This window comes from Geobacillus sp. C56-T2, assembly GCF_007829715.1.
GTDB classification, from domain to species: Bacteria; Bacillota; Bacilli; order Bacillales; family Anoxybacillaceae; genus Geobacillus; species Geobacillus icigianus.
Genome location: NZ_VJWB01000001.1, coordinates 2766336 through 2875000, shown reverse-complemented (window position 1 = coordinate 2875000; position 108665 = coordinate 2766336). Strand labels below are relative to the sequence as shown.

Sequence of the window (108665 nt, the reverse complement as noted above, 5' to 3'; positions counted from 1 at the left end):
CCGCTCAGGGTTAGTCGGGACCTAAGCCGAGGCCGAAAGGCGTAGGTGATGGGCAACAGGTCGAGATTCCTGTACCACCTCCTTCCCGTTTGAGCGATGGGGGGACGCAGGAGGATAGGGCGAGCAGGCGGCTGGAAGAGCCTGTCCAAGCAGTGAGGCTGGCCAGTAGGCAAATCCGCTGGCCGGAAGGCCAAGCTGTGATGGCGACGGATTGATCCGGAAGTCCCCGATTTCACACTGCCAAGAAAAGCCTCTAGCGAGGGAAGAGGTGCCCGTACCGCAAACCGACACAGGTAGGCGAGGAGAGAATCCTAAGGCGCGCGGGAGAACTCTCGTTAAGGAACTCGGCAAAATGACCCCGTAACTTCGGGAGAAGGGGTGCTCTTTCGGGTGAAGAGCCTGGAAGAGCCGCAGTGAAAAGGCCCAAGCGACTGTTTATCAAAAACACAGGTCTCTGCGAAGCCGAAAGGCGACGTATAGGGGCTGACACCTGCCCGGTGCTGGAAGGTTAAGGGGAGCGCTTAGCGGAAGCGAAGGTGCGAACCGAAGCCCCAGTAAACGGCGGCCGTAACTATAACGGTCCTAAGGTAGCGAAATTCCTTGTCGGGTAAGTTCCGACCCGCACGAAAGGTGTAACGACTTGGGCGCTGTCTCAACGAGAGACCCGGTGAAATTATACTACCTGTGAAGATGCAGGTTCCCCGCGACAGGACGGAAAGACCCCGTGGAGCTTTACTGCAGCCTGATATGGAATTTTGGTATCGCTTGTACAGGATAGGTGGGAGCCTAAGAAGCCGGAGCGCCAGCTTCGGTGGAGGCGACGGTGGGATACCACCCTGGCGGTATTGAAATTCTAACCCGCACCCCTTAGCGGGGTGGGAGACAGTGTCAGGTGGGCAGTTTGACTGGGGCGGTCGCCTCCCAAAAGGTAACGGAGGCGCCCAAAGGTTCCCTCAGAATGGTTGGAAATCATTCGGAGAGTGCAAAGGCACAAGGGAGCTTGACTGCGAGACGGACAGGTCGAGCAGGGACGAAAGTCGGGCTTAGTGATCCGGTGGTTCCGCATGGAAGGGCCATCGCTCAACGGATAAAAGCTACCCCGGGGATAACAGGCTGATCTCCCCCAAGAGTCCACATCGACGGGGAGGTTTGGCACCTCGATGTCGGCTCATCGCATCCTGGGGCTGTAGTCGGTCCCAAGGGTTGGGCTGTTCGCCCATTAAAGCGGTACGCGAGCTGGGTTCAGAACGTCGTGAGACAGTTCGGTCCCTATCCGTCGCGGGCGTAGGAAATTTGCGAGGAGCTGTCCTTAGTACGAGAGGACCGGGATGGACGCACCGCTGGTGTACCAGTTGTCCCGCCAGGGGCACCGCTGGGTAGCTATGTGCGGACGGGATAAGCGCTGAAAGCATCTAAGCGTGAAGCCCCCCCTCAAGATGAGATTTCCCATCGCGTTAGGCGAGTAAGATCCCTCGAAGATGACGAGGTCGATAGGTCCGAGGTGGAAGCGTGGCGACACGTGGAGCTGACGGATACTAATCGATCGAGGGCTTAACCTAGAAAAGCGCAGGCGAGCCGGAGCTAGACAGTACGAAGCGCGGCTTCTTCCGACGGTTATCTAGTTTTGAAGGAATGAAAAAGGCCTTGACAGCTCATCACGAATCATTATAATAATAAATGTCTAAAGCGATATCTCTCAGTAATGGCTCAGCGATGGGCAGTTACGTGATCAAATCACACTTTGATAAGGATATTATTATGATTCCGCAGTAGCTCAGTGGTAGAGCAATCGGCTGTTAACCGATTGGTCGCAGGTTCGAATCCTGCCTGCGGAGCCATCGTGGAGAGCTGTCCGAGTGGTCGAAGGAGCACGATTGGAAATCGTGTAGGCGTGAATAGCGCCTCAAGGGTTCGAATCCCTTGCTCTCCGCCATTATCCATCAGCATGGCCCGTTGGTCAAGTGGTTAAGACACCGCCCTTTCACGGCGGTAACACGGGTTCGAATCCCGTACGGGTCACTTTTCGTGGAGGATTAGCTCAGCTGGGAGAGCACTTGCCTTACAAGCAAGGGGTCGGCGGTTCGATCCCGTCATCCTCCACCACTTTCAAACATACAAAACAAAGTTCATCGCCTTATTGAAATTCTATCGTCGCGGGGTGGAGCAACGAGCATTTGCTTCATCGAATACGCTGCGAGTTGCCTCGACGCATCGAACATCTTTGAATCAGCTGGTAGAGGAAGAGGCAACAGACATTTAAACGAAGCTCAGTGCATGGTCGGAACAAATTTATCTTTTATCATCGCGGGGTGGAGCAGTCCGGTAGCTCGTCGGGCTCATAACCCGAAGGTCGCAGGTTCAAATCCTGCCCCCGCAACCAATAAGGTCCCGTAGTGTAGTGGTTAACATGCCTGCCTGTCACGCAGGAGATCGCGGGTTCGAGTCCCGTCGGGACCGCCATCTTTAATTAGGTAAAGTAAGGATAAGGCAGCTCAGTCGGTAGAGACGAGCATCAGCATCATCGAGTTGGCTGCGAGTTGCCTCGACGCATCGATCATCTTTGAATCAGCTGGTAGAGGAAGAGGCACAGAGCAATCAATGAGCGAGTTAAAAAATAACATACGGCTCGGTAGCTCAGTCGGTAGAGCAAAGGACTGAAAATCCTTGTGTCGGCGGTTCGATTCCGTCCCGAGCCACCATGAAATATTAAGAATGAGCCTGTTCATTTTTTGATCCGTATTATGCCGACTTAGCTCAATTGGTAGAGCAACTGAATCGTAATCAGTAGGTTGCGGGTTCAAGTCCTGCAGTCGGCACCATTCTTGGAGGGGTAGCGAAGTGGCTAAACGCGGCGGACTGTAAATCCGCTCCCTTTGGGTTCGGCGGTTCGAATCCGTCCCCCTCCACCATTTAAATAAAGGGGCATAGTTTAATGGTAGAACAGAGGTCTCCAAAACCTCCGGTGTGGGTTCGATTCCTACTGCCCCTGCCACTCTTATCATGGCGACTATGGCGAAGTGGTTAACGCACCAGATTGTGGCTCTGGCATGCGTGGGTTCGATTCCCACTAGTCGCCCTTGAAAAATGGCATTGGGGTATAGCCAAGCGGTAAGGCAACGGACTTTGACTCCGTGATGCGTTGGTTCGAATCCAGCTACCCCAGCCAATGTTGCGGAAGTAGTTCAGCGGTAGAACACCACCTTGCCAAGGTGGGGGTCGCGGGTTCGAGTCCCGTCTTCCGCTTTTGACTAGGGCGGCATAGCCAAGTGGTAAGGCAGAGGTCTGCAAAACCTTTACCCCCGGTTCGAATCCGGGTGCCGCCTCCATCTAATGAATAAAATTTTATTGACAAACAAAAGTTAAGAAGATATAATGGTAGATGTCGCGCCGATGTGGCGGAACTGGCAGACGCGCACGACTCAAAATCGTGTGGGGTAGCCCCCCGTGTGGGTTCGACTCCCACCATCGGCATCGAAAATAGGAGAAAGGCTTTAGGCACAAGGGGTTCACGTAAGTGGAATCCCTTGTTTTTTATTTACCGAATACGATTCGAGAGAAGAAAATCGTGTTCGGATATTGATTTTAAATGAACAAATGTAATTATGAAGAAACTGAAACCCCTTAAACTGAAACCCTTTAATGGGTTAACCGTATATAAAATTTGAAATGTTTGTTATAATATACAAATGGGGGGTGTTGAAATTGAAGAATAAAAATATAGGTTTTGTTTTTGTGTCACTCGGTTTCGTTTTCTTGATGTTGTCATTAACTCTTACCTTGCCTACCCCTATATGGAGTGTATTGCTTGGTATAAGTATAATTTCAAACATTACAGGAACTGCAATTTTAATGCGTTTTATAAAAAATTCTCAAAAAAGTATAAGAAATTTTTAAAGTGACTTTCTTTGTATGGTCGCTTTTATTTACTATAGATGAGCAAATTTTCTAACTCACACTTCGCACCCTCTCGACAAAAATCGAGAGGATTTTTTATCTTCCTGTCGAATAAAACCTTGAAACACAAGGAAAGCAAAGGAGTTTGCCCATCATGGACGTTCGAATTCGGGCCATTTATGGTGGTTGTTGGTTGAAACGTTTATTTCAATAGTCAATATTTAAAGATAGTCAAGGCTAACCGGTTTCGTCCTAGCGACTATCGCCTTCCTAGAAAGCCGGTGAGAAACCGCTGTCACACCCCGATCGGCGGCATTTTCATTCAGAAGAGAAAGCGGATTCTGCAAGGTTTTTCTAATTGAGAAATGAGCGGAATCAGTCGTTTTTGCACTAAATCACCAGTCTCCTAGAAGGACGAAACCAAAAGAAAAAGCGACGCTCCAAAGAGAAGCGCCACACGCAAGTAATCCCAAACGGAAACCCGACCTTTGGGAAGGGCTTCTGTATAAAACATATTATCATCTCCCGACATGTATCTGTAGATGACACGAGTGTTGATTATCCAAAATTATACATACGCCTTCCATAAATTTGGGCATACTCAAACAAAGCAGCGGCCATCCCGGATTTCCAATCGAGAGGAAGCTGCCCAGAGAAAAAACGGCGAACGAACGAAATGAAGGAAAGAGAGACGTTCGTCTGTTTTTTGGTTTGATCATACAGCCATCGCAGCAACACATACGCGATGAACGCCGCAAACAGTTGGTTGTATACCGCATTTTCCGTCGTGCCAAACAAGGTCGGGACATTCAGATATTGCTTCACCCAACGGAAAAAGACCTCAACAGTCCAACGTTGTTGGTACATGTCGGCAATGGTTTCCGCAGACGCATGGAAGAGGTTCGTCACGACCCGAATGTCGCGGCCATTCGCATCTCGAAAGATCACCACCCGGTGACGCTTGGTGGAGCGGCATTGTTTCGTCCCCAACTGGCACGTGAAGTCGGCTTGAACCGATGAGGATGTGCTGGAAAGGCGTTTCAAGCTTTTTTTCTGATGAAGTTCGATGTTGTCCTTCATCCGAATGACAAAGAGCTGATGCTGCTCCACAAATCGATCGAGGCGTTCGATTTTGAAATACGCCCGGTCTTCCACCAGCACTTGTTGAGCGTTCGTCAACTGTTCTCCCACCGGGCCATCATGACGCAGTCCGATGGTTTCCACCACGTCTGCCGGCAACGAGGATTCCGGCGAATACGCGACGTGCAGCTTCACTCCGGCGCGTTCGCCGTGATACGGCGCCCATGGCAGGCGGTTTTTCCCGACCGTGACGGTCGTCGAATCCACCACCCGAAGCGGTTTGGGAAACCGAAGCGAACGGCGGGTTTGGCGGTTGCACTTGGAAATGATCAACGCCAACAAGCGTTTCATGATGTCATAGGGAACTTCTTTCGCTTTCTTGGATACAGTCGAATAATGGAATCGCGGCAATCCATACAGAGGCCCCACATCGGCTCCGTGGCGAAAGCTTTTCCATTGATGCATGGCGGCCAGCAGGAAGAAGTGAATCAACTCGCGCAACGTAAAGGTTCGAGACGAATCACGATACCCAACCGCTTCGGCAATCAGTTGAATCTCTTCATCCGAAACAAGTTTTTGCATCAAATTCGGGAGTGTGGTATGCTTGTTCATAGAGAGCACCTCCTGGGTTTGTTTGTGTCGCTACTCACATTCTACAGGAAAGGTGCTCTTTTTTCTATACCCTTTGGATTTTATTGGATAATCAACACGCCTGATCTCGTTCATCTTGTCGACGCCTTGACGACCAAGGGATTTTCGGGGACATTGACGGATGTCCGGTACTGGAGTTTTCACCCGAATCATCGAACAACACTGAGCCACTTTTTCACGAAAAGCCCTTGGAACGAGGAAAAACTGCTTGAGAAGCTGCAAGAATGGATCCTTCGCCAGATCGAACGTCTAGCCAAACGGGAGAATCAACCCCTTTTTGTTTCGATTGATGATACCATTTGCCAAAAAACAAAGCCTTCGTCACGGGCCGCCCACGCCATTCAAGGGTGTGATTGGCACTACTCGCACAAAGATCATCAATCCGTCTGGGGGCATTCGCTTGTTTGGCTGATGGTGCATACCTTCACACAAGCGTTTCCGTTCGCGTTTCGTCTCTATGATAAGGCGGCGGGAAGAAGCAAAATCGACCTAGCGATCGAGATGCTTTCCTCGCTCAAGGGGAAACGGGCTCAGCCGGTGTATGTGCTCATGGATTCGTGGTATCCGTCCCAAGCGCTCATCGAAGCCTGCCTGAAACAAGGATTCCATGTCATCGCCATGCTCAAGACGAACCGGATTCTCTATCCGAAAGGCATCGCCATCCAAGCGAAGAAGTTCGCCCATTATATCGAGCCCAACGACACCCGCCTCGTCACGGTGGGGAAGGAGCGTTACCGCGTGTATCGCTACGAGGGAGCGATCCATGGTCTCGATGACGCGGTGGTGCTGCTGGCTTGGAAGGCGGATGAACCGATGACGCCAGATCATCTCCATGTCGTCTTGAGCACCGACCGGGAGCTAGGCGATGAAGAGATCTTGCGTTACTATGCCCAGCGCTGGACGATCGAATGCTTTTTCCGGCAGGCCAAAGACCAGCTGAAGCTCGATGGATACCGTGTTCGTCACATTCGGGCGGTGAAACGGTATTGGGCCGTGGTGCTGTTCGCCTGCGTATACAGCATCGCGGAATCTCAACAAGACCTCTCTTCCGGCCTGGAGCTTCTTCGGTCTCGGAAAGGGCACAGCGTCGTCGAGTTCATCTATGACGCCGCAAAACAAGATATTCCCATTGATGTGATTAAAAAACAGCTCCATGTCGCCTAAGGGGGACCCTGTTTGTCTCTTAGGGAATGGAAATTACTGTAATGAAAAATGCTCATCTACACAGGCGTGTTGATTATCCAATAAAATCCAAAGGGTATAGAAAAAAGAGCACCTTTCCTGTAGAATGTGAGTAGCGACACAAACAAACCCAGGAGGTGCTCTCTATGAACAAGCATACCACACTCCCGAATTTGATGCAAAAACTTGTTTCGGATGAAGAGATTCAACTGATTGCCGAAGCGGTTGGGTATCGTGATTCGTCTCGAACCTTTACGTTGCGCGAGTTGATTCACTTCTTCCTGCTGGCCGCCATGCATCAATGGAAAAGCTTTCGCCACGGAGCCGATGTGGGGCCTCTGTATGGATTGCCGCGATTCCATTATTCGACTGTATCCAAGAAAGCGAAAGAAGTTCCCTATGACATCATGAAACGCTTGTTGGCGTTGATCATTTCCAAGTGCAACCGCCAAACCCGCCGTTCGCTTCGGTTTCCCAAACCGCTTCGGGTGGTGGATTCGACGACCGTCACGGTCGGGAAAAACCGCCTGCCATGGGCGCCGTATCACGGCGAACGCGCCGGAGTGAAGCTGCACGTCGCGTATTCGCCGGAATCCTCGTTGCCGGCAGACGTGGTGGAAACCATCGGACTGCGTCATGATGGCCCGGTGGGAGAACAGTTGACGAACGCTCAACAAGTGCTGGTGGAAGACCGGGCGTATTTCAAAATCGAACGCCTCGATCGATTTGTGGAGCAGCATCAGCTCTTTGTCATTCGGATGAAGGACAACATCGAACTTCATCAGAAAAAAGCTTGAAACGCCTTTCCAGCACATCCTCATCGGTTCAAGCCGACTTCACGTGCCAGTTGGGGACGAAACAATGCCGCTCCACCAAGCGTCACCGGGTGGTGATCTTTCGAGATGCGAATGGCCGCGACATTCGGGTCGTGACGAACCTCTTCCATGCGTCTGCGGAAACCATTGCCGACATGTACCAACAACGTTGGACTGTTGAGGTCTTTTTCCGTTGGGTGAAGCAATATCTGAATGTCCCGACCTTGGTTGGCACGACGGAAAATGCGGTATACAATCAGCTGTTTGCGGCGTTCATCGCGTATGTGTTGCTGCGATGGCTGTATGATCAAACCAAAAAACAGACGAACGTCTCTCTTTCCTTCATTTCGTTCGTTCGCCGTTTTTTCTCTGGGCAGCTTCCTCTCGATTGGAAATCCGGGATGGCCGCTGCTTTGTTTGAGTATGCCCAAATTTATGGAAGGCGTATGTATAATTTTGGATAATCAACACTCGTGGAACGAGATGCTTGATGACCGGCTTCGAGAAATAAAGCGCCAATCCCAGCGTCATGAAAAACTTGTGGATTCCTTGATGATGTGCTAATCTATTCATGAGACATGAACCTCCTTGTGGGTAGTTGGTAGCACATCTATTCTAACCAAGGAATCGGGTTCATGTCTCCTTTTTTGTTTAGTTGTCAATTTATGTTAGTAAATTTGCTCATCTACAGTAAATATTTAAACTTTCGACAATATGTTTAAGGAAAGGGGCTGACCCCATAGCCATCAAGTGAAGCCTTGGAGCGAGTAGCTCCAAGGCTTCACTCTTCATCTTTGGAGGCTGTGACCGTGAGAATATGAAAAGATAGGCATGCCAAATACACCTTCCCTATAGAAGGTTTTTTTATGGTATGAGACGGGAATTCCTTACGACAACGGCATGATGACCAAACTCTCGATCATGTCTAAAGCGCTCTTTTTTGTATAACGCCTTGATTTTTTTCCGTGTTGAGCGATCATGTCACACAGTTTGAAAAGGAGTTGGGCAGCTAGCACCTCGGAACACCATAAGGCTTGAAATCAATCCATCCCCCACTCCTTGATCATACTCATCGCCTTCTATTCGCTCAATTCCTTTTTCTGTTTTCGATAGAGCCATTCTCGCATGGCAAACATGACCGTAGAGCTGATCAATAAGGCAATCAACGTTCCATACAAGTGGCACTGAAAGCGAGCCCCTTTCATCGGTTTGAATCGATGAATGTGAAACAGGGATTTCCATGTTTTAAATATCACCTCAATTTGCCAGCGAAGAGAATACAGCGTATGAATGTCATGCAAGGAGGTATAAATCGCTGGAATATTGGTGATATATACATATATTGGGTGGGGACGTCGCGTCACGTACGCGGCCCCTTTTTGTTTGGCCTTCTGTTTCCATTGTTCTTCCTTCTGTTGTTCCTGTTTTTCGGTCAGCCGATACACAATGAGTCGCGGTTGATGAACTTTCTTTCCACTGACATACACATCTTCCAGTTCTATGGTTTCTCCGGGTTGCAGCATCGCAAGGAAATCCTCTGGTTCCCATTTTCGAAATTGATCCCCTTCTTTTTGGTAAATCCCTACATTGTGTTTGAGCCGCGAAATGTAAAAGGCTCCGGCATCATGAATCGCTTGCAATCCCTCAAGAGAAAAATAGCCCAAGTCTTTCAAACAAAGGTCTCCTTCTTGAATGGTCGATCGAAGGGACGCTCCGTAGGCGGCGTCATGATGACGAGCATCCCCAACGTCCACATGGAGAAACTTCCCTTCTAGAGGGCTGGTGATTTAGTGCAAAATGCTGCTGAGTTCCACCTATTTCTCAATTAGAGAAACTGCAAAGAATCAGTTTTCTTTTCTGAATGAAAATGCCTCCAATTGGTGTGTGACAGCGGTTTTTCACCGGCCTTCTAGACATTCATATTCTAACTGAATTTTCACCCCAGGCCCCGCACATCCCTTGTAAATCCCTTGGATCTCAGGAGGCAGTTGAAACGACGTGGAATCGAGAATGCGAATCCGGCGAAACAGCGAATGTCTTTGACACACGTGACGGGCCTCCTGCGTCTGATGAATCAGCAGTTTTTCGAACACCGCTTTGAGGAAACTCACTGCTTTTTCGTTAAACCGTTGATTGAGCCCTTCCGCACTCAGAGAGGTGTTTTGCTTGAGAGCTAGAGCACTGCAGAGCTGCACCAATGATTTTTGACCGCCTTCTTCCTGGAGAAATGTGCAAAGTGCCACGAAATCATGGGCGCGCAACTTCCCCTTTCGTTGAATAAATCGATGATCTCGGGCCATCTGTTCCAGCTCATCACACGATAACACGCTTCGTAATCCCTCTAAAAAACAATGCCATTCCTCTTGGAGAGATAAGGACGTCTTCAAAAAAACCCCCTTTCTAAGACATGATGAAGTCCTCAAAAGGATGGTCAAATGAGGCATAGATTTATTCTTGTTTTCTTAACTTGATGGCTATGGAGGGATCCCCTGTTTGTCTCTTAAGGTGTGGAAATTACTGTAATGAAAAATGTTCATCTACAGTAATGTTGTTGATTTTCTTGTTTGACTAACAGACAGTAATGTTCAAAAAAGGATTTTTTCAACCACTTGCATAATATATAAAAGTAGTTTGCTAATCTAACGACTCGGTAGGGGGAGTATTATGGACATAAAAATACATAGTGATTTTTCTAATGCAAATCTTGATGAAATGAGAGAAGTTTATTGTTCTGTCGGTTGGACAAAGCATACAAACGAGATTATTAAGCAGGTTTTTGAAGCAAGTAATGTTATAGCATTGGCTACTGTAAATGGTCGAATTATTGGATTTGGAAGAGGGATTTCAGATGGTGTTTTTAATGCTGCAATCTATGATGTTGTGGTCCATCGAGATTTTCAAAAGCAAGGGATAGCTAAAAAAATTATGGAGTTTTTATTGGATAAACTAAGTAATGTTTCTTGTGTGCATTTAATCTCAACAACTGGAAATGAAGAATTTTATCGGAAACTAGGATTAAAAAGGGTTAAAACAGGAATGGCAAGGTATTTAAATCATGAGCTAAGTGACGAGTATTTAGAGTAAGAAATAAATTCTCTTGTTGAGATTACGTTTAATTCTTGTAGAACATTAAATATTATTGTCTATTTTTGGAGGTACGTATGGGAAGAGTCAAAACATTACTTGATAAAAATTATCGAACTGGCTGGAAGAAGCCATCATCAAGATGTATCAAAGCGGCATGAGTACACGGGAAATTGGCAAGTTTATTGAACGAATTTTAGGAAATGCGTATTCTCCCACGACGATCAGTCATATCACGGATGTCGTAAAGGAAGACATTGAGAAATGGCACACTCGTCCTCTACAAAAGGGTTATTCGGTCTTATATTTGGATGGTTTATACGTAAAACTTCGCCGCGATACGGTAGAGAAAGAAGTCATTTATGTGGTGTTAGGAGTCAATGAAGAAGGATATCGCGAAATTCTTGATTTCTTTGTGGGAGGACAAGAAAGTACCTATGGATGGCAGGAAATTCTCCAAAACCTTTACAAAAGAGGCGTCAAGGAAGTGCTTTTAGGGGTATTCGATGGACTACCGGGTCTAGAAGAAGCCTGTCAGGCGGTGTATCCGAAAGCCGATGTACAGCGTTGTGTCGTTCACAAAGTCCGTAACACCCTCAGCCGTGTTCGGAAAAAAGACCAATTCGAAATGGCAGAGAACCTCAAGCTGATTTATCGCGCGCCGAATAAGGAGATGGCATTACAGATGTTTCGACAGTTTGAATCGAAATGGTCGAGCAAGTATCCGAGAGAAGTTCAATCTTGGGCCAATGAGTTGGATGTCCTCCTAACATTTATGGATGCAGTATTCGAAGTGTGATTTACACGACGAATGCCATCGAACGAACGATCAAGGAAATTCGGAAACGTCTCAAGCCGATGAACCGTTTGAGCAGTGTAGAAGCCGCGGAAAAAGTCGTGTATTTAACCATTCAAGATTTTAATGAGAAGTGGGCAGGGAGAAAGTTACGAGGATTTGCCGAAGCGCATGAAGCTCTTCAACGAATGTTTGAAGAACGTTAAATTTAACCAAATAATGTAAATATAAAACCAATAAGATCAGGGGATTCTCCCTTTTCACACAATAAGCTGAATATTCAGTCTATTGTGCAAGGGAAACTAATCCCATATCCATTCCAAATCTATTTCAGAGATACCCTATCTTGCATTACACAAAATTCTTGACATTACCAATTGGAGGAAATTAACTGATGATTATCAAAAATGATAAAGATATCATTCAACTGATTAAAGAAGACGAGTGGATGATGGATATATTAAGAGCAGTAAAATCATTAAATTTACCTGATTGGTGGGTCTGTGCTGGATTTGTTCGTTCGAAAATATGGGATATGTTACATGGCTTTAAAGAAAGAACACCTATTCCAGATATTGACGTTATTTATTTTGATGATACCAATATGGACGAATTAGAAGAAAAGAAGTTCGAAATTAGGTTGAGAAATATCCTTCCTAACTCACATTTCGCACCCTAACAAGGTCAAAACAAAGGATTTTTTATTTAGTTTTTCAGAATAACTTTTTGACCAACACAACGAGCGATGGCTATCCTTTTTTTACCATCGCTGGTCGTTCCGTATGACGTTACACGTAAATGCTCTCATCCAGCCCCAACCCCTGCAGAATCCTTCGTTGTTCAGGGGTGAGGGAGCGATCCAGTGAGCGTTGGATGCGCCCATCCGGCAGCTCCAGGAGGACGACGTTCACATATTGAAACAGCTGAAAAATCGCCTGTCCCGTCGGCCGGGTCAGCTTGCGGCCTCCAGGACCCTTCAACGGGTGTTCTGGAGTAATAAACTGACGCACTCGGCGCTGAAAAACGCGGTAAATCGCCAAGGCCAACAGAAACAAATAGCCTAATACTGCGACCCGTTCTGGTTTTTTGACGTAAATCTCATCCGTGAAAAACGGATCTTTCAAAAAAGCGAAGTTCATTTCCACCGAGATCTGCCCTTTATATAGCTTCAAGATCTCTTGGGCATCCATTTGTTGGCCCTTCCATTCCTCCGGAACGGTCGTGACGAGGACAAACCGGGACGCTTTCCGTCTTGCCTGTTCCCACGCGTTTTGGTCGAATTCGACGTCAAGGCGCAAGAGATACCGCGTCTCCATCTCGGGTTCCACCCCTTTTTTCGGCCGTCCGCGCCGTTTTTTCGGGCGTACGATCTCTTCGACCGCGGCCTTGACCTGATGAAACCGTGGGCGAAGGGACATCTTGAGGGACGCCAAGGCTTGTTCAGCGTCTTCCCGGCACGAGAAAGGGTGGCGCTCCCAATGGGCTTGTTCCTCGCGAAGAAGCTCCGCTTCTTTGGTTCGTTCTTTTTCGAGCGTCTTTCCTTTTCGCTGGTCGAGCGCACTCGATTCGACGACGATCAGCCGAACGGGGTGGCCTTCATAGGTGGAGGATGTTTCCCATACCCGGTACGTGGCGCCGTTTCTCTCCGCCAGCGTAAAGGGTTCGCTCCACGGGATGTGAGGCGAATCGGCCTCCGCTAATGCCCGTTTCACGATCCGAAGCGACGAAGGGCCTCGGGTGATCAAAAAGGCGTTGGCCGCTTTGGTTTGCGCCAGAGTGTCTTTTGTCATCGCGGCGGAATCGGCCACGTAAATCCATTCGTCTTCCATCTTGGCTTGTTTGAGCTGTTCGTGGACACGGGACAGCACCTCCGGATTCCACGTTTTGTCAGGCAGGTTGCCGTCGTGCACATCGCCGTAAAACGGGATGCCGTCCTCGTTGCCGACCAGTCCGAAACCGATCTGTTTTTGCCAACGATGATGGCGGTTATAGCCATGTGTGATTTGTAAGGCCTCTAACGAGGCCGATTCATACGCGCCGTAAACGGTCTTGTCCGTCGTATCGGCGTGAAAGGCTCGGAGGGAAAGGCCTTCTTTGCGATAAATGTGAATCAAGCAAGTGCTGATCACCTTGTGAATATCGGCCTCATACAAGCGGTCGAGATGACGAGCCAAGGCATCGTCGTTCAACCAGGAAGGATGGAGACCGGGACGGATGAGTTTCTCTAGATCGATCTCCTGAGCCCATCGTTCCACGTGAACGAGGGCTTGCCGGCCGTCAAACATATTGTAGATGATGGCCTGAACGGCATCGCTGACTCGAGTCTGGCACTGTGGATCAACGGGAACGAGATGGTCAATCAATTGGGGCAGGCCCAGTTTCTTGAATAGGGCACTTATTATATTCAAATAATCATTACGATAGACCTTTTTGACTTGAACGTTCATGAGAGAAAAACTCCTTCACTTTCCTTGTGTGTCAAGGATTCATTCGACATCGGAACGAAAAAATCCTCCCGATTTTCGTCGAGAGGGTGCGAAATGTGAGTTCCTAACATTCCTTGGTCAGTGAAAAATGAGGCAAGAATGCATATTGTTAATAATATTTCTCCTTATTCATCTTCCGTAGATGCTATATCAAAGTTTCCAGAAACAGCAACATCTTTAGGTGTAAAATTAGATGAAAAGAATGACATCATCTTGGTTTCTCCTTGGGGAGTAGATGATGTGATTAACTTGGAAGTAAAACCGACACCCTATTTTAAAGAATCAAAAGAGTTATCAAAGATTTACGAAGAACGGATAACGAAAAAGAACTGGAAAAATATTTGGTATAAGGTTAAAGTTTTTCATATTGAAAATTCTTATTAAACTCCCATAGCAGAACAGAATTTTTCCTTAATCTGTGGTGCCGCGAAGCGATGCATGGTTGGCGAACGGGGCAGTTTAGTTTAAAAGAATGTAAAATTTTCCTTTTTAAGGTATAAAATGGTTCATCACCGAAAGATGTACTTGACTTTTAGGAACAAACATGATATTATCCCTCCCGGTTGAACAAAAATAACAAAAAATGGCAATAAATCTTTTTGACGTTTTTATCATGAAAAACGTTTTTTGTCAAGTACATTTTGTGGTGAAGAGCCTATAAAATGAAAAATGACATGTAAAATGACGTGCGAATGGATATTCATTTTGGCCCTTCATTTTTTACTTTTATAACTGTAGATGAGCAAATTCGCTAACATAAATTAACAACTAAACAAAAAAAGGAGACATGACAAAAAACAGCTCCATGTCGCCTAAGGGGTCCCCTGTTTGTCTCTTAGGGAATGGAAATTACTGTAATGAAAAATGCTCATCTACAGTAAATATGAAGAAGAACTACGTATTAATGGGAATAAAATAAAAGTTCCGAATGAAGGGTATTTTGGAAATTTAGCCTTTATCCTGTATAAGTATTCTAAAGATAGGGAGGTGTCTACACATGATTCGAGTTCAAGTATCTTGCATAGCTCTTTTAAATGATAAGATTGTCATGATAAAAAAAAAGGATAAAACTTCGGCAGTACATGGCTATTTTATTCCTCCGGGTGGTCATGTAGAATTACATGAGACTCTAGAACAAGCTTGTAAGAGAGAAATGTTTGAGGAAACTGGTTTAATAGTCGATGATTTAGAATTACGTGGTGTGGTTTCGTTTATAGCACATACAAGTGACTACCACTCTGTTTGCTTTTGGTATATGACAAGAAATGTAAAGGGGAAATTAGAACTAAAGGAGCCAGAGAAATTGACCCCACATCTAGTTGAAATAGAAACATTATATTATAACAAGGAAGTGACAGATTACCACAGAGCTTTTATAAAAGAAATTGTTGAAAAAGGAAATTTTCTAAATGGGATAGTTGAATGGTGTAAACCAGATAACTCTATAAAATGGAGTATATTGGAAAACACACCTAAAAACCCTGAGTATCCCAGATACAATAAGGAGGATAACCATGGGGAACATTCAACCAAGGCAGTTGATGACGGCAAGCGGCCGGCCGATTGTCGTACGGACGGCATCACCTGAGGATGCCGAGCGTGTCGTTGCGTTTGTGAAGGCGGTGACGGCGGAAGCGCCGTATTTGCTGACGACGGAAGCGGAAGTGGTGATGACAAGCGAGCGGCAAAAACAATGGCTGCAACAAATCATTGATGATCCGGGAAAGTTGGCGATTGTCGCCGAGCATGACGGGGAAATGATCGGATTGTTAGATTTTCATAATGGCCATAAGCAGCGAACTAGACACCAAGGATCCTTCGGCATGAGCGTGAAAAGCGATTTTCGGGGCCAAGGGGTCGACAAGGCGCTGCTTGCGGCGCTTCTTGATTGGGCAACGGAACATCCGTTCATTGAAAAAGTGTGCCTTGAAGTTGTCGCGGATAATACGAGTGCGCTTCGATTGTATCAAACGTTTGGGTTTGTCGAAGAGGGGGTGAAGAAAAACGCCGTCAAAATCGATGACAAGACGTATTGGGATTTGATCTTGATGGCCCGCTTTGTCAAATAGGGGGACGGGTGGCATCAAAAGTTTTATGAAAATTCCACCCAGACCATCCGATTGAGCATCGGAGGGATGCTCAAGGCCGGATTCGCCCTTGACCAACATCCGCTAAAGGTGGGAAAGAGTCATCAAGGGCGACGGGGACAAAAAGAAGGCAATTGAAAAGCTGCCCTTGCCTTTACCGAATGTTACCTTTGGCGGTGTTCGGTTGGTCAAGGGTTCGCTTCGCCGAATCCGGCAGGTTTTCTCTTTAATCTGTTCACTCTTTTCGATAGTGTCTGGATCTGCTCGATGAAATGATCCATTTTGCTCCACCCCTCTGCACAACATTTATATGTCCTTGACGGACCATTTATATCCCCCTTTGCTAAATTTTTAGCGAAACATTTACCGAAAGTTTTGTATCTTTTATAGTATAATACAGATGACAATGATTTGATGAGTGGGGGAATGGACCTTGAAAAAACGGAAGAAATACGCGGCGGCGAGCGTGGCGTTGGCGTTGGGGCTGCTGGCTCCTTCGTTTGGGCCGACGGCGGTGGGCGCGGAGGATCGGGATGTCGTCAAGCTGCGCATTTTGGAGACTACCGATGTACATATGAATCTCGTTAACTATGATTATTTCAAAGACAGCCCGACGAATGAGTTCGGGCTGTCGAAGACGGCGCGATTGATCGAGCAGGCGCGCGCTGAGCAGCCGAATACGCTTCTGTTTGACAACGGGGATTTGATTCAAGGAACGCCGCTTGGCGACTATGTGGCGAAAGTGAAGCCGCTGCAAGATGGCGAAGTGCATCCAGCGGTGAAACTGCTGCATTTGTTGAAGTATGATGCAGCGACGGTGGGAAACCATGAGTTCAACTATGGCTTGGATTTCCTCCATGAGGTGTATGACGATGCCAAGCTGCCAATCGTCAATGCGAACGTGTACCGCGATGACCATGATCAAAATCCAGATAACGATGTCAACTATTTCACACCGTATCACATTTTCGCGAAAGACGTCGTTGATGAGGACGGAGAGACACATACGCTGAAGATCGGCGTCATCGGCTTTGTGCCGCCGCAAATCATGGATTGGGACAAAGCGAATTTGCAAGGGAAAGTGATAGCGAAAGACATTGTGCAGTCGGCACAAAAGTATATTCCAAAAATGAAAGCGGAAGGGGCCGATTTGATCGTCGTGCTGTCGCACTCGGGCATTGAAACCGGCGGAAACAGCCCGAATATGGAAAACGCCTCCTATTATTTGACGCAAATTCCGGGGGTCGACGCCGTGTTGACCGGCCACCAGCATAAAAAATTTCCGGCGCTTCCGGGAACGACGCCCGATTTTCCGGATGGGAACGGTATCAACAATGAAACAGGCACGATCAACGGCGTTCCGGTGACGATGCCGGGGGCGTGGGGCGATACGCTTGGGGTTATTGATTTGACGGTTGAGCAAGTCGATGGAAAATGGAACGTGACGCAAGCGAAAGCCCAGCTTCGCCCGGTGTACGACAAGGCGACGAAAACGCCGTTGGTTGACAGCGACCCGGCCGTGGAGCAGGCGATCCAAACGGAACATGAAGCGACGATTCAGTACGTCCGCAGCCCGGTTGGAAAAACCACGAGCCCGATCAATAGCTATTTTGCGCTGATCAAAGACGATCCGTCCGTGCAAATGGTCACGAATGCGCAAAAATGGTATGTCGAAAAGATGTTGAAAGGGACGAAATATGAAGGCCTTCCGGTGCTGTCGGCCGGCGCTCCGTTCAAAGCCGGCGGGCGCGGTGGACCGAGCTATTACACGGATATTCCGGCGGGGGAAATTGCCATTAAAAACGTCGCCGATTTGTACTTGTATCCGAATACCGTGTATGCGCTCAAAATTACGGGAGCCGAGTTGAAAGAATGGCTTGAGTGGTCGGCAGGGCAATTCAACCAAATCGACCCGAACAAGACAGACGTTCAGCTGCTTGTGAACAACGACTTTCCGACGTACAACTTCGACATTATTGATGGTGTAACGTACGAGATCGATGTCACCGAGCCGGCGAAATACGACAAAAACCAAAATGTGATCAACCCGAAGGCGAATCGCATTAAAAATTTGCGATTCCAAGGCAAGCCGGTGACGCCGAACATGGAATTTATCGTTGCGACGAACAACTACCGGGCGACGACGAACCGGATCATCAATCCGGGCGGGAAAAACACGATTTTGGCCGCACCGGATGAAAACCGGCAAGTCATCATCGATTACATTCGGGAAAACGGAACGATCAACCCGTCGGCGGATGGCAACTGGACCTTTGCGCCAGTGAAAGGGAAACAACCGGTGACCGTTTCTTTTGAATCGTCGCCGGAAGCGCAAAAATACTTGCCGCCAGACGGCAGCATCCGCTATGTCGCTAACTTGCCAAGCGGATTTGCCCAATATGAGTTTGCCTTGCCGCTTTGGAAGAAAGAAAAGCCTAATCCGCCAAAGCAGCCGGAAAAGTCAACCCCTCCTCGGGGGCACGGGAAAAAAGTCTACTGGGACGGCGTGGAGCTGAAAAAAGGGCAAATCGGCCGCCTGACGGTGCAAAAGCCGATCAATCTATGGAAACGGACGAAGGATGGGCGCCTTGTGTTCGTCCGCATCTTACAGCCTGGGGAAGTGTACCGCGTCTACGGGTATGACGCGCGCTTCGGCGGACAGTATGCGGTCGGTGGCGGGTATTACGTGACCGACATCGATACGCACATCCGCTACGAAACGCCGTCAAAGGAGAAGTTGAAGTTGGTGAATGGGGAGTAAGCAAGAAAGTGGGGCTGTCCGAATGAATGGGGCAGCCTCGCAAATAACGGTAGGAATTTTACTTACTGTCGGCATATAATAATTATGGAATTGAAGAAGTGGAAATAGGCGGCCATAAAATAAGCATTTATCATCGCGAAAAAACGATTTGCGACATTATTCGATACAGAGAAAAAAATGGATACAAAAAATCCTCCCGATGTTCGTCGGAAGGGTCGAAAGATGAGATCAAGCACACTGCCTTGCGCTTCCTCAGCAGCGGACAAGGCAGTGTGTTTTGTCTCCATGACAGAGGGATGATCATGCCATGGCTGCGATGAGTCGCTTATTCAGTCATTGCCCTTCGCTCGAGCGGATCGCTTCTCCTAGTTATGGCTGGAGGGCAAGCGGGCGAACGGCTGCGGAAACAGTTGTTTTTCTCGGAACCCAAACGGAAACCGAACCGCCATTGACTTTGAATTCTCCCCATCCATCACTGTTGATGGTGACGGTGTCACTCCGATTGCCGGTAAGGTCATAGAACACTTTTCCGGCATGCTGTTTGCCCACGTACATCCACTTGCTTCCTCCAGGTCCGTCGGTAATCAGCGCGGCGAGTCCGGAGCCGGGTTTGTCGGCGATGCCTTCCCTTGTCCAGCCGATGATATCCGCATGATCCAGATAATCATGCTGCGTTCCGTAAGCGTAATCACGACGCGCGAGAAGGAGCGGGTCTAGTTTGCTTTTCAACGAAGGAATGTTATATTGCGGAATGCCATAATAGTCGCCATAAAACACGCATGGATACCCTTCTTGGCGCGTTAAAATAAAGGCGTAAGCTAACGGTTTGAACCAAGGATCCACCCACGATTGCAACGCTTGGCCGGGTTCCGTGTCATGGTTGTCGACGAAGGTGACGGCCAAGGTCGGCTGGTCTTTCATGAGAGTATTGGTCAGTAATGTGCGCATGTCAAATGCGCCCCCTGATTTGGAAGCCGTATAAAATTTGTTGTGCAATGGGGCATCGAACAAAGACATGGTTCCGTTTGTTTTTGTAATGTAATTGTGCAATTTGTTAATGTCATACATCATCCGGCAAGTACCATTCAAAATACTGCATCATCGTGCCGTTCAAAGGAGCGGCATCAGCCGATGACGTTGGGCCGCCGAAGAACGAAAGGACGAGCCAGCAGGTGATGAGCCATACCATCGCTTTTCGGCCTAATTTTTGAAGCGTTTTCATGACATATTCTCCTCCCTTTCTTTATTACGCTGGCTTGGAGCATCCGTGGCATAATCATTGAGGAAACGATTGCACAGAAAAGACAAGGAAGGTGGCGATGCATCCAAGTATGTCTACATTATAGTGGATGTTGATAGCGGTTTCAACGGCGAATTTTCAACAAATAGATCGGTATTTTTCTTTTTCAAAAAACGTGTTGAAATATTTAGTCGATTCTTATAATATGAGGTTGAGGAAAACGTTTTCCTTAATCTATTTGTGCAAACGTTAGCATAAAAACAGAAAGGGGAGAAGAGAATTGGGAAGAGAATGGGGGAAAAGCGAGGTGTCCCGGTTTTGAAAGCGCGGAGGCGAAGGAGGATAGGATGGATTTTGGCAGGTGTGTGGCTGGTTCTTTCCCCGTTCTGCTCGGCGGTTGCTTACGGGAATGGAGAGGGGCAGCCAGTTGTCAGCGCGGGTTCTCCTGAGCGAACAGTCACGCTTGTCGGGACGCTGCAGGATGAATTGGGGCATACAAAAGAATGGGATCCGTCGGCTGCAGCGACCGTGATGCATGATGAAGGCGACGGGCTTTATACATTAACGGGAACGTTGCCGGCGGGGACGTATGAGTACAAAATCGCCATCAACGGCAGCTGGGATGAAAACTACGGTGCTGGTGGGCGCAACGGCGGAAATCTTACATTGACATTGAACGAGCCGACAAAGGTAACGTTTTACTACCATGATCGCACTCATGCCATCGCTGACTCGACTTGGTATGCGCCGATTCCAAAGGAAAAACAGCCGCGTTTGGTCGGAACCGTGTTGCCGGCCATCGGTTATGAGACAGACAATAATGGTTGGACTCCAGCCACATCGACGGCCTTCCTCAAGGATGACGATTTTGACTCCGTTTATGCGTTGACGGCGCAGGTGCCGAAAGGATCTTATGAATACAAAATCGTGCTTGGAACCAATTGGGATGAAAACTATCCGCAAGACAATGCACGGTTAAACGTGTTGGAGCCTTCCACTATCACGTTCTTTTTCAATGCGAAGACGAAAGAGGTCTATACCGATTATCGCCCGCAAGGTTCTGATGGAATCGTTCAAAAAGAGCGGCTCAAGCATAACACATGGGATGCGCTGTACCGCCAGCCGTTTGGGGCGGTGAAAGCGGGAACGAAGGTGACGCTTCGTTTAGCGGCGAAAAAAGGCGATTTGACGAAAGCAGATGTATATGTGAAAAATGCGACGACCGGCACGGCCAACGTCTACACGATGGAAAAAGTCGGCGTGCTCGGGGACGATGAATATTGGGAGGTGGCGTTCACCCCTTCTGCGTCAGGGGTGTACGGGTATAAATTTATAGCGCAAGATGCCGGAACGAAAGTGGAATACGGTGAAGATACGCAAGAAGGGCAATGGGGGAAAGCAGTGGACAGCCGCGCGGAACTGTTCCAACTGACGGTGTATGATCCGGATTACAGGACGCCCGACTGGATGAAAGAAGCGGTGGTGTATCAAATTTTCCCGGATCGGTTCTTCAACGGCAATCCTTCCAATGACAACAGCAAGCAGCAGGCGCGCGGGACACAGCCGATTGAACATCGCGCTTGGTCGGAGTTGCCCGATAATCCGCGCTTGAAAGGAACGAGCGGCTACGATGGCGACGGCGAATGGTCGAACGACTTTTTCGGCGGCGACATCGCCGGAATTAGACAGAAGTTGGACTATTTGCAGTCGCTTGGGGTGAACACGATTTACTTAAACCCAATCGCCACGGCGCCCTCGAACCATAAATACGACGCAAGCAATTACAAAGAACTCGATCCGATGTTCGGGTCGCCGGAAGAGTTTCAGGCATTTGTTCAGGAACTGGCGCAACGAGGAATGCATCTCATCTTAGACGGGGTGTTTAACCACGTCTCTGATGATTCGATTTACTTCGACCGTTACCACCGCTATCCGACCGTTGGCGCCTATGAATATTGGGAAGCGGTGTACGATTTGATGAATGAGAAAGGATTGAGCGAGGAGGAAGCGCGGAAACAGGCAGAGGAGACGTTCAAACAACAAGGACAAACGTTCAGCCCGTATGGGTTTCACCTTTGGTTCCATATTGAAAACAAAAAAGTCGATGGGCGTTATCAGTATCAGTCGTGGTGGGGGTATGACAGCCTGCCGGAGTTTAAGTCGGTGACGGGGGAAAAGGTACCGTATCCGAGTGAATTAAACAACGATGCGCTCGCGAACTACATTTTCCGCGAACCGGATTCGGTAGCGAAAAGCTGGGTGACCCGCGGCGCCTCCGGCTGGCGGCTCGATGTGGCCAACGAGGTGGATGCGGCGTTTTGGCGCGAGTTTCGTCAAGAGTTGCTTCACGGATCGTACGACCGCGGCCCGACGTTAAAAGAAGGGGAGCAGCCGCTCATTTTAGGGGAAATTTGGGATGACGCATCGAAATATTTTCTAGGCGACCAGTACGATTCCGTGATGAACTACCGGTTCCGCGGGGCGGTGCTTGACTTTTTGCGAAATGGGAATGCAGAAGAGGCCGATCGGCGACTGACGGCCATAAGGGAAGACTACCCGAGCGAAGCGTTTTATGCGCTCATGAATTTGATCGGTTCGCATGACACGGCGCGGGCGGTCTTTCTGCTTGGGAACGGAACGGATTCATTCGAGCGGGCGGAGTTTGATCCGAATTATAATGAAGAACTTGGGAAAAAGCGGCTCAAGCTAGCGGCGATTTTGCAGATGGGATATCCGGGGGCGCCGACGATTTATTACGGCGATGAAGCGGGGGTAACAGGCTCAAAAGATCCGGACAACCGCCGCACCTATCCGTGGGGCAGCGAAGACCAAAACTTGTTGGCGCACTATCGAAAAGTCGGCCAAATTCGTCAACATCATTCGTCATTGCTGGCCCATGGCGACATCAAGACCGTGTATGCGCAAGGGGATGTATACGTCTTTGCCCGCCAATACGGGCGTGACGTGGCGCTCATTGCCGTCAACCGTGGCAATGAGGACAAAACGGTGGCGCTTGACGTCGCTTCGTGGCTGCCCAACGGCACCGTGCTGACGGATGAGTTGCATGATGGCGGGAAAGCTACGGTCGCCAGCGGAACGTTGACGGTCACAATTCCGGCCTTGGACGGACGGATGATATTTGGGACGGTGACGGCAGAAATGCCTGCCGCGGTCAGAAATTTGCAGGCAAGCGCCGCGGTTGGCCGCGTGACGCTTACTTGGGAAGGGCAAGCGTCGAAGTATCGGGTGTACCAATCAACCATTCAAGGGGCTGGTTATACGTTAGCGGCGGAAACGAACGAGACTTCCGTGACGATCGATTCGTTGGCGAACGGGACTGCGTATTACTTTGCCGTTACCGCCGTCGATGAGAACGGGAATGAGTCGCCAAAGGTGGAAACGAATCGCGTCGTTCCTCATTATCCGCTGACGAGCGACAATGTCCAGTTCGTGACCACGTTAAGCGATGCCACACTCGACTTGTCCCAGCCGCAACCAATCGATGTCAAAGTGAACATCGACGGTGTGACAAGCAAAGGAGCAGCCGATGGGTTGCAAGCGGTGTTGCAAGTGAAAGGGTCGCATGACGAAGCATGGAAAGAATATAGAGCGGTTTACCAAGGGCAAGATGGCGACGCTAATGTGTTCCGTGCCGCCTTCACCCCGCTTGTGGCAGGGACGTATACGTATCGCTACGCGCTGACGACCAACCTTGGCGAGGATTGGGTGTATACGGAAGCCAAACAAGTGACGTTTGCGGCCGACTCCAGCGACCAAAAAGCGCCGGCCGAGGCGATTGCGCTGACGCCGCCGCCTGTTGAGTCAGGGCAAGTTCATTTGTCATGGCAGTTTGTCGGAAAAGATGATGCGGATGCATACTTGCTAGTCATTGAACGCAATGGAACAGTCATTCATATGACGACATCCATCAGCACATCGTTCGTTGATTACGGGGTCGAAAACGGCACCGAGTATGCGTACGTTGTCAAGCTGTATGACCGCGCTGGAAATGTCACCGCGTCCAACACGGTCAAAGTGAAGCCGGACATTGTGATGGTGAAAGTCATTTTTAAAGTCAAAGCCCCAGACTATACGCCGTTAGATGCCCGAATTACGATTCCAAACAGTTTGAATGGCTGGAACACAGGGGCGTGGGAAATGTCACGCAATGGAGCGGTGACGCCTGATTGGCAATTTACAACTGAAGTGCAAGAAGGGGAAACGATCACGTATAAGTATGTGAAAGGCGGGTCGTGGGATCAGGAAGGGCTGGCTGATCATACGCCTGCAGACGTTGGGGATGATGATGTCAGCTATTATGGATACGGTTCGATCGGCACGGATTTGAAAGTGACCGTTCACAATGAAGGAAACAATACGATGGTTGTGGAAGACCGCATTTTGCGCTGGATCGATATGCCGGTGGTCATCGAAGAGGTACAAAAACAAGGGAGTCAAGTGACGATCAAGGGCAATGCCATTAAAAACGGTGTTTTGACGATCAATGGCGAGCGGGTGCCGATCAATGATCAGATGGCATTTGTCTACACCTTTACGCCGGCTCCGCAGCAAAAAGAAGTGGCGATCCATATCGAACCGTCAGCGGAAAGCAAAGCAGCCGTGTTCAAAAACGACGGTGGAGCCATTGCGAAAAATACGAAAGATTACGTGCTAAATTTGGAGACGAAGCAGTTGCGTGAAGGCCAGTTGACGACGTCCCCACCTTCAGACGGTGGAGGGCCTTCTCAAGGAGGAGGATCGTCAGGCAACGACACTTCTCCGGGCAGCGGCGGCCCACCGGATGGCACATCCCCTGGAGGAGGGGTTCCGCCGAAGGGGAACATTCCTCCTAAACATGGAACACCTCCATCGGTGCCGCCGCACAAACCGTCTCCACCGAAGTCAAAAGAGAAACCAAAAAAACCAGTTCCTCCTCCGGGGCGAGGAAAAAAAGTCTGTTGGGACGGCGTGGCGTTGAAGAGAGGGCATGGCTGGCTGACGGTGAAAATACCAATCAACTTATGGAAGCAGGAGGTCGATAGCGAGCTGAAACGCATTTTGTGTCCGGGTGAAGCGTATCGGTTTTATCGGTATGACCATTATTTCGGTGGACAATACAGGATTGGTGATGGGATTTACTTGACGAATATACCTAGCTTCATCCGCGATCACCCTCCATCGAAGGAAAAAGTAAAGCAAGCGAACGGTTGGTGATGTACGATGCCATGCTGCCTTGCACCGTGACATTTGGCGGAGCGAGGCAGTTTTTTTAAGTATCCTCTACCTGTGACACTTTGAGCTGAGCGGTGTTTTTCACCAACGTACTAGGCTATTCTTCTTTTCCGGAACAGTGTAATGCTTTTTGCGTGCGGCTTGTAGCATTATGCGCACGAATTGGCGTCAAAGGACAAGTGGAGGAGTGAAGTCGGCGAATTTGGCTGGGGAGAGGGAGGGGGCTCCGTGTGTGTTGCCCCCTTTTCCTCCTGCCGATGCGCTGAAACATTGGTTGGACATCTTGTGCTCGCCTTGGAGCCAAGGGCCTTTTTCGATCCACATTCCTTTTGCCCCAGCTCATGAGGAACGATCGTTTTGTGACCGTCCGTGTGCGCGAAAAGGTATGATCACGTCCGCAGCGTGGAGGCCAAGGGGCGCTCGGGCAGATAGAGTTGGGCGTTATCGCTTTGGCCGGCTGCGATCCAATCGCGCAGGCATTTGGCAAGCACCATGCTGTAGACCGCCCCGTTGTCCCCGTAAGCATAGACGAAATAGCAGTTCGGATATTCGTCATACACCCCGATGATCGGCAAGCCGTCATGCGTGCCGGCGTAGTAGGCGCCGAGGTAAAATTCCGGCTGCACGTTGATGGTGGGGAAGCGCTGATTGAATTCAGCGATCAACTGGTCGCGCTTATGGATGAGTTTCGCGTCGCGTTCATCGGCGTAAGTCGTATCTTCATCCAACCCGCCAATGATCACGCGGTTGTCAGCGGTCGTCCGCATGTAAATGTAGGGACGGGCGGTTTCCCAGATGAGCGTCCGGTTGTACCAGCTCGAGAAATCATCGACCGGATTGGTGACTACCGCGTACGTGCTTGTCAACACAGCGTTCCGGTCCTTTTTGAAATCCAACGTTTCATATCCCGCGGCGATGATGACGGATTTTGCTTGGATGACCGCTCCTGTTTTCGTATAAAATATCGCTTTGTCTTTTTCTAGTTTTTTTCCGTTGATTTCGGTTTGTTCGAACAGGCGGACACCGCGGTTTTTGGCGTATTCAAGCAAGCCGATCGTCAGTTTGTATGGATTGACTTCGCCATCGTTTTTCGTCAGCATCGCCGCGGGCCTGCGGAACGGGTAGTGGCGGGCGATTTGCTCTTCCGTCCACCATTCGACGGCAAAGCCGTGTTTCTGGAGAGCGGCGTATTCGTTTTCCAACTTGCTTACATCTTCAGAAGAGCTGGCGTAATACAAACTGTCGCGGGTGACATATTCGCAATCGAGCGGCAGCTTTCCGGCAGCCTGAGCGAGATCGCGGATGGCCTGTTCGCAAAGCTTGAGATGCCGGGCTGCGTATGCTTCGCCAAAACTGTTGATCAGCTCGAAAAACATTTTTTCCCCCAAGTATTGAATGAGGGCGGTGTTGACGGCCGTGCTCCCATGTCCCGCTTTTCGCTTGTCGACGACGACGATGTCAAGGTCGGTGTCGCTCAGGAAGTAGGCGCATTGGGCGCCCGAGGTGCCTGCGCCAATAATGAGTACATCGCAGTCAATATCTTCCTCCAAGACCGGGTAGCTCGGCGGGGCTGGCAAGGTGGTAGGCCAGTACAATTTGCCGGATTGTAAGTTCATGTTTGTTCGACTCCTTCCAGACCATGGTTTGCTTTTAGCATGACCGGAATCATTTGGTTTATTCGTTGCGATCAGACCAACGTCGACTAGCCCATTGATAAAGAAACGCGGTGTCATAGAGGCGTGGTTGATGGGGTGGAAACGGAAAGACAAAGGATTTTTTGTCATTGTATTGACAAAGATAGTCAATATCAATTACGACCTCAATTGATAAGGATTATCATTATTAAATAGAGGTTGAAGGGGGAATATGTAACGTGGTGCAGAAAAAAATGGACTTCTCTTCTTGCCGTGCTGATGGCGCTGCTCGTGCTGCTTGTGCCATTGGCTCAACCGGCCGCATCGGTGGAGGCTGCAGCCAAGACAAGGGTGTTTAAAGCAGAGCTTGGCAAGCTGGTGATCAAGGGAACCCCGAAGCGGATTGTCACGTTAAGCATGGCGGGGACCGATGCCATGGTTACGTTAGGATTAAAGCAGGATTAAAGCCGGTGGGCTATACGATTTCGAATTCGGGAACGGTGCCTACATACAGGCGCCGGTTAACGTATCGACGTTACGGGACGGAACGCTAACCCTATCTGTCATCCAAATCGTCAAGGGTCAGAAGTACAGCAGTGTAAAGAAAAAGATGATCAAGGATACGAAGGCCCCTTCCGTTCCGGTGATCACGAACAAAGGATGGATCAATGCCAAGCAGCAGAACCCCATAGCGTTGTAAAGGTTTCGTTGAGCGATGGGAAGCAGCGCATAACCAAAACGGTGCGTGCAGATGGCAAAGGGAGATTCCGGGCGGTGATCGATGCAAGAAAACTGGCGGAAGGAGAGATTACGGTCTCCGCGGTTAGCGTGGATTCGGCAGGAAACCAAAGCGGTCAATCGAAGAACGTGCTTCGGAAAGATGTGAGCATAGAGCCCCCTGAACTGTTGAATGAAGGATATATTAACGCTTTCAACTATGAAGCGTATCCAGTCACAGGGACAGGCACGCCTGGAGAGAAAGTGGTGGTGGAGGCTGCCGATGGAAAAAAATCCGTCTTGGCAAGCGGGTTGGTAGATGAAGATGGAAACTATGGAGTAGAGATCAATCCGTCTTCGCTGAAAGACGGGAAGGTCATCATCCGTGTGAAAACGATCGATCAAGCGGGCAATGAAAGCCGGATGGTAAGCGTCGTCCTCATCAAATCGTTGGCTTCTCCGGCCAAGCCGTCTATTGACAATAAAGGATATGTGAATGCCAGCACAGATGCCACCGCTTATGAAGTCACGGGCAAGGGGGAACCAGGAGCGGAAGTGGAGGTCACGTTGTCCGATGGCACGAATGAAATCAGCACAGTCGGTACGGTGGACGAAAACGGGAGATACCGCGTAGAAGCGGATATTTCGCCGTTAAGCGATGGACTGATTACCATTACAGCCGTTCAAACGAGCGTTACAGGCAATGTAAGCCCGGAGGCAACCGCAACGGTTTGGAAGGATACCGCTGTTATCGCTCCATCGTTGAACGCCCTGCCAGTCGTTACGAGCCAAAATCAAGCGGCCTATACGATCGCAGGAACGGCAGAAAGCAACGCATTGGTGCAAATCATCATTACGGATGGGCAAAAATCGCTTGTTGCATGGACATCGGCGGACTCGAATGGGAGTTTTTCCAAGACGCTCGATCTGTCCGCATTGAACCATGGTCAGCTGATGATCATTGTGATGCAGAAAGACGCCGCACAAAACCATAGTGAGGCGACCACAGCGACGGTGACGAAAGGGCAATAAGAAGGAACCTGTTGTCGGCCGAGTCTTTCTTTGAAGCGGGATGCTTAAAAGAGGACTCGGTCGATTTTTTTATGATCTTGCTGAGCGCCAGCAGCAAAAACAATGGTTGCAACAAAGAAGCAAGACGGCACTTCAATGGATAATGAAATAAATAGTTATAGATTAATAGATTGTTCAGTTGTATAATATGGATATAGTTTCCTTTCCCGTACAAAGTGAGAGAGGAGAGAAAAAGTTCAAGGAGAAATATGGATAGATGCAGTTTCCATACAGTGATGAGAATGTAGCTCATAGGGGGATCGAAGATGAAACGATGGAGAGCAATAGGGTTGGCATTGCTGCTGTTTGGGGCATGTGGCTCCGCCGCCTCCGCAGAAACAGCCGGGAAAACAACGCCGCCCTCCCCGGCGGCAGAAGTTGCTGCCAAGTTTTCCGAACAAAAAGAAATGGTGGCCAATGAGTTGGTCGTTCAATTTAAAGAGGGGGTGACGAAAAGGAAACGTGAGGAGCTCCTTCGTCCGTTCCGAGCCGCCGAGCTCTCATTTCTGGATGTAGGAAACTTTTCCCTTGTGAAAGCGTCACGGGGCAGCGATCTGAGCGAATTGGCGGCGAAGCTCGTCAAACTCCCTGAAATCGAGTCAGTGGAGCCGAACTATGTCATCGAACGAAACTATACGCCGGGCGATCCGGGGTATCGCCATCAATGGCATTTAAAGAAGATCAATGCTCCGAAGGCATGGAGTGTGACAAAAGGGTCGGGGCAGATTACGGTGGCAGTGGTCGATGATGGAGTACAAATCAGTCACCCAGACTTAGCGGGGAAGATTGTCTCTCCTTATAATGTGGTCACCGGGACAAGATCGGTGCCGCCTGGGAAGCATGGGACGCATGTGGCAGGCATTATCGCAGCCGCGATCAACAAAAAAGGGGTCGTTGGCGTGGCGCCAAATGTAAAAATTATGCCGGTCAATGTGTTTGAAGGGGATGGAGCGACAAGCTATGATGTGGCCTACGGGATTGTCTATGCGACGGAGCAGGGGGCAAATGTAATCAACCTTAGCTTAGGATCGTATGAGACGACGGAATATGAAGCAGCCGCAGTCCAATACGCGGTATCAAAAGGAGTTATTCTTGTCGCCGCGGCGGGAAACCATGAACCCAATGCATCAAATTTGCCGATGTATCCCGCTGCATTTGGGCCGGTCATTGCGGTGAGTGCTATAGATAAAGGTGACTTTGTAGCGAATTTTTCTAATTACGGAAGGTATGTGGATTTCGCTGCTCCGGGAGTCGCTATTTATTCCACGTTTCCAACAGGCTCTTATTTGAGCCTTGATGGCACGTCGATGGCCGCCCCGATTGTATCCGGAACCGCAGCGCTTGTTTTATCGAAGAATCCGCTTCTGACACGCACGGAAGTAGAGGGCATACTACGAAAATCAACCGTGGATTTAGGGGCAAGGGGATGGGATGAATCTTACGGATATGGGAGGATCGATGCATACAAAGCGGTACTTAATACCCCTTGGCCTCTTTCTGCGCTTTCAACGGCTACAACCTTTGCGATGAAAGGAAACAACAAGACCCGTTTTTCGCTGTCCGCCTATAAAAAGGGATTGAAAGTGACCGCCTACGTCAAAGACAGCAAAAACCGCATCGTGCGAACGATCGTGAAAAATCAAAGCTGGGCAAGCAACCAAATTTCCTTGTTGTGGGACGGCAGACGAGACAACGGTGCTTTTGTCACGGCCGGAACATATACGGTCGCCGTTCAAGTGTCTAATGGCCGGGAGTCAGTGACGAAAACGAAACGAATTAACATCATTGATCACGTCACCCCGTCGATCCAGCTGCGGTCAACGCCGGTTTCTTTCTCGCCGAAAGCTAAGAAAAGTGTGTCTATTCCGTTTACACTTAACAAAAACGCCAAAGTGACGGCGCGGATATACGATGCGAAAAACAAGCTCGTCAAAACGATTTGGAGTGGCAAATCGTTGGCCGGCGGCAAATATACGCTGGTGTGGGACGGAAAAAATGCGGGCGGAAAGCTTCTTCGGGACGGAACGTACCGCTTGAGCATGTCGGCCGTTGATGACAAGAGACGCAAGTCAGCCGTTCGCACCCAATTGATCTTCATCGATACAAACGTGTCTTTTGGAGGAGCAACGCTTGGCCAAACGCTGTTTAAAATGGACGGAACGGCGAAAGCGAGCGTCCGCATGAACTTGAAGGAGCCAAGTTTTGTTTCCGCTTATGTTAAGACGGAAAAAGGAACTGTGGTGAAGCAGCTTCTTCGCCATCAAAAATACAAAAGTGGTTCGTATACGGTCAGCTGGGATGGGAAAAACAGCCGCAACACGTTTGTCAGCGAAGGAAACTATTACTACACGATTGAGGTGACGGACGAGTGCGGCAATAAGATCACCGTTCATACGGGCAAGTTCAAGCTGGAAGACTGGCGGAAGCCGTCTATTCAAGCCCCTGCTGCCTTGGATTATACTGAGCTAGGCACGTTTGATATCCCGTATACCCTTTCAAAGGCAGGCAGCGTCACGATCGAAATTTATCAAGGCTCTTCAATCGTGCGCACCTTGTTGTCCAACTCGCCACAGCAGCCCGGAAGCCGAAAGGTCGTATGGGATGGGAGAAACAATGCGGGCCAATACGTGGCCGACGGTCTGTATGAAGTGCGCCTGAGCGTGGTCGATGCCCGCGGCCAGCAAGCTTCAGCCGCCATTCGTTTGCAGGTCGACTTGACGAACGTTGCGGTGCCGAAAGTCGTATGGTTTTATCCGGAGAACGGAAGTGACATCCATTTCCGCTTGTCCGCCCCCGCGATGGTAACGGTAGAAATGTTCGATGTCGCTGGGGAAAAAGTGCGGACGATCTGGGCCGATAAGCCGTTGGATGGTGGAATCCAAGTGGTGACGTGGGACGGATTGAACGACAATGGTGAAAACGTATTTCGCGATGACGGCAGCGTCTACACGTTCCGGATCACCGCGCGTTTTGCGAATGGAGCAGTGGAGACGGCGGAAGGGAGAATCGACAATAGCGCCGATCCATCATGGCTCTTATCGTATACCTATTTCTTCGATTGGGACGAAGGAGGTTATCGAACGGCTCTCCATTTGTCCATCCGAGTAACGGAAGAGGTGGCGGCGACGCTGTCTATATACAATACAGACGGCGAGACAGTGGTCGACGAGGAAGCCTATTTGCTGAAAGCAAATGTGGAAAATCAGATCACGTATCGGAAAATAGACAAGTATGCAGACTATTACTATTTGCTGAAATACCAAGATCGCTTTGGCAATGTGTACTATTACTTGCTGGATGAGACGAGGGAGAGTGAATATTCGGGGACATCGTATCGGCTTCAGCAAGCCAATAGGTTGAAGTGATCGGCAAGATCGCTGAAAGACCGCCCATGCCCTCCCGGCAGAGGCGGTCTTTCTTATTGTAGGATTTTCTTTTTCTCTAAAAACGTCCGCCCGTAGCGGCCATGATCATGGAGCATGGCGTGTTCGACTTGGATGGTTGCGTGTTCGATGCCGTATTTTTTCTTCAGCAGTTCATTGACCGCCAAGATGACGCAAAGTGGTTGGATGTGTTCGTTGACAAACACGTGAGCCGACAGCGAGTAATGGTCGGTCGAGATGGCCCATAAATGCATATCATGCACGTCTTCGACCCCTTCGATCGTTCGAATGTCGGCGCGGATTTGTTCGAGGTCAAATCGTTCGGGCACGGCTTCCATTAAGATGAGATACGATTCACGCATAATTTTTGCCCCGCCCGTGAAAATGATGGCGGCGATCACCAAGCTGATGATCGGGTCGAATACTGTCCAACCGGTCCAATAAATGAGAAGCGCGGAAACGATGACACCGATCGAGCTGATTAAGTCGCCGATGAAATGCCAAAGGGCGCTCTGAACGTTCAAGTTGTCTTCCGCTTTCGTGCTCCGGCTTAAGACGATCGTCAGTGTCGCGTTGACAACGAGGCCAATCGCGGCGATCCCGAGCATGAGGCGAAACTGGATCGGCTGTGGATGGAGAAAGCGCTGAATGCCTTCCCACAAGATCCAGAGCGCAATGACGGCCAGCGTCAGACCGTTCAAAAACGAGGTGATGATTTCAAACCGCAAAAAGCCGAATGTAAAGCGAGGATTGGGCGGACGTGTCGCCAAGTAAAGAGCGATCATGCTCAGCCCGAGCGCCAATACATCGGATGCCATATGGGCGGAATCGGACAGCAGGGCGAGCGAATTTGAAAGAATCCCCCCGGCGATCTCCACAGCGGTAAACAATATCGTCAGCGCCAGCGTCACCCAGAGCGCTTTCTTCGATTCACTCTGCGTTTTGACATGCGGAAGATGGTGAAAATCGTACGATGCAGAAGCCATAGGCAGCCTCCTTTTTATAATAATTATTAATTTATATATATTATAATATAGTAAAGGGCGATGTGCAACCAAAATTTGTCGACATCCGGGTGGTGATGGGGATATTTGTGTAAAAGGGCGGTGATTGGCTCACACAACCGCTTCTCCGAATCGTTTTTCAAGTGGAAAAACTTGTGGCATCAGCTGCTATGTTCACCGTTCAACCTTCAATTAAGGCAAACAGAGCGGTGTTTCACCAACCTTCTAAAAGACTGGCGATTTCGGGTAAAATGCTACTGATCTCACCCATTTCTCATTTAGAGAAACCTTGCAAAATCCGCTTTCTTTTCTGAAGGAAAATGCCGCCGATTGGTGTGTGACAGCGGTGTTTCACCGGCCTTCTAAAGGGGCGGTGGTCAACGAGACAAATGGGGAAATCGATGGGCTGGACGACCGGGAAAAACGCGTTTAACCCGTCGGTTCATGGATCAAACGACCCCGTTGGCCGAACTGGCCGACCGGAAAAAAAACGCGTTTGACTCGTCGGTCAAGGCGGTGATTCGCTCCCGAGGGATGCTGAGAGGGAAAGCACGTTTGGTTAAGGGTTCTCAATCGAGAAAGATGTCGCGTCCCCCTTCTCGCGCAGAACGTTGGGTCAAAACGGAAGGTGAAAACGGTTGACATTCACCGATGATCCGGCCCCACCCGGAAAGGTTGAAGATGGAACAAGGGTGTCCTGCTTAGCTCAGGACACCCTTGTTTAGGTCAATCATCGCCGTCCAGCTGGTACTCAATTTCGTGTGCGTTTATCGTTTCGTTCCGTTGCAGTATGTAGTACGGAACACACACTTCCTCCGTTTCAAAAAAGACCAAAGTGCCGAGGATCCTTTGTGTGAAGTTCATTGTTCCCGGATCGTTTAAGGAGTGGGTTCATCAACACGTTGTTCGGATGGCCTTTCGTCATAACGGCGGTAACTGCCTGCGGATGTATACGGGTCTTTTTCGTACGCCGGCAAATCGCCGAGATTGGACATGATGCCTTCATCATCCAATTGCTGTTCGAGCTGTTCGTGTTCTCTTGTCGGGTACACGTGAACGTTTTTTCCGTACAAATCGACAGCCGCGAAGTTTTCCAAGTCCTCGACATAGCCGACGTTCTCTTCCGATTCGGCGTACACTTCGCCGTAGTAGTCAACGTTTTTGCCAAGGTCGGATGGGGTATCGGACGTGCCGTAACGGGCGACCTCCTGCCACGCATCCTCGGCATCGTAAGCGACCGACTCATCGCGGCCGTCAAAATCAAATTTGCCAAACGGCGGCATGAGCACTCCTTCCTCCAGCGGCCGTTTTTGTGAGACGGTTTGGTCCGGGCTGTGCTCCCGGCAATAAAGGGTGGTCGGCAGCGCTTCCAGTCGTTCGTACGGGATCGGCTGACCGCAGACGCGGCACGTTCCATATGTTCCCTCGTCCATGGCTTGGAGCGCTCGCTCGATGCTGCGCCATTCGCGCTCGGTATGTTCATCCAACGCCAAATCTTTTTCCCGTTCATACAGCTCGGTCGCCTCGTCGGCCGGATGATTGTCATAACTGGCCAGCTCGCCGGTGGCATCGTGGGCATGGCTGCGCATGAGGCCGAAATGGTCGTTTTGTTTCAGCCGCTCTTCGATGTCCTGTTTCATCGCGAGCAAGGTGGAGCGGAGGGCGGCCAGCTGTTCGTTCGTCAACATCGGTTGCAACTCCTTCCTTCGCCATTCGCGTTGTTCAGGCTGACGTGGCATCCGGCCGCGTTTCCTCAACCGCTTGCGAGAAACGGAGCCCATCGGAATCAAGGCGCTTCCGCGGGAGAAACACTTCCCGGCGGGGCGCCCGCGGCGTTCCGTCAGCCCTTTATAAGGTTAGTATGGGCGAAAATGAAAAAAAAACACGGTCAGAGGATGAGGTCGACAACCAGCCGGTTTATGTTTGTCAGCATAAAAAACACGGTCAGAGGATAAAGGCGGCAACCAGCTGGTTTATGTTTGTCAGCATAAAAAAACACGGCCACATGGTGACCGTGTTACAGCCAATGGCTGATCAACAAGCCGATGGCGAGCAAAAAGCCGAATTGCGTATTCGTCTCCGCTGTCGCTTTCATGGCTGGCATCATTTCCAGCGGTTTGACTTTGCCAATAAATCCCCGCGTCGCCGCCACCGCCTTTCGAACGCTGACTAAGGCGAGCAGCGCCCAAGGAGGAACGGTGCCGATGATCACAAGTCCGACCGTCCAAAGAAAGGCGGCGACAAACATGAGGGCGAGCAAGCGCACCGCCCAAACGCGCCCGACCAAAATGGCGAGCGTCTTTCTCCCTTTTTCGCGGTCGCCCTCTAAGTCGCGGATGTTGTTGGCCAGCAAAATGGCGCCGACGAAAATCGCCACCGGGATCGAGACATAAACGACATCGGCGTGAATGGCGCCGGTTTGGATGAAATATGAAATCAAGATGATCAAACAGCCCATAAAAAACCCAGCTGCCAGCTCGCCAAACGGAGTGTAGGCGATCGGAAACGGTCCGCCGGTGTAAAAGTAGCCGGCCGCCATGCAAATCGTGCCGACAGCGGCGAGCCACCAGCTGCTTTCCATGCAGATATAGACGCCGATCAGCATCGCCACACCTAGGCAGCCAAACGCCAAGGCGAGCACGGTTTTTGGCTTGAGGCCATCGCGGACGATGGCGCCGCCAATGCCGACGGATTCAGGTGAATCGAGACCGCGTTTGTAGTCATAATATTCGTTGAACATGTTTGTCGCCGCTTGGATGAGCAGCGAAGCCAAAAGCATCGCAGCAAACAGCAGCCAGTCGACTGATGTGTGGCCAAGCGCCAGCACCGTGCCGACGCAGACGGGCACAAATGCCGCTGTCAGCGTGTGCGGACGCGTCAGCCGCCAAAAGACGCGCCAGTCGCGGCGGGCTGGCGGGCGTTGGTCCATCATTAACGGTTGCATGTCCCCATTCCCCTTATATTCCGTGAAAATACGGTTTGTTTACGTTCAAAATAAGTGTAGGAAAACGGTGAAAGCGTGTCAACCCTTTCCGATAGATAAATTATTTCCTACTATATTATAATAGGAAGTGGGATGGGGAAGGAACTTTGCGAAAGAAAGCGTGAGGATGAATGGCCATTGGATTTCGACATCAGCTTCAGCAACAATTGCATAAATGGACGGCGCGTGCAGCGAGGCCGTTTGTCAGCTGGACGGAACCGTGGGAACACATCGATCCGGTTTCTTTTTTTATGCAAGGGCCGGCGTGCGGATTTCGCGAACGGTTTTTTTGGTCGAATCCAAGAGGGACTACAGTTCTAGTCGGTCTCGGCTCGGTATGCACATTGGAGACGGATAACGGCGATGACCGGTTTGCCGAGATGGAGGCGAAGCGTCAAGAATGGAGCGAGCGCGTTGTCAGTTATGGCGAAGTCCATCAGCCACCGCTCTTGTTCGGCGGGTTTTCGTTTGATCCGCATCGGGAGCGAACCGGTTTATGGAGTCGTTTTCCGGCCGCTAAGCTCATCGCTCCGGCGGTGCTTCTTACCGTCCGCGACGGGCGGGCACAGCTGACGGTGACGGTGCCTGTCGGCGGAAAAGGAGAGCGAGAGATGGAGCGGGTGGGACGGCTGTTGGATCGCGCTTCACTGCGCGCGGATGCTCCGGCGGCGCTGCCCACGCTTGTTTCCGATGTTGAGGAAGCGAGTGATCGTTGGCTTGCCGCGGTGCGTGAAGCCATCGAGCAAATTCGCGCCGGTTCATTGGACAAGGTGGTGCTGGCCCGCGCCCGCCGCTTGCGGTTCACAGAATCGCCCGATCCGGCCGCCGTGCTTCTCCGCCTGCGCGAGCAGCAGCCGTTTGCCTATTTGTTTGCTTTTGAACAAGATGGCCGCTGTTTGATCGGCGCTTCTCCCGAGCAGCTTGTCGAAAAGGTTGGGCTGACATGCCGTTCTGTATGCTTGGCCGGATCGGTGCGCCGCGGCGCCACTCCGAATGAGGACGAGCGGCTTGGCGCGTGGTTGCAGGCGGATGCGAAAAATCGTGAGGAGCATCAATTCGTCGTGCGCATGATTCACCGCCTTTTTTCCTCGGTCTGTGAGGCGGTGGAAATGCCCGCACAGCCGCAGCTCCTGAAGCTGCCGCACATTCAGCATTTGTGCACTCCGGTCGTCGGCCGTGGTTGCCGCGAGCCGTCTGTGCTCAGATTGGTGGAGTTGCTTCACCCGACACCGGCGCTTGGCGGATCGCCGCGCGAACGGGCGTTGGCGGCGATTCGCTCCCTTGAGCCGCTAGACCGCGGGTGGTACGCTGCTCCGATCGGTTGGGTGAACAGCGAAGGTGACGGGGAATGGGCGGTCGCCATTCGCTCTGCACTGCTCGCTGGTAACGATGCTGTTCTGTTTGCCGGCTGCGGCATTGTCGCTGATTCAGACCCGGACAGCGAGTATGAGGAAACAGCGGTGAAAATGAGACCGATGCGATCCGCTTTAGGGGTGATGGATAATGACTAAGGCGTTATCGTTGTACGTGGCCGCGTTGGTCGATGGCTTGGCGCAGGCTGGGGTGACCGAAGCGGCCATCAGTCCGGGGTCGCGCTCGACGCCGTTGGCGATGGCGATCGCGGCTCATCCTGAGTTTCGCTTTTGGATGCACATTGATGAGCGGTCCGCCGCGTTTTTTGCCCTCGGCATGGCGAAAGCGAAGCAGCGGCCGATCGCGCTCGTATGCACGTCCGGGACGGCGGCGGCCAACTATTGGCCGGCCATCGTGGAGGCGCACTATTCGCGGGTGCCGCTGGTCGTGCTGACGGCCGATCGCCCGCACGAACTGCGCGATGTCGGAGCGCCGCAGGCCATTGACCAACTGCACTTATACGGACGATATGCAAAATGGTTTGTCGACTTGGCGCTGCCGGAAGAGACCGATGCGATGATCGGCTACGCGCGGACGATGGCGGCGCGGGCCGCGGCGATGGCGGCAAGCGCCCCGGCTGGTCCCGTCCATGTCAACGCCCCGTTTCGCGAGCCGCTTGTTCCGGAGATCGATGATGGCGTTTGGGAGAGCGTGCGGTCCGTTTCCAAAGCGCCGCAAGTTCTGAGCGGTCGTTCGATGCTGGCGGACGACAGTGCGGCGATGGTTTACGAGCAGTTAGCGGCGGCCGAGCGTGGGCTGATTGTTTGCGGGCCGCTTGATCAGCCCGGCTTTGCTGAAGCGGTGACGGAGCTTGCGCGCGCGCTGGATTTCCCGATTCTCGCCGACCCGCTTTCCCAGCTGCGCGCCGGCTCGCATGACAAAACGTATGTGATTGACAGCTACGACGCCATATTGCGGCAGGAAGCGGCCGCTTCCCGCCTTGTCCCGGACGTGGTGCTTCGCTTTGGCGCCATGCCGGTGTCGAAACCGCTCTTTTTATGGCTGAAACAACATCGCACTATCCGGCAAATCGTCGTTGATGACGGTGGCTTTCGCGATCCGACGCTGGCGGCTTCGTGCTTCGTCCATAGCGATGCCGCGGCGTTTTGTCGCCAGCTGCTTGGCATGGCTGAACCGAAGCCGCGCGCTGGCGCTTGGTCGGCCGTTTGGAGGGAGCTCAACGCCCTCGCCCGCACCGTGCTGCGGGAACGTCTGCCGTCTGACGAATGGTTTGAAGGAAAAGTGTTCGCCGAACTCGCTGAGCTGCTGCCACCCGGTGCGGCGCTCTTTGTCGGCAACAGCATGCCAATTCGCGATGCCGATACGTTTTTTTGGACCACGGACAAACCGATTCGCCTGTTGGCCAATCGCGGCGCCAATGGTATCGACGGTGTCGTCTCGAGCGCGCTAGGTGCCAGTGTGGTCACGGATCCGCTTGTGCTCGTGATCGGCGATCTGTCGTTTTACCATGATGTCAATGGGCTGTTGGCCGCCGCCATGCATCGGCTGTCGGCAACGATCATTTTGTTGAACAACAACGGTGGGGGCATTTTCTCCTTTTTGCCGCAGGCTCGCTATGAAGGAGCGTTCGAAACGCTGTTTGGCACGCCGACCGATCTATCGTTTCACCATGCGGTTCATCTATACGGAGGCCGCTATGCCCAGCCTCATACATGGGAGGAATTTCGCCGCCATGTCTCAGCAGCGCTCCGCAGCGGCGGCCTGAATGTTGTCGAAGTGCGGACGTCGCGGGCGGAAAACGTCCGCATGCATCGACAGCTATGGGATGAGGTTTCCCAGGAAATTGCGAAATTTCTCGAACAAAGAGGAACGGAATCGATATGAAGCTGAATGGGATTGATTATCATATGGAACAATATGGGGAAGGGGAACCGCTGTTGTTGCTTCACGGGTTTACCGGCAGCGCTGACACATGGCGTCCGCTATTGTCGCATTGGTCGAGTTGGCACTGTATCACCGTCGATCTGTTGGGGCATGGGCGGACCGAAGCGCCGGCCGCTGCTATGCGCTATCGAATCGAGCGGGCCGCGGCTGATTTGGCTGCGCTTCTTGATCAGCTCGGCCTCGAACAGGTGAACGTGCTCGGGTATTCAATGGGGGGACGTCTAGCTTTGGCGTTTACTATTTTTTATCCGCACCGCGTCCGCCGTCTCATTCTTGAAAGCAGTTCACCGGGGCTGAAAACAGAAGCGGAGCGGCGCGCACGGCGAGAAGCGGACGAGGCGTTGGCGCGCCGGATTGAACACGAGGGCGTGCGCGCGTTTGTCGACTATTGGGAGCAGCTTCCATTGTTTGCGACACAACGGCGGTTGCCGGCGCCGGTGCGGGCGGCACTTCGCCGTGAGCGGCTTCGCCATACGGCGGCGGGGCTGGCCAACAGTTTGCGCGGAATGGGCACCGGCGTGCAGCCGTCGTTTTGGGAGCAGCTTGGCGGGGTGCAGCAGCCCGTTCTTCTCCTATGTGGGAAAGAAGATGAGAAGTTTTGTCGCCTGGCGACCCAAATGCAAGAGCGGTTGCCCAATAGCGAACGGATGTCCGTGAGTCAAGCCGGACATGCAATTCACGTGGAACAACCCGAGATTTTTGCTAAAATAGTAAGTGAATTCATGACAAAGGGGGAATTGTGAATGCCGTTTCCATGGGTGAAGCAGTATGAGTATGAAGACATTATTTATGAAACGTACGACGGCATCGCCAAAATTACGATCAATCGTCCGGAAGTACATAACGCGTTTCGGCCGAAAACGGTGAACGAAATGATTGATGCGTTCACGAAGGCGCGCGATGATGCGGACATCGGTGTCATCATTTTGACCGGCGCCGGCGGCAAGGCGTTTTGTTCAGGCGGCGATCAAAAAGTGCGCGGCCATGGCGGATACGTTGGCGAGGACGAAATTCCGCGCTTGAACGTGCTCGATTTGCAGCGGCTCATCCGCGTCATTCCGAAACCGGTCATCGCGATGGTCGCCGGCTATGCGATCGGCGGCGGCCACGTGCTTCATGTCGTCTGCGATTTGACGATTGCGGCTGACAACGCCATCTTCGGACAAACCGGTCCGAAAGTCGGCAGCTTTGACGGCGGTTATGGCGCCGGCTATTTAGCGCGCATCGTCGGCCATAAAAAAGCGCGCGAAATTTGGTATTTGTGCCGCCAGTACAACGCTCAAGAGGCGCTCGAGATGGGGCTCGTCAACAAAGTCGTCCCGCTTGATCAGCTTGAGGAAGAGACCGTCAAATGGGCGAAGGAAATTTTGGAAAAAAGCCCGACCGCCATTCGCTTCTTAAAGGCGGCGTTCAACGCCGATTCCGATGGGTTGGCTGGCATCCAACAGCTCGCTGGCGACGCCACCCTTCTTTTCTACACGACCGAAGAGGCGAAGGAAGGAATGCGGGCGTTCAAGGAAAAACGGAAACCGGATTTCGGCCAATTCCCGCGCTTCCCGTGAGCGCTGCCAAGCAGCTTGACCTCGTGCGTCGAGCTGCTTTTTCCCTATTAGGGCGGTGAAAAACAGTTGACAAACGAAGAAACGGAGGGAAGCCGATGACGATGATGCCGAATTGGCTAAAGCAACGGGCGTTTTTGACGCCGGAGCGAGTCGCGGTTAGCGATGGAAAACGGTCAAAAACGTTTGCGGCGCTTCATGAAGCGGCGGCCGTTTGGGCGCGCCGTCTCGCTCGGGCCGGTGTCAAAGAGGGCGAGATCGTCGCGCTGTTGATGAAAAATCGCATCGAAATGGTGGAGCTCGTTCACGCCTTGTTTTTCCTTGGGGCTCGGGTGTTGTTGCTGAACGTGCGCCTGACGGCTTACGAACTCGGTTGGCAACTTGACGACAGCGGTGCCCGGCTCGTCATTGCCGATAATGATTTGGCGGGGCGATTGGGCGGCGACGGCCGCGTTCTATCGGTCGAAGAACTGGCGGCGCTTCCGGAAGCGGAGGTCGATGAGAAAGAGACGTGTGATCTTGACAATGTGGCGACGATCATGTATACATCCGGCACCACTGGAGCGCCGAAAGGAGTGATGCAAACGTACGGCAACCATTGGTGGAGCGCGGTCGGATCAGCGCTTAATTTGGGCGTGCAGGAGAACGATTGCTGGCTTGCCGCCGTGCCGCTCTTTCACATCAGCGGTTTGTCGATCGTGATGCGCAGCGTCATCTATGGCATGCCGATGCGCTTGCAGCCATCGTTTGATCCGGAAGAGGCGAACGATTGGATCATGCGCGGCGAGGTGACAGTCATGTCGGTCGTGGCGGCGATGTTGCAGCGGTTGCTTGCAGCGCTTGGGGATGCGCGCTATCCGGATACGTTCCGCTGCATGCTGCTAGGGGGCGGGCCGGCGCCGCGGCCGCTTTTGGAGGCGTGCAAAGACAAGGGCATACCGGTGTATCAAACGTACGGCATGACGGAAACGGCATCGCAAATAGCAACTCTTGCCCCGGAATACAGCTTGACGAAGCTCGGTTCGGCCGGCAAACCGCTCTTTCCCGCTCAGCTTCGCATCGAGAACGATGGAAAGACGGCCGCTCCGTACGAAGCGGGGGAAATTGTCGTCAAAGGGCCGAACGTGACGAAAGGTTACTGGCGCCGCCCTGAGGCGACAGCGGCCGCGATTCGCGACGGCTGGCTGTACACTGGCGATATCGGTTACTTGGATGAAGAGGGATTTTTGTACGTTCTCGACCGCCGCTCCGATTTGATCATTTCCGGAGGAGAAAACGTCTATCCGGCTGAAATCGAGGCCGTCCTGCTTTCGCATCCGGACGTTGAGGAAGCGGGGGTGACCGGTATCGAGGATGAAACATGGGGGCAAGTGCCGTGTGCCTTCGTCCGCCTCAAACCGGGCGCCGCAGCGGATGAAGAAGCGCTGCGCGCGTTCTGTCGCGCGCGGTTGGCGAAATACAAAGTGCCAGCCCGCATTTACTTCGTCAACCGGCTGCCGCGCAACGCCGCCCAAAAATTGCTGCGCCGTGAACTGAAAACGCTCATTCCGGCAGAGGAAAAGCCAGCGTCCCGTCCGTAGCGGGCGCCGGCTTTTTTCTAGGAGGCTGGTAATTTAGTGCGAAAACGACTGATGCCACTCATTTCTCAATTAGAAAAACTCTGCAGAACCAGCTTTCTCTTTTGAATGAAAATGCCATCGATTGGTGTGCGACAGCGGTTTTTCACCGGATTTCTAGAAAGTGGGTGAACAACAGGAGTTGTCCTCATCCATGAGCGAACGTGTGAAAAAGAAGAGCCGATGGTGCAGGGGTTCAGGCCTACTCGTCCATCAGCCCGAGCTCGGCGGCGCGGTCGGCGACAAGCCGTTCGATATCCTTCGGCAACCCATCAAATGCCCCAATTTCATATTCCCATAAATTAGTGAACGAGTTGATGTGGAGCAAAGCGGTTCCGCGGGCAGCCCGCTTCATTTCGGACCGAAACGCTTGAATGAGGCTTAGGCGCTTATTCATCGTCAATCCCCCTTACATGAGGCAAGCGCCGCCCGCTGGAACAGGCAGCGCTCGATGGGCTGGACGTTACGCTTCATCGGCAGGAATGAAGGTTTTGCAGTCTGTTTCCGATGAATCCGATGCCATCTTTCCCGTATGGCTGACGACATAAATGGCCTCAGCGCTGCAGCGATTTCCTTCCGCCCAATAGTGGCAGTTGCGCACTTCACAAAGAACATCCTTCGCCATCAGTCATCCCCCTTGTTGTCATGAAATCGACTGCATCCATAGTATGGCGCTTCCCGGCGAATTTATGAATGCAATCATTGGCTGAAACGAAGGTTTTTATTGACATAGATAATCATTCTCAATTAAAATAAAAACAAAACGATTGGGAAAGGAGAATGGCGTTTATGGCGTCGTTGCTTGTCGTTGGAGCTGATCATTTGGGCAACATTTCCGATAAATTGGCCGATTCTGGATTTCGCGAGATCATTCATATTAGCGGTCGAAAAGTGAATATGGTAAGACAGGATATTCCCGAGCACGTTGATGCCATTTTAGTGATGATCGATTACGTGAACCACAATTTGGCGAAAAAAGTGAAAGAAAAAGCGAAAAGCAAAGACAAGCCCATTTATTTTGCCAGACGGTCGTGGAGCTCGATTCACTCAGTCATTCAACAGTTGGAAGCGCACCGATGAATGTTTCCGGACAAGCGGGAAAAAGAAGGGGGAGAAGGGGGAGAAGGTGGATAAGCTGCTTTTCGCCGTTGATAAAAGATATGAGGAGGTGGCAGCGATGCCAATGGGACATCAGGAGTTGCCAAGCGCTGGGATTGGCGCTGTTCACCGTTTTCTCCGCTGCGTCGTCGAGGCGTATTGCGAAACCGCCCCTTCCTTGCGATCGCCGCTAGAGTTGCTCAAGCTGATCGAGATGTATCGCCCGCTCCTGTCGTTGTCGGCGTTTCCGACCCCGCTGCACTACGGGATTGTGTTGGCGAAAGTGACCGATCATTTGCTGCAGTTTTTTGGCGCGGCCGAGGAAGCGGCGTATCGGCCGCTCGGAATGGCTGCTGAAGCTGAGGAACGAGTGTACATCATTTACCGCGACCGCGTCCGCGTGCTGTTATGGCGGGAAGAAGAGGAAGCGATTCGCCGCTGCAAAGAAACGGCTCCAGCTGTATGTCAAAAAGCGGCTGGATTTTGCCCGTGCGAGCTGGAATGTTGCTTTTTATGGACAGGGGGACGGCGCATCGAATGGATTTCCGCTTAACTGCGATGGGATGATGGTGTATAATGGACGTTAATGAGAATGAAAATCGTTATTTAATAAAGCGATCCCCTTTTCTTTGGACGATCTTGAAGGCTGGTGAAAAGCCGCCCATTCCCTTAACCAATGAGAGAATGAGCGGAAAGCAGGACCGATGCAACAAGGTTTTTCGAATTGAGAAATGACATGGTAAAGCCGTTTGCGCGATTACATCACCAGCCGCCTTGAGAGTTCGATCAAAAAAGATCCTCTCCTCTGACCGATGAGGAGGGGAAGAAGCGATTTCCGTTTGAGAAACTAGGCTGGAAAGCGGTCTGCGTGATTCAATCATTAGCGTCTCCCGCAAAAAGCGACGGTGTTCAGCCATGGTTCTCAAGCGGTACGGAAAAGGGGAAGGCCATCCAGATCGATCGCGGTAGACCGGCACGGCGGGAACGGCGGTTTTTCTTTCGCAACAGCAACCGTGCTGGGATCTGCTAAACGATCATCAATGATGTTTGGGGGAACGAACGATGAAACGCATGCCTTGGAAAGTGATGGCGACCTCGGCGGCGGTGTCGCTGCTGTTGGCGTCCGGCTGTTCCGGCGTCGGGGAAAAAGAGGACAAACGTTCAGCGGAAGCGCCGCGTCTGCACGTGCCGGTAGCGGACGATCGGTTTGATACGGCCGGCAATATGTTTGCCTACTCGGAGTTTGAGCTTTCCGGCGAACCGCTGGCGGAAGGGCTCGGACTGGACTTGGATACGCTCGATGCCAGGAAACTTGACAAGCCGACGAAATTTGACTATACGGCCGGCATCGAGTCGTACGAGTATTCGGAAGAGGCGATGTACGAAGTCGTGGAAAAGTCCGGGCTCGGACTTCATCTCATTCACGGCCCGATCGCCAAAAAGCGCGCGGAACAACAGCAAAAGTCTGCCGATCAGGCACTTGCCGACCGTTTTTATGAACTTGCTGACAGCGTCGGCTATCCGCGCGAGGAAATTTTCCGCAACATGTTTCCGACGTTCATTGAATATGCGGGCGGCGACCCGCATTATGCGCAGAAGGTCGACACGGACGTGTACGCGGAAAATGATGACGGTACATACGTTCCCGTCTATCAAGTCGATTTTCAATCGCTCCGTTGGGATCGCGGAAAAATGGAGAAAGTGCTCACGCCAGCAGCTTACGGCGGCGTCTTTTTGAAGCAGGCGCTTTGGGCTGGCGACTTTTTGGGCAATTTCCATCAAAAAGACAGCGATGAAGAAGTGGAAGCGAAAACGCCAAACGACGACCGAAGCGGGAACGTCGCTCTTGGTGTCAGCTCCGCCGACGGGCTGCAAGGGATGATTTTGACGGAACAAATATGGAACAAGCTTGCTTTTATCCGCGATCATTTGTTTTATGATGCGAAGCGACAAATGTTGACGAACGCAGCGGGCAGCCGCTACAATCCAAGCGGCGGATTGGTCTATTTGCCGCACGCCGTGGAAGTGGCCGAAGGGGGAAGCGAGCTCGCCCCGGATGCGGCGAAGCTGGTCGTCAAAGATCCCCGCAGCTTGCTTGTGGATCAATGGCTGATGCTTTGGCCGGCGGCGGAGTTTTTCGGCATGACCGACCAGCGTCCGGAAAACCAAAACCAAAATCCGGCGTTTTTGGCCGTGTTTGACGGAAGCCCGTTCCCGAAAGCGGCGAAGGAAAATGTCGATGCCGATCGAGCCAACGACCGCACGGCCGACGATCCGTATTCCGTCAACCGCGACGTCCTGCTGCAAGTGTTCCGCAACATCGATGCCATGCATTTCAACAAACAGGCGGGTGCGTTTGTGACCGAACATGACGGCCATGAGCAAGGAAAGCGGGTCGATACGTTCCACGCCGGTTATACGATGGAAGCGCTCCGCATTTTTGAGCGCGCCATTGATGGGCTGCCGGTCGGCTATGCGAGCGGCGAGAGCGCCAAAGGGCTTGGCACGCCGGAAGGAAAGCGGGCGCTTGAGATGATCCGCCGGCAAGCGGACTTTATTTTGAAACAGTTGATGCGAAAAGACGGGATGGTCGCCAACGGCTACACGATCGGCCAAGGGCCGGATCAAGAGGAGCCGACGCTGCTTGCCCAGCTTGGCGCCATCCGCGGGCTGACGGCGGCGTTTTTGGCGACGAAAAACGAAGCGTACCGCGATGCGGCGCGCCGTGTTTACGAGGCGATGGACCGCCATTTTTGGGATAAAACATGGCATGTGTACCATACCGGTGAAAAAGAGGACGAGTACACCCCATGGCTCGCCGGCGCGTTGTCGGGCGTGTTCCGCGTCGCGCTACAAAACTTGAACAACGACCAAGCCGGTGAGACGGCGAAAGCATTGGAACGCGAAACGATCATCTCCCGCTACGTCGACTTTTACGACCGGATCGTTGACGGGCCGACGCTTGCAGAAGGGATGCAGGCGAGCGAGTTTTGGGATACGGGGGATGTTTACATCAAAGGGAAAACATTGGGCAACACCGACCGCGACCATGTGCCGCAAGTGCAGTCAGCCGGCGGCAAATACGGCGTCGCGCCGGTGCTGCGGACGGTCAAAATCGAAGCCAGCTCCGGCAGCAACTAATAAGAACAAAAAGCGGCGAATGCGACTGAGATTCGCCGCTTTCCTTTGTAAAATTGAGGATGGTTATCATTTTCGTAAAAAGACGGGGGAATGGAAATGCGCACATGGTGGTTCGCCGTGGCGGCGGCCGTCTTGTTGGCCGGCTGCCAAGCCGAAAAAGCGTGGCAAGAAAAGCCGAAAACGACAAGGCACGCCCCGGCGCACGGCGACAACATCGCCATCAGCAGCGACGGACGCTATGTCTACACCGCCAACATTGACGTTGATACGGTAACGATCGTCAATACGAAAACGAAGAAAAAGGAGGCGGAGATTCCTGTCGGCCGCGAGCCGCGCCAGCTCGCGCTCAGCCCGGATGGCCGGACGCTGTATGTTTCCTGCATGTATGATGATGAAGTGGACGTGGTGTCGCTTGCCAAGCGGAAAGTCATTGATCGTTGGAAAACGGGCATCGAGCCGTTCGGCATCGTCACGAGCCCCGACGGGACGGAAGTCTACGTAGCCAACTACCGCTCAGGCACGGTCTCGGTGTTTGACGCCGAGAACGGGAAGCGAATCAAAGACATCCAAGCGGGGGACCGCCCGCGGGCGCTGGCGCTGACAGCGGACGGAAGAAAGCTGTACGTGACGCAATATTTGGCCGCGAAAGTCACCGTGATTGACGCGAAAAAACGGAAGGTCATCAAGGAAATCGCCCTCGCCCCGTCGCCGGATCAAGCCGACCGGAAAAAAAGCCAAGGCCTCCCGAACACACTCGAGCAAATCGTCATCGCGCCGGACGGGAAGAAGGCGTACGTTCCGCATTTATTGACGAACGTCGACACGCCGATTCAATTTGAGGAAACGGTGTTTCCAGCCATTTCGGTCATTGATGTGACGAACGACGTTGAGTTGACGAACGAGCGGAAAGAGCTGTTTGCCGCCATCAATGTCACCGATGTCCATAACGAGACGATCATCGTCTCCAATCCGTACGATGTGGCGTTTTCGCCGGACGGCGGCAAAGCGTATGCGATCATGTCCGGCAGCGAGGATCTCGTCGTCTTCGACTTGCGCCGCGGCGGCAAGGCGACGCAAATTTTGCGCCGCATCCACGGCAACAATCCGCGCGGGGTGGCAATTTCGCCCGCGGGAAACGTCTTGTACGTCCACAACGCCATGAGCCATGATGTCGCGGTGATCAATACGGGTGGAAAAAGCCCGTATGCGAAAGCGAAGCAGGAAGACGGCACGATCCGCCTCATTGCCAAAGATTCGCTCTCTCCGCTCGTGCGCGAAGGGAAAACGATCTTTTACAGCGCAAACAGCGACGAATTCGCCATTAATATAACGGGGAATAACTGGATGAGCTGCGCGTCATGCCATAGCGACGGCGACATCAACGGCTTGACGCTCATGACCGCGAAAGGGCCGCGCAACGTGCCGAGCAACATTTTGGCGACGAAAACGGGGTTGTTTATGTGGGACGGCTCGCGCGACGATTTTACCGACTATATTCATACGGTGCAAGGTGAGATGGGCGGCATGACGGTGATCGACCCGTCCAAGCCGCTGCCGCCGAACGTCCAGCATATGTTTGACGCCATGCTCGCCTACTTGAATGACCCCCGCTCCTTCCCGGTGCCGAAAAGCCCGTATCGAAAGGCGGACGGCCGTTTGACGGAGGAAGCGCAGGAAGGGGAGCGGCTCTTTAACGGGAAAGGGAATTGCTTACGCTGCCATGGGGGCGAATATTTCACCGACAGCGGCAAAGCGGTCGGGCCGGACGGCAAATTGACGACCGCCAATACCGCTTATTTGCATGATATCGGCACGGCCAGCCCGAAGGACCATGCCTCCCAAGGCGACGCCCGCGCCCGGTTCACAAACCCGCGGACGCCGAAGCAGTGGGATACGCCGACGCTGCGCGGCGTCTGGGCGACCGCTCCGTACTTGCATGACGGCAGCGCGAAAACGATCGAGGAAGCGATCCGCCGCCATCGGACGAAAGAAGTGTCGACGTTGACCCCGGGGGAAATCGCGGCGATCGCCGCCTACGTTCGCTCGTTGCAATAGCGAGGGGAGACGGTGAAACAGGCCTTGCGGGGTTCCCGTCGCGCGGCGGTCTGGGGAAAAGCGCCTCTAGCTGTGTGGAGCGCCTTTTCCCATTTATTTTGGCCGCGCGTTTTCTGTGAAAATCCCACGCCGGCGAGCGGTGATTTTCATCCCCGGGTGGAGGGCAGACCGCTGCCCATGGAATTTTTCTGTCTGTTTATTTTGGCCGCACATAGCGTTTGTCGTGCATAAACAGCCGCCAGAAATAGACGAAGCCCGGAAACAAAATCAGGAAGCCGACGATGTAGGAGACAAACAGCGCCCGGAATGTGTCCGGATGGGTAAAGGCCGACTCGATCGTCACATCCGGATACACCATATAGGGCAGATGGGCTTTTCCATAGGCGTAACTGGCGAGAAAATATTGAATGACAATCGCGACGACCGCCAACCGCGGCCGTCCCCGCACGCCCGGATGCTTCGCCGACGGCAGCAGCAACGCCATGCCCGCGGCGGCGAACATCGCTACCGAGCCGGCGAGCCAAGGCCAATACTCCATCATGTTGTCATACAGCCATGCCGCTTCGTTGCGCATCGTCAACATGATGCCTGCGGCCATTAGCAGCGAAATCGGCCCGGTAATCCAAGCGTCGCGCCGATACAGGCGGTAGGCTTCCCGATCTCCGGCTTCAAGCGAGTAATCCGCCAATAAGAGAGACGAGAGAAACAGTGTGCTCGAAATCGCAAAGCCCATAAAGGAATAGGCATGGGCGCTCGTAAAAAAGCGTTTCAAATCGAGCGTCGGAACGCCCGTATCGACCTCGATGAACGTTCCATGCGTGATTGGCAGTACGCTGATAAGCAGAGCCGGGATGATAATGCCGGTGAGGCCGGAAATATAGGTGAGCGCTTTTTCATATTCTTTCGCCACGTGGGCAAAGACCAAGAAAGCGCTGCGGATGGCGAGCAAGATCAAAATGATGCTGCCGGGGACAAGCAGCACTGTCCCGAGCAGGAAAGCGGCGCCGGGAAAAAAGCTGAACAAGGCGACGACAATCGCGACGATAAAGACATTGGTCACCTCCCAGGTGGGCGATAAATAGCGGTTCGCAATCTTCGTGGCGTTCGCTCTGTCGCGATGGATGTAGATCATCGACCAAAACCCGGCGCCAAAATCCATCGTCGCCATGACCGCATAGATGAAAATAAATCCCCACAGCACCGAAACAGCGATCAACTCGTTTGTCATCAACGTTCTCCTTTCTAGACGGACAAAGTGTCTTCGCCAGGCGATGGTCGCAGGTCATCTGCCACTGGATGGCGGCGGAAATAGTAGCGAAGCACGAGCACGACAGCGATGCTCAACAAAACGTAAATGGCCACGAATAACACGAACAAGAGCGCTAAATTTTCCGTTTGCGTGACGGCGTCTTCCGTTTTCATCATCCGGTAAATGACCCATGGCTGTCTTCCAGTGCAGGCGAAAATCCAGCCGCATTCAATGCCGATCATTGCCAGCGGCCCAGCGGCGACGAAGCTGTAGAGAAACGAGCGCGGAAAATCGAGAGAAGCTCGCCGCTTTTGCCAAATCCAAGCCGCGATGGACAAAACCAAAAGAAACATGCCGATCCCTACCATGGCGTTGAACAGCGTGTGGACAAACAGCGGCGGCCACCATTCTTTTGGAAAGTCGTTCAGCCCTTTGACGACCGTGTCAAAACGGTTGCCGGCTAAAAAGCTGAGCGCCCATGGAATTTCGATCGCCCATTTGACCGATTGCGTTTCCGGATCGGTCCATCCGCCGATGGCCAGCGGGGCATGGGATTGGGTGTCAAACAGCCCTTCAGCGGCGGCCAGTTTTTCCGGCTGGTACTCGTGCAGAAGCTGGGCTGATTCATGGCCGTTGATCGCGGTCAGCAGCGAGAAGACGCCGCCGACCGTCAACGAGAGCTTGAGCGCCTTTTGGTGAAACCGGCGCACTCGTTCGTCCTGCCGGGCGCGCAATAACTGATAAGCGGCGATGGAAGCCAACACGAACGCCCCGGTCATATAAGCGGACAAAACGACGTGTCCGGCCGTGACGAAAAAGCTTGGATTGAAAAAGGCCGCCCACGGGTCGACATCGACGATTTCACCGTTTTCGATCCGAAATCCCGCCGGTGTGCCTTCAAACGCATGGACATTCGTAATCAAAATGGCAGAAGCGCTGGCGCCGAGGGCGACAAAAAACACGCTGACGATCCGCATCCATGGAGAGATGCGGTCAGCGGCGTACACATAAATCGACATGAACAGCGCTTCAATAAAAAAGGCGTAAATCTCAATTTGAAACGGAAGCGACATCACCTTTCCGATCACTTCCATAAACCCCGGCCATAAGAGCGACAGCTGCACCCCAGCGATAGTGCCGGACGGAATGGCGACCCCAAGCAAAACCGCCAATCCTTTCGTCCACCGTTTCGCCATAACGGCGTAATCGCGGTCTTTCGTCTTCTGGTACAGAAGCTCCGCCAATAAAATCAACAGCGGAATTCCGACGCCCAGCGTGGCAAAAATGATATGAAAAGCCATCGTCGTCCCGAATAAGCTGCGGGCAATCACCAAATCATCCACGTTCAGCCATTCCTTTCTTTTTTTCTTTATGGTCTGCCAATGTTTCGTAAGTTATTCCGAATGTCGTCTTTTCTGTTGCCGCGAGAGAAAAGAGCAAGAAGAAGGAAGTTCTCGCTAGTCAAAGGTGCAAAAAGGGGGACGTCCTTAATGCGCTAGCTTGGGGCCTGAAATAGGCGTGATGTTGATCGGGGCGTCAAGCGTTCGTTCTTAACCGCGCTGGCTTGGAGGGCCGGTGATTTACTCGTAGATACGGCTTTGCCATCTCATTTTTCAACGAGAAAAACCTTGTTGCATCGGTCCTGCCCCCATTGATGAAGGGAATTAGCGGTTTTTCACCGGCCCGTTGGGGGCAAGCGCGATCGATGAAGGAGGCCATGCGGCGACAAAAAAAGGCGTCTCATCGCTAGTGGAGACGCCCTCGGGATGTGGTTATTGAAGCGCTGTTTGCAATGTGCGAATATTTTCCTCCATGATGGCAAAATAATCGCGCCCCGCTTTTCGATCTTCAGCGGTCAGCGATTCTAAGTTATGAAGACGGAGCGGTTTGGCGCCGAGTTCGTTTTGAATCACTTCCGCTGTTTTCGGATGAACGTTTTGCTCAAAAATCATATAGCGGATCCGATGCTGTTTCGCCGTTTCGATCAGCTGCGCCAGCGCTTTTTGCGACGGTTCGTTGCTTGGCGACAGCCCGGAAACGCTCAGCTGCTTGATGCCGTAGCGGTCTTCCCAATATCCATACGCCTGGTGGGAGACAAGAATTTCTTTTTTCGGTGCTTTTTCGATGACCGATCGGAACTGGGCGTCAAGACGCTCGAGCTTTGTTTTTACGGTTTCGAAGTTTTTCTGAAACTGCTCTTTTTTTTCCGGCTTCAGTTCCGTCAGCAGATCGCGAATGTTCTCAGCGATCACGATCGAGCGGATCGGATCAAGCCACACGTGGGGGTCTCGGTCACCGTGTCCGTGGCCATGGTCTGCCTCATTGTCTTCGCTGTGTCCGTGGCCATGGTCTGCCTCATTGTCTTCGCTGTGTCCGTGGCCATGGTCTGTCTCATTGTCTTCGCTGTGTCCGTGGCCATGGTCTGTCTTATTGTCTTCGCTGTGTCCGTGGTTATGGTCTGCCTTATTGTCTTCGCTGTGTCCGTGGTTATGGTCTGCCTGATCGTTTTCGCTTTGTTCGTCTTTGTGCGCTTCGTCATGCTCATGTTCGTGTTCATCGTTGGCTTCAAGCCATTCAATGCCTTCGGTGGCCACGAAAAATCGGACATGCTCATGTTGCAACGTTTCTTTCAGCTTTTCGGCGAACGGTTCCATTCCTTGGCCGATGTAAATGAAAGCGTCCGCCTCGGCAATTTGCTGCACGGTTTTCGTCGTCGGTTCGAACGTATGAGCTTCCGCCCCCGGCGGATATACGCTTTTTACGATTACCGCGTCGCCGCCGATCTTTTTCGCAAAGTCTTCGAGCGGATACACCGTCGTGTAAATCGTTAGTCGGTCTTTCGATGGTTGAGCTTCGTTTGTCTCCGGATTCGATTGACAGCCGTACAGCAAAGCGCTCAGCGTCAAAAGGAGAGATAAAAGGATGGACGTTGTTCTCATAGGGAACTCCTTTCTTGACTGACAGATATCCGTTTTTTATTTTATCGTAATGATTACGATTTGAAAATGATCAATTGTCATTGACCAAGACGGCAAATACTGCCGTTGCCAGCCCATCAGCGGTATTTCGCCAAAAAAACTGCTCTTTGCCCCTAGAAGGCTGGTGAAAAACAGCTGACTTAACCAACGGGAGAATGAGCGGAAAGCAGGACCGATACAACAGCGATGACATTGTCAAGGACTATCCACGATTCAATGACCAGCCTCCTAGGTGATTTTTACGGGAGTTTGGCGATAGGGTCCTGTCTCATCGATTGCGGCAAAAACGCAAACGGTTTCCGCCAAGTTTTGCGTTATTACGAAATATCTAAAGCAGCAGGCGGCGCGAAGTCATCGGAAGGAACCAATGAAGGGAACGGGTTCGGAAACAAAGTCCAATCTTCCTTCATCTCGTCATCAGTCAGCAAACATTGATCCAACGAGCGTGCGATGTCGTCCGCATTCATGTCAATACCGATTAACACGAGTTCGGTCATGCGATCGCCGTAGGTCTCATCCCATTTTTCCCGCCATGTCCCCTCTTCTTGCAAGAACAGTTGTCTATCTTCCTCTGGATAGGAGGCGATCCATCGGCCTGCTGCTTGGATGGAGACGGATGTTCCCGCTTGGGATAGGAGAACGCATACGTCATTCCAAGGTGCAAGCCAAAGAAAGCCTTTCGCGCGAACGACCTCTGTTGGCCAGTTTTCAAACCAGTTCATCAACCGTTCCGGATGAAACGGCCGCCTTCTTCGATACACAAAAGAAGAGATGCCGTATTGCTCGGTCTCGGGGGTGTGCTCTTCATTCAGCTCTTTGATCCAACCGGCTGATTGGCTCGCTTTTTCAAAATCAAATAAGTGAGTGTTTAAAATGGAATCAAGCGGCACTTGGCCGAAGGTTGCCGGGATGATGACGGCTTCTGGATTGAGCTTGTGAAGCACGGTTTGTAATTTTTGCGCTTCCTCTGGCGAGACAAGATCGATTTTATTGACAATGATGACATTGGCGAATTCGATTTGTTCAATGAGCAAATCCGCGATTTCCCGGCTGTCCGTTTCAGCGACGGCCTGTTGACGGTCAAGCAAGGTTTCGCCTGAGGAAAAGTCCGCCCAAAAACGATTGGCGTCGACCACCGTCACCATCGTGTCTAAACGGCATTTTTTCGACAAGTCGATTCCTAGCTCTTCGTCCAAGTAGGTAAAGGTTTGAGCGACGGGAATCGGTTCACTAATTCCGGAAGATTCAATGACAATATAGTCGATCTCCCCGTTTTCAACGAGCTGGTCGACGGCTTTGATTAAATCCTCTCTCAAAGTGCAGCAAATACAGCCGTTTTGGATTTGCACCAGCTTTTCCTCGGTGCGGAAAAAGCCGTTTTGCCGAATCAGCTCGGCATCAATATTGATTTCGCTCATATCGTTGACAATGACGGCGATTTTTTTTCCTTCACGATTGTGCAAGATATGATGAAGCAAGGTTGTTTTTCCAGCCCCTAAATAACCGCTTAATACCGTGACAGGAATTTTGTTCATCTGTCCAGCCTCCTTTTTTGAAAATAGTAATCATTACGATTTAACAAGATTGATCATACAAAAAAATGAACCAAATGGCAAGAGGGAAGTGATTTTGTGGCTTCTCATCAAAAGAGGTGTTCGACTTGTAAAGGCAAATATGATCGCCGTATTGAGCAAACGGCGAGGGTCAAGGAAAGCAGGCACTGTTGATTTTGGGCGTGATCGGTCAAGGACAATTTATGGAAAAGAGACGACTATTTTGTTTTTTTCAGACGTTGAGAAGGTTCAGGAACGGGGTCAAAACCGCCCGGATGGAACGGATGGCACTTCAAAATGCGCTTTGTCGTCAGCCATCCTCCTCGGAGCGCGCCGAAGCGGCGGATCGCTTCGATCCCGTAGTTCGAGCAGGTCGGGTAAAAGCGGCATGTCGGCGGTTTGAGCGGGGAGAGAAACCGCTGGTAAAAACGGATGAGCGCGATCATGAGTTGGGCCAACCGACACCATTCCTTTCCGTGTTTCACTATCTTTAGCATAGGACAAATGGGTTCGATATTCAAGAAAAGACGCGCGCAAGGAAAGCCGGGGAACGGAAGCAGGCAAAAAAGGTGCGGGACGGGCACCGTTTTGGTTATGATAAAAACGAAACCAAATGGTCAGGAGTGATGGAACATGCCTTCACCAGTGGAAAGCTTTGAGCTCGATCATTGCGCGGTCAAAGCGCCGTACGTGCGGCACTGCGGCGTTCACAAAGTCGGCAGCGACGGCGTTGTGAATAAGTTTGACATTCGTTTTTGCCAACCGAACAAAGAGGCGATGGATCCGGCGGCGATTCATACGCTCGAACATTTATTGGCGTATACGCTGCGCAAACATGCGGCGAAATACGATCATTTCGATATTATCGACATCTCGCCGATGGGCTGCCAGACCGGGTTTTACCTTGTCGTCAGCGGATCGCCGACCGTGGACGATGTCATCGATTTGCTGGAAGAAGCGATGAAGGACGCGCTCGAGGCGGTGGAAGTGCCGGCGGCAACCGAGCGGCAATGCGGCCAGGCGAAGCTGCATGACCTCGAGGCGGCCAAACAGTTGATGCGCTTTTGGCTGTCGCAGGAAAAAGAAGAGCTAAAAAAGGTGTTTGGCTGATGAACAAGCCGGCCCGCGCCGCTACTGCGGCTGCTTTGGGCCGGTTTGTTGTTGGGCGATCCGTTTCTCGGGCAGCGGGTCGATGGTATGTTTATACCTATACGCTGTCGAAGTGGTGACGGCTGCCAAGAACAGAATGACTGCCATGATGAGCAAACAAATCGCGAGTGTCCAGCACATAACAGCGCCTGTCTTTTTTCTTCCCATGATACCATGCACCGGCGCCCGCATTCATATTTCCGCTAGAATCGGGCAACCTATTCATCGGCAAGATTCGGTTGTTTCAACAGCGGGTAGGCTGGGTAAAAAAAACCATAGGGAGGAATGAGTATGGCAAAACCGTTAACAGACATCGTCAACAAGCAAATCGCAAACTGGACTGTGTTGTATGTGAAGCTGCACAACTACCATTGGTACGTCACCGGGCCGCAGTTTTTCACTTTGCATGAGAAGTTTGAACAGCTGTACAATGAAGCGGCCGTTCACATTGACGCGCTGGCTGAGCGACTGTTGGCGCTCGGCGGCAAGCCGGTGGCAACGATGAAAGGCGCGCTGGAGCAGGCATCGGTCAAGGAAGCATCCGGGACGGAAACGGCCGAGCAAATGGTCGCCGCCATTGTCGGCGATTTTGAAACGATGATTGGAGAATTGAAAGAAGGGATGCAAGTCGCAGACGAAGTCGGCGATGAAACAACGGGAGACATGCTGCTTGGGATTCACCGCAGCTTGGAAAAGCATGTTTGGATGCTGAAATCGTTTTTGGGACGATAAACGGCAGAGGTTGACCAAAACGGTCGGTGATTTTCAAGGTGGATGGTAAAAAACAGCAGATTCGTTCGATGGGTGAAAAATCACAACGAACGAAATATGACGTTGCAACGTTTTTCAATTTGAGAAACACTGTTGGAGAGCAGAATTTCCCCTTAAATCACCGGCCTCCAAGATGGCGCGACAGATCGTGCGCCAAACACGGTTATTACGTATATAAGTAGCGACGACAGAGGGGCTGATTCAAAAGGCGATCTCCCCCTCAAGAAAGACAGAGCATATCGTCTGGAAAGGAAGCCGTTTAGTATCTATCCTGAAAATACCCGAATTCGAAAATGCGTGAAATTCCAGCATTCAACATAAGGACATTTTTATCCTTCCGATGGAGACGAAAATGTTTCGTCATGGAAGTCTATATAATAATAATATAGCGATGATGGAGGGTGTCCCGATCTTTTTGGACACCCTCTGTCATTTTGTCGAATAAAGGAATGGATAAGAAAAACGCCGCGGCCGCCCCGCTTCCGCCTGCATAAGATAGTGAAGCGCACCTTGAGGAAGAGGGGGAGGCATGTGAATAAATCGGCGCCTATGATGGGAATCTCTCTATTCGGTTCGCTTCTGTCGATATTCGTCGGCAGCGTGGATTCATTTGTCGTCGTTTTGGTAGCGCTTGTTGTTGTTGACTATATGACCGGCATGATTGCTAGCGCGCTGGAAGGGAAGTTGTCTAGCCAAGTCGGGTTTCGCGGCATCATCCGCAAGCTGTTGATTTTTGTTTTGGTGGCCGCTGCACATCTCGTCGATTTGGCCATCGGCTGGAATATGCACATCATACGCGATGCCATTGTCTTTTTCTATATCGCCAACGAATTTATCTCGATTGTCGAAAACGCCGGTCGGGCCGGCGTTCCGATTCCAGCCGTGCTGCGTAAAGCGATCGAGCTATTGAAAGACGAGATCAAATGAACCGCGTATTGCTCGCCTTGGTTGGAGGGGAATGACCCGTTTTGGCAGGGCGATGCCGGGAGCGAAAGGAGAATGAGCGCGCTTTTCTGCCGTATCGACGTTGAAAACGCGGCCGCCGGCGCGGTGTTTCCCGCGCTGGCGAACCGCCCCGGTTGCAGGCTGCGAGACAGCTTTCGGCCGCATCGTTTTCCCGATCAGTACGGCCAAACCCAATGCAACAGAAACAGTTTCGCGATTGAACGGTGCATATTTTTTCTTGATCCCCCCACACTAAACAAAAAGAGCAGAAGGAGTGAACGAGTATGGCAGACGAACGGAAGAAGACGTACTACGTTTCCATGGCCACGGGGGAAATTTCGCAGCTGAAGACGGCGTCGTCATGGGATTTTGAAATTCAAGCGACCGATCGGGAAATCGCTGAGCTGCGCGAGTATTTCGACCAAAACTATTCGACGGATTGGCAGGCGTTTTGGCGCGCCCATGTGCCGTACGTCCAATACCATTATGATCGGGAAAACGACGCCTATGATCGGACGCTGACAAAGATTTACGAGCAGATCTATCGGCTCGGCAATGAGGAGGCGAAGGCGCACATCCGCTCGCTTGGCATTCTTCCCGCTGAAAACGAAACGAACGAGTAAAAAAGCCGCAGACGGGGCGGCTTTTTTCGGTATAATGGGGAGGGGAAAGGGGCGAGTCCGATGCATGAATTTCGCGATTATTACGGGTATCGCGTCCGGCTGGCCTTTGCGGACCATCCGTTTTCCTCGACCCCCGGGCATGTGTGGGTCATTTGCCGCTACCAAGGCCAGTGGTTGCTGACGGATCATCCGAGCCGGGGCCTTGAGTTTCCCGGAGGCAAAGTGGAACGCGGGGAAACCGCCGCGGCCGCCGCGGTCCGCGAGGTGAAGGAAGAAACGGGCGGAGTCGTCGGTCGGCTCGAATACATCGGTCAATACGAGGTCGAGCCAGATATCGTGAAAAACATTTATTTCGCTGAGATCGCCAGCCTTGCGGAGCGGAGGTCCTATGCGGAGACGAACGGCCCGGTGTTGCTTGAGGCGCTGCCGGATCCGATCCGCGCCGATCAGCGGTTTAGCTATCTTATGAAGGATGAGGTGCTTCCGTTGGCGCTTGCGGAAATTAAACGGCGCGGGTGGATTGGTTGAGGGCGGCCGATCCGTCGCCGGCGAACGGGATGTTGCCGTCCCGCGTTTCAAGCGCCAGCGAAACCGGTTCTGTTGCCGCACGCTGGCGGACCGAGTCGAGCGACACCGCCAATGCCGAGCGAACGCTCGCTTTGCGGCGTTAGGATCTCTGAAGGGTACTGGGAATCGCAAAAACAACGACACGCTGAGGCGGCGTTAGGAGCTCTGTGATGGAAGAAGGGCGCTTCTCCGTCTCGTTTCTCAAACAGAGAAACCATGTAGCATCGGTAACTGTTTTTCACACATTCCCCTATTGATCAATGGAAAACAGCGGTTTTTTCACCAGCTTGTTAGGCGCGCCGCCGATGAAAGAGGCGCCAAGCCTTGGCGTGCGCCTCCCGCTAGCGGCGGCTGCTCCATTTTTTCTCGATCAAGGCGACAAGCTGGTACATTACGGTCGACAGCAAGGCGACAATGAGCAGGCTCATGAGGACGAGGGTGAAATTGAACACTTGGAACCCGTAAATGATCAAATACCCGAGCCCTTGTTTCGAGACGAGAAATTCGCCGGTGATGACGCCAACCCAAGCGAGGCCGACGTTCACTTTCAACGTTGAAATGATGGCCGGAAACGACGCCGGCAGCACCGCTTCTTTGAAACATTGGTAGCGGGTGGCGCCGAACGTCCGCAACACTTTCATATAGTTCGGGTCGACTTCTTGAAACGACGCATAAACGACAATCGTCGTAACGATGATCGAAATGACGACCCCCATGGCGATAATCGAGGTAAACCCCGGCCCGAGGGCGACGATCAACATCGGCCCAAGTGCGACTTTCGGCATGGCGTTAAAGACGACTAAATACGGGTCGAGCGTTTTGGCGAGGCGCGGAAACCACCAAAGCAACGCGCCGATCAGCGCGCCGCCGGCCGTGCCGATGACAAACCCGAGCATCGTTTCAAACAAAGTCGCCCACGTATGCGTGAGAAGAGAGTGATCGCCGATTTTTTCCAAGAACAGCTTGAAAATGGCGGACGGAGAGCTGAACAAGAGCGGATCGACCCAATGAAAGCGGCTCGCCGCTTCCCAGACGGCGAAAAAGGCGACAAGGAGCGCGGCTTGCCAAAGGCGGATCACGCGCCGCTCTTTGCGGAGCGCGGCCAGATAGGCGTCATGCAATGCGTTGATGCGATTATTGACCGGATTCAAGCGACTCCATCTCCTTCCAAATGGATTGAAACAACGCGGAAAACGCCGGATGCTGGCGAGCGGAAAGCGGCGGGCAACGACGCAATTCATCAGGAATGAGAAACGTCCGCACGAGGCGCCCTGGCCGCGGCGAAAACAAGAAAATGCGGTCGCTCATGGCGATGGCTTCCTCGATGTCGTGCGTGACGAGCACCGCTGTTTTTCCGTATTGCTGCAACGTTTTCCAGACAAGTTCCTCCAGTTTCAGTTTCGTCTGTTGGTCAAGGGCGGAAAACGGCTCATCGAGCAGCAACAGCTTCGGGTCGGTCGCCAACGTGCGCACAAGCGCCGCGCGCTGGCGCATGCCGCCGGACAGCTGGCTCGGATAATACGATTCCACGCCGCCAAGGCCGATCTCAGTAAGCAGGGCGAGCGTGCGCTCTTTCGTTTCCGTCGTCAACGTCCCCGTGATGTGGAGGCCGAGCAAGATGTTTTCTTCGATCGTTTTCCACGGAAACAAGTAGTCTTGCTGAAGCATGTAGCCGACCGCTCGGCGGATCGGTGAATCCGTTCCGCCCGCCCGGCGCGCCATAGCGGCGTTTGCTTCCCGCGGCCAAAGCGGCTCGCCGTCGATGCAGACCGATCCTTCCGTCGGCTCAATGAGCCCGGCGATGATCGACAGCAACGTCGTTTTGCCGCAGCCGCTTGGGCCGAGAAAGGAGACAAATTCTCCTTTCTCGACGGACAGCGACACTTGATCGAGCGCGGTGACGGCGGTCGTTTTCGTAAAATACGTGTGCGAGAGGCGGTCAACGGTAAGAAACATCCGATTCACCCGCTTTCGTTACTCATTCATCGCTTTTTTGGCAAACGATGAATCCACCAGCGTTTCGAGATCGATACGTTTTGGCAGCTCACCGGCTTCATCCATGATCGTTTGCAAGTGGTTCCATTCGTCTTCATCCAAAATCGGATCGGTCGCGTAGGTGCCTTGGCTTTTGTAGCGATCAACCACTTTTTCGATGAGGGCCAAATCGGTGTCTTTGAAATACGGCTGAATGGCTTTCGCGATGTCCGAGGCGCTGTGCGATGCCACCCATTGCTGGGCTTTGTAGATGGCGCGCGTAAATTTTTCAATGACGTCTTTGTTCGCTTTTATATAGCTTTGCTTTGCCATGTACGATGTGTACGGGACGCGCCCGGACTCGGTGCCAAAGGAAGCGACGATGTAGCCTTTTCCTTCTTGCTCAAAAATGCTCGCGGTCGGTTCAAACAGCTGGACGAAATCGCCGGTCCCGCTCGCAAACGCGTTGGCGATGTTGGCAAAATCGACGTTTTGAATGAGCTTCAAGTCTTGATGCGGGTCGATGCCGTGTTGTTTCAACACAAATTCGCCGACCATCTGCGGCATGCCGCCTTTCCGCTGACCGAGGAACGTGCTTCCTTTCAACATCTCCCACGTAAAGTGATCGATTTTTTTGCGGGAAACGAGAAACGTGCCGTCAGTTTGTGTGAGTTGCGCAAAGTTGATGACCGGGTCATCCGTCCCTTGCGCATAGACGTAAATAGATGTTTCCGAGCCGACCAAGGCGATATCCGCGCCGCCGGACAGCAGCGTCGTCATCGTTTTGTCGCCGCCCCATGTCGTCGTCAGCTCGACATCGAGCCCTTCTTCTTTAAAGAAGCCTTTCGCTAAGGCGACGTACTGCGGCGCGTAAAAAATCGAGTGCGTCACTTCGGCGAGCCGGACGTTTTTCAGCGGCTTTTCTCCTTCGCCGTTGCCGTTGCCGCAGGCAGCGAGCGGCAGAAGGAGAAGAAGCGAACACAACCATACCATCCATTTTTTCATGTAGCCTACCCCCTTTTCGTCCACGTGTAGTGAACATTGGCTTCACCTTATCGTATGCGCGGGCGAAAAATGTGTGAATGCCTAGAAAAAATGGGCGTTCGGCCGAGAACGGGCGGCGGACGGGACGCGTTGTGCGCACCTGTTGGCCTTCGGACGAGGGGAATTTGCGTGGAAAGGAGAGAGAGCGATGGACGGGGATATCATTGACTACTATCGGTTTCCGTCGCCGCATCCGGGCATCGAGGTGTTCTTTGTCACCTATATGTCCCAAGGGCTGAAGGTGAAAGGATTTTTGGCTGTGCCAAACCAAAACAAGGTGTATGACGGGTTTTTGTATTTGCGCGGCGGGATCAAAAACGTCGGGCAAGTGCGGGTGCCGCGCCTCATTCAATTCGCATCGCACGGCTTTGTCGTCTTCGCCCCGCTCTATCGCGGCAACGGCGGCGGGGAAGGGAACGAAGATTTTGTCGGCGATGACCGCTATGATGCCATCGCGGGAGTTGAGCTTCTTCGCCGCCACCCGCTCGTCCATCCGGGGCGCGTGCACGTGTTTGGCTTCTCGCGCGGCGGGGCGATGGCGCTTCATGCCGCCATGCTCGCTGAACGGGTTTGTTCCGTCGCGGTTTGGGGCGGTGTGACGGATGTAGCACTGACGTACTGGGAACGTCCGGATTTGCGGCGGATGATGAAGCGCGTCATCGGCGGCACGCCGAACAAATACCCGGAGCGCTATCGGCATCGCACCCCGCTTTATCATCTCGAGCGGCTCTGCGCGCCGGTGCTCATCATCCACGGCGGGCGCGATGACAACGTCTCGATCGAACACGCCCGGCGGCTGGAACGGCGACTGAAGGCGCTCGGCAAGCGAGTGACCGCATGGTATTTTCCTGAGTTCACTCACTATTTTCCACCGCGCGCCAACCGCGAGACGGTGAAAAGGCTTACGGAGTGGATGAAACAACAGCCGACCGTGTGATACGATACGAGTAGAAAGGCGGCGCGGCCGCCAACGAATCGATGGGCAGCCAAGGAGGTTGAAATCATATGGGCATGCCGATGGAAGTGCAGACGGTCATTGTGACCAAAGGGAAGGAACAGCGCGTTCAAGGAAATGTGTTTGTGCTGGAAAAAGACGGATACCGCTTGTATCCGCTCGACGTGCCGCTTGAAGTGCGCCGGACCGTACAAAGCGAAGCGAGCGGCATCGCGGTCGTGAAAAAGCTCGAGTGGGAAGACAACCGGACGACGGTGACGTACGAGCTCGTCAGCCTGTATTCGACGAATTGAATGCGGGAGACCGCGGAGCCGCACCGAATGGGGCGGCCGACTAAGCGGGGAATGGGAGCGCAAACGGAAGAACGGTTTGCGCTCCCTGTTTTGGAAGCGAGGGAAAACTAGGCCGCTTGCCCCGATTCCGGCCGTAACAGCGAAACGGATGAAAAAGTTCGGGGAAAAGCAGGAGTTGGGCCGGAAGAAAGCGAATAGGATGCAATGAATTTGATATCGCAAGGAGGGAAAACGTGGCCAAACAGCGAATCGATCACGACCGGTTGTTCAAGGAGCTGCTGTCGACGTTTTTCGAAGACTTTTTGCTTCTTTTCTTTCCTGACGTGTACGAGCACATCGACGTTCACCATCTCTCTTTCCTCTCCGAAGAGCTGTTCACCGACGTGACAGCCGGGGAGAAGCACCGCGTCGACTTGTTGGTCGAAACAAAGGTAAAAGGGGAAGACGGGCTCGTCATCGTTCACGTCGAACATCAAAGCTATAAGCAGCGGACGTTCCCCGAGCGAATGTTCCTCTACTTCAGCCGCTTGTTTCAAAAACACCGCCGCCGCATCCTCCCGATTGCCATCTTCAGCTACGACGAACGCCACGACGAACCTTCCTCATTGATGATTCAATTTCCATTTTTGACGGTTCTTGACTTCCGCTTTCTGACGGTGGAACTGCACAAACTGCCGTGGCGCGAGTACATCCGCCGTGACAATCCGGTTGCCGCCGCCTTGTTAAGCAAAATGGGGTATAATGAAAGCGAGAAGGTGGAAGTGAAAAAGGAGTTTTTGCGCATGCTAGTCCGCCTCGAGCTCGATGAGGCGAAGCAGCGGCTGTTGTTTGGGTTTTTTGAAACGTATTTGCGGTTGTCCGAAGCGGAGGAAATCCAACTGCGAAACGAGGTGAGCCAAATGGAGACGAAGGAAGCGAAACAAGTGATGGAGCTCATCATCTCATACGAACAGCGGGGAATCGAGAAAGGCATTCAACAAGGAGTCAAACAAGGAATCGAACAAGGGTTGAAACAAGGAATAAAGCAAGGGATGAAGCAAGGGATTGAACAGGGACGTCAAAAAGGGATCGAGGAAGGGAAAATCGACGTCGCGAAGAAAATGTTGGCGAAAGGGTACGATGTCGACACGATCCACGAGCTGACCGGGCTGCCGGCGGAAAAGATTGAACAGCTGAAGAAGTAAACCCGCCTTCGCATTGTCGTCGACCTCCAATCGTGCAAAAATCCCGGGGGATCGACGACAATCATTTTATGCGTTCGAACCTTACGGCCATCGAGGGTAAAGTCTATTGACAGAATTTGTCGGCGACGTTCATCGTCCCGATTGGCGTTTTGATTCTAATGTTGAAAAGGCAGGGGCGCAAACAATCCTTCGGTTTGCACTCTGCCATATGATGAAGCAAGACTGATTCCTTTGCTTTGTTCTGAAATAAAGTGATCATTTACAGAGGGAGCTCACAAAATAGTTCCCGTGATTTCTCCTTTTTGGTTCTCCTTCATAGCCATCAAGTGAAGCCTTGGAGCGAGTAGCTCCAAGGCTTCACTCTATATCTTTGGAGGCTGTGACCGTGGGAATATGGAAAGATAGGCATGCCAAATACACCTTCCCTATAGAAGGTTTTTTATGGTATAAGATGGAAATTCTTTACGACAACGGCATGATGACCAAACTCTCGATAATGTCTAAAGCGCTCTTTTTTGTATAACGCCTTGATTTTTTTCCGTGTTGAGCGATTATGTTACAGAGTTTAGAAAGAAGCTGGGCAGCTAGCGCCTCGGAACACCATAAGGCTTGAAATAAATCCATCCCCCACTCCTTGATCATACTCATCGCCTTATATTCGCTCAATTCCTTTTTCTGTTTTCGATAGAGCCATTCTCTCATGGCAAACATGACCGTAGAGCTGATCAATAAGGCAATCAACGTTCCATACAAGTGGCACTGAAAGCGAGTCCCTTTCATCCGTTTGAATCGATGAATGTGAAACAGGGATTTCCATGTTTTAAATATCACCTCAATTTGCCAGCGAAGAGAATACAGCGTATGAATGTCATGCAAGGAGGTATAAATCGCTGGAATATTGGTGATATATACATATATTGGGTGGGGACGTCGCGTCACGTACGCGGCCCCTTTTTGTTTGGCCTTCTGTTTCCATTGTTCTTCCTTCTGTTGTTCCTGTTTTTCGGTCAGCCGATACACAATGAGTCGCGGTTGATGAACTTTCTTTCCACTGACATACACATCTTCCAGTTCTATGGTTTCTCCGGGTTGCAGCATCGCAAGGAAATCCTCTGGTTCCCATTTTCGAAATTGATCCCCTTCTTTTTGGTAAATCCCTACATTGTGTTTGAGCCGCGAAATGTAAAAGGCTCCGGCATCATGAATCGCTTGCAGTCCCTCAAGAGAAAAATAGCCCAAGTCTTTCAAACAAAGGTCTCCTTCTTGAATGGTCGATCGAAGGGACGCTCCGTAGGCGGCGTCATGGTGACGAGCATCCCCAACGTCCACATGGAGAAACTTCCCTTCTAGACATTCATATTCTAACTGAATTTTCACCCCAGGCCCCGCACATCCCTCGTAAATCCCTTGGATCTCAGGAGGCAGTTGAAACGACGTGGAATCGAGAATGCGAATCCGGCGAAACAGCGAATGTCTTTGACACACGTGACGGGCCTCCTGCGTCTGATGAATCAGCAGTTTTTCGAACACCGCTTTGAGGAAACTCACTGCTTTTTCGTTAAACCGTTGATTGAGCCCTTCCGCACTCAGAGAGGTGTTTTGCTTAAGAGCTAGAGCACTGCAGAGCTGCACCAATGATTTTTGACCGCCTTCTTCTTGGAGAAATGTGCAAAGTGCCACGAAGTCATGGGCGCGCAACTTCCCCTTTCGTTGAATAAATCGATGGTCTCGGGCCATCTGTTCCAGCTCTTCGCACGATAACACGCTTCGTAATCCCTCTAAAAAACAATGCCATTCCTCTTGGAGAGATAAGGACGTCTTCAAAAAAACCACCCTTTCTAAGACATGATGAAGTCTTCAAAAGGATGGTCAAATGAGGCATAGATTTATTCCTGTTTTCTTAACTTGATGGCTATGTGGTTCTCCTTATAACTCCAGATTTTCCGCTGACGATAACTGATCCAGCCGCTGATCAAAAAGCAGCAAACAGACAAATAAAATGAAAAACGAATCCCGTAAACATCGGCGATAAAGCTCATTAACAATGTGGAAATTCCGAATGTTACGGAACTAATGACTCCCTGCACGGCAAAAACATGAGGCAGAGCGTCCATCCGGGCATTTTTTTGAAGAATCGTCTGAAGACAGATCAGCTTCCATTGTTCGATGATCCCGTACAGGGCGGAATACAGAAGCGCCAGCGCACCGTGCGTCGTTGTGCCAAATAACAGTGTGACAATAGCGATACAAAACGGGCCAAACAATACAAAAAATTGCTGGTTTTTTTCAACCGATTGACTAAACTTAACGCTTAACAATCCCCCTATCACCATGCCGCCAAAGAAAACAGAGTTAATATATCCCCACCATTCCTCTCCTACATGTAATTGTTCTTTCACATACATATAAAGGATGGCCGAAATCCAGACGCCATTTCCGATTCCTTCAAAAAATGACATGAAGCTAATCGATTTTGCGTGCACATTTCTCCACGTGTATTCCCATCCTAGACGGATCGAAAGGAGAAAGTTCTTTAGGCCTTTGTCTTGGACCGTATTCTTCTTTGTATGTTCTTGTATAGGCAACAGAAACATGAGAATGCTTGAAACGATATAGAACAATAAGGTGATATGGATTAAAAGGAACGGCGATCCCGCACTGACAATCAAACTCCCGATCGGCCATGCGCTAAGTTTGATGAATTGGTCTAACGTGTTTAAAAAACTGTTGGCTTTCAAGATTTCCTCCTTGGAAACTATAAAAGGAACGAGGGAGTTTTTAATCGGATTATTGATCCCGTCTAAAAAAGCGATCAATGATACAAAAACGTAAACGATCGCAATGTGATGTTCCGCACCCCATTGCAAAAACAGCGAGAGAAAAAGCAGCAGAAATGTTTTACACAGTTGTCCGTAGGACAATAACGTTTTTAGTTTATATTTTTCGAAAAATATCGGTGCGACGATTCCACTAATAAATAACGACAATGTAACGAAAAAAGGGACTAAGGCGGCAGCCATGGCTTTCGATGTCAAATGATATAGGCAAGAGACAACGGAAACAATGTAGAACACATCTCCGAAATTCGCGAAAGATTGTCCGATCCAAAGGAAATGAAATGGTTTCTTTTTCATGACCTCAATCCTCTCTTTGATCATCGAAACGATTGGTAATGGAATCGTAAACACGAACCAAAAGCCAGCTCTTCAGTTTTTGATAAAACGAGCTTTTTGTCGCGCCCCTAAGCGAGGAGGCGAAAGAAAGCGGATGGATTTTCAACAATTTCCTAAAGGCGAATGGATATACTGAAGCAATGGAAGCCTCCCCCTTATTCTGTTTAGAGTCCATTTTTATTTCTATGGTGCTGGTTGAGCATCAGCGCTCAATTAGCACCACAGGTATAGAATAATTTTATTTTTTTGATTGTTGTAATTATACATTTTTTTGTTAAAATGGCAATGAATACAAATAGAAGGAGGTGTTATTCCATGAATAAAAAGCATGTCGAAAATATTAAACGTTATGTTGAACATTATTTAAAAAGTAATGCACAAATGTCTCTTGTAGTACAACCACTTAGAATGCAAATTCATTTGACAAAGTAGTTTGTTCAATTTATGAAAAAAATGGGGCTAGTTGATCGCTAAAACTCAACTAGCTCCAGGAACATCGCGAAAAGTCCAACCTCGACGGTTACGACCCATGGGAAGGGGAGCGCTCCTTCACCCGTGGGGACATCACCCAAGAGCCTAAAATGACCTCAAAACTGTCGAACTCGGGTGAAAGATGTACTTGACTTTTAGGAACAAACATGATATTGACCCTCCCGGTTGAACAAAATAACAAAAAATGGAAATTGATCTTTTTGACGTTATGAAAAACGTTTTTTGTCAAGTGTATTTTGTGGTGAAGAGCCATAAATATACCGTGAATAGGGGGAGTAGTATGTCAAGTATAGTTCAGACAGAATCAAAAATCTTTTTACCATTTCTGCATAAATCACACATTATCGAGAATATCGAGATTCTAAAAAATTATGTCGAGCAGGAAAGTGGAAAGAAATTCCCATTAGGTGTCACGTTAAAAGAGAAATATTTTGAAGCCATAAATTATATTCAAGATGTTCCTGTTCCATACTCAAACGAAAAAATACATGTTACATATTTTGATAAAACATTGCAAAATAAATTACTTAGTTTGGGTATGATTGACAAAGAGGATTTGGAAAACGATAAACACATTTATTCACAACAAGAGCAAGAAGTAATTACTGATAGAATTGAAAAAGCATTAAAGTTGATCAAAGTATTGCATAATGATTTGTATGATTTAATTAATACACTTATTGGTACCTTTTTGATTTTAAAAAAAGATTTGATTGGTGGAGGATCAGTGTCCAATGTTATGGGATTAGTATGGTTAAACCCTCAATCTGATTGGTCAATCATTGAATATGCAGAGGCCATTTATCATGAGTTTATCCACCAAAGTATCTTCTTGGATGATATGATTAACTGTATGTTTCCTAATGCTAATGAATGTGCAAAAGAAGAAGCTCTAGTTACATCAACCATCTTGAAAATCAAAAGGCCTTTAGACAGAGCATATCATGCTGCTGGAGTTTCTATAGGAATTATGCATCTTTATCACTTGTTTAATGATTCTAAAAATTCTGAGAAGTATATGGATGATTTGCGGAAAACAGTTGAAGAAATAGAGGCAAGAACACAATTCTTGGGGGAACAGGGAGTAAAAACTTTAGAAATCATGCGCAAGTTCATTAATCATCCATCTTTTGATGACATTACGTATTCCTTACAGAACTAATGGCCATTGCGACAAATGAAAACACAGAAGCCCATTGCGTTTGATCGAGTCCGGTTGTTTTGAGGTTGTTTGAGGCGAATGAAACGGATCGACGTACAGAAATGCTTAAGGATTCAGTGTCGGAGTCCAAAGCAAAGGAAAGAAATAAAAAACAGCCGGACAGGGAACGGTTCCCTGTCCGGCTGGGTTCTTGTTAAACGAGCGGTCCGCCGAGTTTTTCGATGGACGGATCGATGTGGGCGAATTTTTGGAAGTTGGCGCGGAATTTTTGCGCTAGCTCTTTTGCTTTTTGTTCGTATGCTTGTTTGTCGGCCCATGTGTTTTGCGGCTGCAGGACGTCATCCGGCACGCCCGGGACGCGGGTCGGGATGGCGAGGCCGAAAATCGGATCTTTGACCGTTTCGACGTTGTCGAGCTCCCCTTCGACGGCGGCTTGCACCATCGCGCGGGTGTAGGCGAGCTTCATGCGGCTGCCGACGCCGTACGGCCCTCCTGTCCAGCCGGTGTTGACCAAAAAGACGCGGACGTTGTGCTCAGCGATTTTTTGCCCGAGCATTTCCGCGTACTCGACGGCCGGGCGCGGCAAAAACGGCGCGCCAAAGCACGTCGAGAACGTCGCTTCCGGTTCGGTGATGCCGCGTTCTGTGCCGGCGAGTTTGCTTGTGTAGCCGCTTAAGAAATGGTACATCGCCTGTTCGCGCGTCAGTTTGCTGATCGGCGGCAGGACGCCGAACGCATCGGCCGTCAAGAACACGATCGTGGACGGGTGGCCGGCGACGCTTGGGTCGACGATGTTTTTGATCGCTTGAAGCGGGTAGGCGGCGCGCGTATTTTCCGTCAGCGTGCCGTCATCGTAATCCGGCACCCGCGTCGCGTCGTTGAGAACGACGTTTTCGAGCACGGCGCCAAAGCCGATGGCGTCAAAAATTTGCGGCTCTTTCTCGCGCGATAAGTTGATGCATTTCGCATAGCAGCCGCCTTCGATATTGAAAATGCCGCGGCTCGACCAGCCATGTTCGTCATCGCCGATCAAGCGGCGGTTCGGATCGGTGGAGAGCGTCGTTTTCCCGGTTCCTGACAAGCCGAAGAAGAGGGCGACGTCGCCTTCCTGGCCGACGTTGGCCGAGCAGTGCATCGGCAGGATGCCTTGTTCCGGCAGCAAATAGTTCATCACCGAGAAGATCGATTTTTTCATTTCGCCGGCATACTCGGTGCCGCCGATCAACACGGTGCGCCGTTCAAACGAGATGATGATGAACGCTTCCGAGCGCGTGCCGTCAACTTTCGGGTCGGCTTTAAAGTTCGGCGCGCAAATGACAGTGAATTGCGGTTCATGCGCGGCGAGCTCTTCAGCGCTTGGCCGGATGAACAGCTGATGGACGAACAAGTTGTGCCAGGCGAATTCATTGACGACTTGAATCGGCAGCCGGGATTTCGGATCGGCGCCGGCAAAGCCTTTAAAGACGAACAGTTCCTCTTGTTTTAACAAATAATCGAGCACTTTGTCGTACAGTTTTTCAAACGTTTCCGGCGCCATCGGCTGGTTGACCGTTCCCCAGTCGACCGTTTGTTTCGTTGACGGCTCTTCCACGATGTATTTGTCTTTCGGCGACCGCCCCGTGTACTTGCCGGTCGTGACGGCGACGGCGCCGGTATGCGTTAGCCGGCCTTCCTTTCGCTGCAGCACTTTTTCAACGAGTTCTGCGACGGACAGTTGGTGGTGGACGTACGGTTTTTGCAGCAAGAGATCGAGTTTATTCGTCATATTGGCAATCCCCATGTTCAAAACCTGCCTTCTTTATTGGAATCACTTTTGAAAATAGTATAACACATTTTTATTAATAGTCCATACTAATTGTGAAGGTTTTTCGGACTTATTTTTCCTCATTTTTTGAACAATAAAAAAATGTTTTGTATGGTTGACTTCCGTTCGTTTGTTGCGATATGATAAGTCATTGAACGGATACTCTTATCCCGAGCCGGCGGAGGGACAGGCCCGATGAAGCCCAGCAACCGTCACAACTGTACATGTGTGAAATGGTGCTAACCTGTGGCAAGGCGCAGTCCTTGAACGATAAGAGTGAAAGGAAGCAATCCGATTGCAATGACCTTTCCTCGCCGTGACAGGAAAGGTTTTTTTATATTGCCAAGGGAAACGAGTTCCGTATCGCCACATTACGTCAAGAGGAGGAAATGAGCCGAATGTCAGCCAAACGCCGCTTGTTTACTTCAGAGTCTGTAACCGAAGGACACCCGGACAAAATTTGCGACCAAATTTCCGATGCGATTTTGGATGCCATTTTGGAAAAAGACCCGAACGCCCGCGTTGCTTGTGAAACAAGCGTCACGACCGGGCTGGTGCTCGTGAGCGGGGAAATTACGACGTCGACGTACGTCGATATTCCGCGCATCGTCCGCGATACGGTTCGCGAAATCGGCTATACGCGCGCGAAATACGGATTTGACGCCGACACGTGCGCCGTGCTCACGTCGATTGACGAACAGTCGCCGGACATCGCGATGGGAGTAGATCGGGCGCTTGAGGCGCGCGAAGGTCAGATGACGGATGAGGAAATTGAAGCGATCGGCGCCGGCGACCAAGGGCTTATGTTTGGGTTTGCCTGCAATGAAACGGAAGAGCTGATGCCGCTGCCGATTTCGCTCGCCCATCGTTTGGCGCGCCGCTTGGCGGAAGTGCGCAAAACGGACGTGTTGCCGTATTTGCGTCCCGATGGCAAAACGCAGGTGACGATCGAATACGATGAAAACGGCAAACCGGTGCGCGTCGACACGATCGTCGTTTCTGCGCAACATCATCCGGACATTACTCAAGACCAAATTGAACGTGACATTAAAGAACATGTCATCAAGCCAGTGGTTCCGACGGAGCTGTTGGATGAGAACACGAACTACTTCATTAACCCGACCGGCCGGTTCGTCATCGGCGGTCCGCAAGGGGATGCCGGGCTGACGGGGCGGAAAATCATCGTTGACACGTACGGTGGCTACGCCCGTCATGGCGGCGGCGCGTTCTCGGGTAAAGACCCGACGAAAGTCGACCGCTCGGCGGCGTATGCGGCCCGCTATGTCGCGAAAAACATCGTCGCGGCCGGGCTCGCCGATAAGTGCGAAGTGCAGCTCGCCTACGCGATCGGCGTCGCCCGCCCGGTCTCGATTTCGATCGATACGTTCGGCACCGGCAAAGTGTCTGAAAACATTTTAATTGAAGTCGTGCGCAACAACTTCGACCTTCGTCCGGCCGGCATCATTAAAATGCTTGACTTGCGCCGTCCGATTTACAAACAAACGGCCGCTTACGGCCATTTCGGGCGCACGGACATCGACTTGCCGTGGGAGCGCACCGACAAAGCTGCCTTGTTGAAAGAACAAGCGCTGGCGTTGGCGAGCAAGCAATAAAGAAACAAGAGGGTGGCCTGCAGGCGATAGCTGGCCGCCCTCTTGTTCGTTTTCATGGCTCGCTTGCTTCAAAAAAGAAGTGTGGTCTCGCCAAGAAGACGCGGCTGGTCTTGATGGCGCATCCGGACTTTGTTCTTCTGGCGGTTGGGGTGCGTCCCGTCGCGCGGCTTGGCGACCGAGCAAGAAGCCGGCTCGTTACGGACGGTTGGTCCGCTGCTGCTGGAGCGCCTTGTAATATTGTCCTTTTTCGACATATTCGCGGCGAATGCGTTCCATTTCGCGGAAATCGTCCTCGGTCAGCTCGCGCACCACTTTCGCCGGCCGTCCGAGGGCGAGCACGTTCGGCGGGATGGTTTTGCCGGGGGGCACCAAGCTGCCGGCACCGATAAACGCGCTTTCGCCGATTTCGGCGCCATCGAGGATGATCGATCCCATGCCGATCAAGGCGTTTTTGCGAACGATGGCGCTGTGCAAAATGACTTGATGGCCGATGGTCACGCCGTCTTCAATGATGAGCGGATTATTTGGACTTTGATGCAAAATTGAGTTATCTTGGATATTGACCCGGTTGCCGATGATCGTTGGCGCCACGTCGCCGCGGATGACGGTGTGAAACCAGACGCTCGTCTCCTCGCCGATCGTGACATCGCCGGTGATCGTCACATAGTCGGCGATGAAGGCGGATGGAGCAATGGTTGGCATTTTGCCTTTGTACGGATAAATCATCGTCGTTCGTTCCTTTCTATGGCAATCTTGTTCATCAAGTATTGTACAACGGTATCCCGCTGTTTTGCACGCGCTTGTCGATGATGAATGATGTAGTCTGTGTGTCCCCGCTCGCCGATGAACGCGCACTGCGGCGGTTTGTGAAGGCGGTGGGGCTGGCAATACTAATAGACAAAGCATTTGTTTTTGCGCCCGAGGTGAGCCCGATTGAAGATCCCGACCCATCCGATTGCATTGCTGAAAATGGTGTACCGTGACGTGTTTCCCCTTGTCCACCGCGAACTGGCCTGCTGGCGGCGCCGAGCCGAGCAAATCCCCGATCCGGAACTGCGGCGGCAAGCGCTCGCCAGCATCGCGGCGAAAACGTTTCATTGCGAAGGCGGAGCGATTTTGGCGCTTTTGGCCGGGGAACAAATCGAGCCGTGCGTCCGTTTTATCGTCGCCTATCAGACCATCAGCGACTATTTGGATAATTTGTGCGATCGCAGCACTTCGCTCGATCCGGTCGATTTTCGCGCCTTGCATGAATCGATGCCGGACGCCTTGACGCTTGGGGCCGAGCCGTCGAACTATTACCGCCATCGCCGCGAACAGGAAGACGGCGGCTACTTGCCGGCGCTCGTGCGCACGTGCCAAGAAGTGCTCGGAACGGTTCGCCACTATGAAACGATCGCTCCGTTTTTGCATGAATTGGCCGGGTATTATTGCGACTTGCAAGTGCATAAACATGTCGACGCCCGTGAGCGCGTGCCGCGGCTTGTGCAATGGTTTGCCCAGCATAAAGATTCGTTTCCGCCGATGGAGTGGTACGAATTTTCCGCCTGCTCTGGCTCGACGCTCGGCATTTTCTGCCTTGTCGCCTATGCGTTTGGCGAATCGTTGCCACCGGAGATGGCACGGCGCGTACGCGACGGCTATTTTCCGTACATTCAAGGGTTGCACATCTTGCTTGATTATTTGATCGACCAAGAAGAGGACCGCGAAGGCGGCGATTTGAATTTTTGTTTTTACTACCCGAATGAAACGGTGATGCTCGAGCGGCTTTGCCATTTCATCGAAGAAGCCGATCGCCAAGTGAGCGGGTTGCCGCACGGTGAATTTCACCGCCTCATTCACCGCGGGCTGCTTGGGCTTTATTTATCGGATGACAAGGTGAAAAAGCAGCGCGGTTTGCGCCGGCTGGCGCGCCGGCTTGTCCGTGCCGGCGGGGCGGCATCGCAGTTTTTTTACTGGAACGGCAAGGCTTATCGCTTTTGGCAAGGTACACAAAAACGGCTGTCCTTTTCATAAGGGCGGCCGTTTTTGTGTCGAGGTGCCGGTTTGGACAAGGGAGCTTTGTTGGTCTGAGCCCGGCTCCCCCGTTTTTTCGCTTTGGAGGCTCACGCTTCGTTTCCGCTCGCTGCGCCGGTGGGATGAAAGAGAACGAGAAGAGGGCAGAGCAGCGCGGTTTAGCGCTCGCCGGCCGGTTGCCCGTTTTCCTCTTCCCGCTTTTCCAGCGCCAGCAAAAACGGCGGATCGTTTTGCCGATTGATGAATTCGTATTTCAAGGCGTGGACGCGCCGTTGATCAAGAGAGCGGACGTAATCAAGAAGCGCGTCCCGTTCGCACTTTCCTTCGGGATGACCATGGTAGACGACAAGGACGATCACGCCGCCCGGCCTCATGACGGAAAGCAGCTGGCGGACCGCAGCGATCGTCGATTCCGGTTGGGTGACGATCTGTTTGTCGCCGCCGGGCAAATAGCCGAGGTTGAACACGGCGCCGGCGATCCGCCCGTGCACATCAGCGGGAAGCGCGACAAGCAGCTCGCTATGGCTTCGCTCTAACAGTGTTACCCGCTCGCGCAGCCCGTGTTCGGCGAGGCGGGCGGCCGCCGCGGCGATGGCTTCGCGTTGGATGTCAAAGCCAAAAACATGGCCGCTGCCGCCGACGCGTTGCGCGAGATAGACGGTATCATGGCCGTTGCCGACCGTTGCGTCAATGGCGATGTCGCCCTCTTGAATCGCTTGGTTGAGCAAAAAACGGGCAAACGGCAAAATGTTCATCAATGCCATCGGTTGGTCCTCCTTGTGATCGATGGATCGTTGACGCTCGGGCGGATGGCAGACGGCGGTCCGTCCGGCTCGGCCGTCCGCCGTCTCGGAGCGGCGAACCGCTTAGCGCGGATCAAGCGAGATGAAGGCCCGATGTCGGCATTGTAGCAAAAACTGCGGGGAAAAGCGACTGCCGATGCTCGAATCCCGTCGCCGTCCTTCGCCGGTGGCTATTGAGAGAACCTCAACGGCCGCGGGGCGTGTCAGCACGACTAGGGCGGCCGATTGCCGGTCACACCATCGCGGTGATCGGTCGCCTGCCAATCATTGGCGTGATACGACGGCCGCAGGCGGCGCATAGTAAACATGAGGGAAGATGATGAAAAGGGGTGAACGCATGGCGACACGACAATCGGTGGAAGAGTTTTTGCAGCGCTGTGAAGATGTCATTCGCTTTGCGAAAGAACAATATACCGAAGCGCAAAAGCAAGAGCATTACAACCTCACAGAATATACAAACGCCCAGCAAATGCTCGAGCAAACGGTGCTCGATTTGGCGCACCTCGCCCGCAGCTGCAACGCCCAGCAGCGCGAACAGCTGCACCGGATGCGGCTCCAGCTTGAGCAGCTGCAAAACGAAATGATTTTGCTTGACCGCTGAGACGAGCGGCAAATGGACGACCCGCCAAGGGAAAACCGAAAACGACGGGGAAACAGCAACGAGGAGGGACACGATATGAAGCGACGCCTCAAGCAAACCAATCCGGAACAAAAAACGCGCAACGGCCGAAACAATAACGATCTCGAGCTCGGTCAAGAGTTCGACCCGGTCAAATTGGCCAAAAAGCAGTACGAACAAACGGGCGGACAGCCAATCCGTTCCAAGCAGCGCAACGGGTGAGTCATTCCGGACCGCGGGCGGCCATCAAGCCGCCTTTTTTCGTAAAAATGTCGTGCAGCAAGCGGTGATGTTCATCCCAAAGCGGAGGCATGGCCCGTCGGTTTTCTGTGAAAATCCCCACCACTGGGTGAGTGCTGTATACGCTCCTGATCCGTGTGGGTATACTGAAAATGGCCAAAGAAGGCAATAGGAAAGCAGAGGTGCCCGATTTTCGGACATCTCGTATGATCTGGCTGCCTGTTGGCTATACGAAATGAGTTGTGGTTGGCGGAACGACTCTTTGCGGGAGATCATGCAAAAGATGATCACCAACATTCGTCGAGCCGTGGCGATGAGGGCTTTTTCTTCCCGCATCGGGCCGCCAACGACCAAAATTTTCGGGACAAGGGATGTGTCTTGGATCGAGCTGCTGACCATGCCGCCTCGCATAACGCTGATCGAAGATGGGGATTGCCTTTAGTCGTACGCGTGCTCTTTCGCTTTCCGGCGCTTTCATGGTTGCCGAGGGACAACCCCGTCCATGAAGCCGCCCGTTCCGGCGTTTCAAAGACGCTCATGTCGGTTCCCATCTCGGCGATGATGACGGCGGCGGTTTGTTTTTTGATTCCAGGCATGGTCATCAGTAAGTCCACTTCCTCCCGATACGGCTCGAGCAGGCGGTCGATGTGCTGGTCGACTTCTTCGATTAACTGCTCCAATTCCTCCACGTGTTTCCACAAGAGGCGAAGGAGACAGAGCTCATGTTCGGTCAAGGTGCCGAGCAGCGAATCATACACCGCCTGTTTTTTCGTTTTGAGCCTGCCGCGCAGGCATTGATCCAGCTCGTCCTTGTCCACGTATCCCTTCTCAAGCAGCCGGGCAAGGATGTTTCGTCCGGAAACGCCGAAGAGATCCGAGAGAACGGAGCCCAGTTTGACATTGGAAGACTCGAGCACTTTTTGAATCCGGTTTTTCTCTGAACTCAACTGTCCGACCCACTTTTTGCGGAGGCGGGTAAAATCCCGTAATTCACGAATATCCGCAGGAGGGACAAAGCTTTTTTCCATCAAGCCATGGCGAAGCAACTTGGCGATCCACTCGGCGTCAGAGACATCGGTTTTTCTTCCCGGGACATTTTTGATCCGCTGCGGATTGGCCAAAGTCAAGTCGACATAGCCCTCGAGGAAGGCAAAGACCGGTTTCCAATACACGCCGGTGGATTCCATGGCGACATGGGTGACCCCATGGTCTTCGAGCCACTCGAGCAGGTCGCCAAGCCCTTTCGAGAACGTGGAGAACGTTTGGATCTCCTTTTGAATCTCCCCCTCTTCTTCCCATAGCGCACAAGCGACAATAGTTTCGGTATGAACATCCAATCCTGCGCAGCGAGGATCGATGACATCCATGATGAAACGCCTCCGTTTCGATGATGGAGTGCGCAAACAGCGAATCCACGGGAGACATGCGGCAGTTTTCTGTTCGTCGTCACCTTTCCTCTACAGCAGGAAAGGGCGGACAATGGGTGGTGCACCCAGTGGATTCAAGCACTTTTCTGTACAGGGTCTAAGACACCATTAAGTATAGCGTCCTGTTGAACTGTTTGCGCCTATTCTTCATTATGGGAAGAAAAGGGGGATTTTCACCCCCGGGTGGAGGGCAAGACGTTGCCCATGGAATTTTTGGATGAACGTCGGCGGGGATGTTGGCGCAAGGCGGCCCGGTCGTTTGCTCGCTGATATGGTTGCGCGTTTTTTTTGATTGCTTTTTTCCCGGTTTTCTCCTACAATTATTTCGGGAGTCAAAAGAAAACGGATGAAAAGGATGATGATTGATGCCCCGCGCGCTTTGGTGGCTGCTCGTTGGCATGGCGCTCAACGTGACAGGCGGGTCTTTTTTATGGCCGCTCAATACGATTTATTTGCATGAACAGCTTGACCAGCCGCTGGCGGTGGCGGGAGCAGTGCTGATGCTCAACTCCGGGGGGAGCGTCATCGGCAGCCTCATCGGCGGCGTTTTGTTTGACCGGATTGGCGGGTTTCGCGCTCTCTTGATCGGCGCTTGTGTGACGATGGCGGCTTCGGCCGGCTTGAGCGTCTGGCACGGTTGGCCGCATTACGCGGTGTTTTTGGCGCTTATCGGCATCGGCAGCGGCATCGTGTTTCCCGTGGCCTCGGCGTATGCCGGCGCGCTTTGGCCGGAAGGGGGACGGCGGGCGTTCAATGCCTTGTATGTGGCGCAAAATGTCGGCGTTGCCATCGGTTCGGCGCTCGGCGGGCTCGTCGCTTCGTATTCGTTCTCGTTCGTGTTTTTAGCCAATTCGCTGCTTTATGCGGCGTTTTTGCTGATCGTCACCATCGGATTGCGGCGCATCCCGCTGTTGCCGCCGCGGGCGAAACGTCTGACAGAAGCGGAAAACGCGTCATCCCGTGCCGGCTTGGGGGCGCTTGTCCTCCTTTGCGCGGGCTATGGATTGTGCTGGATCAGCTATGTGCAATGGTCGACGACGATCGCTGTTTACACGCGGGAGCTTCAACTCCCGGTCCACCAATACAGCCTGCTTTGGACGATCAACGGCGCGTTGATCGTCTTGGCGCAACCTGTGCTGGCTAGGGTGATCCGCCGCTTTATGCCGGGGATGAAACGGCAAACGGTGATCGGGTTTCTCATCTTCGCCGTTTCGTTCGCCATGCTGTTTGGCGCTGATTCTCTTGCCGAGTTCGCCGCCTCTATGGTCGTTTTGACCATCGCTGAGATGATCGTCTGGCCGGCGATTCCGGCGGTGGTGAACGAATTGGCGCCGCTAGGGAAGGCTGGACTGTACCAAGGCATCGTGAACGGCACGGCCACGGCCGGACGGATGATCGGGCCGGTCATCGGCGGGTGGGCGGCTGACTCCTTCGGAATGAAGCCGCTCATCGGATTGCTTGTCGGGTTCGCCCTGTTGGCAGCGGCAGCCGCGTTGTTGTACGACCGCTGGCTGCCGAAGTCGGCGCGGGAGACTGAAGAAAAAACGGCGGCAACCGTATAGAAGGCTGATGAAAAACAGCGATTTCCTTTGCTCGATGATGCAAGGTTTTTCTAGTTGAGAAACGATGCTAGGAAGCGAGATGCACGATTTCATCACCAGTCCCATAAGTTTCGGCTTGCAATCGCTCGACAAATTTTTTAAAATAATAATTAAATTTGTCATTTCGTATGTAACGAAAACGTCAATGAAGCGAACAGCGGTGAAGAGGAGCAGTAGCGGGCTTGGCGGACAGCAGAGAGTTGACGGTCGGTGCGAGTCAACCGAAGCCAGCCTGTGAACTCGCCTCGGAGTTGCCGGCGCGAACGGTGCTGCCTACTAACGTCGGCCGTGAATCTGCGTTAAGGAGCAAAGCGGGTGCGCCATGGGCGCGCCAAAAAGGGTGGTACCGCGGGAAGCGCGCCTCTCGTCCCTTTGCATGGGGATGAGAGGTTTTTTTGTACATACTTTCGTCCATGATGCAAGTAGAAGCAAAATCTTGATAGGAGGAGTGCTGCGATGAGCTTCAACCACCGGGAAATCGAAAAAAAATGGCAGGACTATTGGGAGAAAAACAAAACGTTCCGCACGCCCGATGAGGACGACAAACCGAAGTTTTACGTGCTCGACATGTTCCCGTATCCGTCTGGCGCCGGCTTGCACGTCGGCCATCCGGAAGGGTATACGGCGACCGACATTTTGGCGCGCATGAAGCGGATGCAAGGGTATAACGTCCTTCATCCGATGGGCTGGGACGCGTTCGGGCTGCCGGCCGAGCAGTATGCGCTCGATACTGGAAACGACCCGGCCGAGTTTACGCAAAAAAACATCGACAACTTCCGCCGGCAAATTAAATCGCTCGGCTTTTCGTACGACTGGGATCGCGAAATTAACACGACCGACCCGAACTATTACAAATGGACGCAATGGATTTTCTTAAAGCTGTACGAAAAAGGGCTCGCCTACATGGATGAGGTGCCGGTCAACTGGTGCCCAGCGCTCGGCACGGTGTTGGCGAACGAGGAAGTGATTAACGGCCGGAGCGAGCGCGGTGGGCATCCGGTCATCCGCAAGCCGATGCGGCAATGGATGTTGAAAATTACGGCTTATGCCGACCGGCTGCTCGAAGATTTGGAAGAGCTCGACTGGCCGGAAAGCATCAAGGAGATGCAGCGCAACTGGATCGGCCGTTCGGAAGGAGCGGAAATCGAGTTCGCCGTCGACGGCCATGACGAGACGTTCACGGTGTTTACAACGCGGCCAGATACGCTGTTTGGCGCCACGTACACCGTCTTGGCGCCCGAGCATCCGCTTGTCGAGAAAATCACCACGCCGGAGCAAAAACCGGCCGTTGCCGCCTACTTGAAAGAAGTGCAAAGCAAAAGCGACCTCGAGCGCACCGATTTGGCGAAAGAAAAGACGGGCGTGTTCACCGGCGCGTACGCCATCCATCCAGTGACTGGCGATCGGCTTCCGATTTGGATCGCCGACTACGTGTTGATGGGCTACGGCACGGGGGCGATCATGGCGGTGCCGGCGCACGATGAGCGCGACTACGAGTTTGCGAAAACGTTCGATTTGCCGATCAAAGAAGTCGTCGCTGGCGGCGATATTGAAAACGGACCGTACACCGGCGACGGGGAGCACATCCACTCCGAGTTTTTGAACGGCTTGAACAAGCAGGAAGCGAGCGAAAAAATGATCGCGTGGCTTGAGGAACACGGCAAAGGGCGGAAAAAAGTGTCGTACCGGCTGCGCGACTGGCTGTTCAGCCGCCAGCGCTACTGGGGGGAGCCGATTCCGATCATCCATTGGGAAGACGGAACGATGACGACCGTGCCGGAAGAGGAACTGCCGCTCGTCTTGCCGAAAACGGATGAAATCCGTCCGTCGGGAACGGGTGAGTCGCCGCTCGCCAACATCGACGAATGGGTTAACGTCGTCGACCCGAAAACGGGCAAAAAAGGGCGGCGCGAAACGAACACGATGCCGCAATGGGCGGGAAGCTGCTGGTATTATTTGCGCTACATCGACCCGCACAACGACAAACAGCTCGCCGATCCGGAAAAACTGAAACAATGGCTGCCGGTCGACGTTTACATCGGCGGGGCGGAGCACGCCGTCTTGCATTTGCTTTACGCCCGCTTCTGGCATAAGTTTCTCTATGACCTTGGCATCGTGCCGACGAAAGAGCCGTTCCAAAAGCTGTTTAACCAAGGGATGATTTTAGGCGAAAACAACGAAAAAATGAGCAAATCAAAAGGCAACGTCGTCAACCCGGATGATATCGTTGACAGCCATGGGGCTGACACGCTTCGGCTGTACGAAATGTTCATGGGGCCGCTTGAAGCATCGATCGCCTGGTCGACGAAAGGGCTCGACGGGGCGCGCCGCTTCCTTGACCGCGTCTGGCGGCTGTTTGTCACTGAGAGTGGGGAACTGAACCCGAACATCGTCGACGAGCCGGCGAACGACCAACTTGAGCGCGTCTATCATCAAACGGTGAAAAAAGTGACGGAAGACTACGAAGCCTTGCGCTTCAACACCGCCATTTCGCAGCTGATGGTCTTCATCAATGAAGCGTATAAGGCGGAGCAAATGAAAAAAGCATACATGGAAGGGTTCGTCAAGCTCTTGTCGCCGGTTTGCCCGCACATCGGCGAAGAACTGTGGCAAAAGCTCGGCCACACGGACACGATCGCCTATGAACCATGGCCGGCGTATGACGAAGCGAAGCTGGTCGAAGACGTCGTCGAAATTGTCATCCAAATCAACGGCAAAGTGCGAGCCAAGCTCAACGTGCCGGCGGACTTATCGAAAGAAGCGCTCGAGGAGCGGGCGCTCGCCGATGAAAAAATCAAAGAGCAGCTTGCCGGCAAAACGGTGCGCAAAGTGATCGCCGTCCCCGGCAAGCTCGTCAATATCGTCGCTAATTGATGGAAAAGCGGCCGCCCGCCTTGAGACGGCGCACGCGGCGGGAAGGAACGATCATCTGAAACTAGTTTCCGTCTAGCTAGCGCAAGCGGGGAGGAATCGACGCCTTCCCCGCTGCCTTTTGTCGAAAAAGCGAGAGAAAGGGGTCGATCTGCCATGGAAGAAATCAAGGAAATCACGCCGGCCGAAGTGAAGGAAAAACTTGAGCGCGGCGAAAAGCTGAACATTGTCGATGTGCGCGAGGATGAGGAAGTCGCCCTCGGCATGATTCCTGGGGCGAAGCATATCAAAATGGGCGACATCCCTGACCGGCTTGCGGAATTCGACCGCGATGAAGAATATATTTTCGTCTGCCGCTCCGGACGGCGGAGCGAAAACGTCTGCCGCTACTTGCAGGAGCTCGGCTATCGCGTCCGCAACATGACCGGCGGCATGCTCGAGTGGGAAGGAGAAACGGCGCCGAAGCAGTAATGGCGCCGTTTTCTACTCGGCGGAAACGCGGTTCGGCATCGCGGCTCGCGAAGGGAACAACGGGGCTGTCGGAAAAGCAGTATTACATCCCGAAATCCAAATGGCTGGTGAAAAAACAGCAATCGCCCCTAGCCCACGGCGGATGACGTGAAACGAGAAACCGATGCCACAAGGGTTCTCCATTTGAGAAACAAGGCGGTGAAGCAACCCATCCTTTTCATCACCGCCCTCCTAAATGGTTGGTGAAAAACGGTTGTTTCTCTTCGGCAATGGGGGAGCGTTTGAACGGCGCTCCTGATGCGACAGGGCTTTTCTATTTGCGAAAAGGGCTGGATAAACGGTTTGCCCCCTTAAATTACCAGATCCCTAAAAAAGCAAACCCAAAGGATGTTCGACAATCAACATTCTTTGGGTTTTCATTTTGGCCGATTTTCAACCGAAGGATCATTTTTAGGCTCCTCACCAAACGTTGTACTTCATTTTTCTTGTATCCACAAAAGAATAGGAAACAAAGCATTTTTTGCATACACCTTCACAGAAGTGCACCGTCTGGCAAGTACACGTTTTGGTGATGAACCTTTTATTTGGCATGCCAACCACCGAATGGAGGCGGTCTTCTTTATTTCATCACCGCTGCGCCGAAGAACAAATTTTTCCTTATAGTGCTAAAGGGTGATAGAAGGGAGAAGAAAGAAAAGATATAATGTTCAGTAAAAAAGACCGAAGGGGTCGATGCTGTTTGAAACTAGGCGACCGCTTGAAGCTTGCCCGGCTCATGAAAGGAATGACCCAAGAGGAGGCAGCGGAAGGAATTATCTCGGTTTCGTATTTATCGAAAATCGAAAACAATCAGGCGATGCCGGGAGAAGATGTCATTGAATTGCTGTTTCGCCGGCTCGGCATTCACCGCGGCCAAAGCGGCACAGCACCCGGATGGTTTGAATCGGTCATGGCGTGGTATAAGGCGATGACGGACAAAAACGTGGCCGCGGCAAGGGAGCAATACGATGCCGTCCGGCAACAGTGCAGCGAATCCGGAGATGCCGAGGCGATGATCTATTTTCATTTGATGCGCATTCGATATTTGCTGCTGCTGCGCGACCTGAAAGGAGCGGAAGCGGCGGCGCGGAGCGTGCGCGAATGGTACGAGGCGCTCGATGAACCGATGCGCTACTATTATTGGAAATTTTTTGGCCTGCTTTCTTATTGCCAAGAAAAATATGACGATGCTTTGCACTTCTATCAAAAAGCAGAAGCATTATTGGGGACACAAAGGAAGCCGAATTGGGAAGAAGCGGATTTGTCGTATTTGTTAGCGCTCGCATACAGCCGGCTGTGGAAAGTGTTCCAATGCATCCGCTACACGGAGCGGGCGCTTTCCCTCAGCCAAGCGGAGTATGAACTGCGGCGCGGGGCCGAATGCCATGTGCTGCTGGCGATTTGCTACCGGCGCTGCGGGGAAATCGATCAGGCGATCGACTGCTGCCTGTTGGCGCAGAAGGCGGCGCAGCTCGCCAATGATCGGCTGCTGATCGGCATCGTCGAGCACAACCTCGGCCATTTGAAGGCGATGAAAAAACAATACCGCGAGGCGGTGCAGCATTACGAGCACAGTCTCGTGTACAAGTCGGACGCTCCGCTGGCCGACCGGCTGATTACGTTCTTGGCGCTTTTGCGCGAGCATTATGCCGCGCAAAACTATCGCAAGGCGCTGTCGACCGCGGAAGAAGGATGGCAGCTCCTTGAGCAGACGGAAAACGGCATGACCGAACACTACGAATACTATTTGCATTTTTCCGTCTACCGGCTGTTGCTCGCCGGGGAAGGGGAAGAGTTCGAGCGGCTGCTGAAACACGAAGCGATTCCGTATTTTCAAAAACGAAAAGAGTATGAAGACGCCGCCCAATACGCCGGCTATTTGGCCGATTACTACGCCCGCGCCCGCCAATACAAACAGGCGGCCCACTATTACCGATTGAGCTGCGAACTGTTGCGAAGACGAACAGGCACGTGAAAGGAGGTGAAAGGCGTGAAAAAGCGGATCGTTCTGATCATCGCTTTGGCTGCCCTCGGCCTCGCTGCGGGCTTTGGCCATGGAATCGGGGTCAAGGAAGCGGCGAAAGACGAGCATCCGCCGCCGACTGTGATCGCCCGCTAAGCGGACGCTTGTTTTTGACCATGTGATGAGCAGCGGGCTGTTCTAGAAGCACGGAGCGAAAAAAGAGAGCGTTCCGTTCCTATTTCGAACGGGCGCAAAGAAGCGGTGAAAAAGGCTGTCCTAAGTTCCCGGGGGTGATCGGGAGAATACGGGCGGCCGATTTTTTTTTTGCCGTGGCTTCGAACGATTTCGCCCGTTGGGAACAGCCGGCGGCGGCGCGGCAAGGGTAACGTTCGATTCGGCGTAGGCAGCCCGAGGATGTCCCCAAAAGATCGGGCTCCCCTTTTTCGTTGCTATCTATACGTGCTGACGGCTTCTGCCGCGCGATCGATTGTGACGATCTTGAAGGCAGACAACCTTTTGGGTCAGTCCAGCTTATGAACGGGTTTTGACGGAAGCCGGCCATTCGCTGCCGACGGTGTGGACTCGGTTTCATCGCAACGAGGAAAACCGAGCATGGAGAAAGGTGAGAACAAGCAACGGTGCGGACCCGGTTTCCTCACAACCGCTCCGGACGCCTTTCTTCAGACATAGGACCCATGGCGCAGCGAAGGAAACGGAGGAAGGGGGAGGACGCGATGAATCCCGCTCGCAGGTCTTTATTTTCCCAATACTCAAAATAGACGAATTTGATTAAAATGAATGACGTAGTCAATTATCGAAACGAAAGGGGAAGAGGGGAAATGAAAAAGCGGGCGATGCTCGGGATGGTTGGATTGGCGCTCGGTCTAATCGCTACACCGGCAGGCGCGGCGCCGAAAAGCGACTCCGTAGTGTGGAGCGAATGGGAAACGCCGTCCTTTATGTCTGGAACGTTGGCGAAGGACAACGCTGTTGATCCACAAACATTAGTATACCGCTATATCGATGAACAGGCGGGAACGTTCCGCCTCGGCGGCCGGGCGGCGGAGCGGCTGGTTCTGCTCAGCAAGCAGACGGATGATCTCGGCCATACGGTCATGCGGTTTGAACAGCGGCATCGAGGCATTCCGGTGTTTGGTGCCGTCTTGGTGGCCCATGTCAAAGACGGTGCGTTGACAGCTCTCTCCGGTACGCTCATTCCGGATGTGGAGAAACACTGGAAGCGCGGAAAGACCATTTCATTGCAGGAAGCGGAAGCGATTGCCGAACGGGATGTCGCCGCTGCCATCGGGGCATCACCGGTCAAAGAGCAAGGGAAGCCGACGCGGCTTGTGATTTATCCAACTAGCGATACCGCCCATCTCGCCTATGAAGTGAACATTCGCTTTTTGGACCCGTCTCCCGGCAATTGGGTCTACCTCATTGACGCCGCCGACGGTGCGGTGTTGAATAAATGGAACGAGCTGGACGAGGCGAAGCCGGGCGGCGGGCAGACAGTGGCAGGCACGTCAACGGTCGGCACCGGGCGCGGTGTGCTCGGTGATCAGAAATACATCAATACAACGTATTCCTCGTATTACGGCTATTACTATTTGCAAGACAATACGCGCGGCAACGGCATTTTCACGTATGACGGGCGCAACCGGACGACGCTGCCCGGCAGCTTGTGGGCCGATAGCGACAACCAGTTTTTCGCCAGCTATGACGCTCCTGCAGTAGACGCACATTATTACGCCGGGGTGACATACGACTATTATAAAAACGTGCATGGCCGGCTCAGCTATGACGGCAACAACGCCGCCATCCGCTCGACCGTTCACTATGGGAGCCGCTACAACAACGCGTTTTGGAACGGATCGCAAATGGTGTATGGCGACGGCGACGGGCAAACGTTTTTGCCGTTTTCCGGCGGCATTGACGTTGTCGCCCATGAGCTGACCCACGCCGTGACCGATTACACAGCTGATCTTGTGTACCAAAATGAATCCGGTGCCATCAATGAAGCGATTTCCGATATTTTCGGGACGTTGGTCGAATTTTACGCGAACCGCAATCCGGACTGGGAAATTGGCGAAGACATTTATACGCCGGGCATTGCCGGTGATGCGCTCCGCTCTATGTCGAACCCGGCGAAATATGGGGACCCCGATCATTATTCCAAACGCTATACCGGCACACAAGATAACGGCGGCGTCCATACGAACAGCGGCATCATTAACAAAGCTGCCTATTTGCTCAGCCAAGGTGGCACGCACTACGGAGTTAGCGTCACCGGCATCGGCCGCGACAAAATGGGGAAAATCTTCTACCGTGCGCTCGTCTATTATTTAACGCCGACGTCAAACTTCAGCCAGCTGCGCGCTGCCTGCATCCAAGCGGCCGCCGATCTGTACGGTTCAGCGAGCCAAGAAGTCAGCTCGGTGAAACAGGCGTTCAATGCGGTTGGGGTGTATTAAAGACGAGTCTTGGAAAAGTGCGGAGCGTCGCGGCTCTCCGTCAAGGACGATCTCTGTGTATGAAAGACAAGTCTCAGAAAAGATCCATGGGCAGCACGATCTGCCCTCCGCCCGGGGATGAAAATCTCGCGCCAGTTCGGCATTTTCACGGAAATCAGCGGTCTGTCATAGTTAGTGAAAGAGGGTGTTCCCATTCTGCGGGAACACCCCCTTTCTATTTCCGGTCGTTTGTCGGCAGGACTATGCCGCTGTAAGGAGAAATGTTTCGTAAGCCCGCCTGGCTTGGCGCGTGCAAAGCAAAAAACGGGAGGGATAGGATGTACAAAGTTAAAGTTTTTGATAAAGAACACGAAAAAGATTTGGAAGCGGCGGTCAACGATTTTTTAGCTCGCTTAAAAGACGGGCAGCTGATTGACGTCAAATACAGCGTGGCAGCCATGGAGTCAGAAGGCGAGCAAATTTATTGCTTTTCCGCCATGGTCATTTACCGGACGTAATGGGCCGGGCCGCCCCGGCTGCAGGTGGGGCCGGAACGCCGAGTTTTTTGTAAGAAGTTTGGCGGATTTTGCCGGTCGTGTGGCAAAGCGGCCATAAACACACGCCCAGTTTTTTGTAACAGGCTTGGTGGCCCGCTTTTTGCCGGCCGTTGTCCGCTCCATCGGCGGGAAAGCGGCTGCGCCTCGTTTGGCTGTTGTCAATCAGCTGTGATTCCCATCATTCGTCGAAAACCCGTCTATCTCGACACTGCCAATCGTTTGTTTACTACCGACATGGCGCCACTTATGATGACGATTACGTCTATCTCGACACTGTCAATCGGCTGTCTGCACCGGCGATTCGCTTCGGCTGCTTTTCGCCTCTAACGCATAGCGGGCGGCGTTCATGCCGGCGAGCCGGCCGGTCACTAGGGCGGCGGTGATGTTGTAGCCGCCGGTGTAGCCGTGGATGTCCAAAATTTCGCCGCAAAAATAAAGCCCGGCCATGCGTTTGGACGCCATCGTTTGTGGTTCGATTTCTTTCACCGATACGCCGCCGCCAGTGACGAACGCTTTTTCGATGGGCAGCGTGCCGTGGACGTGAAACGTAAACTGTTTGCAGCAGCGGACGAACGCCCGCAATGCCTCATGGCTGACCGTGCCGGCGGCCGCTTGCGGGTCGATGCCGCTTCGTTCCAGCAAAAAGACGGCGTACCGCTCCGGCAGCACCGTTTTGGCGATGGTTTTCACCGCTTTTTTCGGCTCTTCTTTGCATAATTGGGCTAGGTGTTGAAACAGTTCTTCTCGCGTGACGTCCGGCAGCGCATCGATGCTCATGGCGACGGCGCCGTTCGCCGCCTTTTTCAGCGCTTTGACGACAAACTGGCTGCAGCGGAGAGCGGCGGGGCCGGAGATGCCGAAATGGGTGAACAGCATGTCCATCCGATGGGTCACGATCGGTTTGCCGTTCGGTTTTAAGACGCCAAGCACCACATCGCGCAGCGACAGGCCTTGGAGCGTCCGCGCTTGGATGAACGGTTCGTTCGATACGATCGGGACTTCGGTCGGAAACAGCTCCGTTACCGTATGACCGGCTTTTTCCGCCCAAGGATAGCCATCGCCTGTTGAGCCGGTTTGCGGCACCGATTTGCCTCCGGCGGCGACCACGACGGCGGTAGCGCCGATCGTTTCCCCGCTTTTCAGCTTGACGCCGATCGTTTTTCCCCCCTTGTACAGGATATCGCCTACCGGCGTTTCGAGCCGGATGCAGACGCCGAGCCAGTGAAGTTCGGTGATGAGCGCCTCGACGACCGATTGAGCGCTGTCGCTTTTTGGAAACATGCGGCCGTGGTCTTCTTCTTTCAGCGGCACGCCGAGCCGTTCGAAAAAGCTGATGATGTCTTCGTTGTTAAAGACGGAAAAGGCGCTGTACAAAAAGCGGCCGTTGCCGGGGATGTGGCGGATGATTTCATCGATCGGCAGCCGATTCGTCACATTGCAGCGGCCGCCGCCGGAGATGGCCAGCTTGCGCCCGAGTTTCGTCCCTTTTTCCAGCAGCAGCACGTCCGCCCCGCATTCGCCGGCCGCGATGGCTGCCATCAGCCCGGATGGACCGCCGCCGATAACGATGACGTCATGCCCCATGTTGATTCCATCCTTTCGTTTGTCCGCAGGAGACAATGTTTTTCGTTCCATTGACAACTATGATAAAATACAAATGTTGTGATTTTCAACGTCCACCGTTAGGGAAGGGATTGTATGTCAACATCGAAGCTGCTGCGCGGCGCGTTTATTTTGACCGCTGGCGTGATGATTTCCCGCCTTCTCGGCTTGTTTTACGTCATTCCGTTTTACCACCTCGTCGGCGAGCGCGGCGGGGCGCTGTATGGCTACGGCTATGTGCCGTACCAAATTTTTTTAAGCTTGGCAACGGCCGGCATACCGGTCGCTGTTTCGAAATTTGTCTCCAAATATAACGCGCTCGAGGAGTACCGGGTCGGCTATACGCTGTTCCGCTCCGGCCTTGCGCTCATGCTCGCGAGCGGGGTTGTTTCGTGGCTTGTGTTGTACGCATTGGCTCCGGTTTTGGCGCCATATGTCATTGACGCGAAAACGAACGTCAATTCGGTTGCCGATGTCACGGCCGTCATCCGCGCGGTCAGTTTCGCCCTTGTGATCGTCCCGGTGATGAGCTTGATCCGCGGTTTTTTTCAAGGGCATGAATCGATGGGGCCGACGGCGCTGTCACAAGTCATCGAGCAAGTGTTGCGCATCGCGTTTTTGCTTGGGGCTTGTTATGTCATTTTGCGTTGGTGGGACGGCTCGATCGTGACCGCTGTAAGCGCGGCGACGTTTGCCGCGTTTGTCGGGGCGGTCGGAGGGCTGGCGGTGCTGCTTGTGTATTGGTGGAAGCGGCGCGAGCATTTGCGATCGCTTTTGGAACAGAGCCGCGATCAAGTGCATGTGCCGCTGCGCGCGATGTATCGAGAGCTGCTTTTTTCTTCCATCCCGTTTGTGCTCGTCGGCTTGGCGATGTCGCTTTATCAGTTGATCGATCAATTTACGTTCAATCACGCCATGGCGGCAGCCGGGCGCGGGCACGTATCGGAACATGCGTATTCCGTGCTGAACATGTGGGCGCAAAAGCTCGTCATCATTCCGGTGACGCTGGCGACGTCGTTCAGCTCGGCGCTCATCCCGGCGATCACGAAAGCGCACGTCGAGCGAAACCGGAAGGCGATGCGGCAATATTTGAACCAGACGTTTCAAGTGCTCTTGTTTTTGACGTTGCCGGCGGTGATCGGCATGGCCGTGCTCGCCGGCCCGATGTACAGCTCGTTTTACAGCTACGACCCGCTCGGGGAGCAAGTGCTGCGCTGGTATGCGCCAACAGCGGTGCTGTTTGCTTTGTTTTCCGTCACGGCCGCCATTATGCAGGGCATCAATCAACAGCGGTTTACCGTTGTCAGCTTAGCAGCCGGGCTGTTGGTGAAAGGGGCGCTGAATACGCTGTTGATTATGAAGTGGGGGACGGTTGGCGCTGTTGTCGCAACGACAGCTGGCTATTTGGTTTCGGTGGCGCTCAATTTATGGGTGATTCATCGGTATGCTCGTTACCGCTACCGTTTTGTTCTCCGACGGGCTACTTTTATGGTCATATTGACAGCAGTGATGTCGCTCGCTGTGGCGGCCGCGGAGGCGTTGGCCGGGCAATGGCTTGACTATCGAGCCGGCAAAGGGGAGTCGGTCGTTCTTGCTGTTGTCGGAATGGCGGCAGGCGCTTCCGTCTATTTGTTTCTCAGCATTCGTTCTGGCTTGTTTGCGGCTTTGTTTGGCCGCCGTTTTGAGCGGTGGGCGTTTTGGCGCCGAAAAACGAGCGACGCCGCTTCCTAGAAAGCTGGGGAAAAACGGTTGTCGAACACCAATCGGCGGCGTTTTCATTCAAAAAAGAAAGCTGATTGTGCAAAGTTTCTCTCATTGAGAAATGGATGGAATCAGTAGTATCACTACATGACCAGCCTCCTAGAAAGTTGGGGAAAAACAGCTGATTCCGTTGAAAAAAGAAGGCGGTAGACCATCCCGCCTTCGTGTTTCCAATGCGGCTTACGAGAGGCCGAGCCGGCGCTCGATGCGGTCGAGGCGGCTTTCCACTCGGTCGAGCCGCCGGTCGAGCCGTTCGACGGCCCGCTCGAGCCGTTCGATGCGGCGCGCCCAACCGGCCAACGGCCCGCCGGGATACCCGGGCCAGAATTGGCCGGCTGGCGGTTGTTGACGATAGCTGTCAAACACCGGAACGTGGTAATATTCGTTCATGAGCAAAACCCCTTTCTGTATGTTTCCCTCATAGTGTATGGAAACAAGGCGAAAGCGGACTAGATGAACGCCCAGAGAATCCGTTTTTTTTTGGGGGGAGTTCCTGTGGATTTGCGCATTGATAAACTGCTCGCCCATATGGGATACGGGACGAGGAAGGAAGTAAAGAAGTTGCTGAAATCCGGTGCCGTGAAAGTGGACGGAGCACCGGTCCACGATGCGAAAACAAAAGTGCGACCGGAGGAGCAGACCGTGACGGTGTGGGGAGAACCGGTCGAGTATAAACCGTATATTTATTTGCTGATGAACAAACCGCCTGGTGTCATCTCGGCGACGGAAGACCCGGTCGAGGAGACGGTCATTGATTTGTTAGAGGACGAGGATCGGCGGTTTGCCCCATTTCCGGTCGGACGGCTTGACAAAGACACGGAAGGGCTTCTGCTGCTGACCAATGACGGCGCGCTCGCTCATCAGCTGCTGTCGCCAAAAAAGCACGTGCCGAAGACGTATGTGGCGATCATCGACGGTGAGGTGACGGAAGACGACGTGAAGGCGTTTCGGCGCGGTGTCGTGCTCGATGACGGCTATGAAACGAAGCCGGCCGAGCTCGTCGTGTTGAGATCGGGCCTTCGTTCGGACGTCGAGCTGACGATCACAGAAGGGAAGTTTCATCAAGTAAAGCGGATGTTTCGAGCGGTCGGCAAGCGCGTCGTCTATTTGAAGCGAGTGCGGATGGGGCCGCTTTTCCTTGATCCGGATTTGGCGGTGGGTGAATATCGTGAATTGACGGAGGAAGAGATCGAGCTGCTGAAGCAATACCGGCCGAACAGCGACGAAAAAAAAGGAACCTAGCAAGGCGGTTCCTTTTTTATGGAAAAGGAATGAATATTCGTTCGTCAGGACTTGCTTCTCTCATCTTGCCTCATCCCGCAGGCCGGCAGTCAGGCGGACAAGGAGTGCAGGCGAGAAGGCGGCTTGGGCCGTCCGTTTTTCCTCGCCATTTCCGCTCTGTTCGGGCCAGAAGCGGCGCGTTTGCCAGCCTTTTTGGCACCAACAGATCAAGAGGAAATGCGCACTTTTTTGTTGGTGGTCGTCCATTTGCCCTTGCTCGGGCTGCGAACGAGATCATTGTACATAAGCACGTTTAAGTCGCGCTGAATCGTTCTTGGGGTGGTGCCGAACTCCTCAACCAGTTCCTGGGTCGTCACCGTTCCTTTTTCACTAATGTACATATACACGGATTTGATCCGGGTAAGCATCCGGTGTGTGGAAGGTTTCAAAAGACCACTCCCTATCTTAGCATCATTCGCATGGCACAACCGACAGCTGGCAGATGAGAGATGTCTTTCTCTGTTTGTTACCATTGTACACGAAACGGCTGGAAAAATGCTACCCGTTTGCCCGTATTCACGAAAAATTTAAACTTTTTGTTGCCGAATCGAAAACAAATGGTGACAAACGAAACATTTTGACTTCTTTTTTTTGATATGGTACGTTGACAACAGATGGAAAACCACGATGATGCCAGACCGAAGACGACTGGAAGATCGTTCGGATCCGAAGGCGAGGAAGCGATCCGGCTTGGCCGGTTTTTCCCGCGGTTGTCGACGGAGAAACGAGGTGAGCTGGCGGCGCTCTTGGCCGGCAGATCGTGTTTGAATGGCTCATTGAAGGCCGGTGATTGACTCGCGCAACCGCTTGCCGGAACTGTTTTTTAAGTCGAAAAAGCTTGTTGCATCAGCCTCTATGTTTGCGCGTTCCATCATCGATCAAGGCAAGCAGCGATTTTTTACTAACCTTATAGAGGGCTCTTGAAAAACGGTTGTTTCTTTTGAGCAATGGGGGAGCGTTTGAAAGACGATCCCGATGCGACAAGGCTTTTCTATTTGAGAAACAGGCTTGATAAGCGACTTGCTCCCTTAAATCACCGGCCTCATAGGACTGGAGGGAGAAGGGAATGACGGTAAACATCGATTGGTTCGAAGAGGCGCGGAAGCGGAAGGATGAGCTAGTTCGCGAGCTGCAAGCTCTCGTCCGCATCCCGAGCGTTCGCGATGACCGCAGCGCGGGTCCGGGCGCGCCGTTTGGCCTGAAGGTGGCTGAAGCGCTTGACTATTTGCTCCGCCGCGGTCGCGAAGAAGGATTTCGCGTGAAAAATGTCGATGGATTCGCCGGGCATTTGGAGATGGGGAGCGGGGAGGCGCTCATTGGCGTGCTCGGTCATATCGATGTTGTGCCGGCGGGTGACGGCTGGACCGTTGACCCGTTTGCCGCCGAGGTCAAAAACGGTCGCCTTTACGGGCGGGGGGCGATCGATGACAAAGGCCCGACGGTGGCGGCGTTTTACGCGATGAAAATCGTCAAAGAGCTCGGGTTGCCGTTGAACAAGCGGGTGCGCCTTATCATCGGGGGCGACGAAGAGAGCGAGTGGCGGTGCGTCCGCCATTATTTCGAGCATGAAGAAATGCCGGACATCGGGTTTGTGCCTGATGCCGATTTTCCGATTATCCATGCGGAAAAAGGAATCATTGACGCCGATTTGATCTACCGGCCGGACGGCGAGAAAGAGGGGGAAGGGGCGACGCTTGTCTCGTTTCAAGCCGGCCGCCGCTATAATATGGTGCCTGATGCGGCCGAGGCCGTCATGAAAGGGGCGAAGGGGGCGGACGAATGGATCCGCCGGTATGAAGCGTTTTGCCGGGCGCGCGGGCTAAACGGCACGGCGAGCCGGGCGGACGAAACGGTGACGCTGGCGCTTGAAGGAGTGTCGGCCCATGGAGCGGAGCCGGAGAAAGGAACAAACGCCGGTGTGGCGTTGATGGAGTTTTTGGCGCTTCTTCCGCTTGATGGCCGCAGCCGCCCGTTTGTCGAGTTTGTTGCAGCGGCCTTTGCCGGCGATACGCGCGGCCGGCGGCTCGGCCTTGCCTATCGCGATGAGGCGAGCGGCGAGTTGACCGTGAACGTTGGTTTGCTGTCGTATGACCGCGAGCGCGGCGGAACCGTCGGTCTGAATATTCGCTATCCGGTGACGGCGGATGGCGAGTCGATCCGGCGCACGCTTTCCGACGAAGCGTCTCGATCCGGCTTGACGCTTGGCCGGTTTTCCGATACGAAGCCGCATTACGTTGAGCCCGATCAAGAGTGGATTCGCACGCTGCAGCGCGTCTATGAGGAGCAGACCGGCGAGCCGGCTCGCCTATTGGCCATCGGCGGGGGAACGTATGCCCGCGCGCTCAATGCCGGCGTAGCGTTTGGCGCATTGTTTCCCGGTCGGCCCGATGTCGCCCATCAAAAAGATGAATACATCGACATAGACGATGTAATCAAAGCGACCGCCATTTATGCGCAAGCGATTTATGAATTGGCGCGATAGCCATCTCGGCTCGGCCCTCGCGACACGAGGGCGGCAAACGTTTGTGAAAAACGTGTTTTCTCGGCTTTTCATTAAAAAGGGCGGTGACGACATGGCACATGATGTTCTTGAGCATTGTTTCTCCAATCGAAAAGCTCTGAAGCATGCGGCGGAGCGAAAATCGATGTTCCCGCTCTTTTATTTCTTGATTTTTTTCGCGTTTGGCGCATTGTTTCCGCTGTTGTCCCTCTATTTGCAGGAAGAGGCGCGCTTGGCGGGGACGGCGATCGGCTGGATCATGTCGCTCCCCCCGATTGTGACGATGGCGGCGCAGCCGCTGTGGGGGATGGCCGCCGACTATACGCGCAAGCCGGTCGGGTTGCTGATGATGGCGCTTGGGCTGGCGGCGCTGTTCGGATGGCTGTATTCGTTCGCCGATGGGTATCGGGCGTTTGTGGTGCTGACCGTCCTTCTTTCAGCGGCGCAAAGCGCCATCGTGCCGCTTTCCGACAGCATTGCTCTTGAGCATGTGCGGACGCGAGGGGGAAACTACGGTGCGATTCGGCTTTGGGGGTCGCTCGGATTCGCCGCAGCGGTTCTTTTGTCCGGTTGGTTGTCCGAGCGTTTCGGATTCGCCGCCATCTTTTACGCATTTTCGGCGATGCTGTTGGCGGCGGCCGCGTTGGCTGCCCGGCTGCCGCGCTCGCAGGCGGCGCCGACGGGGCGGCTGACAGGGCGCGCCATCGGCGGGTTGCTGTCGATTCGCCCGTTTCGTTTGTTGTTGGTGGCTGTCTTTTTGCTGTTCGGCCCGATTTTGGCCAACAACTCATATTTCGGGCTGCTCATTCATGAGCTCGGGGGAACGCTCACCGGCATCGGGGTTGCTTTTTTGCTCGCGGCTGGCAGCGAGGCGCCGTTTATGAAAGCGGCCGACCGCCTCATTCTCCGCTTCGGCATGGCCCGTCTGTTGCTGTTTGCGGCGTTCGTGTCGGCTGCCCGCTGGTGGCTGTATGTCGCCGATCCCCCCCTTTGGCTTGTGTATATGACGGCAGTGGTTCAGGGGTGTTCGGTTGGACTGGCGATTCCAACCGCGCTCCAGTGGGCGCGCCGCTTGGCACCGGAGCCCGTGCAGGCGACGGCTGTGGCGCTGTACTCGGCAGTCAGCAACGGCTTGGGCGCGTGGTTTTGCACGCTGGTGGGCGGTTATTTGCTCGAGCGCTGGGGGATGGGCGCCGTCTATTCGTTTTTTGGTATCTGTACGCTCGCTGGCGCCGCGGTGCTTTTGGCGCTTAGAAAACGAGAGGATCAAATGGGCAGGTGAACAGATTGAAACGGACTCATTATTTTATCGCGGTTCCATTGACGGATGAGGCAAAGCAAGCCATGGCTCGCTTTGCGGATCAGGCGGCGCCATCGCTGCCGTTCCGAACATGGGTGCACGAAAAAGACTACCATATTACTCTCGCTTTTTTGGGCGATGTGCCGCCGGATCAGATGGCGCCGCTTTCTGAGGCGTTGGCGGCAACGGCCGCCCACCATGCCCCGTTTTCTCTTCAGCTCGCTAGGTTAGGGACGTTTGGGGAGCGGAAGGCGCCGCGCGTTTTTTGGCAAGGCGTCATCGAAAGCGAACCGCTGCGCGCGCTGCAGCGCGATGTGTACGAAGCGTGCGTCCGCCTTGGCTTTTCCCTCGATCGGCGCCCGTTTGCCCCGCATATTACGATCGCCCGCCGCTGGCAAGGGGAAGAGCCGTTTGCGCCGGACTGTCTTCGCTCATTGGCGCCCGCTTCGGCGACGTTTTCTGTGCCCGAAATCGTGCTGTATCGGACGAATATGGAGCGGACGCCGAAGTATGAAGCGATGGCCGCGTTCCCGCTGCTTGGGACGCCGACGGCCAGCAAGCGGTAGGAGGAAGGCGGCCATGGCACAGCTCATCAAGCTGCGGGATTGTATTTCTCGCTATGAAACGGACATTTATCATTATGTGCCGGAATTCATCCGCTTGAAAAGGCGGCAGTGGGAGCGGGCGAAGGCGCGATGGGAGGCGGAGCGCGACGGCGGAGCGAGGACAGACGGTGCGGCAGAAATGGAAGAAGATTGGCTTGATCAGCCGTCATGGTGGGAGCGGCTGTTTCGGCGGCGGCGCGCTGATGAGGCCGCGGACGAGCCGCCGACAGCGCCGCCGGGAGCGGCGACATTGGATGAATTGAAGCGGCAGTTTCTTGAGGAGATGTTCGCACTGCAACTTCGTTGGGCGAGTTCAACGGTCGGGCATGCTTCGTCTTTCGATGAGTCGCTATACAGCGATGAAACGCTGAAATATTTGTTGCAGCGGTTTCCAGACACGCATTTATGTTTTTATCGACCGGTCGCCATCGTTGGGCGGGCGGCGGTGGAATTGGACACGGTGGTGGTGACGCCGACGGCCGCTTGGTGCCTCGTCTTCGCTGAAGGAGCGCGTGACAACATCATCATCGCCTCGACCGGGCGCTTTTGGGTCGAGCGAGCTGGAGCGGTTGAGCGGAAGCGGGTCAGTCCGGTGGCGTCGCTGCGACGAACGGTTCGGGTCGTGGCCGATATTTTTGAAAAAGAAGGGATCGATTGGCCGCTTCACCCGGTGCTCCTCAACCGGTATGGCTATATCGACAGCGGCGGTTTGTTTCCGTTCGTTCACTATATTGATAAGCGAAATTATGATGAATGGTTTTCCCGGCTGCGCCGTTCTCCGCTTCCGCTTCGCCATGGGCAGCTGAAGGCAGCGGCTGCGTTGCTTCGCCATTGCGCCAGTTTTTACGATGAGCGGCTTGCCTGGGCGGATAGCGAGGAAGGCGGACCATGAGCGATGAAAGCGCGCCCGACGTATTTGAGGCACCGGTGGTTCGCTCGGAAGTTGGCAGTTTTCGGCATGGAGGCGGGCACGAAAAATGTTTGCATGCCGGGGCGGTATTTCAGTATAATACAAGTAAAATGAACGGCAGAAGGACGCGGCATGGCCGTCCTTTTTATTTGTGCGCAAGAAGCAAACGGACACGTTTTTCTATTTTTTAAGTCGCAGGTGAACAAGCTTTGGAACAGTTATTAGGTAAGGAGTGGGAGATCACTCCGGCTGGCGGCGCCACAGGGGATGCGTATTTTGCCGAGTATGAAGGGAAAAAGCTGTTTTTGAAGCGGAACTCTTCGCCGTTTCTTGCCGTTTTGTCGGCGGAAGGGATCGTTCCGAAGCTCGTCTGGACAAAACGGTTGGAAAACGGCGATGTGTTTACGGCTCAACAATGGCTAAACGGCCGGGAGCTCAAGCCGTGCGAGATGGGGAGCGACCAAGTGGCGGCGCTGCTCCGAAAAATTCATACGTCCAAGGAACTGGCGGCCATGCTCATGCGGCTTGGCAAGTCTCCGCTGCCCCCGAGCGGCCTGCTGGCTGCGCTGGAACGGCAGCAGCAACGCCAGCCGAGCGAGGACCGTTCGGTTCGAAAAGCGCTGGACTGGCTCGAACAGCGCGTTTTGTCGCTGCCTGACGATCAGCGTGCCGTTTGCCATTGCGACATCAACCATAACAATTGGCTGTTGGCTGATGACGGCACGTTGTATTTGATCGATTGGGATGGCGCGGTCATCGGCGATCCGGCGATTGACATCGGCATGCTGCTTTATTTATATATTCCGCGCGCTAGGTGGAACGCATGGCTTGACCGTTATGGGCTGGCGTGGAGCGAGGGGCTTGCCCATCGAATCAAATGGTACACGCTTGCTCACGCGCTTCATTCGCTGTTTTGGCCGAAGGGAAAAGACCGAGACAAAGAGCGGGAGCAGTCGCTTCATTTAGTGAAACGGGTGCTGGCTGGCGACGAAGCGGAGCCATAAGCGAAAGAGGTCGCCCGTGGCGAGGATTGTCCGAGATGGCCCGGATCAACGGAGCGAGCCGTAAGCGAAAGGCGGTGATCGGCGGCTTCCTCGCCCCTTTGGCGCCCGGCGAGCGCGGATGGGCCCGGAACTTAGGAAACGTACGGACCCGTTGTCTAGAAGGCTGGTGACTTAGGGGCAATACCGCTTTCCAACATTGTTTCTCAAACAACGCTACCCTTTCACCCTTGGAATTTTTAACCAATCGAGCGAATCGGTTGTTTTTCACCAGCCTTCTAGTTCTTGGCCACGCGGTCGCCCGCCGGGAGGGCGCTGGCGCGAGGGAACGAAGAAACGCGGGGCCGAAACAGGCTCGCCGCCTAGCTCCGCTGGGCAAAAAAAATCGATCCGGCCCAAGCCGGTCGATTAGCGGCCGAGCAGAGCCGGGTTACGACAGTTGGTCCACCCAGTCAGCCAGCTCGCGTTGGTGCGCGCTAATGTGGGCGTTCAGATCGGCGGTGAATTTCCCGCCTTGTCCGTACGCATAAATGTTCGGCAGAATGTCCTTGACATTTGCGCTCACTTCGTTGTTCGCAAGCAGCGACTTGACAAGCCGTTCGATTTGCTCGCATTCGGCCACCGTTCCGCAGCAATCGAGTTGATGTTCCGACAAAATGTCGCGGAGGATGGTCAATTGGTGGGTGTGGTCGAGCGGCATGTCGGTCACCATCCTTTCACAAAATGGGTACGGTTGTAGCATGCCCCGGCGGTGCGCCGTTTATAAGAGAGCGAGCGAGAAAACCCACTTTTTTCGATGGGGAATGAAAGCGAGCGCAACGATCTAACCCGATGGGACGGGCGATGACACACCTTTTCACTCGGGCGTTGTCCGAACCAGAAATGGATGAGGGCGCGAACGATCTAGGATGAAATCACGAGTCTTTTGGGCTGTTTGCTTCTTTGACTGCCACTCCTTCAAGGCAACAAATCGAACATGAGTAGAGGTGTCCATATGCGTTTGCGCAACAAACCATGGGCGAAAGACAAAATCGCCGCTTATCCGCAACATGTCATCCCTGATCCGGAAGCCCAGCGCGGGCGCTGGCGCGAGCTGTTTGGCAACGACGGGCCGATTCATGTAGAGATCGGCACGGGGAAAGGGAAGTTTCTCACCGAAATGGGCCGTCTTCACCCCGATATGAATTTTATCGGCATTGAGCTGTACCCGAGCGTGCTCGTGTCCGCGCTTGACAAGCTGATCGAAAGCGGGCTTCCGAACGTCAAGCTGCTCAATGCGAACGCCAAAGACCTCACCGCCTTTTTCGCCGAAGGAGAAGTCGCCCGCATTTATTTGAACTTTTCCGATCCGTGGCCGAAAAAGCGGCACGAAAAGCGGCGTCTGACGCATCGAGGTTTTTTGTCGCTCTATGAGCGCGTTTTGGCAGAAGACGGAGACATCCATTTGAAAACGGACAATCAGTCGTTTTTTGAATACTCGCTTGTCAGCTTGTCCCAATACGGATTTGTGCTTGCCGCCGTTCAGCTCGATTTGCATCGGAGCGATGTCGTCGGCAACGTCATGACGGAGTACGAGGAAAAATTTTCCTTAAAAGGGAACCGCATTTATCGCTGCGAGGCGGTGCGCCCGCCTAGGCGGCCATGATCGGCGCTGGCCGAGAAAGGGGACTGCTTTTAACCTAACGGAAGTAGCGGACCAGCGCGGCGGCCGGAGAGGACGGATGGGTGACCGCCTGCTTTTAACCTAATGGAAGAAGCGGTCTCGCGCTTCTTGGTTAAGGCCGCCGATTCAGCCTGCTTTTAACTTACCTAACGGAAGAAGTCTCCCACTTCAAAACAAAGTGAAAAGAGGAGATGAATTCCGGTTCCATCTCAAAAAGGAAGGTCGGCTCCCTTCAATCACCAGCCTTTTAACCGTCCGCGTAGGCGGTGGGAGTATGTCACGACATAACAACCAGCAAGCACATATAGACGAGAGAGGGCGCTCTTTTTGCATCCCTCTCTTTTTGATTTCCACCCGATGAAGAAAATGGTACACTAAAGAAAGGGGGGAGAGGAGCATGGAGCAATTGACAGTCGGACAAGTGACATTAACATGGTTAAACGGAGGCGTCACACATCTTGACGGCGGGGCGATGTTCGGCGTTGTGCCGAAGCCGCTTTGGTCGAAAAAATATCCGCCCAATGCCAACAATCAAATTGAGCTGCGCACCGACCCGATTTTGGTCGAGGCCAGCGGCAAGCGGTTGCTCATTGAGTCCGGCATCGGCAACGGCAAGCTGACTGAGAAGCAAAAGCGCAATTTCGGCGTCACCGAGGAATCGGCGCTCGACGACTCGCTCGCCGCCCTTGGGTTGACGCGCAACGACATTGATGTTGTTCTCATGACCCACCTTCATTTCGATCATGCGTGCGGGCTGACGGTTTGGGAAGACGGCCGGCTCGTACCGGCGTTTCCGCGCGCGGCCATCATCACTTCGGAGGTCGAGTGGGAAGAGATGCGCCAGCCCAACATTCGCTCGCGCAACACGTATTGGAAAGAAAATTGGGAACCGATCGCCGACCAAGTCGTGCCGTTTGCGAAAGAAACGGAAGTCGTCTCCGGCATTCGCCTCATACATACCGGCGGGCATAGCGCCGGCCATGCGATCATCTTGATCGAATCGGAGGGGGAAATGGCGATCCATCTCGGCGATTTGCTCGGCACGCACGCCCATCAAAACGTCCTTTGGGTGATGGCGTATGACGATTACCCGATGGATTCGATTTTCGCCAAACAGCGGTGGCTTCCGTACGGCATCGAGCGGAACGCGTGGTTTACGTTTTACCACGATGCCTATTACCGGGCGGTCAAATGGGGGGAGGACGGCGCGATCGCGGAACAGGTGAAGCGCAACCGGCCGTCGCTATAACGGCCGCGTGTCAACGATGGCGCCGGTGTACGCGTTCACCCAAAACTCGTCATCCCCGTCATCGCGGCAAAGGCCGCCGCGGTAGACGGTGTACGTCAACCCGTTTTTTTCATAGCGCTCGGGATGGGTTTGAATCCAAGAGCCGCGAATCGGGTGCGCCCCGCCGAGCGCTTGTTTTGCCAGCTTCAGCGCGCGTTCGGGCGAAAGAAGCGCAGGGCGGCCGGAAGCGCGCGCCATGTACAGCGCCGCGGCACCGACGGCGGCGCCAACGAGCCATTTTTTCCAAGCCATGTGCACATTCCTCCTTTTGCTTTGCTATCGTTTAGTATAGCCGATGTTGGCGAACGATGTAAGCAAAGCGGAAGGGAAAAAGAAAGGAGAACGGTGATGAACGAAGAAACACGGCAACTGTTTCAAACGCTGACCGAACTGCCGGGAGCGCCGGGCCATGAACACGCGGTGCGGCAGTTTATGCGCAACGAGCTCGCCAAATACGCGGATGAAATCATTCAAGATCGCCTCGGCAGCATTTTCGGCGTCAAGCGCGGCGACGAGACGGGCCCAACGGTGATGGTCGCCGGCCATATGGACGAGGTCGGGTTTATGGTCACGGCGATTACCGACAACGGCATGATCCGCTTTCAAACACTCGGCGGCTGGTGGAATCAAGTGCTGCTCGCCCAGCGCGTGCAAATTATCACGAATGACGGGCCGGTCGTCGGTGTCATCGGCTCGATTCCGCCGCACTTGCTCGATGACGAGCAGCGGAATAAACCGATGGAAATCAAACAGATGCTCATCGACATCGGCGCGGAAAGCCGTGAGGACGCCGAGCGGATCGGCATTCGTCCGGGGCAGCCGATCGTGCCGGTCAGCCCGTTCACGGTGCTGGCAAACGGGAAAACGGTGATGGCGAAAGCGTGGGACAACCGGTTCGGCTGCGGGCTCGCCATAGAGCTGTTAAAAGAGCTGAAAGAGGAAACGGTGCCGAACGTGTTGTATGCCGGCGCCACGGTCCAAGAGGAAGTCGGGCTGCGCGGGGCGCAGACGGCGGCAACGATGATCGATCCGGACATCTTTTTTGCCCTTGAGGCGAGCCCGGCAAACGACATGTCCGGCGACAAACAGGCGTTTGGCCAGATCGGCAAAGGAGCGCTCGTCCGTTTGTACGACCGGACAATGGTGACGCACCGCGGCATGCGCGAGTTCGTGCTCGATACGGCGGAAACGATTGGCGTTCCGTATCAGTTTTTCATCTCCCCAGGCGGAGGAACGGACGCCGGACGGGTTCATATCGCCAACCGCGGGGTGCCGTCGGCGGTGATCGGCCTTTGCGCCCGTTATATTCACACGCATGCCGCGATCATTCACATCGATGATTATGCGGCGGCGAAAGCGCTCATCGTTGAGCTTGTCAAACGGTGCGACCGGGCAACTGTTGAAGCGATCCGGGCCAACAGCTAAACAAAAACGAATGACGGCAAAGAGGCAAAACAGATCAGGGGGAGAAGCATCGGCTTCTCCTTTTCCATGCCAGGAGGATGAGTAATGAAGAAAATTGCGGTCGGAACGAAGAACGAAGCGAAAATCGCCGCCGTCCGCGCGGTGTTCGGGGAGACGGATCGCATCATTCCGCTTGAGGTGCCCTCAGGCGTCTCCGCTCAGCCGCTTTCGGACGAAGAAACGCGGCGTGGCGCGATCGAGCGCGCCAAGCGGGCGCTGGAAGCGATAGAGGCGGACATCGGCATCGGGCTTGAGGGCGGTGTGATGAACATCGACGGGCAATGGTGGCTTTGCAACTGGGGAGCGCTCGTTGACCGAAACGGCGTGACGGTCGCGGCCGGCGGCGCGCGCCTCGCCTTGCCGCCGGAGATCGGCGCCGGGCTTGAGGCGGGGCGCGAGCTCGGCGAACTGATGGAGGAGTATACAGGGCGGCGGAATATCCGCACAAAGGAAGGGGCGGTCGGCGTATTTACGAACGGACGCATCGACCGCGCGGCGATGTTTTCCCATATCGTCGCGCTGTTGGCTGGCCAATACGAATTTTTTTGTCAAAACGGTCCGTTCACGGTATGATAAAGGAGAATCGCTGGCGCCGCCATAAAACAAGGAGGCAGACGGATGAACAGCCGGCAAATGTATGAAATGATCAAGGAACGTCTCGCAACTTATCCGCACTGGACGTTCCACTTTGATGCCCAACAAGACACGATGCGCATCGAAGACCGCCGCACGAAAAAAGGGGTGACGATCTCGCTTCCCGGCGTGATCGCCAAGTGGCACGAACAAAAAGACGAAGCGGTGCGCGAAGTCATTTATTACGTGGAAGAAACGTTGAAAACGATGGAGGAAGCGGCAACGCTTTCCGGAAACGAACGGAACATTTATCCCGTCATTCGCTCGACGTCGTTTCCGACGGAAACGAAAGAAGGCGTTCCGCTTTTATATGACGATCATACGGCGGAAACGCGCGTTTACTACGCGCTTGATCGAGGGAAAACGTACCGTTTGATTGACGAACGAATGATTGAGAGCGAGCGATGGAGCCGCGACCGGGTGAAAGAGATCGCTCGTTTTAACGTTCGCTCGCTGCCGACGCCGGTCAAAGAAGACCGCGTCGCCGGCAACGTGTTTTATTTTGTCAACACGAACGACGGCTATGACGCGAGCCGAATTCTAAACGATGCGTTTTTGGCCGAAATGCACAAGCGCATCGAAGGAACGATGGCGTTGGCCGTTCCGCATCAAGACGTGCTCATTCTTGCCGATTTGCGCAATGAGATCGGCTACGATGTGCTCGCGCAAATGACGATGAGCTTTTTTGCCGGCGGCCGCGTGCCGGTCACGGCGCTGTCGTTTTTATACGAAAACGGCAAACTCGAACCGATTTTCATTTTAGGAAAAAAACGGAGAACGTAAATAAGGAGGAGTCCAGCGATGAACGTGTTCTACAACCGCGAAGGGATCGGCGATGTGCTGCTCGTATCGCTAAAGCCGACGGCTGACGAGGAGCGGGCGTTTACGAAACAAGGAGACGTCGTCCGCATCGTTTCTGAGCGCACCGGCGAGACGGTCGGCTATAATATTTTTTCCGCTTCTTCCTACTATCCGTTTTCAGGAAACGGCCCGCTGGAAGTGAACGAGGAACTCGTCGGCATCATCAATGATATTTTGGCGAAAAACGGCTGTGATGACCAGATTGACGCGGACTTGTCGCCGAAATTCGTCGTCGGGCATGTGAAGGAAAAAGCGAAGCATCCGAACGCTGACAAGTTGAGCGTCTGCCAAGTCGATGTCGGCGATGAGGTGCTGCAAATCGTCTGCGGGGCGCCGAACGTTGCCGAAGGGCAAAAAGTCGTCGTCGCGAAAATCGGCGCGGTCATGCCAAGCGGTCTCGTCATTCAAGAAAGCGAGCTGCGCGGCGTCCGGTCATCGGGCATGATTTGCTCGGCGCGTGAGCTCGGATTGCCGAACGCTCCGCAGGAAAAAGGCATTTTGGTGCTTTCCGACGAGTACGAAGTCGGTCAACCGTTTCGTTTTTAGCAGGCGGCGAACGAACGTCACTGGAAGTTCCGGTGGCGTTTTTTCCCGTCTTTTCCCAGCAGTAACCAAGCGGGGCAAGCGGCTCGGAACGGGTCACCGGGCCGGCGTTCGGCCCCTAGAAAGAAAGCGTGGAATGAATCGATGAATTGGTGGAAACGATGGCTTCGTTTTTGGACAGGCGAGGAAGAGAGGGAAGAGAGCGGGGCGCCCATTCGTCGCCTTCCGTCGGCCGGAACGTTTGACGAGGGCGAGGCAAGCGGTGGCGATCGATATCCGCAAGGCCGTTTTCGTTTCCCGCTCATTCCGGATGATCCGTCTTCCGAAAGGCGGGAGGCGCCGCAGCGGCCCGAAGGAGAAGAAGTCCGGAACAACGTCAACCGTCAGCGAGCGAGCGGTGCGATGAGAAGAGAAGGAGAAAAGCGGCCGTTCCGACCGTCCGATGTGCCTTCTCCCGTTTTTGGCTATCATAAGCAGAAACGCGAACAACAGGAAGCGGTGGAGGAGCGGAACGCGGTCTCCTTGGCGCCGGAACGGGAAAGCGCTAGGCTGCGGACAGCGCTGGAACGCGGAAACGTTCGGCCGGGTGGGCCGTCGACCGCAGCGGAGGAAACTGAAGCGGACAAAAGCGCCGGCTCGCATCGCCAGCCGCCGAACGAGATGAACGATGGGAGCGCCCAACCGTCTAGCGACACCGGAACGCGATGGCGCGCTGCGGAGTTGGGGGAGCCGGCAGTCGAAGAAGCCGTTCCGAACGCGGATCGGGCTCCGACGGAAGAACGGCTCGATGAAAGCGACGGCAGTGCGTTCGTTGGCGAGCCGGCGGCCGTTTCTCCCGAAGTGGAGCGGATCCGCATCCCGTATAATGTCATCATGTTGCAGCAGGACCGGCGCAAGCTGGCTGAGAAGACCGCTTCCAGCCCGAACCGCTATCAACGGCCGCCGCTTGCGCTTCTTGACCCTCCGGCGGAACTGGACGTCCGCGATGAGCAATGGCTGGCGGAACAGTGCGCCCGTCTCGCCCGGACGTTTGAAAGCTTCCATATTGGCGCCAACGTCGTCGGAGCGACCCAAGGGCCGACCGTCACCCAATTTGAAGTGCAGCCCGATTTAGGGGTGAAAGTGAGCAAAATCACCAGTTTGCTCGATGACATCAAGCTCAGCTTGGCGGCGGAAGACATCCGGATCGAAGCGCCGATTCCCGGCAAGCGGACGATCGGCATCGAAGTGCCCAACCCCGCGAGCCGTCCGGTGCGTCTGCGAGAAATCCTAGAAAGCAGCGCCTTCCGCGATCGTCATTCGCCGTTGACCGTCGCGCTTGGGCTCGACATCAGCGGCGCGCCGGTTGTCACCGATATTCAAAAAATGCCGCACGGATTGATTGCCGGAGCGACCGGCTCGGGCAAAAGCGTCTGCATGAACGCCATGCTGGTCAGCATGTTGTATAAAGCCGCCCCTCATGAAGTCAAATGGCTGTTGATCGATCCGAAAATGGTCGAGCTCGCTCCGTACAACGGCTTGCCCCATTTGCTCAGCCCGGTGATCACCGAGGCGAAGGCGGCAGCCGGGGCGCTCAAATGGGCGGTCGGCGAGATGGAGCGGCGATATGAACGGTTTGTCCATGCCGGCGTACGCGACATCGAAAAGTACAACCGCCATCTTCACGAAGCCGGCGGCGGTGAGCCACCGCTGCCGTATATCGTCATCGTCATTGACGAGCTCGCCGATTTGATGATGGCCGCTCCGGCCGATGTCGAGGAATCGATTTGCCGGCTGGCGCAAAAGGCGCGCGCGTGCGGCATTCATTTGCTGATCGCCACCCAACGGCCATCGGTCGATGTCATTACTGGGTTGATCAAAGCGAACATCCCGACGCGCTTGGCGTTTTCCGTCTCTTCCCAAGTGGATTCGCGCACCATTTTGGATGCGAATGGGGCCGAGCGGCTGCTAGGGCGCGGCGATATGCTGTTTTTGGAAAATGGATCGGCCAAACCGATTCGGCTGCAAGGCTGTTTTATTTCCGATGAAGAAATCGAGCGGGTGACCGCGCATGTAAAGGCGCAGCAAAGCCCTTCCTATCTGTTCAGCCCGGACGATTTTCGCCAAGCGGCGGCGTTTGGCGAAGAAGATGACGATTTGTTCGACGAAGCGTGCCGGTTTGTCATCGCGCAAGGCGGGGCATCGACGTCGAGTTTGCAGCGTCACTTCCGCATCGGCTACAACCGCGCCGCCCGATTGATCGAGATGATGGAAGAGCAAGGGCTGATCTCTGAAGCGCGCGGCAGCAAACCGCGCGAGGTGTTGATGAGCGAGGAAGAATGGGAGCGCCGGCGCGGGCAAGGCGGCTAGGCGCGGGCCGGTCAAGGTAGTGTTTTGGCCGGCATCATGCTATAATGGGAAAATGAAACGACCGGCACAGCCGGATGAAAGAAATGGCAAAACGAGTGTGAGATCATATACTGTCTTACAGAGAGACGATGGTTGGAGGGCTTAGCGATGACCGTTTACCATTTTGTTGGCATTAAAGGCACGGGGATGAGTGCGCTTGCCCAAGTGCTTCACGGCCTTGGCCATACCGTGCAAGGCTCGGACGTGGAAAAATGGTTTTTTACGCAGCGGGCGCTTGAGGAGCGGGGCATTCCGATTTTGCCTTTTTCGAAAGACAATATTCGCCCGGGCTGCATCGTCATTGCCGGCAACGCGTTTCCGGATACGCATGAGGAGATTGAGGCGGCCCGCGAGCTCGGCGTTCCTGTCATCCGTTACCATCGCTTTTTGGGCGAGTTGGCCAGCCAGTTTACAAGCGTTGCGGTGACCGGTTCGCACGGAAAGACGACAACAACGGGGTTGCTCGCTCATGTGATGCAAGGAGCGCATCCAACGTCGTATTTAATCGGGGACGGAACGGGAAAAGGGGAGCCTGGCAGCCAATACTTCATCTTTGAAGCGTGCGAATACCGCCGGCATTTCCTATCCTATTTTCCAGACTATGCAATCATGACGAATATTGATTTCGACCATCCTGATTATTTCGCCAATATTGACGATGTGTTTTCGGCGTTTCAGCAAATGGCGAATCAGGTGAAAAAAGCGATCGTCGCCTGTGGAGACGATCCGTATTTGCCGAACATTCAAGCGAAAGTGCCGATGTTGTTTTACGGGCTTGGCGAAGAAAACGACTTTCAAGCGCGCAACATCGTGAAAACGTCGGACGGGATGGCGTTTGACGTGTTTGTGCGCAACACGTTTTTTGCTTCGTTTGCCATTCCGCGCTTCGGCACTCACAATGTGCTCAATGCGCTTGCGGTGATCGCCCTTTGCCACTATGAGGGAGTGGAGGCCGAGGTGATCGCCAAAGGGCTGCAAACGTTCCAAGGAGTGAAGCGCCGGTTCAGCGAAAAGACGGTTGGGCGCCAAGTGCTCATCGATGATTATGCCCACCATCCGCGCGAGATTACGGCGACGTTAGAAGCGGCTAGGCAAAAATATCCGGGGCGTGAAGTCGTCGCCATTTTCCAGCCGCATACGTATACAAGGACGCAAACGTTTTTGCGCGAGTTCGCCGAAAGTTTACGGCAAGCCGATCACGTGTATTTGTGCGACATTTTCGGCTCGGCGCGCGAACATGAAGGCAAGTTGACGATCCGCGATTTGCAGGCGGAAATTCCGCGTTCACATCTGCTCGCGGAAGAAAATGTCGCCGTGCTCAAGCGACATCAAGACGCGGTGCTGGTGTTTATGGGCGCCGGCGACATTCAAAAATTCCAGCAGGCGTAT

82 protein-coding genes, 15 tRNA genes, 1 rRNA gene, 10 pseudogenes, 1 riboswitch and 1 other annotated feature (2 of these 110 cut by a window edge) are annotated in these 108665 nt (G+C 53.1%); of the genes and pseudogenes, 76 read left to right on the top strand and 32 right to left on the bottom strand.

All coding sequences use genetic code 11. The features are described 5' to 3' along the window. From GC56T2_RS14295 to GC56T2_RS14220, 16 genes are all read left to right on the top strand, one after another. Positions 1 to 1559 (top strand): 23S ribosomal RNA (locus tag GC56T2_RS14295) (it extends 1372 nt beyond the left edge of the window). 204 nt (positions 1560 to 1763) lie between these two features. Further along, positions 1764 to 1838: transfer RNA gene (locus GC56T2_RS14290), tRNA-Asn, on the top strand. Between the two features lie 4 nt (positions 1839 to 1842). Then, positions 1843 to 1933 (top strand) — tRNA-Ser (locus GC56T2_RS14285). Between the two features lie 14 nt (positions 1934 to 1947). Beyond that, positions 1948 to 2019 (top strand) — tRNA-Glu (locus GC56T2_RS14280). A gap of 8 nt (positions 2020 to 2027) precedes the next feature. Beyond that, positions 2028 to 2103: transfer RNA gene (locus tag GC56T2_RS14275), tRNA-Val, on the top strand. A gap of 200 nt (positions 2104 to 2303) precedes the next feature. Beyond that, positions 2304 to 2380, top strand: a tRNA-Met gene (locus GC56T2_RS14270). A gap of 4 nt (positions 2381 to 2384) precedes the next feature. After that, positions 2385 to 2460, top strand: a tRNA-Asp gene (locus GC56T2_RS14265). Between the two features lie 163 nt (positions 2461 to 2623). Further along, a tRNA-Phe gene (locus GC56T2_RS14260) sits at positions 2624 to 2699 on the top strand. A 44-nt stretch (positions 2700 to 2743) separates the two neighbouring features. Then, positions 2744 to 2819: transfer RNA gene (locus tag GC56T2_RS14255), tRNA-Thr, on the top strand. Between the two features lie 5 nt (positions 2820 to 2824). Continuing rightward, positions 2825 to 2909: transfer RNA gene (locus GC56T2_RS14250), tRNA-Tyr, on the top strand. Positions 2910 to 2918: 9 nt separating this feature from the next. Beyond that, a tRNA-Trp gene (locus tag GC56T2_RS14245) sits at positions 2919 to 2992 on the top strand. Positions 2993 to 3003: 11 nt separating this feature from the next. Continuing rightward, positions 3004 to 3076: transfer RNA gene (locus GC56T2_RS14240), tRNA-His, on the top strand. Between the two features lie 15 nt (positions 3077 to 3091). Beyond that, positions 3092 to 3166 (top strand) — tRNA-Gln (locus tag GC56T2_RS14235). A 5-nt stretch (positions 3167 to 3171) separates the two neighbouring features. After that, a tRNA-Gly gene (locus GC56T2_RS14230) sits at positions 3172 to 3243 on the top strand. Positions 3244 to 3252: 9 nt separating this feature from the next. Next, positions 3253 to 3326, top strand: a tRNA-Cys gene (locus tag GC56T2_RS14225). A 60-nt stretch (positions 3327 to 3386) separates the two neighbouring features. Further along, a tRNA-Leu gene (locus tag GC56T2_RS14220) sits at positions 3387 to 3471 on the top strand. Positions 3472 to 4452: 981 nt separating this feature from the next. On the opposite strand, the gene GC56T2_RS14210 is transcribed toward GC56T2_RS14220, so the two are convergent. Beyond that, positions 4453 to 5586, bottom strand: coding sequence for an IS4-like element IS5377 family transposase (locus GC56T2_RS14210; protein WP_015375695.1), 1134 nt, complete (start codon positions 5584 to 5586; stop codon positions 4453 to 4455). A gap of 105 nt (positions 5587 to 5691) precedes the next feature. On the opposite strand from GC56T2_RS14210, the pseudogene GC56T2_RS14205 reads away from it, so the two are divergent. Together GC56T2_RS14205 and GC56T2_RS14200 are read left to right on the top strand one after the other, a co-directional pair. After that, a pseudogene (locus GC56T2_RS14205) lies at positions 5692 to 6789 on the top strand (IS701 family transposase); the annotation flags it as partial. 164 nt (positions 6790 to 6953) lie between these two features. Continuing rightward, positions 6954 to 8086 (top strand): annotated as a pseudogene (locus tag GC56T2_RS14200) (IS4-like element IS5377 family transposase). 423 nt (positions 8087 to 8509) lie between these two features. Here GC56T2_RS14200 and GC56T2_RS14190 read toward each other — a convergent pair. Together GC56T2_RS14190 and GC56T2_RS14185 are read right to left on the bottom strand one after the other, a co-directional pair. Continuing rightward, positions 8510 to 9409: pseudogene (locus tag GC56T2_RS14190) on the bottom strand (IS4 family transposase). A 114-nt stretch (positions 9410 to 9523) separates the two neighbouring features. Next, positions 9524 to 10009: pseudogene (locus tag GC56T2_RS14185) on the bottom strand (IS4 family transposase); the annotation flags it as partial. A gap of 277 nt (positions 10010 to 10286) precedes the next feature. On the opposite strand from GC56T2_RS14185, the gene GC56T2_RS14180 reads away from it, so the two are divergent. The 3 genes and pseudogenes from GC56T2_RS14180 to GC56T2_RS14170 all read left to right on the top strand — a co-directional run. Beyond that, positions 10287 to 10706, top strand: a complete 420-nt coding sequence (locus tag GC56T2_RS14180; protein ID WP_144976074.1) for a GNAT family N-acetyltransferase — start codon at positions 10287 to 10289, stop codon at positions 10704 to 10706. 112 nt (positions 10707 to 10818) lie between these two features. Beyond that, positions 10819 to 11708 (top strand): annotated as a pseudogene (locus tag GC56T2_RS14175) (IS256 family transposase); the annotation flags it as partial. A gap of 188 nt (positions 11709 to 11896) precedes the next feature. Next, a pseudogene (locus GC56T2_RS14170) lies at positions 11897 to 12163 on the top strand (nucleotidyltransferase family protein); the annotation flags it as partial. Between the two features lie 127 nt (positions 12164 to 12290). Here the strand turns inward: GC56T2_RS14170 and GC56T2_RS14165 are convergent. Then, a complete protein-coding gene (locus tag GC56T2_RS14165; protein WP_144972777.1) occupies positions 12291 to 13949 on the bottom strand; it encodes an IS1634 family transposase in 1659 nt (552 codons plus the stop codon). 99 nt (positions 13950 to 14048) lie between these two features. Between GC56T2_RS14165 and GC56T2_RS14155 the strand changes: the two are divergent. The 5 genes and pseudogenes from GC56T2_RS14155 to GC56T2_RS18390 all read left to right on the top strand — a co-directional run. After that, a pseudogene (locus tag GC56T2_RS14155) lies at positions 14049 to 14372 on the top strand (nucleotidyltransferase family protein); the annotation flags it as partial. 613 nt (positions 14373 to 14985) lie between these two features. Beyond that, positions 14986 to 15576 carry an NUDIX hydrolase gene (locus GC56T2_RS14150; protein ID WP_144976072.1) on the top strand — a complete coding sequence of 197 codons (591 nt, stop codon included), beginning with the start codon at positions 14986 to 14988 and terminating at the stop codon, positions 15574 to 15576. After that, positions 15503 to 16057, top strand: coding sequence for a GNAT family N-acetyltransferase (locus tag GC56T2_RS14145; protein WP_144976070.1), 555 nt, complete (start codon positions 15503 to 15505; stop codon positions 16055 to 16057). The genes GC56T2_RS14150 and GC56T2_RS14145 overlap by 74 nt, the downstream gene beginning before the upstream one ends. 451 nt (positions 16058 to 16508) lie before the next feature. Next, complete coding sequence (locus tag GC56T2_RS14140) at positions 16509 to 18836, top strand: bifunctional 2',3'-cyclic-nucleotide 2'-phosphodiesterase/3'-nucleotidase (RefSeq protein WP_144976067.1); 2328 nt, start codon at positions 16509 to 16511, stop codon at positions 18834 to 18836. A gap of 80 nt (positions 18837 to 18916) precedes the next feature. After that, positions 18917 to 19018: pseudogene (locus GC56T2_RS18390) on the top strand (type IV toxin-antitoxin system AbiEi family antitoxin domain-containing protein); the annotation flags it as partial. A 187-nt stretch (positions 19019 to 19205) separates the two neighbouring features. On the opposite strand, the pseudogene GC56T2_RS14130 reads toward GC56T2_RS18390, so the two are convergent. Continuing rightward, positions 19206 to 19898 (bottom strand): annotated as a pseudogene (locus GC56T2_RS14130) (alpha-amylase domain-containing protein); the annotation flags it as partial. Next, on the bottom strand, positions 19897 to 20058 hold the full coding sequence (locus GC56T2_RS17870; protein WP_172706361.1) for a hypothetical protein: 162 nt from the start codon (positions 20056 to 20058) through the stop codon (positions 19897 to 19899). The pseudogene GC56T2_RS14130 and the gene GC56T2_RS17870, both read right to left, overlap by 2 nt. 372 nt (positions 20059 to 20430) lie before the next feature. On the opposite strand from GC56T2_RS17870, the gene GC56T2_RS14125 reads away from it, so the two are divergent. Continuing rightward, positions 20431 to 25290: a pullulanase X25 domain-containing protein gene (locus GC56T2_RS14125; RefSeq protein WP_483299723.1), complete on the top strand. Its 4860-nt coding sequence runs from the start codon at positions 20431 to 20433 to the stop codon at positions 25288 to 25290. 407 nt (positions 25291 to 25697) lie between these two features. Here the strand turns inward: GC56T2_RS14125 and GC56T2_RS14120 are convergent, their stop codons facing one another. Then, the gene (locus GC56T2_RS14120; protein ID WP_144976062.1) at positions 25698 to 26924 is read right to left on the bottom strand and encodes an NAD(P)/FAD-dependent oxidoreductase; all 1227 of its coding nucleotides are present in this window, start codon (positions 26922 to 26924) and stop codon (positions 25698 to 25700) included. A 237-nt stretch (positions 26925 to 27161) separates the two neighbouring features. Here GC56T2_RS14120 and GC56T2_RS14115 point away from each other — a divergent pair, with 237 nt between their 5' ends. The 3 genes from GC56T2_RS14115 (at position 27162) to GC56T2_RS14105 (ending at position 32095) form a co-directional block, all read left to right on the top strand. Next, positions 27162 to 27407 (top strand): hypothetical protein, encoded by a 246-nt coding sequence (locus GC56T2_RS14115; RefSeq protein WP_255516099.1) that lies wholly within the window; start codon positions 27162 to 27164, stop codon positions 27405 to 27407. A 309-nt stretch (positions 27408 to 27716) separates the two neighbouring features. After that, positions 27717 to 28691 carry an Ig-like domain-containing protein gene (locus tag GC56T2_RS14110; protein WP_255516098.1) on the top strand — a complete coding sequence of 325 codons (975 nt, stop codon included), beginning with the start codon at positions 27717 to 27719 and terminating at the stop codon, positions 28689 to 28691. A 305-nt stretch (positions 28692 to 28996) separates the two neighbouring features. Next, positions 28997 to 32095: a S8 family serine peptidase gene (locus tag GC56T2_RS14105; protein WP_144976060.1), complete on the top strand. Its 3099-nt coding sequence runs from the start codon at positions 28997 to 28999 to the stop codon at positions 32093 to 32095. Between the two features lie 53 nt (positions 32096 to 32148). Here the strand turns inward: GC56T2_RS14105 and GC56T2_RS14100 are convergent, their stop codons facing one another. The 3 genes from GC56T2_RS14100 to GC56T2_RS14090 form a co-directional block, all read right to left on the bottom strand. Beyond that, positions 32149 to 33099, bottom strand: a complete 951-nt coding sequence (locus tag GC56T2_RS14100) for a cation diffusion facilitator family transporter (protein ID WP_144976058.1) — start codon at positions 33097 to 33099, stop codon at positions 32149 to 32151. An 896-nt stretch (positions 33100 to 33995) separates the two neighbouring features. Beyond that, complete coding sequence (locus GC56T2_RS14095; RefSeq protein ID WP_144976056.1) at positions 33996 to 34805, bottom strand: yteA family sporulation protein; 810 nt, start codon at positions 34803 to 34805, stop codon at positions 33996 to 33998. A gap of 329 nt (positions 34806 to 35134) precedes the next feature. Then, positions 35135 to 36061: a 1,4-dihydroxy-2-naphthoate polyprenyltransferase gene (locus tag GC56T2_RS14090; protein WP_144976054.1), complete on the bottom strand. Its 927-nt coding sequence runs from the start codon at positions 36059 to 36061 to the stop codon at positions 35135 to 35137. A gap of 170 nt (positions 36062 to 36231) precedes the next feature. On the opposite strand from GC56T2_RS14090, the gene GC56T2_RS14085 reads away from it, so the two are divergent. The 5 genes from GC56T2_RS14085 to GC56T2_RS14065 all read left to right on the top strand — a co-directional run bounded on the left by GC56T2_RS14085 (position 36232) and on the right by GC56T2_RS14065 (position 42557). Next, positions 36232 to 37611, top strand: a complete 1380-nt coding sequence (locus tag GC56T2_RS14085) for an isochorismate synthase (protein ID WP_144976052.1) — start codon at positions 36232 to 36234, stop codon at positions 37609 to 37611. Continuing rightward, positions 37604 to 39358, top strand: coding sequence for a 2-succinyl-5-enolpyruvyl-6-hydroxy-3-cyclohexene-1-carboxylic-acid synthase (menD, locus tag GC56T2_RS14080; RefSeq protein WP_144976050.1), 1755 nt, complete (start codon positions 37604 to 37606; stop codon positions 39356 to 39358). Before GC56T2_RS14085 ends, menD begins: the two co-directional genes overlap by 8 nt. Further along, positions 39349 to 40161: a 2-succinyl-6-hydroxy-2,4-cyclohexadiene-1-carboxylate synthase gene (menH, locus tag GC56T2_RS14075; RefSeq protein WP_255516151.1), complete on the top strand. Its 813-nt coding sequence runs from the start codon at positions 39349 to 39351 to the stop codon at positions 40159 to 40161. Before menD ends, menH begins: the two co-directional genes overlap by 10 nt. Further along, on the top strand, positions 40162 to 40980 hold the full coding sequence (gene menB / locus GC56T2_RS14070) for a 1,4-dihydroxy-2-naphthoyl-CoA synthase (RefSeq protein WP_033018311.1): 819 nt from the start codon (positions 40162 to 40164) through the stop codon (positions 40978 to 40980). Positions 40981 to 41075: 95 nt separating this feature from the next. Then, positions 41076 to 42557, top strand: coding sequence for an o-succinylbenzoate--CoA ligase (locus tag GC56T2_RS14065; RefSeq protein WP_144976046.1), 1482 nt, complete (start codon positions 41076 to 41078; stop codon positions 42555 to 42557). A 238-nt stretch (positions 42558 to 42795) separates the two neighbouring features. Here the strand turns inward: GC56T2_RS14065 and GC56T2_RS14060 are convergent, their stop codons facing one another. Beyond that, positions 42796 to 42990, bottom strand: a complete 195-nt coding sequence (locus tag GC56T2_RS14060; RefSeq protein WP_033018309.1) for a hypothetical protein — start codon at positions 42988 to 42990, stop codon at positions 42796 to 42798. 66 nt (positions 42991 to 43056) lie between these two features. Beyond that, entirely contained in the window at positions 43057 to 43218 is a 162-nt protein-coding gene (locus GC56T2_RS14055) for a DUF1540 domain-containing protein (protein WP_081897246.1), read from the bottom strand. A gap of 164 nt (positions 43219 to 43382) precedes the next feature. Here GC56T2_RS14055 and GC56T2_RS14050 point away from each other — a divergent pair, with 164 nt between their 5' ends. The 4 genes from GC56T2_RS14050 (at position 43383) to GC56T2_RS14035 (ending at position 48887) form a co-directional block, all read left to right on the top strand. Then, a complete protein-coding gene (locus tag GC56T2_RS14050; protein WP_033018307.1) occupies positions 43383 to 43673 on the top strand; it encodes a DUF2325 domain-containing protein in 291 nt (96 codons plus the stop codon). 97 nt (positions 43674 to 43770) lie between these two features. Beyond that, positions 43771 to 44244, top strand: coding sequence for a hypothetical protein (locus GC56T2_RS14045; RefSeq protein WP_144976043.1), 474 nt, complete (start codon positions 43771 to 43773; stop codon positions 44242 to 44244). 509 nt (positions 44245 to 44753) lie between these two features. Next, on the top strand, positions 44754 to 46832 hold the full coding sequence (locus tag GC56T2_RS14040) for a hypothetical protein (protein WP_144976040.1): 2079 nt from the start codon (positions 44754 to 44756) through the stop codon (positions 46830 to 46832). A 96-nt stretch (positions 46833 to 46928) separates the two neighbouring features. After that, positions 46929 to 48887 (top strand): beta-propeller fold lactonase family protein, encoded by a 1959-nt coding sequence (locus tag GC56T2_RS14035; protein WP_144976038.1) that lies wholly within the window; start codon positions 46929 to 46931, stop codon positions 48885 to 48887. A 196-nt stretch (positions 48888 to 49083) separates the two neighbouring features. On the opposite strand, the gene GC56T2_RS14030 is transcribed toward GC56T2_RS14035, so the two are convergent. From GC56T2_RS14030 to yidD, 5 genes are all read right to left on the bottom strand, one after another. Beyond that, positions 49084 to 50115 carry a cytochrome d ubiquinol oxidase subunit II gene (locus tag GC56T2_RS14030; protein WP_144976036.1) on the bottom strand — a complete coding sequence of 344 codons (1032 nt, stop codon included), beginning with the start codon at positions 50113 to 50115 and terminating at the stop codon, positions 49084 to 49086. A 14-nt stretch (positions 50116 to 50129) separates the two neighbouring features. Further along, positions 50130 to 51479, bottom strand: a complete 1350-nt coding sequence (locus GC56T2_RS14025) for a cytochrome ubiquinol oxidase subunit I (RefSeq protein ID WP_144976034.1) — start codon at positions 51477 to 51479, stop codon at positions 50130 to 50132. A gap of 429 nt (positions 51480 to 51908) precedes the next feature. Further along, positions 51909 to 53075 (bottom strand): metal ABC transporter solute-binding protein, Zn/Mn family, encoded by a 1167-nt coding sequence (locus GC56T2_RS14020; protein ID WP_144976032.1) that lies wholly within the window; start codon positions 53073 to 53075, stop codon positions 51909 to 51911. A gap of 356 nt (positions 53076 to 53431) precedes the next feature. Beyond that, on the bottom strand, positions 53432 to 54649 hold the full coding sequence (locus GC56T2_RS14015) for a GTP-binding protein (RefSeq protein WP_144976030.1): 1218 nt from the start codon (positions 54647 to 54649) through the stop codon (positions 53432 to 53434). 236 nt (positions 54650 to 54885) lie between these two features. After that, complete coding sequence (gene yidD / locus GC56T2_RS14010) at positions 54886 to 55113, bottom strand: membrane protein insertion efficiency factor YidD (RefSeq protein WP_370454568.1); 228 nt, start codon at positions 55111 to 55113, stop codon at positions 54886 to 54888. 187 nt (positions 55114 to 55300) lie between these two features. Between yidD and GC56T2_RS14005 the strand changes: the two genes are divergently transcribed. After that, on the top strand, positions 55301 to 55777 hold the full coding sequence (locus GC56T2_RS14005; protein WP_144976025.1) for an S-ribosylhomocysteine lyase: 477 nt from the start codon (positions 55301 to 55303) through the stop codon (positions 55775 to 55777). A gap of 21 nt (positions 55778 to 55798) precedes the next feature. On the opposite strand, the gene ytzI is transcribed toward GC56T2_RS14005, so the two are convergent. After that, positions 55799 to 55957 (bottom strand): YtzI protein, encoded by a 159-nt coding sequence (gene ytzI / locus GC56T2_RS14000; protein ID WP_255516096.1) that lies wholly within the window; start codon positions 55955 to 55957, stop codon positions 55799 to 55801. Between the two features lie 150 nt (positions 55958 to 56107). Here ytzI and GC56T2_RS13995 point away from each other — a divergent pair, with 150 nt between their 5' ends. The 5 genes from GC56T2_RS13995 (at position 56108) to GC56T2_RS17865 (ending at position 58826) form a co-directional block, all read left to right on the top strand. Then, positions 56108 to 56548: a Dps family protein gene (locus GC56T2_RS13995; protein ID WP_144976022.1), complete on the top strand. Its 441-nt coding sequence runs from the start codon at positions 56108 to 56110 to the stop codon at positions 56546 to 56548. Between the two features lie 570 nt (positions 56549 to 57118). Further along, the gene (locus GC56T2_RS13990; RefSeq protein WP_033018291.1) at positions 57119 to 57514 is read left to right on the top strand and encodes a phage holin family protein; all 396 of its coding nucleotides are present in this window, start codon (positions 57119 to 57121) and stop codon (positions 57512 to 57514) included. Positions 57515 to 57816: 302 nt separating this feature from the next. Next, a complete protein-coding gene (locus tag GC56T2_RS13985; protein ID WP_033018288.1) occupies positions 57817 to 58155 on the top strand; it encodes a hypothetical protein in 339 nt (112 codons plus the stop codon). Positions 58156 to 58215: 60 nt separating this feature from the next. Then, positions 58216 to 58683 carry an RNA deprotection pyrophosphohydrolase gene (gene ytkD / locus GC56T2_RS13980; protein ID WP_144976020.1) on the top strand — a complete coding sequence of 156 codons (468 nt, stop codon included), beginning with the start codon at positions 58216 to 58218 and terminating at the stop codon, positions 58681 to 58683. Beyond that, positions 58680 to 58826 carry a hypothetical protein gene (locus GC56T2_RS17865; RefSeq protein WP_165570904.1) on the top strand — a complete coding sequence of 49 codons (147 nt, stop codon included), beginning with the start codon at positions 58680 to 58682 and terminating at the stop codon, positions 58824 to 58826. The genes ytkD and GC56T2_RS17865 overlap by 4 nt, the downstream gene beginning before the upstream one ends. Before the next feature lie 237 nt (positions 58827 to 59063). Here the strand turns inward: GC56T2_RS17865 and GC56T2_RS13975 are convergent, their stop codons facing one another. Genes GC56T2_RS13975 through GC56T2_RS13965 form a run of 3 tightly spaced genes read right to left on the bottom strand, consistent with a single transcriptional unit; the run spans position 59064 to position 61701 of the window. Continuing rightward, entirely contained in the window at positions 59064 to 59873 is an 810-nt protein-coding gene (locus GC56T2_RS13975) for an ABC transporter permease (protein ID WP_144976019.1), read from the bottom strand. After that, positions 59857 to 60678, bottom strand: coding sequence for an ABC transporter ATP-binding protein (locus tag GC56T2_RS13970; protein WP_144977369.1), 822 nt, complete (start codon positions 60676 to 60678; stop codon positions 59857 to 59859). The genes GC56T2_RS13975 and GC56T2_RS13970 overlap by 17 nt, the downstream gene beginning before the upstream one ends. Positions 60679 to 60696: 18 nt before the next feature. After that, positions 60697 to 61701, bottom strand: a complete 1005-nt coding sequence (locus GC56T2_RS13965; protein ID WP_144976017.1) for an ABC transporter substrate-binding protein — start codon at positions 61699 to 61701, stop codon at positions 60697 to 60699. Between the two features lie 187 nt (positions 61702 to 61888). On the opposite strand from GC56T2_RS13965, the gene GC56T2_RS13960 reads away from it, so the two are divergent. The 3 genes from GC56T2_RS13960 (at position 61889) to GC56T2_RS13950 (ending at position 64172) form a co-directional block, all read left to right on the top strand. Further along, the gene (locus GC56T2_RS13960) at positions 61889 to 62677 is read left to right on the top strand and encodes an alpha/beta hydrolase family protein (RefSeq protein ID WP_144976014.1); all 789 of its coding nucleotides are present in this window, start codon (positions 61889 to 61891) and stop codon (positions 62675 to 62677) included. A gap of 68 nt (positions 62678 to 62745) precedes the next feature. Continuing rightward, positions 62746 to 62988 (top strand): DUF2584 domain-containing protein, encoded by a 243-nt coding sequence (locus tag GC56T2_RS13955; RefSeq protein ID WP_033009830.1) that lies wholly within the window; start codon positions 62746 to 62748, stop codon positions 62986 to 62988. A 233-nt stretch (positions 62989 to 63221) separates the two neighbouring features. Next, positions 63222 to 64172: an Rpn family recombination-promoting nuclease/putative transposase gene (locus tag GC56T2_RS13950; RefSeq protein WP_063164943.1), complete on the top strand. Its 951-nt coding sequence runs from the start codon at positions 63222 to 63224 to the stop codon at positions 64170 to 64172. Positions 64173 to 64634: 462 nt separating this feature from the next. Here GC56T2_RS13950 and GC56T2_RS13945 read toward each other — a convergent pair whose 3' ends face one another. Both GC56T2_RS13945 and GC56T2_RS13940 read right to left on the bottom strand, forming a co-directional pair. Continuing rightward, positions 64635 to 65996 carry an IS4 family transposase gene (locus GC56T2_RS13945; protein WP_144976012.1) on the bottom strand — a complete coding sequence of 454 codons (1362 nt, stop codon included), beginning with the start codon at positions 65994 to 65996 and terminating at the stop codon, positions 64635 to 64637. Between the two features lie 62 nt (positions 65997 to 66058). Further along, positions 66059 to 67306: an MFS transporter gene (locus tag GC56T2_RS13940; protein WP_033844377.1), complete on the bottom strand. Its 1248-nt coding sequence runs from the start codon at positions 67304 to 67306 to the stop codon at positions 66059 to 66061. Between the two features lie 811 nt (positions 67307 to 68117). Here GC56T2_RS13940 and GC56T2_RS18200 point away from each other — a divergent pair. Continuing rightward, on the top strand, positions 68118 to 68999 hold the full coding sequence (locus GC56T2_RS18200; RefSeq protein WP_255516095.1) for an aKG-HExxH-type peptide beta-hydroxylase: 882 nt from the start codon (positions 68118 to 68120) through the stop codon (positions 68997 to 68999). A 193-nt stretch (positions 69000 to 69192) separates the two neighbouring features. Here GC56T2_RS18200 and pckA read toward each other — a convergent pair whose 3' ends face one another. Continuing rightward, a complete protein-coding gene (gene pckA, locus GC56T2_RS13930; protein ID WP_144976010.1) occupies positions 69193 to 70779 on the bottom strand; it encodes a phosphoenolpyruvate carboxykinase (ATP) in 1587 nt (528 codons plus the stop codon). A 186-nt stretch (positions 70780 to 70965) separates the two neighbouring features. After that, positions 70966 to 71080, top strand: a riboswitch (SAM riboswitch). A 121-nt stretch (positions 71081 to 71201) separates the two neighbouring features. On the opposite strand from pckA, the gene metK reads away from it, so the two are divergent. Then, positions 71202 to 72416, top strand: a complete 1215-nt coding sequence (gene metK, locus GC56T2_RS13925) for a methionine adenosyltransferase (protein ID WP_144976007.1) — start codon at positions 71202 to 71204, stop codon at positions 72414 to 72416. A 195-nt stretch (positions 72417 to 72611) separates the two neighbouring features. Here the strand turns inward: metK and GC56T2_RS13920 are convergent, their stop codons facing one another. Then, positions 72612 to 73142 (bottom strand): gamma carbonic anhydrase, encoded by a 531-nt coding sequence (locus tag GC56T2_RS13920; protein WP_144976005.1) that lies wholly within the window; start codon positions 73140 to 73142, stop codon positions 72612 to 72614. A 207-nt stretch (positions 73143 to 73349) separates the two neighbouring features. On the opposite strand from GC56T2_RS13920, the gene GC56T2_RS13915 reads away from it, so the two are divergent. Next, complete coding sequence (locus tag GC56T2_RS13915) at positions 73350 to 74432, top strand: tetraprenyl-beta-curcumene synthase family protein (RefSeq protein WP_144976003.1); 1083 nt, start codon at positions 73350 to 73352, stop codon at positions 74430 to 74432. 158 nt (positions 74433 to 74590) lie between these two features. Here the strand turns inward: GC56T2_RS13915 and mnmM are convergent, their stop codons facing one another. After that, the gene (gene mnmM, locus GC56T2_RS13910) at positions 74591 to 75196 is read right to left on the bottom strand and encodes a tRNA 5-(aminomethyl)-2-thiouridylate-methyltransferase MnmM (RefSeq protein ID WP_144976001.1); all 606 of its coding nucleotides are present in this window, start codon (positions 75194 to 75196) and stop codon (positions 74591 to 74593) included. A 15-nt stretch (positions 75197 to 75211) separates the two neighbouring features. Between mnmM and GC56T2_RS18195 the strand changes: the two genes are divergently transcribed. From GC56T2_RS18195 to GC56T2_RS13900, 3 genes are all read left to right on the top strand, one after another. Then, a complete protein-coding gene (locus GC56T2_RS18195) occupies positions 75212 to 75343 on the top strand; it encodes a hypothetical protein (RefSeq protein WP_255516094.1) in 132 nt (43 codons plus the stop codon). Positions 75344 to 75572: 229 nt separating this feature from the next. After that, on the top strand, positions 75573 to 75836 hold the full coding sequence (locus GC56T2_RS13905) for a YtzC family protein (protein WP_033020386.1): 264 nt from the start codon (positions 75573 to 75575) through the stop codon (positions 75834 to 75836). Positions 75837 to 75911: 75 nt separating this feature from the next. Then, the gene (locus tag GC56T2_RS13900) at positions 75912 to 76076 is read left to right on the top strand and encodes a hypothetical protein (RefSeq protein WP_033020385.1); all 165 of its coding nucleotides are present in this window, start codon (positions 75912 to 75914) and stop codon (positions 76074 to 76076) included. Positions 76077 to 76328: 252 nt separating this feature from the next. On the opposite strand, the pseudogene GC56T2_RS13895 reads toward GC56T2_RS13900, so the two are convergent. Further along, a pseudogene (locus tag GC56T2_RS13895) lies at positions 76329 to 77461 on the bottom strand (IS110 family RNA-guided transposase); the annotation flags it as partial. A 425-nt stretch (positions 77462 to 77886) separates the two neighbouring features. On the opposite strand from GC56T2_RS13895, the gene GC56T2_RS13890 reads away from it, so the two are divergent. The 7 genes from GC56T2_RS13890 (at position 77887) to GC56T2_RS13865 (ending at position 87437) form a co-directional block, all read left to right on the top strand. Next, a complete protein-coding gene (locus GC56T2_RS13890; RefSeq protein WP_144975999.1) occupies positions 77887 to 79083 on the top strand; it encodes an MDR family MFS transporter in 1197 nt (398 codons plus the stop codon). Positions 79084 to 79273: 190 nt separating this feature from the next. Further along, positions 79274 to 79497: a binding site (T-box leader), on the top strand. A gap of 81 nt (positions 79498 to 79578) precedes the next feature. Continuing rightward, a complete protein-coding gene (leuS, locus tag GC56T2_RS13885) occupies positions 79579 to 81996 on the top strand; it encodes a leucine--tRNA ligase (RefSeq protein WP_144975997.1) in 2418 nt (805 codons plus the stop codon). A 153-nt stretch (positions 81997 to 82149) separates the two neighbouring features. Continuing rightward, positions 82150 to 82464, top strand: a complete 315-nt coding sequence (locus tag GC56T2_RS13880) for a rhodanese-like domain-containing protein (protein WP_033020165.1) — start codon at positions 82150 to 82152, stop codon at positions 82462 to 82464. A 739-nt stretch (positions 82465 to 83203) separates the two neighbouring features. After that, positions 83204 to 84478, top strand: a complete 1275-nt coding sequence (locus tag GC56T2_RS13875; protein WP_144975995.1) for a helix-turn-helix domain-containing protein — start codon at positions 83204 to 83206, stop codon at positions 84476 to 84478. A gap of 15 nt (positions 84479 to 84493) precedes the next feature. Beyond that, entirely contained in the window at positions 84494 to 84622 is a 129-nt protein-coding gene (locus GC56T2_RS18190) for a hypothetical protein (protein ID WP_255358709.1), read from the top strand. Between the two features lie 683 nt (positions 84623 to 85305). Then, positions 85306 to 86940, top strand: a complete 1635-nt coding sequence (locus tag GC56T2_RS13870) for a M4 family metallopeptidase (RefSeq protein WP_144975993.1) — start codon at positions 85306 to 85308, stop codon at positions 86938 to 86940. Positions 86941 to 87257: 317 nt separating this feature from the next. Beyond that, the gene (locus GC56T2_RS13865; RefSeq protein ID WP_008880941.1) at positions 87258 to 87437 is read left to right on the top strand and encodes a sporulation protein Cse60; all 180 of its coding nucleotides are present in this window, start codon (positions 87258 to 87260) and stop codon (positions 87435 to 87437) included. 315 nt (positions 87438 to 87752) lie between these two features. Here the strand turns inward: GC56T2_RS13865 and GC56T2_RS13860 are convergent, their stop codons facing one another. Further along, positions 87753 to 89060, bottom strand: coding sequence for a BaiN/RdsA family NAD(P)/FAD-dependent oxidoreductase (locus GC56T2_RS13860; protein WP_144975988.1), 1308 nt, complete (start codon positions 89058 to 89060; stop codon positions 87753 to 87755). 114 nt (positions 89061 to 89174) lie between these two features. Here GC56T2_RS13860 and GC56T2_RS13855 point away from each other — a divergent pair, with 114 nt between their 5' ends. Further along, the gene (locus GC56T2_RS13855) at positions 89175 to 90809 is read left to right on the top strand and encodes a putative polysaccharide biosynthesis protein (protein WP_144975986.1); all 1635 of its coding nucleotides are present in this window, start codon (positions 89175 to 89177) and stop codon (positions 90807 to 90809) included. A gap of 210 nt (positions 90810 to 91019) precedes the next feature. Here GC56T2_RS13855 and GC56T2_RS13850 read toward each other — a convergent pair whose 3' ends face one another. After that, positions 91020 to 91229, bottom strand: a complete 210-nt coding sequence (locus GC56T2_RS13850; protein WP_144975984.1) for a hypothetical protein — start codon at positions 91227 to 91229, stop codon at positions 91020 to 91022. Positions 91230 to 91334: 105 nt separating this feature from the next. Between GC56T2_RS13850 and GC56T2_RS13845 the strand changes: the two genes are divergently transcribed. Continuing rightward, the gene (locus tag GC56T2_RS13845) at positions 91335 to 92081 is read left to right on the top strand and encodes a pseudouridine synthase (protein ID WP_144975982.1); all 747 of its coding nucleotides are present in this window, start codon (positions 91335 to 91337) and stop codon (positions 92079 to 92081) included. 206 nt (positions 92082 to 92287) lie between these two features. Here the strand turns inward: GC56T2_RS13845 and GC56T2_RS13840 are convergent, their stop codons facing one another. Further along, positions 92288 to 92509: a DeoR family transcriptional regulator gene (locus GC56T2_RS13840; RefSeq protein ID WP_033020155.1), complete on the bottom strand. Its 222-nt coding sequence runs from the start codon at positions 92507 to 92509 to the stop codon at positions 92288 to 92290. Between the two features lie 677 nt (positions 92510 to 93186). On the opposite strand from GC56T2_RS13840, the gene pepV reads away from it, so the two are divergent. From pepV to GC56T2_RS13815, 5 genes are all read left to right on the top strand, one after another. Continuing rightward, positions 93187 to 94602 carry a dipeptidase PepV gene (gene pepV, locus GC56T2_RS13835; protein WP_144975980.1) on the top strand — a complete coding sequence of 472 codons (1416 nt, stop codon included), beginning with the start codon at positions 93187 to 93189 and terminating at the stop codon, positions 94600 to 94602. A gap of 91 nt (positions 94603 to 94693) precedes the next feature. Further along, positions 94694 to 95902: an MFS transporter gene (locus tag GC56T2_RS13830; RefSeq protein ID WP_144975978.1), complete on the top strand. Its 1209-nt coding sequence runs from the start codon at positions 94694 to 94696 to the stop codon at positions 95900 to 95902. Between the two features lie 5 nt (positions 95903 to 95907). Then, positions 95908 to 96486 carry an RNA 2',3'-cyclic phosphodiesterase gene (gene thpR, locus GC56T2_RS13825; RefSeq protein WP_144975976.1) on the top strand — a complete coding sequence of 193 codons (579 nt, stop codon included), beginning with the start codon at positions 95908 to 95910 and terminating at the stop codon, positions 96484 to 96486. A gap of 13 nt (positions 96487 to 96499) precedes the next feature. After that, entirely contained in the window at positions 96500 to 97417 is a 918-nt protein-coding gene (locus GC56T2_RS13820; protein ID WP_144975974.1) for an NERD domain-containing protein, read from the top strand. Between the two features lie 227 nt (positions 97418 to 97644). Further along, complete coding sequence (locus tag GC56T2_RS13815) at positions 97645 to 98439, top strand: phosphotransferase family protein (RefSeq protein WP_144975972.1); 795 nt, start codon at positions 97645 to 97647, stop codon at positions 98437 to 98439. 427 nt (positions 98440 to 98866) lie between these two features. Here the strand turns inward: GC56T2_RS13815 and GC56T2_RS13810 are convergent, their stop codons facing one another. Next, complete coding sequence (locus GC56T2_RS13810) at positions 98867 to 99136, bottom strand: YtzH-like family protein (protein WP_033844364.1); 270 nt, start codon at positions 99134 to 99136, stop codon at positions 98867 to 98869. 294 nt (positions 99137 to 99430) lie between these two features. On the opposite strand from GC56T2_RS13810, the gene trmB reads away from it, so the two are divergent. Continuing rightward, positions 99431 to 100081: a tRNA (guanosine(46)-N7)-methyltransferase TrmB gene (trmB, locus tag GC56T2_RS13805; RefSeq protein ID WP_144975969.1), complete on the top strand. Its 651-nt coding sequence runs from the start codon at positions 99431 to 99433 to the stop codon at positions 100079 to 100081. A gap of 415 nt (positions 100082 to 100496) precedes the next feature. Beyond that, on the top strand, positions 100497 to 101348 hold the full coding sequence (locus GC56T2_RS13800; RefSeq protein WP_144975967.1) for a YtnP family quorum-quenching lactonase: 852 nt from the start codon (positions 100497 to 100499) through the stop codon (positions 101346 to 101348). Here GC56T2_RS13800 and GC56T2_RS13795 read toward each other — a convergent pair. Continuing rightward, positions 101343 to 101639, bottom strand: coding sequence for a PepSY domain-containing protein (locus GC56T2_RS13795; RefSeq protein ID WP_144975965.1), 297 nt, complete (start codon positions 101637 to 101639; stop codon positions 101343 to 101345). The two genes, GC56T2_RS13800 and GC56T2_RS13795, sit on opposite strands and share 6 nt — an antisense overlap. A 96-nt stretch (positions 101640 to 101735) precedes the next feature. Between GC56T2_RS13795 and GC56T2_RS13790 the strand changes: the two genes are divergently transcribed. The 6 genes from GC56T2_RS13790 to murC form a co-directional block, all read left to right on the top strand. Next, positions 101736 to 102812, top strand: a complete 1077-nt coding sequence (locus GC56T2_RS13790; RefSeq protein ID WP_144975963.1) for a M42 family metallopeptidase — start codon at positions 101736 to 101738, stop codon at positions 102810 to 102812. 84 nt (positions 102813 to 102896) lie between these two features. After that, the gene (locus tag GC56T2_RS13785) at positions 102897 to 103424 is read left to right on the top strand and encodes a DUF84 family protein (RefSeq protein WP_144975961.1); all 528 of its coding nucleotides are present in this window, start codon (positions 102897 to 102899) and stop codon (positions 103422 to 103424) included. Between the two features lie 45 nt (positions 103425 to 103469). Beyond that, the gene (locus GC56T2_RS13780) at positions 103470 to 104267 is read left to right on the top strand and encodes a DUF1444 domain-containing protein (protein WP_144975959.1); all 798 of its coding nucleotides are present in this window, start codon (positions 103470 to 103472) and stop codon (positions 104265 to 104267) included. Between the two features lie 18 nt (positions 104268 to 104285). Continuing rightward, positions 104286 to 104891, top strand: a complete 606-nt coding sequence (gene ytpR / locus GC56T2_RS13775; RefSeq protein WP_144975957.1) for a YtpR family tRNA-binding protein — start codon at positions 104286 to 104288, stop codon at positions 104889 to 104891. Positions 104892 to 105032: 141 nt separating this feature from the next. Continuing rightward, on the top strand, positions 105033 to 107237 hold the full coding sequence (locus tag GC56T2_RS13770; protein WP_144975954.1) for a DNA translocase FtsK: 2205 nt from the start codon (positions 105033 to 105035) through the stop codon (positions 107235 to 107237). A gap of 147 nt (positions 107238 to 107384) precedes the next feature. Further along, a protein-coding gene (murC, locus tag GC56T2_RS13765) for a UDP-N-acetylmuramate--L-alanine ligase (RefSeq protein ID WP_144975952.1) crosses the window boundary here: on the top strand, positions 107385 to 108665 show its 5' portion. It continues 24 nt past the right edge of the window; 1281 of the gene's 1305 nt are visible here — the first part of the coding sequence; the start codon lies at positions 107385 to 107387; its stop codon lies beyond the right edge, outside the window.

Excerpts from the sequence above, each read along its gene's own strand:
- GC56T2_RS14210 (WP_015375695.1), bottom strand. The coding sequence starts at position 5,586 with ATGAACAAGCATACCACACTCCCGAATTTGATGCAAAAACTTGTTTCG.
- GC56T2_RS14180 (WP_144976074.1), top strand. The coding sequence starts at position 10,287 with ATGGACATAAAAATACATAGTGATTTTTCTAATGCAAATCTTGATGAA.
- GC56T2_RS14165 (WP_144972777.1), bottom strand. The coding sequence starts at position 13,949 with ATGAACGTTCAAGTCAAAAAGGTCTATCGTAATGATTATTTGAATATA.
- GC56T2_RS14150 (WP_144976072.1), top strand. The coding sequence starts at position 14,986 with ATGATTCGAGTTCAAGTATCTTGCATAGCTCTTTTAAATGATAAGATT.
- GC56T2_RS14145 (WP_144976070.1), top strand. The coding sequence starts at position 15,503 with ATGGGGAACATTCAACCAAGGCAGTTGATGACGGCAAGCGGCCGGCCG.
- GC56T2_RS17870 (WP_172706361.1), bottom strand. The coding sequence starts at position 20,058 with ATGAAAACGCTTCAAAAATTAGGCCGAAAAGCGATGGTATGGCTCATC.
- GC56T2_RS14120 (WP_144976062.1), bottom strand. The coding sequence starts at position 26,924 with ATGAACTTACAATCCGGCAAATTGTACTGGCCTACCACCTTGCCAGCC.
- GC56T2_RS14105 (WP_144976060.1), top strand. The coding sequence starts at position 28,997 with ATGAAACGATGGAGAGCAATAGGGTTGGCATTGCTGCTGTTTGGGGCA.
- GC56T2_RS14100 (WP_144976058.1), bottom strand. The coding sequence starts at position 33,099 with ATGGCTTCTGCATCGTACGATTTTCACCATCTTCCGCATGTCAAAACG.
- GC56T2_RS14095 (WP_144976056.1), bottom strand. The coding sequence starts at position 34,805 with ATGTTGACGAACGAACAGCTGGCCGCCCTCCGCTCCACCTTGCTCGCG.
- GC56T2_RS14090 (WP_144976054.1), bottom strand. The coding sequence starts at position 36,061 with ATGCAACCGTTAATGATGGACCAACGCCCGCCAGCCCGCCGCGACTGG.
- GC56T2_RS14085 (WP_144976052.1), top strand. The coding sequence starts at position 36,232 with ATGGCCATTGGATTTCGACATCAGCTTCAGCAACAATTGCATAAATGG.
- menD (WP_144976050.1), top strand. The coding sequence starts at position 37,604 with ATGACTAAGGCGTTATCGTTGTACGTGGCCGCGTTGGTCGATGGCTTG.
- menB (WP_033018311.1), top strand. The coding sequence starts at position 40,162 with ATGCCGTTTCCATGGGTGAAGCAGTATGAGTATGAAGACATTATTTAT.
- GC56T2_RS14065 (WP_144976046.1), top strand. The coding sequence starts at position 41,076 with ATGACGATGATGCCGAATTGGCTAAAGCAACGGGCGTTTTTGACGCCG.
- GC56T2_RS14060 (WP_033018309.1), bottom strand. The coding sequence starts at position 42,990 with ATGAATAAGCGCCTAAGCCTCATTCAAGCGTTTCGGTCCGAAATGAAG.
- GC56T2_RS14055 (WP_081897246.1), bottom strand. The coding sequence starts at position 43,218 with ATGGCGAAGGATGTTCTTTGTGAAGTGCGCAACTGCCACTATTGGGCG.
- GC56T2_RS14050 (WP_033018307.1), top strand. The coding sequence starts at position 43,383 with ATGGCGTCGTTGCTTGTCGTTGGAGCTGATCATTTGGGCAACATTTCC.
- GC56T2_RS14045 (WP_144976043.1), top strand. The coding sequence starts at position 43,771 with ATGCCAATGGGACATCAGGAGTTGCCAAGCGCTGGGATTGGCGCTGTT.
- GC56T2_RS14040 (WP_144976040.1), top strand. The coding sequence starts at position 44,754 with ATGAAACGCATGCCTTGGAAAGTGATGGCGACCTCGGCGGCGGTGTCG.
- GC56T2_RS14035 (WP_144976038.1), top strand. The coding sequence starts at position 46,929 with ATGCGCACATGGTGGTTCGCCGTGGCGGCGGCCGTCTTGTTGGCCGGC.
- GC56T2_RS14030 (WP_144976036.1), bottom strand. The coding sequence starts at position 50,115 with ATGACAAACGAGTTGATCGCTGTTTCGGTGCTGTGGGGATTTATTTTC.
- GC56T2_RS14020 (WP_144976032.1), bottom strand. The coding sequence starts at position 53,075 with ATGAGAACAACGTCCATCCTTTTATCTCTCCTTTTGACGCTGAGCGCT.
- GC56T2_RS14015 (WP_144976030.1), bottom strand. The coding sequence starts at position 54,649 with ATGAACAAAATTCCTGTCACGGTATTAAGCGGTTATTTAGGGGCTGGA.
- yidD (WP_370454568.1), bottom strand. The coding sequence starts at position 55,113 with ATGATCGCGCTCATCCGTTTTTACCAGCGGTTTCTCTCCCCGCTCAAA.
- GC56T2_RS14005 (WP_144976025.1), top strand. The coding sequence starts at position 55,301 with ATGCCTTCACCAGTGGAAAGCTTTGAGCTCGATCATTGCGCGGTCAAA.
- ytzI (WP_255516096.1), bottom strand. The coding sequence starts at position 55,957 with ATGTGCTGGACACTCGCGATTTGTTTGCTCATCATGGCAGTCATTCTG.
- GC56T2_RS13995 (WP_144976022.1), top strand. The coding sequence starts at position 56,108 with ATGGCAAAACCGTTAACAGACATCGTCAACAAGCAAATCGCAAACTGG.
- GC56T2_RS13985 (WP_033018288.1), top strand. The coding sequence starts at position 57,817 with ATGGCAGACGAACGGAAGAAGACGTACTACGTTTCCATGGCCACGGGG.
- ytkD (WP_144976020.1), top strand. The coding sequence starts at position 58,216 with ATGCATGAATTTCGCGATTATTACGGGTATCGCGTCCGGCTGGCCTTT.
- GC56T2_RS13970 (WP_144977369.1), bottom strand. The coding sequence starts at position 60,678 with ATGTTTCTTACCGTTGACCGCCTCTCGCACACGTATTTTACGAAAACG.
- GC56T2_RS13965 (WP_144976017.1), bottom strand. The coding sequence starts at position 61,701 with ATGAAAAAATGGATGGTATGGTTGTGTTCGCTTCTTCTCCTTCTGCCG.
- GC56T2_RS13960 (WP_144976014.1), top strand. The coding sequence starts at position 61,889 with ATGGACGGGGATATCATTGACTACTATCGGTTTCCGTCGCCGCATCCG.
- GC56T2_RS13955 (WP_033009830.1), top strand. The coding sequence starts at position 62,746 with ATGGGCATGCCGATGGAAGTGCAGACGGTCATTGTGACCAAAGGGAAG.
- GC56T2_RS13940 (WP_033844377.1), bottom strand. The coding sequence starts at position 67,306 with ATGAAAAAGAAACCATTTCATTTCCTTTGGATCGGACAATCTTTCGCG.
- GC56T2_RS18200 (WP_255516095.1), top strand. The coding sequence starts at position 68,118 with ATGTCAAGTATAGTTCAGACAGAATCAAAAATCTTTTTACCATTTCTG.
- pckA (WP_144976010.1), bottom strand. The coding sequence starts at position 70,779 with ATGGGGATTGCCAATATGACGAATAAACTCGATCTCTTGCTGCAAAAA.
- metK (WP_144976007.1), top strand. The coding sequence starts at position 71,202 with ATGTCAGCCAAACGCCGCTTGTTTACTTCAGAGTCTGTAACCGAAGGA.
- GC56T2_RS13920 (WP_144976005.1), bottom strand. The coding sequence starts at position 73,142 with ATGATTTATCCGTACAAAGGCAAAATGCCAACCATTGCTCCATCCGCC.
- mnmM (WP_144976001.1), bottom strand. The coding sequence starts at position 75,196 with ATGGCATTGATGAACATTTTGCCGTTTGCCCGTTTTTTGCTCAACCAA.
- GC56T2_RS13905 (WP_033020386.1), top strand. The coding sequence starts at position 75,573 with ATGGCGACACGACAATCGGTGGAAGAGTTTTTGCAGCGCTGTGAAGAT.
- GC56T2_RS13900 (WP_033020385.1), top strand. The coding sequence starts at position 75,912 with ATGAAGCGACGCCTCAAGCAAACCAATCCGGAACAAAAAACGCGCAAC.
- GC56T2_RS13890 (WP_144975999.1), top strand. The coding sequence starts at position 77,887 with ATGCCCCGCGCGCTTTGGTGGCTGCTCGTTGGCATGGCGCTCAACGTG.
- leuS (WP_144975997.1), top strand. The coding sequence starts at position 79,579 with ATGAGCTTCAACCACCGGGAAATCGAAAAAAAATGGCAGGACTATTGG.
- GC56T2_RS13880 (WP_033020165.1), top strand. The coding sequence starts at position 82,150 with ATGGAAGAAATCAAGGAAATCACGCCGGCCGAAGTGAAGGAAAAACTT.
- GC56T2_RS13870 (WP_144975993.1), top strand. The coding sequence starts at position 85,306 with ATGAAAAAGCGGGCGATGCTCGGGATGGTTGGATTGGCGCTCGGTCTA.
- GC56T2_RS13865 (WP_008880941.1), top strand. The coding sequence starts at position 87,258 with ATGTACAAAGTTAAAGTTTTTGATAAAGAACACGAAAAAGATTTGGAA.
- GC56T2_RS13860 (WP_144975988.1), bottom strand. The coding sequence starts at position 89,060 with ATGGGGCATGACGTCATCGTTATCGGCGGCGGTCCATCCGGGCTGATG.
- GC56T2_RS13855 (WP_144975986.1), top strand. The coding sequence starts at position 89,175 with ATGTCAACATCGAAGCTGCTGCGCGGCGCGTTTATTTTGACCGCTGGC.
- GC56T2_RS13850 (WP_144975984.1), bottom strand. The coding sequence starts at position 91,229 with ATGAACGAATATTACCACGTTCCGGTGTTTGACAGCTATCGTCAACAA.
- pepV (WP_144975980.1), top strand. The coding sequence starts at position 93,187 with ATGACGGTAAACATCGATTGGTTCGAAGAGGCGCGGAAGCGGAAGGAT.
- GC56T2_RS13830 (WP_144975978.1), top strand. The coding sequence starts at position 94,694 with ATGGCACATGATGTTCTTGAGCATTGTTTCTCCAATCGAAAAGCTCTG.
- GC56T2_RS13820 (WP_144975974.1), top strand. The coding sequence starts at position 96,500 with ATGGCACAGCTCATCAAGCTGCGGGATTGTATTTCTCGCTATGAAACG.
- GC56T2_RS13810 (WP_033844364.1), bottom strand. The coding sequence starts at position 99,136 with ATGCCGCTCGACCACACCCACCAATTGACCATCCTCCGCGACATTTTG.
- trmB (WP_144975969.1), top strand. The coding sequence starts at position 99,431 with ATGCGTTTGCGCAACAAACCATGGGCGAAAGACAAAATCGCCGCTTAT.
- GC56T2_RS13800 (WP_144975967.1), top strand. The coding sequence starts at position 100,497 with ATGGAGCAATTGACAGTCGGACAAGTGACATTAACATGGTTAAACGGA.
- GC56T2_RS13795 (WP_144975965.1), bottom strand. The coding sequence starts at position 101,639 with ATGGCTTGGAAAAAATGGCTCGTTGGCGCCGCCGTCGGTGCCGCGGCG.
- GC56T2_RS13790 (WP_144975963.1), top strand. The coding sequence starts at position 101,736 with ATGAACGAAGAAACACGGCAACTGTTTCAAACGCTGACCGAACTGCCG.
- GC56T2_RS13785 (WP_144975961.1), top strand. The coding sequence starts at position 102,897 with ATGAAGAAAATTGCGGTCGGAACGAAGAACGAAGCGAAAATCGCCGCC.
- GC56T2_RS13780 (WP_144975959.1), top strand. The coding sequence starts at position 103,470 with ATGAACAGCCGGCAAATGTATGAAATGATCAAGGAACGTCTCGCAACT.
- ytpR (WP_144975957.1), top strand. The coding sequence starts at position 104,286 with ATGAACGTGTTCTACAACCGCGAAGGGATCGGCGATGTGCTGCTCGTA.
- GC56T2_RS13770 (WP_144975954.1), top strand. The coding sequence starts at position 105,033 with ATGAATTGGTGGAAACGATGGCTTCGTTTTTGGACAGGCGAGGAAGAG.